General features: G+C 55.3%; 102 protein-coding genes and 7 tRNA genes (2 of these 109 only partly in view). 70 read left to right on the top strand and 39 right to left on the bottom strand.

Annotated features, from left to right (window positions below; all coding sequences use genetic code 11):
• The 5 genes from ACG1VR_RS03730 to recD form a co-directional block, all read left to right on the top strand.
• Positions 1-207 carry the 3' portion of a prepilin-type N-terminal cleavage/methylation domain-containing protein gene (locus ACG1VR_RS03730; RefSeq protein ID WP_016538044.1) on the top strand. The gene continues 135 nt to the left of window position 1, outside the view, so 207 of the gene's 342 nt are visible here — the last part of the coding sequence; the start codon falls outside the window, past its left edge; it ends in the stop codon at positions 205-207.
• A gap of 7 nt (positions 208-214) precedes the next feature.
• Positions 215-3,586, top strand: a complete 3,372-nt coding sequence (gene recC / locus ACG1VR_RS03735; protein WP_395490243.1) for an exodeoxyribonuclease V subunit gamma — start codon at positions 215-217, stop codon at positions 3,584-3,586.
• Positions 3,587-3,734: 148 nt separating this feature from the next.
• Positions 3,735-6,620 (top strand): pitrilysin, encoded by a 2,886-nt coding sequence (gene ptrA, locus ACG1VR_RS03740; protein WP_395490244.1) that lies wholly within the window; start codon positions 3,735-3,737, stop codon positions 6,618-6,620.
• The gene (recB, locus tag ACG1VR_RS03745; protein WP_395490245.1) at positions 6,620-10,165 is read left to right on the top strand and encodes an exodeoxyribonuclease V subunit beta; all 3,546 of its coding nucleotides are present in this window, start codon (positions 6,620-6,622) and stop codon (positions 10,163-10,165) included. The genes ptrA and recB overlap by 1 nt, the downstream gene beginning before the upstream one ends.
• The gene (gene recD / locus ACG1VR_RS03750; RefSeq protein WP_395490246.1) at positions 10,162-12,003 is read left to right on the top strand and encodes an exodeoxyribonuclease V subunit alpha; all 1,842 of its coding nucleotides are present in this window, start codon (positions 10,162-10,164) and stop codon (positions 12,001-12,003) included. The genes recB and recD overlap by 4 nt, the downstream gene beginning before the upstream one ends.
• A 34-nt stretch (positions 12,004-12,037) precedes the next feature.
• Here the strand turns inward: recD and argA are convergent, their stop codons facing one another.
• Positions 12,038-13,369: an amino-acid N-acetyltransferase gene (argA, locus tag ACG1VR_RS03755; protein ID WP_039898759.1), complete on the bottom strand. Its 1,332-nt coding sequence runs from the start codon at positions 13,367-13,369 to the stop codon at positions 12,038-12,040.
• Positions 13,370-13,590: 221 nt separating this feature from the next.
• Between argA and amiC the strand changes: the two genes are divergently transcribed.
• Positions 13,591-14,841 carry an N-acetylmuramoyl-L-alanine amidase AmiC gene (gene amiC, locus ACG1VR_RS03760; RefSeq protein WP_039898757.1) on the top strand — a complete coding sequence of 417 codons (1,251 nt, stop codon included), beginning with the start codon at positions 13,591-13,593 and terminating at the stop codon, positions 14,839-14,841.
• A 43-nt stretch (positions 14,842-14,884) separates the two neighbouring features.
• Here the strand turns inward: amiC and ACG1VR_RS03765 are convergent, their stop codons facing one another.
• The gene (locus tag ACG1VR_RS03765; protein ID WP_395491055.1) at positions 14,885-16,048 is read right to left on the bottom strand and encodes an MFS transporter; all 1,164 of its coding nucleotides are present in this window, start codon (positions 16,046-16,048) and stop codon (positions 14,885-14,887) included.
• 175 nt (positions 16,049-16,223) lie between these two features.
• Between ACG1VR_RS03765 and ACG1VR_RS03770 the strand changes: the two genes are divergently transcribed.
• The gene (locus ACG1VR_RS03770; protein ID WP_395490247.1) at positions 16,224-16,679 is read left to right on the top strand and encodes a winged helix-turn-helix transcriptional regulator; all 456 of its coding nucleotides are present in this window, start codon (positions 16,224-16,226) and stop codon (positions 16,677-16,679) included.
• A gap of 75 nt (positions 16,680-16,754) precedes the next feature.
• Here the strand turns inward: ACG1VR_RS03770 and ACG1VR_RS03775 are convergent.
• Positions 16,755-16,831: transfer RNA gene (locus tag ACG1VR_RS03775), tRNA-Met, on the bottom strand.
• Positions 16,832-16,896: 65 nt separating this feature from the next.
• Positions 16,897-16,973, bottom strand: a tRNA-Met gene (locus ACG1VR_RS03780).
• A 211-nt stretch (positions 16,974-17,184) separates the two neighbouring features.
• Between ACG1VR_RS03780 and mltA the strand changes: the two genes are divergently transcribed.
• Together mltA and tcdA are read left to right on the top strand one after the other, a co-directional pair.
• Positions 17,185-18,291 (top strand): murein transglycosylase A, encoded by a 1,107-nt coding sequence (mltA, locus tag ACG1VR_RS03785; protein WP_016538033.1) that lies wholly within the window; start codon positions 17,185-17,187, stop codon positions 18,289-18,291.
• A 71-nt stretch (positions 18,292-18,362) separates the two neighbouring features.
• Positions 18,363-19,172 (top strand): tRNA cyclic N6-threonylcarbamoyladenosine(37) synthase TcdA, encoded by an 810-nt coding sequence (gene tcdA, locus ACG1VR_RS03790; RefSeq protein ID WP_395490248.1) that lies wholly within the window; start codon positions 18,363-18,365, stop codon positions 19,170-19,172.
• Here tcdA and csdE read toward each other — a convergent pair whose 3' ends face one another.
• Together csdE and csdA are read right to left on the bottom strand one after the other, a co-directional pair.
• Positions 19,173-19,616 carry a cysteine desulfurase sulfur acceptor subunit CsdE gene (csdE, locus tag ACG1VR_RS03795; RefSeq protein ID WP_395490249.1) on the bottom strand — a complete coding sequence of 148 codons (444 nt, stop codon included), beginning with the start codon at positions 19,614-19,616 and terminating at the stop codon, positions 19,173-19,175.
• A complete protein-coding gene (gene csdA, locus ACG1VR_RS03800) occupies positions 19,617-20,822 on the bottom strand; it encodes a cysteine desulfurase CsdA (protein WP_395490250.1) in 1,206 nt (401 codons plus the stop codon).
• A 196-nt stretch (positions 20,823-21,018) separates the two neighbouring features.
• Between csdA and ACG1VR_RS03805 the strand changes: the two genes are divergently transcribed.
• The 4 genes from ACG1VR_RS03805 to rlmM all read left to right on the top strand — a co-directional run bounded on the left by ACG1VR_RS03805 (position 21,019) and on the right by rlmM (position 24,042).
• On the top strand, positions 21,019-21,246 hold the full coding sequence (locus tag ACG1VR_RS03805; protein ID WP_016538029.1) for a YgdI/YgdR family lipoprotein: 228 nt from the start codon (positions 21,019-21,021) through the stop codon (positions 21,244-21,246).
• Positions 21,247-21,589: 343 nt separating this feature from the next.
• Entirely contained in the window at positions 21,590-22,507 is a 918-nt protein-coding gene (gene gcvA / locus ACG1VR_RS03810) for a glycine cleavage system transcriptional regulator GcvA (RefSeq protein ID WP_016538028.1), read from the top strand.
• Between the two features lie 46 nt (positions 22,508-22,553).
• Entirely contained in the window at positions 22,554-22,949 is a 396-nt protein-coding gene (locus tag ACG1VR_RS03815) for a DUF423 domain-containing protein (protein ID WP_016538027.1), read from the top strand.
• On the top strand, positions 22,942-24,042 hold the full coding sequence (rlmM, locus tag ACG1VR_RS03820; RefSeq protein ID WP_016538026.1) for a 23S rRNA (cytidine(2498)-2'-O)-methyltransferase RlmM: 1,101 nt from the start codon (positions 22,942-22,944) through the stop codon (positions 24,040-24,042). Before ACG1VR_RS03815 ends, rlmM begins: the two co-directional genes overlap by 8 nt.
• 33 nt (positions 24,043-24,075) lie before the next feature.
• Here rlmM and xni read toward each other — a convergent pair whose 3' ends face one another.
• On the bottom strand, positions 24,076-24,834 hold the full coding sequence (gene xni, locus ACG1VR_RS03825) for a flap endonuclease Xni (RefSeq protein ID WP_395490251.1): 759 nt from the start codon (positions 24,832-24,834) through the stop codon (positions 24,076-24,078).
• 182 nt (positions 24,835-25,016) lie between these two features.
• Between xni and ACG1VR_RS03830 the strand changes: the two genes are divergently transcribed.
• Complete coding sequence (locus ACG1VR_RS03830) at positions 25,017-26,201, top strand: PLP-dependent aminotransferase family protein (RefSeq protein ID WP_016538024.1); 1,185 nt, start codon at positions 25,017-25,019, stop codon at positions 26,199-26,201.
• A gap of 30 nt (positions 26,202-26,231) precedes the next feature.
• Here the strand turns inward: ACG1VR_RS03830 and ACG1VR_RS03835 are convergent, their stop codons facing one another.
• The 4 genes from ACG1VR_RS03835 to queF form a co-directional block, all read right to left on the bottom strand.
• Entirely contained in the window at positions 26,232-27,599 is a 1,368-nt protein-coding gene (locus ACG1VR_RS03835; protein WP_016538023.1) for an L-serine ammonia-lyase, read from the bottom strand.
• A 64-nt stretch (positions 27,600-27,663) separates the two neighbouring features.
• Entirely contained in the window at positions 27,664-28,953 is a 1,290-nt protein-coding gene (locus ACG1VR_RS03840; RefSeq protein WP_016538022.1) for an HAAAP family serine/threonine permease, read from the bottom strand.
• Positions 28,954-29,417: 464 nt separating this feature from the next.
• Positions 29,418-30,782: a nucleotide 5'-monophosphate nucleosidase PpnN gene (gene ppnN / locus ACG1VR_RS03845; protein ID WP_039898749.1), complete on the bottom strand. Its 1,365-nt coding sequence runs from the start codon at positions 30,780-30,782 to the stop codon at positions 29,418-29,420.
• Between the two features lie 115 nt (positions 30,783-30,897).
• A complete protein-coding gene (gene queF / locus ACG1VR_RS03850; protein ID WP_395490252.1) occupies positions 30,898-31,740 on the bottom strand; it encodes an NADPH-dependent 7-cyano-7-deazaguanine reductase QueF in 843 nt (280 codons plus the stop codon).
• A gap of 64 nt (positions 31,741-31,804) precedes the next feature.
• Between queF and syd the strand changes: the two genes are divergently transcribed.
• From syd to ACG1VR_RS03875, 5 genes are all read left to right on the top strand, one after another.
• Positions 31,805-32,350, top strand: coding sequence for a SecY-interacting protein (gene syd, locus ACG1VR_RS03855; protein WP_395490253.1), 546 nt, complete (start codon positions 31,805-31,807; stop codon positions 32,348-32,350).
• 245 nt (positions 32,351-32,595) lie between these two features.
• A complete protein-coding gene (locus ACG1VR_RS03860; protein WP_167344791.1) occupies positions 32,596-32,757 on the top strand; it encodes a hypothetical protein in 162 nt (53 codons plus the stop codon).
• 245 nt (positions 32,758-33,002) lie between these two features.
• Positions 33,003-33,332 (top strand): YqcC family protein, encoded by a 330-nt coding sequence (locus tag ACG1VR_RS03865; protein WP_016538018.1) that lies wholly within the window; start codon positions 33,003-33,005, stop codon positions 33,330-33,332.
• Positions 33,332-34,111 carry a tRNA pseudouridine(65) synthase TruC gene (gene truC, locus ACG1VR_RS03870; protein ID WP_016538017.1) on the top strand — a complete coding sequence of 260 codons (780 nt, stop codon included), beginning with the start codon at positions 33,332-33,334 and terminating at the stop codon, positions 34,109-34,111. The genes ACG1VR_RS03865 and truC overlap by 1 nt, the downstream gene beginning before the upstream one ends.
• 17 nt (positions 34,112-34,128) lie before the next feature.
• A complete protein-coding gene (locus ACG1VR_RS03875) occupies positions 34,129-34,578 on the top strand; it encodes a flavodoxin (RefSeq protein WP_395490254.1) in 450 nt (149 codons plus the stop codon).
• Positions 34,579-34,625: 47 nt separating this feature from the next.
• Here ACG1VR_RS03875 and ACG1VR_RS03880 read toward each other — a convergent pair whose 3' ends face one another.
• Both ACG1VR_RS03880 and ACG1VR_RS03885 read right to left on the bottom strand, forming a co-directional pair.
• Positions 34,626-34,967 carry a helix-turn-helix domain-containing protein gene (locus tag ACG1VR_RS03880; RefSeq protein ID WP_016538015.1) on the bottom strand — a complete coding sequence of 114 codons (342 nt, stop codon included), beginning with the start codon at positions 34,965-34,967 and terminating at the stop codon, positions 34,626-34,628.
• A gap of 39 nt (positions 34,968-35,006) precedes the next feature.
• A complete protein-coding gene (locus ACG1VR_RS03885; protein WP_395490255.1) occupies positions 35,007-36,134 on the bottom strand; it encodes an MBL fold metallo-hydrolase in 1,128 nt (375 codons plus the stop codon).
• Positions 36,135-36,304: 170 nt separating this feature from the next.
• On the opposite strand from ACG1VR_RS03885, the gene ACG1VR_RS03890 reads away from it, so the two are divergent.
• Positions 36,305-36,877 carry a TetR/AcrR family transcriptional regulator gene (locus ACG1VR_RS03890; RefSeq protein ID WP_395490256.1) on the top strand — a complete coding sequence of 191 codons (573 nt, stop codon included), beginning with the start codon at positions 36,305-36,307 and terminating at the stop codon, positions 36,875-36,877.
• Here the strand turns inward: ACG1VR_RS03890 and barA are convergent.
• Entirely contained in the window at positions 36,874-39,642 is a 2,769-nt protein-coding gene (gene barA / locus ACG1VR_RS03895; RefSeq protein ID WP_016538012.1) for a two-component sensor histidine kinase BarA, read from the bottom strand. The two genes, ACG1VR_RS03890 and barA, sit on opposite strands and share 4 nt — an antisense overlap.
• Positions 39,643-39,703: 61 nt before the next feature.
• On the opposite strand from barA, the gene rlmD reads away from it, so the two are divergent.
• The 7 genes from rlmD (at position 39,704) to queE (ending at position 49,464) form a co-directional block, all read left to right on the top strand.
• Positions 39,704-41,017 (top strand): 23S rRNA (uracil(1939)-C(5))-methyltransferase RlmD, encoded by a 1,314-nt coding sequence (rlmD, locus tag ACG1VR_RS03900; protein WP_395491056.1) that lies wholly within the window; start codon positions 39,704-39,706, stop codon positions 41,015-41,017.
• 51 nt (positions 41,018-41,068) lie between these two features.
• A complete protein-coding gene (gene relA, locus ACG1VR_RS03905) occupies positions 41,069-43,300 on the top strand; it encodes a GTP diphosphokinase (protein WP_016538010.1) in 2,232 nt (743 codons plus the stop codon).
• A gap of 119 nt (positions 43,301-43,419) precedes the next feature.
• Positions 43,420-44,211, top strand: a complete 792-nt coding sequence (gene mazG, locus ACG1VR_RS03910) for a nucleoside triphosphate pyrophosphohydrolase (protein WP_216374297.1) — start codon at positions 43,420-43,422, stop codon at positions 44,209-44,211.
• Between the two features lie 225 nt (positions 44,212-44,436).
• Positions 44,437-46,074 carry a glutamine hydrolyzing CTP synthase gene (pyrG, locus tag ACG1VR_RS03915; protein WP_016538008.1) on the top strand — a complete coding sequence of 546 codons (1,638 nt, stop codon included), beginning with the start codon at positions 44,437-44,439 and terminating at the stop codon, positions 46,072-46,074.
• Between the two features lie 86 nt (positions 46,075-46,160).
• Positions 46,161-47,465, top strand: coding sequence for a phosphopyruvate hydratase (gene eno, locus ACG1VR_RS03920; RefSeq protein ID WP_016538007.1), 1,305 nt, complete (start codon positions 46,161-46,163; stop codon positions 47,463-47,465).
• Between the two features lie 169 nt (positions 47,466-47,634).
• A complete protein-coding gene (adhP, locus tag ACG1VR_RS03925; protein ID WP_395490257.1) occupies positions 47,635-48,651 on the top strand; it encodes an alcohol dehydrogenase AdhP in 1,017 nt (338 codons plus the stop codon).
• Positions 48,652-48,792: 141 nt separating this feature from the next.
• A complete protein-coding gene (gene queE, locus ACG1VR_RS03930) occupies positions 48,793-49,464 on the top strand; it encodes a 7-carboxy-7-deazaguanine synthase QueE (RefSeq protein ID WP_039898739.1) in 672 nt (223 codons plus the stop codon).
• Positions 49,465-49,493: 29 nt separating this feature from the next.
• Here the strand turns inward: queE and queD are convergent, their stop codons facing one another.
• On the bottom strand, positions 49,494-49,856 hold the full coding sequence (gene queD / locus ACG1VR_RS03935; RefSeq protein ID WP_016538004.1) for a 6-carboxytetrahydropterin synthase QueD: 363 nt from the start codon (positions 49,854-49,856) through the stop codon (positions 49,494-49,496).
• A 302-nt stretch (positions 49,857-50,158) separates the two neighbouring features.
• Here queD and cysJ point away from each other — a divergent pair, with 302 nt between their 5' ends.
• From cysJ to cysH, 3 genes are all read left to right on the top strand, one after another.
• The gene (gene cysJ / locus ACG1VR_RS03940) at positions 50,159-51,970 is read left to right on the top strand and encodes an NADPH-dependent assimilatory sulfite reductase flavoprotein subunit (RefSeq protein ID WP_395490258.1); all 1,812 of its coding nucleotides are present in this window, start codon (positions 50,159-50,161) and stop codon (positions 51,968-51,970) included.
• On the top strand, positions 51,970-53,682 hold the full coding sequence (gene cysI / locus ACG1VR_RS03945; protein WP_395490259.1) for an assimilatory sulfite reductase (NADPH) hemoprotein subunit: 1,713 nt from the start codon (positions 51,970-51,972) through the stop codon (positions 53,680-53,682). The genes cysJ and cysI overlap by 1 nt, the downstream gene beginning before the upstream one ends.
• A gap of 268 nt (positions 53,683-53,950) precedes the next feature.
• Complete coding sequence (gene cysH, locus ACG1VR_RS03950; RefSeq protein WP_395490260.1) at positions 53,951-54,682, top strand: phosphoadenosine phosphosulfate reductase; 732 nt, start codon at positions 53,951-53,953, stop codon at positions 54,680-54,682.
• Between the two features lie 35 nt (positions 54,683-54,717).
• Here cysH and ACG1VR_RS03955 read toward each other — a convergent pair whose 3' ends face one another.
• Positions 54,718-55,758, bottom strand: coding sequence for an aminopeptidase (locus tag ACG1VR_RS03955; protein ID WP_395490261.1), 1,041 nt, complete (start codon positions 55,756-55,758; stop codon positions 54,718-54,720).
• Positions 55,759-56,038: 280 nt separating this feature from the next.
• Between ACG1VR_RS03955 and cysD the strand changes: the two genes are divergently transcribed.
• The 12 genes from cysD to rpoS all read left to right on the top strand — a co-directional run bounded on the left by cysD (position 56,039) and on the right by rpoS (position 65,820).
• Positions 56,039-56,947: a sulfate adenylyltransferase subunit CysD gene (gene cysD, locus ACG1VR_RS03960; RefSeq protein WP_016537999.1), complete on the top strand. Its 909-nt coding sequence runs from the start codon at positions 56,039-56,041 to the stop codon at positions 56,945-56,947.
• Between the two features lie 11 nt (positions 56,948-56,958).
• Positions 56,959-58,386, top strand: a complete 1,428-nt coding sequence (cysN, locus tag ACG1VR_RS03965; RefSeq protein ID WP_016537998.1) for a sulfate adenylyltransferase subunit CysN — start codon at positions 56,959-56,961, stop codon at positions 58,384-58,386.
• A complete protein-coding gene (gene cysC / locus ACG1VR_RS03970; RefSeq protein ID WP_227318192.1) occupies positions 58,386-58,991 on the top strand; it encodes an adenylyl-sulfate kinase in 606 nt (201 codons plus the stop codon). Before cysN ends, cysC begins: the two co-directional genes overlap by 1 nt.
• Before the next feature lie 50 nt (positions 58,992-59,041).
• Entirely contained in the window at positions 59,042-59,365 is a 324-nt protein-coding gene (locus tag ACG1VR_RS03975; protein WP_039899424.1) for a DUF3561 family protein, read from the top strand.
• Between the two features lie 185 nt (positions 59,366-59,550).
• Entirely contained in the window at positions 59,551-59,877 is a 327-nt protein-coding gene (ftsB, locus tag ACG1VR_RS03980) for a cell division protein FtsB (protein ID WP_016537994.1), read from the top strand.
• Positions 59,878-59,896: 19 nt separating this feature from the next.
• The gene (ispD, locus tag ACG1VR_RS03985; RefSeq protein WP_395490262.1) at positions 59,897-60,607 is read left to right on the top strand and encodes a 2-C-methyl-D-erythritol 4-phosphate cytidylyltransferase; all 711 of its coding nucleotides are present in this window, start codon (positions 59,897-59,899) and stop codon (positions 60,605-60,607) included.
• On the top strand, positions 60,607-61,086 hold the full coding sequence (gene ispF / locus ACG1VR_RS03990; RefSeq protein ID WP_016537992.1) for a 2-C-methyl-D-erythritol 2,4-cyclodiphosphate synthase: 480 nt from the start codon (positions 60,607-60,609) through the stop codon (positions 61,084-61,086). The genes ispD and ispF overlap by 1 nt, the downstream gene beginning before the upstream one ends.
• Positions 61,086-62,132: a tRNA pseudouridine(13) synthase TruD gene (truD, locus tag ACG1VR_RS03995; RefSeq protein ID WP_016537991.1), complete on the top strand. Its 1,047-nt coding sequence runs from the start codon at positions 61,086-61,088 to the stop codon at positions 62,130-62,132. The genes ispF and truD overlap by 1 nt, the downstream gene beginning before the upstream one ends.
• A complete protein-coding gene (gene surE / locus ACG1VR_RS04000; RefSeq protein WP_172569092.1) occupies positions 62,113-62,874 on the top strand; it encodes a 5'/3'-nucleotidase SurE in 762 nt (253 codons plus the stop codon). Before truD ends, surE begins: the two co-directional genes overlap by 20 nt.
• A complete protein-coding gene (locus ACG1VR_RS04005; RefSeq protein ID WP_172569093.1) occupies positions 62,868-63,494 on the top strand; it encodes a protein-L-isoaspartate(D-aspartate) O-methyltransferase in 627 nt (208 codons plus the stop codon). Before surE ends, ACG1VR_RS04005 begins: the two co-directional genes overlap by 7 nt.
• A gap of 130 nt (positions 63,495-63,624) precedes the next feature.
• A complete protein-coding gene (gene nlpD, locus ACG1VR_RS04010) occupies positions 63,625-64,770 on the top strand; it encodes a murein hydrolase activator NlpD (protein WP_172569094.1) in 1,146 nt (381 codons plus the stop codon).
• A 57-nt stretch (positions 64,771-64,827) separates the two neighbouring features.
• Positions 64,828-65,820: an RNA polymerase sigma factor RpoS gene (gene rpoS, locus ACG1VR_RS04015; protein WP_172569095.1), complete on the top strand. Its 993-nt coding sequence runs from the start codon at positions 64,828-64,830 to the stop codon at positions 65,818-65,820.
• Positions 65,821-65,913: 93 nt separating this feature from the next.
• On the opposite strand, the gene mutS is transcribed toward rpoS, so the two are convergent.
• Positions 65,914-68,475, bottom strand: coding sequence for a DNA mismatch repair protein MutS (gene mutS / locus ACG1VR_RS04020; RefSeq protein WP_395490263.1), 2,562 nt, complete (start codon positions 68,473-68,475; stop codon positions 65,914-65,916).
• Between the two features lie 265 nt (positions 68,476-68,740).
• On the opposite strand from mutS, the gene ACG1VR_RS04025 reads away from it, so the two are divergent.
• Both ACG1VR_RS04025 and ACG1VR_RS04030 read left to right on the top strand, forming a co-directional pair.
• Positions 68,741-69,457 carry a Type III secretion system effector HopBA1 gene (locus ACG1VR_RS04025; protein WP_395490264.1) on the top strand — a complete coding sequence of 239 codons (717 nt, stop codon included), beginning with the start codon at positions 68,741-68,743 and terminating at the stop codon, positions 69,455-69,457.
• A gap of 137 nt (positions 69,458-69,594) precedes the next feature.
• A complete protein-coding gene (locus ACG1VR_RS04030; RefSeq protein ID WP_016537983.1) occupies positions 69,595-70,635 on the top strand; it encodes a TerC/Alx family metal homeostasis membrane protein in 1,041 nt (346 codons plus the stop codon).
• A gap of 44 nt (positions 70,636-70,679) precedes the next feature.
• Here ACG1VR_RS04030 and ACG1VR_RS04035 read toward each other — a convergent pair whose 3' ends face one another.
• Positions 70,680-71,351 (bottom strand): HAD family hydrolase, encoded by a 672-nt coding sequence (locus ACG1VR_RS04035; protein WP_016537982.1) that lies wholly within the window; start codon positions 71,349-71,351, stop codon positions 70,680-70,682.
• A gap of 283 nt (positions 71,352-71,634) precedes the next feature.
• Here ACG1VR_RS04035 and trpS point away from each other — a divergent pair, with 283 nt between their 5' ends.
• The 20 genes from trpS to ACG1VR_RS04135 all read left to right on the top strand — a co-directional run bounded on the left by trpS (position 71,635) and on the right by ACG1VR_RS04135 (position 87,608).
• Entirely contained in the window at positions 71,635-72,654 is a 1,020-nt protein-coding gene (gene trpS, locus ACG1VR_RS04040) for a tryptophan--tRNA ligase (RefSeq protein WP_395490265.1), read from the top strand.
• A 95-nt stretch (positions 72,655-72,749) separates the two neighbouring features.
• The gene (mltB, locus tag ACG1VR_RS04045; RefSeq protein ID WP_172569098.1) at positions 72,750-73,826 is read left to right on the top strand and encodes a lytic murein transglycosylase B; all 1,077 of its coding nucleotides are present in this window, start codon (positions 72,750-72,752) and stop codon (positions 73,824-73,826) included.
• Positions 73,827-74,103: 277 nt separating this feature from the next.
• Positions 74,104-74,799 (top strand): metal ABC transporter ATP-binding protein, encoded by a 696-nt coding sequence (locus ACG1VR_RS04050; RefSeq protein ID WP_395490266.1) that lies wholly within the window; start codon positions 74,104-74,106, stop codon positions 74,797-74,799.
• The gene (locus ACG1VR_RS04055) at positions 74,796-75,680 is read left to right on the top strand and encodes a metal ABC transporter permease (protein WP_016537977.1); all 885 of its coding nucleotides are present in this window, start codon (positions 74,796-74,798) and stop codon (positions 75,678-75,680) included. The genes ACG1VR_RS04050 and ACG1VR_RS04055 overlap by 4 nt, the downstream gene beginning before the upstream one ends.
• Complete coding sequence (locus tag ACG1VR_RS04060; protein ID WP_016537976.1) at positions 75,677-76,555, top strand: metal ABC transporter substrate-binding protein; 879 nt, start codon at positions 75,677-75,679, stop codon at positions 76,553-76,555. The genes ACG1VR_RS04055 and ACG1VR_RS04060 overlap by 4 nt, the downstream gene beginning before the upstream one ends.
• Before the next feature lie 132 nt (positions 76,556-76,687).
• On the top strand, positions 76,688-77,197 hold the full coding sequence (pncC, locus tag ACG1VR_RS04065; protein WP_016537975.1) for a nicotinamide-nucleotide amidase: 510 nt from the start codon (positions 76,688-76,690) through the stop codon (positions 77,195-77,197).
• 85 nt (positions 77,198-77,282) lie between these two features.
• Positions 77,283-78,347 (top strand): recombinase RecA, encoded by a 1,065-nt coding sequence (gene recA, locus ACG1VR_RS04070; protein ID WP_039898731.1) that lies wholly within the window; start codon positions 77,283-77,285, stop codon positions 78,345-78,347.
• A 66-nt stretch (positions 78,348-78,413) separates the two neighbouring features.
• Positions 78,414-78,929 carry a regulatory protein RecX gene (locus tag ACG1VR_RS04075; protein WP_395490267.1) on the top strand — a complete coding sequence of 172 codons (516 nt, stop codon included), beginning with the start codon at positions 78,414-78,416 and terminating at the stop codon, positions 78,927-78,929.
• A 139-nt stretch (positions 78,930-79,068) separates the two neighbouring features.
• Complete coding sequence (alaS, locus tag ACG1VR_RS04080) at positions 79,069-81,696, top strand: alanine--tRNA ligase (RefSeq protein ID WP_265439256.1); 2,628 nt, start codon at positions 79,069-79,071, stop codon at positions 81,694-81,696.
• A gap of 246 nt (positions 81,697-81,942) precedes the next feature.
• The gene (csrA, locus tag ACG1VR_RS04085; RefSeq protein WP_008458257.1) at positions 81,943-82,128 is read left to right on the top strand and encodes a carbon storage regulator CsrA; all 186 of its coding nucleotides are present in this window, start codon (positions 81,943-81,945) and stop codon (positions 82,126-82,128) included.
• Positions 82,129-82,427: 299 nt separating this feature from the next.
• Positions 82,428-82,520 (top strand) — tRNA-Ser (locus ACG1VR_RS04090).
• A 4-nt stretch (positions 82,521-82,524) separates the two neighbouring features.
• Positions 82,525-82,601 (top strand) — tRNA-Arg (locus ACG1VR_RS04095).
• A 196-nt stretch (positions 82,602-82,797) separates the two neighbouring features.
• Positions 82,798-82,874 (top strand) — tRNA-Arg (locus ACG1VR_RS04100).
• A 62-nt stretch (positions 82,875-82,936) separates the two neighbouring features.
• Positions 82,937-83,013 (top strand) — tRNA-Arg (locus tag ACG1VR_RS04105).
• A gap of 62 nt (positions 83,014-83,075) precedes the next feature.
• Positions 83,076-83,152 (top strand) — tRNA-Arg (locus tag ACG1VR_RS04110).
• A gap of 291 nt (positions 83,153-83,443) precedes the next feature.
• The gene (gene yqaB, locus ACG1VR_RS04115; protein ID WP_395490268.1) at positions 83,444-84,010 is read left to right on the top strand and encodes a fructose-1-phosphate/6-phosphogluconate phosphatase; all 567 of its coding nucleotides are present in this window, start codon (positions 83,444-83,446) and stop codon (positions 84,008-84,010) included.
• Complete coding sequence (locus tag ACG1VR_RS04120) at positions 84,007-84,435, top strand: YqaA family protein (protein WP_016537969.1); 429 nt, start codon at positions 84,007-84,009, stop codon at positions 84,433-84,435. Before yqaB ends, ACG1VR_RS04120 begins: the two co-directional genes overlap by 4 nt.
• 76 nt (positions 84,436-84,511) lie before the next feature.
• Positions 84,512-86,068: a glutamate--cysteine ligase gene (gshA, locus tag ACG1VR_RS04125; protein ID WP_395490269.1), complete on the top strand. Its 1,557-nt coding sequence runs from the start codon at positions 84,512-84,514 to the stop codon at positions 86,066-86,068.
• Between the two features lie 154 nt (positions 86,069-86,222).
• Positions 86,223-86,738 carry an S-ribosylhomocysteine lyase gene (luxS, locus tag ACG1VR_RS04130; RefSeq protein ID WP_016537967.1) on the top strand — a complete coding sequence of 172 codons (516 nt, stop codon included), beginning with the start codon at positions 86,223-86,225 and terminating at the stop codon, positions 86,736-86,738.
• An 87-nt stretch (positions 86,739-86,825) separates the two neighbouring features.
• On the top strand, positions 86,826-87,608 hold the full coding sequence (locus ACG1VR_RS04135) for an AraC family transcriptional regulator (protein WP_395490270.1): 783 nt from the start codon (positions 86,826-86,828) through the stop codon (positions 87,606-87,608).
• Here the strand turns inward: ACG1VR_RS04135 and leuA are convergent.
• The 6 genes from leuA to ACG1VR_RS04165 all read right to left on the bottom strand — a co-directional run bounded on the left by leuA (position 87,586) and on the right by ACG1VR_RS04165 (position 94,404).
• The gene (gene leuA / locus ACG1VR_RS04140; RefSeq protein WP_395490271.1) at positions 87,586-89,247 is read right to left on the bottom strand and encodes a 2-isopropylmalate synthase; all 1,662 of its coding nucleotides are present in this window, start codon (positions 89,245-89,247) and stop codon (positions 87,586-87,588) included. The two genes, ACG1VR_RS04135 and leuA, sit on opposite strands and share 23 nt — an antisense overlap.
• 141 nt (positions 89,248-89,388) lie before the next feature.
• Entirely contained in the window at positions 89,389-90,927 is a 1,539-nt protein-coding gene (gene emrB / locus ACG1VR_RS04145) for a multidrug efflux MFS transporter permease subunit EmrB (RefSeq protein ID WP_016537963.1), read from the bottom strand.
• A gap of 15 nt (positions 90,928-90,942) precedes the next feature.
• A complete protein-coding gene (gene emrA, locus ACG1VR_RS04150) occupies positions 90,943-92,115 on the bottom strand; it encodes a multidrug efflux MFS transporter periplasmic adaptor subunit EmrA (protein WP_172569107.1) in 1,173 nt (390 codons plus the stop codon).
• A 134-nt stretch (positions 92,116-92,249) separates the two neighbouring features.
• Positions 92,250-92,780: a transcriptional repressor MprA gene (gene mprA / locus ACG1VR_RS04155; RefSeq protein ID WP_016537961.1), complete on the bottom strand. Its 531-nt coding sequence runs from the start codon at positions 92,778-92,780 to the stop codon at positions 92,250-92,252.
• An 85-nt stretch (positions 92,781-92,865) separates the two neighbouring features.
• Positions 92,866-93,105, bottom strand: a complete 240-nt coding sequence (locus tag ACG1VR_RS04160) for a hypothetical protein (RefSeq protein ID WP_157056727.1) — start codon at positions 93,103-93,105, stop codon at positions 92,866-92,868.
• Positions 93,106-93,225: 120 nt separating this feature from the next.
• Complete coding sequence (locus ACG1VR_RS04165) at positions 93,226-94,404, bottom strand: MFS transporter (protein WP_395490272.1); 1,179 nt, start codon at positions 94,402-94,404, stop codon at positions 93,226-93,228.
• A gap of 197 nt (positions 94,405-94,601) precedes the next feature.
• On the opposite strand from ACG1VR_RS04165, the gene ACG1VR_RS04170 reads away from it, so the two are divergent.
• On the top strand, positions 94,602-95,744 hold the full coding sequence (locus ACG1VR_RS04170) for an IS481 family transposase (protein WP_395488908.1): 1,143 nt from the start codon (positions 94,602-94,604) through the stop codon (positions 95,742-95,744).
• A gap of 78 nt (positions 95,745-95,822) precedes the next feature.
• Here the strand turns inward: ACG1VR_RS04170 and proX are convergent, their stop codons facing one another.
• The 9 genes from proX to ACG1VR_RS04215 form a co-directional block, all read right to left on the bottom strand.
• The gene (gene proX / locus ACG1VR_RS04175) at positions 95,823-96,815 is read right to left on the bottom strand and encodes a glycine betaine/L-proline ABC transporter substrate-binding protein ProX (protein ID WP_172569109.1); all 993 of its coding nucleotides are present in this window, start codon (positions 96,813-96,815) and stop codon (positions 95,823-95,825) included.
• A gap of 56 nt (positions 96,816-96,871) precedes the next feature.
• Positions 96,872-97,951 carry a glycine betaine/L-proline ABC transporter permease ProW gene (proW, locus tag ACG1VR_RS04180; protein ID WP_016537957.1) on the bottom strand — a complete coding sequence of 360 codons (1,080 nt, stop codon included), beginning with the start codon at positions 97,949-97,951 and terminating at the stop codon, positions 96,872-96,874.
• Positions 97,948-99,147, bottom strand: coding sequence for a glycine betaine/L-proline ABC transporter ATP-binding protein ProV (gene proV, locus ACG1VR_RS04185; protein WP_172569110.1), 1,200 nt, complete (start codon positions 99,145-99,147; stop codon positions 97,948-97,950). Before proV ends, proW begins: the two co-directional genes overlap by 4 nt.
• Positions 99,148-99,402: 255 nt before the next feature.
• Positions 99,403-100,596, bottom strand: coding sequence for an alginate lyase family protein (locus ACG1VR_RS04190; RefSeq protein ID WP_395490273.1), 1,194 nt, complete (start codon positions 100,594-100,596; stop codon positions 99,403-99,405).
• Between the two features lie 35 nt (positions 100,597-100,631).
• Positions 100,632-101,594, bottom strand: coding sequence for a class 1b ribonucleoside-diphosphate reductase subunit beta (gene nrdF, locus ACG1VR_RS04195; protein WP_395490274.1), 963 nt, complete (start codon positions 101,592-101,594; stop codon positions 100,632-100,634).
• Between the two features lie 22 nt (positions 101,595-101,616).
• Positions 101,617-103,698: a class 1b ribonucleoside-diphosphate reductase subunit alpha gene (nrdE, locus tag ACG1VR_RS04200; RefSeq protein WP_395491057.1), complete on the bottom strand. Its 2,082-nt coding sequence runs from the start codon at positions 103,696-103,698 to the stop codon at positions 101,617-101,619.
• A gap of 35 nt (positions 103,699-103,733) precedes the next feature.
• Positions 103,734-104,144 carry a class Ib ribonucleoside-diphosphate reductase assembly flavoprotein NrdI gene (gene nrdI, locus ACG1VR_RS04205; protein WP_172569114.1) on the bottom strand — a complete coding sequence of 137 codons (411 nt, stop codon included), beginning with the start codon at positions 104,142-104,144 and terminating at the stop codon, positions 103,734-103,736.
• Entirely contained in the window at positions 104,141-104,377 is a 237-nt protein-coding gene (gene nrdH / locus ACG1VR_RS04210) for a glutaredoxin-like protein NrdH (RefSeq protein ID WP_016537951.1), read from the bottom strand. The genes nrdI and nrdH overlap by 4 nt, the downstream gene beginning before the upstream one ends.
• Positions 104,378-104,693: 316 nt before the next feature.
• On the bottom strand, positions 104,694-105,125 hold the full coding sequence (locus tag ACG1VR_RS04215; protein ID WP_016537950.1) for a carboxymuconolactone decarboxylase family protein: 432 nt from the start codon (positions 105,123-105,125) through the stop codon (positions 104,694-104,696).
• 86 nt (positions 105,126-105,211) lie between these two features.
• Here ACG1VR_RS04215 and ACG1VR_RS04220 point away from each other — a divergent pair, with 86 nt between their 5' ends.
• Positions 105,212-106,588 (top strand): PLP-dependent aminotransferase family protein, encoded by a 1,377-nt coding sequence (locus ACG1VR_RS04220; RefSeq protein WP_016537949.1) that lies wholly within the window; start codon positions 105,212-105,214, stop codon positions 106,586-106,588.
• Positions 106,589-106,658: 70 nt separating this feature from the next.
• Here the strand turns inward: ACG1VR_RS04220 and ACG1VR_RS04225 are convergent, their stop codons facing one another.
• Positions 106,659-106,988 (bottom strand): DUF883 family protein, encoded by a 330-nt coding sequence (locus ACG1VR_RS04225; protein ID WP_016537948.1) that lies wholly within the window; start codon positions 106,986-106,988, stop codon positions 106,659-106,661.
• Between the two features lie 160 nt (positions 106,989-107,148).
• Here ACG1VR_RS04225 and ACG1VR_RS04230 point away from each other — a divergent pair, with 160 nt between their 5' ends.
• Entirely contained in the window at positions 107,149-107,493 is a 345-nt protein-coding gene (locus tag ACG1VR_RS04230) for a DUF2002 family protein (RefSeq protein ID WP_172569115.1), read from the top strand.
• A gap of 45 nt (positions 107,494-107,538) precedes the next feature.
• Here ACG1VR_RS04230 and ACG1VR_RS04235 read toward each other — a convergent pair whose 3' ends face one another.
• Entirely contained in the window at positions 107,539-107,994 is a 456-nt protein-coding gene (locus tag ACG1VR_RS04235; protein ID WP_039898715.1) for an L-alanine exporter AlaE, read from the bottom strand.
• Positions 107,995-108,345: 351 nt separating this feature from the next.
• On the opposite strand from ACG1VR_RS04235, the gene ACG1VR_RS04240 reads away from it, so the two are divergent.
• Positions 108,346-108,633 carry a DUF2623 family protein gene (locus ACG1VR_RS04240; RefSeq protein ID WP_039898714.1) on the top strand — a complete coding sequence of 96 codons (288 nt, stop codon included), beginning with the start codon at positions 108,346-108,348 and terminating at the stop codon, positions 108,631-108,633.
• A 113-nt stretch (positions 108,634-108,746) separates the two neighbouring features.
• On the opposite strand, the gene ACG1VR_RS04245 is transcribed toward ACG1VR_RS04240, so the two are convergent.
• The 3 genes from ACG1VR_RS04245 to ACG1VR_RS04255 form a co-directional block, all read right to left on the bottom strand.
• Complete coding sequence (locus ACG1VR_RS04245; RefSeq protein WP_395490275.1) at positions 108,747-108,926, bottom strand: hypothetical protein; 180 nt, start codon at positions 108,924-108,926, stop codon at positions 108,747-108,749.
• Between the two features lie 92 nt (positions 108,927-109,018).
• The gene (locus tag ACG1VR_RS04250) at positions 109,019-109,543 is read right to left on the bottom strand and encodes a rhodanese family protein (RefSeq protein WP_395491058.1); all 525 of its coding nucleotides are present in this window, start codon (positions 109,541-109,543) and stop codon (positions 109,019-109,021) included.
• Between the two features lie 8 nt (positions 109,544-109,551).
• Positions 109,552-109,854: a helix-turn-helix transcriptional regulator gene (locus tag ACG1VR_RS04255; protein WP_016537941.1), complete on the bottom strand. Its 303-nt coding sequence runs from the start codon at positions 109,852-109,854 to the stop codon at positions 109,552-109,554.
• Positions 109,855-109,921: 67 nt separating this feature from the next.
• Between ACG1VR_RS04255 and ACG1VR_RS04260 the strand changes: the two genes are divergently transcribed.
• Both ACG1VR_RS04260 and ACG1VR_RS04265 read left to right on the top strand, forming a co-directional pair.
• A complete protein-coding gene (locus ACG1VR_RS04260; RefSeq protein ID WP_395490276.1) occupies positions 109,922-110,536 on the top strand; it encodes a histidine phosphatase family protein in 615 nt (204 codons plus the stop codon).
• A gap of 575 nt (positions 110,537-111,111) precedes the next feature.
• On the top strand, positions 111,112-115,281 hold the full coding sequence (locus ACG1VR_RS04265) for an autotransporter outer membrane beta-barrel domain-containing protein (RefSeq protein ID WP_395490277.1): 4,170 nt from the start codon (positions 111,112-111,114) through the stop codon (positions 115,279-115,281).
• Positions 115,282-115,333: 52 nt separating this feature from the next.
• Here the strand turns inward: ACG1VR_RS04265 and ACG1VR_RS04270 are convergent, their stop codons facing one another.
• Positions 115,334-115,343: the 3' end of a LysR substrate-binding domain-containing protein gene (locus tag ACG1VR_RS04270; RefSeq protein ID WP_395490278.1), read on the bottom strand. 923 nt of this gene lie beyond the right edge of the window; only the last 10 of its 933 coding nucleotides appear in the window; the start codon falls outside the window, past its right edge — the gene reads right to left on this strand; its stop codon occupies positions 115,334-115,336.

A 115,343-nucleotide genomic window follows, 5' to 3' on the forward strand; every position in this document is an offset into this window, starting at 1 on the left:
CAGTGGCAGGTCAGGCAGATGTGGAGGCTGGCCCGCGAGCAAACCGAGCCGGAGGCACCACCGCTGCAGATGCCCTGGAAAGTGAGGCAGCAGCAGACATCTTCGTTGGGATGTGTCAGCATCGGCGTTACAGTAACAGGCCCACAGGGCAGAACCGCAGAGCTTTCCAGACTGGATTGCCCGCGGCCAGAACAACGTCAGGAGTAGCGATTTCATGTTGCGTGTCTACCATTCCAACCGCCTTGATGTGCTGGAAGCTATCATGGAGTTTATTGTTGAGCGCCAGCCGCTGCCGGACCCTTTTGAGCCGGAAGTTGTGCTGGTGCAAAGCACCGGGATGGCGCAGTGGCTGCAAATGACGCTGGCACAAAAGTTTGGCATTGCGGCAAATATTAAGTTTCCGCTCCCCGCCAGCTTCATCTGGGATATGTTTGTGCGCGTGCTGCCGGGCATCCCTGAAGAAAGCGCCTTTAACAAGCAGAGCATGAGCTGGAAGCTGATGACGCTTATCCCCGCCATGCTGGGCAAACCGGAATTTACCCTGCTTAACCATTATCTTCAGGAAGACGACAGTAGCCGAAAGCTGTTTCAACTGGCGTCACGTATTGCCGACCTTTATGACCAGTATCTTGTTTATCGTCCTGGCTGGCTGAGCCGCTGGGAAAAGGGCGAGCTGGTTGACGGGGCCGGAGAGTCACAGCAGTGGCAGGCCCCGCTCTGGGCTGAGCTGGTGCGCTATACCGAGCAGCTTGGGCAGCCTGAGTGGCACCGAGCCAACCTTTATCAGCGCTTTATCCGCACGCTTGAAAACAGCGACGTATGCCCGCCGGGGCTGCCGCCTCGCGTATTTATCTGCGGCATCTCTGCGCTACCGCCGGTTTATCTTCAGGCGCTGCAAGCGCTGGGCAAGCATATTGATGTGCATGTGCTGTTCACCAATCCCTGCCGTTACTACTGGGGCGACATAAAAGATCCTGCGTTTCTTGCCCGGCTGGTGAGCCGTCGGCGTAGGCTGCATCAGGCCGAAGAGCAGCAGCCGCTGTTTAAAGACAACGACAGCGCCTCTTCACTGTTTAACCACCTTGGCGAGCAGGAGGTGGGTAATCCCCTGCTGGCATCCTGGGGCAAGCTGGGGCGAGATTATTCATTCCTGCTCTCCGAGCTGGAGCGCTTCGAAGAGATAGACGTCTTTGTCGATCAGCAGCCGGATAACCTGCTGCACGGCCTGCAGTATGACTTGCTGGAGCTTAAAGATTCTGCGGTGCTGGGGCTGACTGCCGAAGAATTTGAGCGCAGCGACGGTAAACGGCTGCTTGATCCGCAAGATCGCTCGCTGACGCTGCATGAGTGCCACAGCCCGCAGCGGGAAGTAGAGGTGCTGCACGACCAGCTGCTTGCGATGCTGGAGGCCGATCCTGAGCTAACGCCGCGCGATATCATCGTGATGGTGGCGGACATCGACAGCTACAGCCCGTTTATTCAGGCCGTGTTTGGCAACGCCCGGGACGAGCGCTGGCTGCCCTTTGCCATCTCTGACCGCCGCGCCCGCCAGGCTCACCCCGCTCTGCAGGCGTTTATTTTGCTGCTGGGCCTGCCGGAAAGCCGCTTTGGGGCAGAGGATGTGCTGGCGCTGCTTGAAGTCCCGGCTCTGGCCGCGCGGTTTGCCATTGATGAAGAGGGGCTGCGCTACCTGCGCAAGTGGGTAAATGAGTCCGGCGTCCGCTGGGGCATTGACGATGATAACGTCCGTGAGCTTGATCTGCCCGCTACCGGGCAACATACCTGGCGCTTCGGGCTAACGCGCATGCTGCTTGGCTATGCAATGGAAAGCCAGGCCGGCGTTTGGGATTCCGTGCTGCCTTATGATGAGTCCAGCGGGCTGATAGCCGAACTGGTAGGGCAGCTGGCGGAGTTGCTGATGCAGCTTAATCGCTGGCGGCAGCTGCTGGGTGAGGATCGCCCTCTGGAGGAATGGCTGCCGCTGTGCAGAGAGATGCTGAACAGCTTTTTCCTGCCGGATAGCGAAACCGAAGCCGCCATGGCTTTGATAGAACAGCAGTGGCAGGAGATGATTAAACATGGGACAGAGGCTGTCTATCAGCAGCCTGTGCCGCTGACCCTGCTGCGTGACGATCTGGCCCAGCGTCTTGACAGTGAACGTATCAGCCAGCGTTTCCTGGCCGGGCCGGTAAACTTCTGTACCCTGATGCCGATGCGAGCCATTCCCTTCAAGGTTGTGTGCCTGCTGGGGATGAACGATGGCGTTTATCCCCGCACGCTTGCGCCGTTAGGGTTTGACCTGATGAGCCAGCACCCTGAGCGCGGCGATCGCAGCCGCCGGGATGATGACCGCTACCTGTTCCTTGAGGCGTTGATTTCGGCCCAGCAGCGGCTTTACATCAGCTACATTGGGCGCTCAATTCAGGATAACAGCAGGCGCTACCCCTCTGTGCTGGTAGAAGAACTGCTGGATTACGTGGCCGCCAGTCATTACCTGCCGGGAGATGCCGACCGCAACGCCGACGACAGTAGCGAGCGGGTGAAGCAGCACCTGATTAAGCTCCATACCCGCACGCCTTTTGATAGCGCAAACTACCTTGCCGAAGACGAGCAGCAAAGCTTTGCCGGAGAGTGGCTTCCCGCGGCCAGCGGGCATGGGGAAGCTCATACCGACTTTATCCGGCCTTTAATCCCGGAGGCCCGTGAAGAGATTACCCTTGAGCAGCTTCAGCGCTTCTGGCGTCATCCGGTACGGGCTTTCTTCCAGATGCGTCTGGCCGTCAACTTCCGCCTGGAAGAGACCGAACTGCCGGATGAGGAGCCGTTCACGCTCGATGTTCTGGACCGTTTCCAGCTTAACCAGCAGCTGCTTAATACCCTCGTCCAGCAGGAAGATCCTAAGCAATTGTTCGTGCGCTATCGTGCGGCCGGGGTTTTACCCTACGGCGCATTCGGCGAAATTCTCTGGGAGAAACAGCTGGAGGAGATGGGCTTACTGGCGCAAAAAGTGATGGATGAGCGGCAAAAAGGGGAAAGCCGTGAAGTGGATTTGCTCATCAACGGAACCAGAGTGACGGGGTGGCTGTCGGACGTACAGGGCGATGGTTTATTACGCTGGCGCCCTTCGGTATTAAGCGTTGCCCACGGAATGCAGCTGTGGATTGAGCACCTTGTCTGGTGCGCCAGCGGCGGCGGTGGGGAAAGCCGAATGTATGGCCGTAAAGATTCAGCATGGCGCTTCCCACATCTGGAAGTGGGTGAGGCCAGTGAATATCTGGCGCAACTGATTGAGGGATATACAGAAGGCCTTAACCAGCCGCTGCTCCTGCTGCACAACAGCGGCGGTGCGTGGATAAAAGCCTGTTATGACCCGCAAAATAGTGCCATTTTATGGGATGAGGAAACGCAGCAAAAAGCGCGCAATAAACTGCTGGCTGCGTGGGAAGGGAACCATATGGTTGAGGGGGAAGGTTCTGATATCTGGCTGCAACGTTTGTACCGTACGCTGGACGCCGGGTATTACGACGCGATTGTCAGAGAAGCCGAGCGTTACCTGTTACCGCTATTTCGTTTCAACCAATCCTGAATAAGGATTGTATAAAAATTGCACAGCCCGGTGAGTTCATTTATGATGCGATTCTTGCTCAGGGCTGGCGAAATACAACAACGGCGTTCTACGGATTGCTACAAAAAGTTGTTAATGATGAGTGAGTTAGTGAAGACGAGGTTTGTTAATGCCTAAATGCAGCACCTGGTTTACCGCGCTTTTCTTGTTCGTTGCTCTTTGGGCACCCTTCAGTCAGGCAGAGAGCGGATGGCAGCCCATCCAGGACTCCATCCGTAAAAGTGAAAAAGATCCTCGTCAGTATCAGGCTATTCGTCTCGATAACGGTATGACCGTACTGCTGGTTTCTGACCCTCAGGCGGTGAAGTCGCTGTCTGCGCTGGTGGTTCCAGTAGGATCGCTGGAAGATCCGGACGCGCACCTCGGCCTCGCACATTTCCTCGAACATATGACGCTGATGGGTTCCAAAAAATACCCGGACCCGGACAGCCTGTCTGAGTTTCTGAAAAAGCACGGTGGCAGCCACAATGCCAGTACCGCCACCTACCGCACCGCCTTTTATCTTGAAGTGGAAAACGATGCCCTGAACGGGGCGGTAGACCGCCTTGCTGACGCCATTGCTGAGCCTAATCTGGCAGCACAATACGCCGAACGCGAGCGTAATGCGGTAAATGCAGAATTGACGATGGCGCGTGCGCGCGACGGTATGCGTATGGCCCAGGTCAGCGCGGAAACAATCAATCCGGCGCACCCCGGCTCGCGTTTTTCCGGCGGCAACCTTGAAACTCTGCGCGACAAGCCCGGCAGTAAACTGCTGGATTCGCTGGTGGCGTTCAGAAATAAATACTATTCGGCCAACCTGATGAAGGCGGTTATTTACAGCAATAAGCCTTTGCCGGAACTGGCAAAAATTGCCGCAGAAACCTATGGCCGCGTCCCCAATAAAAATATCGAAAAGCCGGTGATTGACGTGCCCGTAGTGACCGACGCGCAAAAGAGCATTTTTATTCACTATGTCCCGGCGATGCCGCGCAAGGTGGTGCGCGTTGAGTTCCGCATCGACAATAATAGCGACAAATTCCGCAGCAAAACCGACGAGCTGATAGGCTACCTGATTGGCAACCGTAGCCATGACACGCTTTCTGACTGGCTGCAAAAACAAGGGCTTGCGGAGAGCGTGCGCGCCGACTCTGACCCAATGGTTACCGGCAACAGCGGCGTATTTGCCATCTCCGTTTCCCTGACGGATAAAGGCCTTGCCAACCGTGACCAGGTGGTGGCAGCCATCTTCAGCTACCTCAAGCAAATGCGTACTCAGGGCGTCGACAAGCGTTATTTCGACGAACTGGCCCATGTTCTGGATCTCGATTTCCGCTACCCGTCGATAACTCGTGATATGGACTATATCGAGTGGCTGGCGGACACCATGCTGCGCGTTCCGGTTTCCCATACCCTGGACGCCGCGAATATCGCCGATCAATACGATCCCGAAGCGATTAAAGCGCGTCTGGATATGATGACGCCGCAAAACGCGCGCATTTGGTATATCAGCCCGCAGGAGCCGCATAACAAAACGGCCTACTTTGTTGATGCGCCTTATGAAGTAGATAAAATTCCTCAGGAAACCTTTACCGACTGGCAGCAAAAAGCAGGCGCTATCAAGCTCGCGCTGCCTCAGTTGAACCCCTATATTCCGGATGATTTCACGCTCTATAAGCCGGAGAAGGAATATACGCACCCTGAGCTGCTGGTTCATGAGCCTGACCTGCGCGTGATGTATATGCCAAGCCGCTATTTTGGCAATGAGCCAAAAGCGGATATCACCCTGGTGCTGCGTAATCCGCAGGTGATGAATAGCGCCAAAAACCAGGTGCTGTTTGCCATCAATGATTATCTGGCGGGTATTGCGCTGGACGAACTGAGCAATCAGGCCTCCGTCGGCGGCATTGGCTTTTCATCCAATGCCAACAGCGGATTAATGATCAACGCTAACGGCTACACCCAGCGTTTACCGCAGCTATTTGAAGCGTTGCTCAAAGGCTATTTCAGCTACACGCCGACTCAGGAACAGCTGGATCAGGCCAAGTCCTGGTATGCTCAGATGATGGATTCGGCAGAAAAGGGTAAAGCCTTCGAGCAGGCGATTTCGCCGGTGCAGATGGTCTCCCAGGTGCCGTACTTTGAGCGCAGCACTCGCCGGGCGCTGCTGCCGGACCTGAGTTTAAAAGACGTGCTCGACTACCGTGAACAGCTGAAAACCAACGCCCGGCCAGAATTTATGGTCATCGGCAATATGTCGCCGGAGCAGGCTAAGGCGCTTGCGGAAAACGTCAAAACGCAACTGGGTACCAAAGGCAATGAATGGTGCCGTAACGACGATGTGCTGGTCGATAAACAGAATTTGGCTATGTTTGAGAAAGCCGGAAGCAGCACGGATTCGGCGCTGGCGGCGGTATATGTCCCTAAAGGCTATGACGAAGCAACCAGCACCGCCTACGGCTCTATGCTGGGGCAAATTATTCAGCCGTGGTTCTACAACCAGCTGAGAACCCAGGAGCAGCTCGGCTATGCGGTATTTGCCTTCCCGATGTCGATTGGCCGTCAGTGGGGCGTAGGCTTCTTGCTGCAAAGCAGCGATAAACAGCCCGCTTACCTCTATGAGCGTTTTAAAGCGTTTTACCCGACCATCGAGAAGAAGCTGCGCGGCATGAGCGCCGAAGAATTCGCCCAGATCCAGCAGGGGATGATTGCCCAAATGCAGCAGGCACCGCAAACACTTGCGGAAGAGGCTTCGCAACTGAGCAAAGATTTCGATCGCCGAAACATAGCTTTTGATTCCCGTGATAAAGTGGTGGCCGAAATTAAGAAACTGACGCCGCAAAAGCTGGCAGATTTCTTCCACCAGGCGGTGATAGCTCCCCAGGGGATGGCGGTGCTGTCACAGATTTCCGGTAGCCATAACGGCAAAGCAGAGTACGCAGCACCTGACGGGTGGAAGACCTGGGAGGGCGCGAGCAGTCTGCAACAGACGTTACCACTAGTAAGCGAGAAATAATGACCGATGTAACCGCGCAGCCCCTTGATCCTTTAAGTTTGCCGCTGTGCGGCGAACGGTTGATAGAAGCCTCCGCGGGGACAGGTAAGACATTTACCATCGCCGCTCTTTACCTGCGGCTGCTGCTGGGCCTGGGCGGAGAGAATGCCTTTCCCCGCCCGTTGGGCGTAGAAGAGCTACTGGTTGTGACCTTTACCGAAGCGGCCACGGAAGAGTTACGTGGCCGTATTCGGGCAAATATTCACGAATTGCGCATCGCGTGTATTCGTAACCTCAGCAAAAATCCTCTGCTACAAAGCCTGCTTTCTGAAATAGAAGATAAACAGCTGGCTGCCCGTACTTTGCTGCTTGCCGAGCAGCAAATGGACGAGGCGGCTATTTTCACCATTCACGGTTTCTGCCAGCGTATGCTGAGCCTTAACGCCTTTGAGTCCGGCATGCTGTTTGAACAACAGCTGCTGGAGGATGAGTCCTTGCTGCGCCGCCACGCCTGCGCGGACTTCTGGCGTCGCCACTGTTATCCGCTTCCGAAGCCGGTCGCCCAGGCGATGAGCGAAGAATGGTCGGGGCCGGAAGCCCTGCTGCGGGATATTAATAGCTGGCTGCAGGGCGAGCAGCCGCAGCTGAAGCAGCTTCCGGCAGATAACGAGACGCTGCTGGCGCGGCATGAAAAAATTATTGCCGCTATCGATGGGGTAAAAACGCAGTGGCGGGCAGCAGCAGGGGAGCTGGCAAGCCTTATCGGCGATTCCGGCGTGGATAAACGCAGCTACAGCAGCAAACATCTGCCGAACTGGCTGGAGATTGTGGGCCAGTGGGCGCAGCTCGAAACTACCAGCTACCAGCTGCCGGATGCGCTGGCTAAGTTCGCCCAGAGCACGCTGGAAGAGAAAACCAAAAAGGGTGAGGTTCCTCGCCATAGCCTGTTCAGCGCCATTGATGCTCTGCTGGCCGAACCGCTGACGCTGCGTGACCTGGTGATAGCCAGAGCGATGGCGGAAATCCGCTATATCGTACAGCAGGAGAAAAAGCGCCGCGGCGAGCTGGGCTTTGACGATATGCTAAGCCGCCTTGATGAAGCGCTGCATCAGCCGGGCGGCGACGCTCTGGCGGAGGCTATTCGCGGGCGCTTCCCGGTCGCGATGATAGATGAGTTTCAGGATACCGACCCCCAGCAACACCGTATTTTCCGTCGCCTTTATATTAAGCAGCCGCAGACTGCGCTGCTGCTTATCGGTGACCCGAAGCAGGCCATTTATGCCTTCCGCGGTGCGGATATTTTTACCTATATGAAAGCGCGTCACGAGGTGAGCGCCCACTATACGCTGGACACTAACTGGCGCTCGGCTCCGGCGATGATTGACGGTGTTAATACGCTTTTTCAGCAGGTGGATAACCCTTTCCTGTTCCGTCAAATTCCCTTCCTGCCGGTTAAATCGGCCCCGCGTAATAGCGGCCTGCGCTTTACCGTTCGCGGCGAGAGCCAGGCGGCAATGAAGCTCTGGCTTCAGCCCGGGGAGGGAACGGGAGTAAGTGATTACCAACAGGCAATGGCAACCCAGTGTGCGCGTCAAATTCGCGATTGGCTGACTGCCGGGCAGCGAGGTGAAGCATTGCTCTGGACGGGGGATAAGTCGCGCAATCTCCAGGCGTCGGACATGACCATTCTGGTTCGCAGCCGGGGCGAAGCGGCCATCGTACGTGACGCCCTCGGCCTCCTTAATATCCCTTCGGTTTACCTTTCTAACCGTGATTCCGTGTTTGCCACCCCGGAGGCGCGAGAACTGCTGTGGATCTTGCAGGCGGTATTGGCCCCGGAAATAGAAACGGCGATGCGCAGCGCCATTGCTACCAGCATGCTGGGGCTGGATGCGCTGGACATAGAATCGCTGAACAAAGATGAATTAGCCTGGGACAGACTGGTTGAAGAGTTTTTCAACTATCGCGAACTGTGGCTTAAACGCGGCGTAATGCCGATGCTAAGAGCGCTGATTATGGCAAGGCATATTGCCGAGAACCTGCTGGCAACGCCGGGCGGGGAGCGCAGGCTGACGGATATTTTACATATCAGCGAGCTGCTGCAGGAAGCCGCGGGCGAGATGGAAAGCGAGCATGCTCTGGTGCGCTGGCTGGCACAGCGGATTGCCGAGCCGGACAGCAATAGCTCCAGCCAGCAGCTGCGGCTGGAAAGCGATAAGCATCTGGTGAAAGTCGTCACCATCCATAAATCCAAAGGGCTTGAATACCCCCTGGTCTGGCTGCCGTTTGTGGCCAACTACCGCCCGCAGAGCAGCGGCCTGTACCACGACCGAACTACGTTCACCTCGCTGCTGGACTTAAGTAACGATGCGGAAAGTCTCGGGCTGGCGGAAGAAGAGCGGCTGGCGGAAGACCTGCGCCTGCTTTATGTTGCGCTGACCCGTTCGGTCTGGCATTGCAGCCTGGGCGTTGCGCCCTTATTTCGCGGTACGCGAGCTAAAAAAGGCGCAAGCGATCTGCATCTCAGCGCGCTGGGCTACCTGCTGCAAAAAGGTGAAGCGCTTGATGCCGAAGGGCTGAAACAGGCTCTTGATGCGCTTAACAGCGAAGCTATTGAGGTTGAAACTTTGCTGCCGGGTGAGGATACGCCGTGGCAGCCGGAAGCGAGCGTCCTGCCTGAGCTTACTGCTCGTCGGCTTCACCGGAGAATCGCCGATAACTGGCGCGTGACCAGCTATTCTGGCCTGCAACAGCACGGCAGTAGCAGGGTCTTGGATCTTGTGCCGCGCCTCGATGTCGATGCCGTTGGCGAAGTGCCTGAGCAAAGTGAGCCGTTACTTACGCCGCATACCTTCCCGCGTGGGGCTGCGCCGGGTACTTTCCTGCATAGCCTGTTTGAAGGCATCGACTTTACCCAGCCGGTGAATGACGAATGGGTGGCGGAGCAGTTAACCGCCCAGGGGTTTGGCGAAGAGTGGCGGCCGGTTGTGAGCGGCTGGCTCGAACAAGTTCTTGCCGCGCCGCTGAATGAAACCGGCGTGGCCCTGAATTTGCTTTCGCCGAAAGAGAAGCAGGTCGAGCTGGAGTTCTATTTACCCATCGAGCATGAATTGCAGGCGGAGCGCCTGGACGCACTGATCCGGCATTACGACCCGCTTTCGGCCGGCTGCCCGCCGCTGGACTTCCGGCAGGTAAAGGGCATGTTGAAAGGTTTTATCGACCTGGTGTTCCGCTGGCAGGGGCGCTACTACCTGCTGGACTACAAATCCAACTGGCTGGGCGAAGACAGCAGCGCTTATACGCGCGAGGCAATGGCCGGAGCGATGCAGTCTCATCGCTATGACCTGCAATATCAGCTTTATACCCTGGCGCTACACCGCTATCTGCGCCACCGCATGGCTGGTTATGACTATCAGCAGCATTTTGGCGGGGTGATTTACCTGTTCCTGCGTGGGGTAGAGCAGGGGAAACCGGAGCAGGGTATTTTTGCTACCAGGCCGGGCGTCGAGCTAATTGAGGCGATGGACGCGTTATTTGCCGGGAAGACTGAGGAGGTGAGCCTGTGAGCATGTCGGAATTACTAAACCGGGCGGTGGCTTTAAAAGCCCTCAGGCCGCTGGACTCACAATTCGCCATGATGCTCGCGAGCGATGAGCAACCGGTCGTGATGCTGGCAGCCGCGCTGCTTAGCCACGATGCGGGCGAAGGGCATGTGTGCCTCCCGCTGGAGCGCCTGAAGCCCGAATTCGTGTTTTCCGGGCGGCATCCGGAGCTTGTGGCGCAGATTTTTGCCGGGCTGGGCTCTCCAGCAGGCTGGAAGGAGGCGCTGCTGGCCTCTAAGGCGGTAAGCGCGGGCGATGAGGCTACGCCGCTGAAGCTTATCGGCAACCGCCTGTATCTCAACCGCATGTGGAGCAATGAGCGGCGGGTGGCAGCGTTCTTTGGCGAGCATAACAAGCCGATTGAACTGGACGAAGCGAAGCTGCGGCAGAGCCTCGATGAGCTGTTCGGGGTGAGCGAGCAGACGGACTGGCAAAAGGTTGCCGCGGCGGTAGCGCTGACGCGCCGTATTTCGGTTATCTCCGGCGGGCCTGGCACCGGTAAAACGACGACCGTAGCAAAGCTGCTGGCCGCGCTGGTTCAGCTTTCGGATGGCGAGGCGCTGCGCATTCAGCTTGCAGCCCCCACCGGGAAGGCTGCCGCGCGCTTAACTGAATCTTTAGGCAGCGCATTACGCCAGCTGCCGCTGAGTGAAGAGCAGAAAAAATTACTGCCTGAAGAAGCCTCAACCCTGCATCGCCTGCTTGGCGCTCAGCCAAACAGCCAGCGCCTGCGTCACCACGCGGGCAACCCGCTGCACCTCGACGTGCTGGTGGTGGATGAAGCCTCGATGGTGGATTTGCCGATGATGTCGCGGCTAATTGATGCCCTACCGGAGCAGGCGCGGGTTATTTTCCTCGGTGACCGCGACCAGCTGGCCTCGGTTGAGGCGGGGGCCGTTCTCGGCGACATCTGCCACTACGTCAACGATGGCTATTCTTCAGCGCGAGCGGAGCAATTACGGCGGCTAACCGGCTGTGAAGTTCCCGTGGGGCAAAATACTCAGGCCAGCTCGCTGCGCGACGGGCTATGCCTGCTGCGCAAGAGTTACCGTTTTGACAGCCAGTCCGGCATTGGCCAACTGGCATTTGCGGTTAATGCCAGCGACAGTAAGCAGGTAAGAGCGGCGTTCGGGCAGGGCTTTGGCGATATTTCCCAGCGGCCACTTCTTGAGCCGGAAGATTACATGGCGATGATCGCTGACGTTGTCGCGGGTTATGGCGACTATTTACAACTGGTAAGGCAGCGTGCGGAACCGGCGGCTATCCTCAGTGCTTTTGGCCGCTATCAGCTGTTGTGTGCCCTGCGCGAAGGGCCGTTCGGCGTAAGCGGTCTGAACGAACGTATTGAGCAGGCGCTGGTTCAGGCCCGGCTGATCCAACGCCCGTCTCAGGCGCAATCGCGCTGGTATGAGGGGCGGCCGGTGATGATTGCCCGCAACGACAGCTCGCTGGGGCTGTTTAACGGTGATATCGGTATTGCTCTGCATCGCGAAGAAGGGCTGCGGGTCTGGTTCCCGATGCCTGATGGCACGCTTAAGTCGGTGCAGCCGAGCCGCCTTCCGGCGCATGACACGGCTTTTGCTATGACGGTGCATAAATCTCAGGGGTCTGAGTTCGACCACGCGGCGCTGGTCTTGCCGAACCAGTTTGTTCCGGTGGTCACGCGCGAGCTGGTTTATACCGCGATAACGCGAGCGCGTAAGCGGCTATCTCTGTATGCCGACGAACGCGTATTGGGCAAGGCCGTCGCGACCCGTACCGAGCGGCGCAGCGGCCTGATGGAGATTTTTGCCGGGGAATAAACGAAAGAGGAAGGCCAGAAGCCTTCCTCTTTTTTCAGGTCAGATCCGCCATCAGCACTTTTGATTTACGCTGATAGTTGTACATCTCTTTCTTACTGGCCGGCAGCAGCTCTACGTCCACCGGCAGGAACCCGCGTTCCTGGAACCAGTGAATGCTGCGGGTGGTTAACACAAACAGTTTACTCAGCCCCATCTGCCGCGCCTGGTTGGCTACGCGGTTGAGCAACTCTTCTCCCCGAGACGAGCTGCGGTAGTCCGGGTGAACCGCCACGCAGGCCATTTCACCGATGCTCTCTTCCGGGAACGGATAGAGGGCGGCGCAGGCAATAGTCAGGTTGTCGCGCTGGATAATCGTGAATTTATCGATCTCCATTTCAAGCTGCTCGCGTGAGCGGCGAACCAGGATGCCCTGCTGCTCCAGCGGGCGAATCAGCTCCAGAATGCCGCCGATATCGTTGATGGTGGCGCGGCGAATCTGCTCGGCGCTCTCCATGACAATCTGCGTGCCGATGCCGTCCCGGGAGAACAGTTCCTGCAGCAAAGCACCGTCTTCCTGATAGCTGAGCAGGTGGCTGCGGCGCACGCCGCTGCGGCAGGCTTTTACCGCGCCGCGCAGGAAACGCACGGTGCCGGAATGATAGTCGCCCGCGCTTTCAAGTGCTTCAATACGCTGCTGCGCCTCGTTGGGGAACAGTTCGGAAATAACGTTGCCGAGATCGTCGGTTACGCCCTGAGAAGAGCAGAACCCGATCATTTTTTCCGCCTTCAGTTTCACCGCCAGTTGGGTTGCGACTTCTTCGGATGTGAGGTTAAAACTCTCTCCGGTAACCGATACCGCTACCGGTCCCATCAGCACGATTGCGCCGTTATCCAGCTGGCGGTGAATCGCCTCTTCGTCGATGCGGCGAACGCGGCCGCTGTGGCAGTAGTCCACGCCGTCGTCCACGCCAAGCGGCTGGGCAATAATAAAGTTGCCGCTGACCACGTTGATGTGCGCGCCCTGTAGCGGCGTATTGCCGAGGCTCATGGAAAGCCGGGCGGTAATATCCAACTGCAACAGTCCGGCCGCCTGCTTAACCAGTTCAAGCGTTTTTGCATCGGTGACCCGGGTGTGCTTGTGGTAGACCGGCTCGTGGTGATGTTCAGCCAGGTTTTCATCAATTTGTGGGCGAGCGCCATACACCACCACAAGGCGAATGCCAAGGCTGTGCAGCAGGCCAATATCATTGATAATGCTGGAGAAGTTTTCATGCTCGATGGCCTCGCCGCCGAGCATAATGACAAACGTTTTTCCCCGGTGGGCATTTATATAGGGAACAGAATGGCGGAATCCCTGCACCAGTTCGGTTCTACGTTCCTTCACCACGGCACACCCTCATTGAATTTTTATTCGCAATTTCTGTATTTTTATTCTTTTATGGCTTCGGGTGCAAGCGCCAATTTTCATCCAGGATAAAATTTTTCAGCGGCGGTTTGAGTGAGCCTTTTCTGAACGTTTACCCTTTTATAGATGACAGTAACCGCGTGTTTCGCTAAAGTTTTCGGCTCAAAAAAAATTTATGCCAAAAACTATCGCTCAGGGGAGCCATGCCAGATTCCAGTTCGTTAATGAGTCGCCGCCGTTTACTTCAGGGTGCAGGAGCTATGTGGCTGTTGAGCGTCAGCAAGGTTGGTTTTGCTGCCTCAAGCCAGGTGATAGCCGTGCGCGTCTGGCCGGCCTCGTCTTATACCCGCGTAACGCTGGAGTCGAACCATCAGCTTAAATACCGCCAGTTTGCGCTTAGCAACCCGGAACGCGTAGTGGTGGACATTGAAGGCGCGCATTTAAATTCAGTGTTAAAAGGCATAGGTAGCCAGGTTCGCGGCGACGATCCTTTTATTAAGTCGGCGCGCGTAGGGCAGTTCGATCCAAAGACCGTGCGTATGGTTTTTGAATTGAAACAAAACGTTACCCCACATCTGTTTGCGCTGGCACCGGTGGCCGAATTTAAAGAACGCCTGGTAATGGATCTTTACCCGGCCAATATGAATAGCGAGCAGGATCCGCTGCTGGCGCTGCTGGAAGATTACAACAACGGCCAGCTGGATAAGAAAATGCCGGCTGATAAAGGGCCGCAGCCGGGTAAAGCGGGGCGTGACCGCCCGATTGTCATCATGCTCGATCCCGGGCACGGCGGGGAAGATCCCGGCGCTATTGGCCCGAATAAGACCCGTGAAAAGGATATTGTGCTGAGCATTGCCCGCAGGCTGAAGGCGCTGCTGGACAAAGAAGGCAACATGAAGGCCTATATGACGCGAAACGAGGATGTTTTCATCCCGCTGAAAGTGCGCGTGGCTAAAGCCCAGAAGCAGCGGGCCGATCTGTTTGTTTCTATTCATGCGGATGCTTTCACTACCGCAGCCGCTCGCGGTTCATCGGTGTTTGCGCTGTCGACCAAAGGTGCCACCAGCACCGCGGCTAAATATCTTGCTCAAACCCAGAACGCCGCGGACTTAATCGGCGGGGTAGGCAAGAGCGGGGACCGTTATCTCGACCACACGATGTTCGATATGGTGCAGTCGCTGACCATCAACGACAGCCTGAAGTTTGGCAAAGAGGTACTGAACCGTCTCGGACGGGTAAATAAGCTGCATAAAAACAGCGTCGATCAGGCCGGATTTGCGGTACTTAAAGCGCCGGATATTCCGTCGATTCTGGTGGAAACTGCGTTCCTCAGTAACCCGGAAGAAGAGCGTAAGCTGCGCACGGCGAAGTTCCAGCAGGAGGTGGCCGAGTCCATCCTGGCGGGGATTAAAGCCTACTTCTCGGACAGCTCGCGCCTGGCGCGAAGAGGGTAGAAGTAAAAGGCGCGCCTTTAATATAGCTGGCGCTTACCCTCTGTTATTCGCCCGTGACTTTCCTGGTGAACAACCAGAACAGCAGTGCCAGGAAACTAATTCCCGAACCCAGCAGGCACACGCCTTGCCAGCCCGCATGGGCATAAACCAGCGTTGTACTCATCGCGCCTGCGCCACTTCCGGCGGCATAAAAAAGCATATACAGCCCCACCAGGCGGCTATGAGCCTCCGGCCGGGTGCGGAAAATCATGCTCTGGTTGGTGACGTGCAGCGCCTGGCCGCCTAAATCAAGCAAGATAATTCCTGCCACCAGCGCCCCTAAGGACCAGCTCATCAGCGAGAGCGGCCACCAGGCCAGCAGCAGCAAGAGAAGTGCGGCGAGGCTGGTATGCTGTGCAAGCCCCCTATCCGCCCATTTTCCGGCACGCGTTGCGGCCAGTGCTCCCACCGCGCCGACCAGGCCAAAAGCCCCAATCAGCGTATGAGAGAAGCCGTAAGGGGCGGCGCTTAGCGGCAGCACCAGCGCGCTCCAGAAAACGTTAAAGGCGGCGAACATCAGCAGCGCCAGCACTCCGCGCACCTGCAACACTTTCTCCTGGCGGAGCAGGGTAAACATAGAGCCGATAAGTTGCGGATAGCTACGGGCGGCTGACGATAGCGCGAGTTCCGGTAGTTTGCGCCACAGCGGCAAAGCAATCGCCAGCATTAACACGGCGGAGCAGCAATAGACCGCCCGCCAGCCCGCAATGTCGCTTATTCCTCCTGCAAAGACTCGCGCTAACAGCAGCCCAATGAACACGCCGCTTTGTGCGGAACCGACAACATGTCCGCGTTGATCGGGTGCGGCCGCGCTGGCCGCATAAGCAATTAACCCCTGCGTCATTGCCGTGCCAAGAAGCCCCACGGCCAGCAGGCTTACCAGCAGCACCGGCGTGGAGTGGGCGACTGCCACAGAAATAAGTGCGATGACCAGGCCCGCAATCTGGGCTGCCATCAGTTTACGGCGATTCAGCAGGTCACCCAGGGGGACTAAAAAAAGCAAGGCCAGCGCGCAGCCTGCCTGGGTTGCGGTTATAAGCCCGCCGATGGCGGCGTGGCTAATGCCAAAGTCCTGCGCCAGCTTATCCAGCAGAGGCTGGGCATAGTAAACGTTCGCCACGCTCAGCCCGCTGGCAATGGAAAAAAGGGCGACCAGGCTCGCGGGCATACCGGCGGCTTCTGGTAAAGGCCGATGCCGTTCGGAGCAGGCTGTAACATCAACAAGCAGCGTTTTTCTCATCTTCTTTCCTCCCAGCCAATCTAGTTTCAAAACAAAACTGATTGAAGGGTAGAGAGTCTGGTTTTAAAATGCAACTTGTTTGCCTGGCGATAAGGGGAGAAAAATGCCGCAGGGAAATAATGCCAACCAGTTTTGCCCGGTCGCTCGCTGCATTGAGGCGATAGGAGACCGCTGGTCGTTGCTTATTGTGCGCGATGCGTTTGACGGCGTACGCCGCTTTGGGGATTTCCAGCGGAGTCTGGGCGTAGCCAGAAATATTCTTTCTGACAGATTGCGCAAGCTTGTTGATGCCGGAGTGCTGGAATTGCAGGCCGCGTCCGACGGGACGGCTTATCAGGAGTATGTGTTAACGCAGATGGGGCTAAGCCTGTTCCCGGTTGTGGTGGCGCTGCGCCAGTGGGGAGAGCGTTATTTATTCGCGGAGAATGAGCCACACTCTGAGCTTATCGATAAGCGCAGCGGCCAGCCTGTTGCTTTCATGATGCCGGTTTTACAGGACGGTAGTGCCTTACAGCCTGAAGATGCAATTGTGCGTAAGGTTGTGATTGCAGGAGAGTAATTCGCCAGAAGGGGCCGGGAGGAAATTTCCCGGATTGCAGATACAAAAAAACACCCGTAAGGGTGTTCTCAATGTTGGTTGCGGGGGCCGGATTTGAACCGACGACCTTCGGGTTATGAGCCCGACGAGCTACCAGGCTGCTCCACCCCGCGTCCGTCATACTGCTATTTTTTTAATGATTATTCATCATTGCGCTGTTAAAACAGCGACTTTTAATTGGTTGCGGGGGCCGGATTTGAACCGACGACCTTCGGGTTATGAGCCCGACGAGCTACCAGGCTGCTCCACCCCGCGTCCGTGGATGCGCACTATACTCTGCTCGCTTTTTGTTGCAACCCTTTTTTGGAAGAAATTCCTGAATTTCCCATTGGTTGTTGAATTTACCCGCATAATGCCCATAAAACAGGCGTTTTTACTATGTCACCCCCTCAACTCGTTTAATTCTCGCGGCGCGTTTGCTATCTTCGGCGAGGCATATAGAGGCAACCAGCAGGGCTAGAGAGTAATGAAAGGACGTTGGATTAAGTACATAGTAGCGGGGGCGATGGTAGCAATGCTGGCCGCCTGCTCATCAAAACCGACCGATCGCGGTCAACAATATAAAGACGGGAAGTTCTCCCAGCCTTTCTCACTGGTGAATCAGCCTGATGCGGTAGGGGCGCCAATCAACGGCGGTGACTATGCCGAGCAGGTTAATCAGATCCGCTCCGCTTCTCCTCGCCTCTATAATAATGGCAGCGACATTTATAACGCGGTGCAGCAGTGGCTGCGCGCCGGGGGCGATACTCGCCAGCTGAAGCAGTTTGGTCTGGATGCGTGGCAGATGGAAGGCGCGGATAACTACGGTAACGTCCAGTTCACCGGCTATTACACCCCGGTTATTCAGGCTCGCCATACCCGTCAGGGCGAATTCCAGTACCCAATCTACCGTATGCCGCCAAAACGTGGTCGCCTCCCTTCTCGTGCGGAAATCTACAGCGGCGCGTTGAGCGAGAGCTATGTACTGGCCTACAGCAATTCTTTGATGGATAACTTCATCATGGATGTGCAGGGCAGCGGCTATATTGATTTTGGCGACGGCCAGCCTCTGACTTTCTTTGGCTATGCCGGGAAAAACGGCCACGCCTATCGCAGTATCGGTAAAGTGTTAATCGACCGTGGCGAAGTAAAGAAAGAAGATATGTCGATGCAGGCCATCCGCCACTGGGGCGAAACCCACAGCGAGGCTGAAGTCCGCGAGCTGCTGGAGCAGAACCCTTCCTTTGTGTTCTTCAAGCCCGCAAGCTATGCGCCGGTAAAAGGTGCCAGCGCCGTGCCGCTGATTGGCCGCGCATCCGTTGCGTCTGACCGCTCTATTATTCCTGCGGGCACAACGCTGCTTACCGAAGTGCCGCTGCTGGATAATAACGGCAAGTTTACCGGCCAGTACGAGCTGCGTGTGATGGTGGCGCTGGACGTGGGTGGGGCAATCAAAGGCCAGCACTTCGATATCTACCAGGGAATCGGCCCGGATGCCGGACACCGCGCGGGATGGTATAACCATTATGGTCGCGTTTGGGTGCTGAAACCGGCACCTGGAGCGGGCAACGGCGGGAATGTTTTTAGCGGTTGATGCTGCAAAGTTCCCACCTTCTATAGACGGGCTGTATAATCAGCCCGTTTTTTATTTCTGAGGATACCCCGATGTCTGTCGTTCTTTCCGATGCCTGGCTGCAACGCTTTGGCGGAACCGCTCGCCTGTATGGCCAGGCGGCGTTACAGCTGTTTGCTGAGGCTCACGTTTGTGTGATTGGCATCGGCGGCGTGGGATCGTGGGCGGCCGAAGCGCTGGCGCGTACCGGCATCGGCGCAATTACCCTGATTGATATGGACGACGTGTGTGTGACTAACACTAACCGCCAAATCCATGCTCTGCGGGATAACGTTGGTCAGGCAAAAACCGAAGTCATGGCCGCGCGCATTAAAGAGATTAATCCCGAGTGCCGGGTTACGGTGGTTGATGATTTCATCACCGCGGAAAACGTAGCGGAGCTGCTTAACCAGGGATTCAGCTATGTTATTGACGCAATTGATAGCGTTCGGCCTAAAGCCGCACTGATAGCTTATTGTCGGCGCTATAAGATCCCGCTTGTGACTACCGGTGGAGCGGGCGGGCAGATCGATCCTACGCAGATCCAGGTGTCCGATCTGGCAAAAACGATTCAGGATCCGCTTGCCGCCAAGCTGCGCGAGCGGCTGAAAAGTGATTTTGGCGTGGTGAAGAACAGCAAAGGAAAGCTGGGCGTGGACTGCGTATTTTCAACCGAAGCGCTGGTTTACCCTCAGGCCGATGGCTCGGTCTGTGCGATGAAAAGCACCGCTGAAGGGCCAAAGCGTATGGACTGCGCCTCCGGCTTTGGCGCGGCAACTATGGTTACCGCCAGCTTTGGCTTCGTGGCGGTGTCCCATGTGCTGAAGAAGATGATGGCGAAAGCGGCGCGAACCGCCGCCTGATTACGCCTGGCGCGCGGCCTGCTGAATGGCCGCTGCCAGCGCGGCAAGACCGCTGCTGCGTGAGGCGCTGAGCTGGTTACGCAGCCCTAACTGGTCGAATAATTCCAGCGGATCTTTCTCCAACAGCTGCCGGGCGGTTTTCCCTTCTACTGCGGTCAGCAACACCGCCAGCAATCCTCGTACAATTCTTCCTTCACTGTCGCCGTAGAAGTGCAGCGTGCCGTCCGGCTGGCGGGTGTAGCCCAACCATACGCGGTTTTCGCAGCCGCTGATTTCAATGCTCTCGTTTTTTAACTCGTCAGGCAGCGCCGGAAGCTGCTTGCCGAGCAGGATCAACTGGCGATATTTGTCTTCCCACTGCTGCAAAGCGGCAAACGTGGAGAGCAAAGTTTCTTCGTTCACGGCGGAGCCAAAAGGATGCCCGGCTAATAAAATATTGCTCATTTAGTCCACCAGAATGTCGAGGGCGCGGTCGATGGCTTGTACCAGGTGTTCCACGTCCTGCTGAGTGTTGTAGGGGGCGAAAGAGGCGCGAAGCGTGCCGCTAACGCCGAGAGCAGCCATCAGCGGCTGGGCGCAGTGCTGGCCGGCGCGCAGGGCAATGCCGGACTCCGCCAGCAGCGTAACTAAATCGCTATGGTGTACGCCCGCAAAATCGAATGCCAGCAGGCTTGAATCCTGGCTGCGGAAGCTGCGGAAGCCGGGGCGTTTAGCCAGTTCAGCTTCGGCAAGCGTTGCCAGGCTGCGGCTCCAGCTTTCAGCCTCGTGCAGATTAATCTCTTCAAGCCATTCCAGCGCCGCGCTGAGGCCGATAACGCCCGCTACGTTCGGCGTCCCTGCTTCAAAGCGATAAGGCACTGGCTTGGTTTTGAAGCCCTCGAACGAAACTTCAGTAATCATTTTGCCGCCCCCGAGCCAGGGTGACATCTGTTCGAGCAGCTCGGGTTTGCCGTACAGCGCACCGATGCCGGTTGGGCCATAGAGTTTATGGGCGGAAAATGCGTAAAAGTCGATGTCCAGCGCCTGAACATCCGGCGGGCAGTGAACGATGCCCTGCGCGCCGTCGACCATCACAACGGCTCCGGCAGCGTGGGCAAGCGTAATGGCTTTTTCCAGGTCCGGGCAGCCGCCGGTGACGTTGGACATGTGCCCCAGAGCCAGAATACGGGTGCGCTCATTGATAAGCGTTGGAAGCTGGTTGAGATCGGGCAGCAGGTCATTTCCCAGCGGGAGTTTTACCACCCGAGCGCCCGTTTGTTCGGCAACCATCAGCCACGGCACGAAATTGGCGTGATGCTCGGCTTCGCTGATAATGATTTCGTCCCCGGCGGTAAGACGAGGGCGAGCGTAGCACTGCGCCACCAGATTGATGGCTTCAGTGGTTCCTCGTGTCCAGACCACGGACTTACCGCTTTGCGCATTAATCAGCCGCGCAACCTGGTCGCGCGCGGCTTCGTAGTGAGCGGTAAGGCGCTGCGCCTCCGGGAACTGGCTGCGGTGAACGTTACCCGCGCTCAGGCTATAAAACTGCCGGGTGGCGTTGATTACGGCCTGGGGTTTAAGCGAAGTTGCCGCGCTATCGAGATAGACGCCTGAGTCTGCCAGCGCCGGAAACTGGGCGCGAAAATGGGCGGGGTTAAATGCTGTCATGATGATCCTCAAGTCAATGAACAGATCGTCGCGCAAATCAGGGCGCGGCACAAGGTTTCAGTCACCATCGGAATAGTCCGCTTCTGCTGGCAAGATCGGAAAAGCAGGTTATGCTATTTATTGTTGGACTGATGTTTACGACTGTCAGTAGAAGAGATTTAAGTAGCATTAAACTCTATGCACAAGGAGAAGAATTATGAATAAAGCAGCCGCTATTGTTTCTGCCTGTATGATGACTTTTGCACTTGCAGCTTGTTCCAGCCCTAACTACATCATGCATACCAACGACGGGCGTGCCATCGTCTCTGAAGGTAAGCCGAAGACCGATGACGAAACCGGTATGATCAAGTACAAAGACGCCAACGGAAACATGCAGCAGATTAACCGCTCGGACGTGAAAGAGATGGTTGAGCTGAAGAAGTAAACGGCAGGCAAAAAAAAGCACCGCATTCGGCGGTGCTACATTAATCACTATGGACAGACAGGGTAAATGTACAGGAAGTGAAAAGGGGTAGCTTAGCTACCGTGGTCCGAAATGTCAGACCAATTGCAAACACAACAACACAACATCACAACCGTAAGCCAAAAGCCCTCCAGAACACGCATTCCAGACAACTTTTCGTTCCGACTCAGGAAGTGCCGCCACTATAGGTATTTGCTGGTGCATCCTCAACGGACAATTTATAATGGCTCAGATAAAAAAAACTAATAGGTAAACAAACAGCATCTGTTTGTTAATCATTATTAACACTTAAGCCAAATAACCCATGTCCAAGCGTTTACCACCTCTGAATGCGCTGCGCGTTTTTGACGCGGCGGCCCGTCACTTGAGTTTTACTAAAGCGGCCGAGGAGCTGTTTGTCACTCAGGCCGCTGTAAGCCACCAGATCAAGTCTCTGGAGGATTTTCTCGGCCTGAAACTGTTCCGCCGCCGCAACCGTTCGCTGCTGCTGACGGAAGAGGGGCAAAGCTATTATCAGGATATTAAAGAGATTTTTTCCCAGCTTACCGAAGCCACGCGCAAGCTGCAGGCGCGTAGCGCAAAAGGCGCGCTGACGGTCAGTTTATTGCCAAGCTTTGCGATTCACTGGCTGGTGCCGCGCCTGACAAGCTTTAACTCAGCTTATCCGGGAATCGACGTGCGAATCCAGGCGGTTGACCGCCAGGAAGATAAGCTGTCGGACGATGTGGACGTGGCGATATTCTATGGTCGGGGTAACTGGCCGGGGCTCAGAGTTGAAAAGCTTTATGCTGAATATTTGCTGCCGGTATGCTCGCCTATGCTGCTCACTGGCGATAAGCCGATTAAAACGCCGGAAGATTTAGCTAAGCACACTTTATTGCATGACGCTTCGCGCCGCGACTGGCAGACTTATACCCGCCAGCTTGGGGTGAGCCATATTAATGTCCAGCAGGGGCCTATTTTCAGCCACAGCGCGATGGTCCTCCAGGCCGCCATTCACGGTCAGGGTATTGCGCTGGCTAACAACGTGATGGCGCAAACCGAAATAGAGGCCGGCCGCCTGGTCTGCCCGTTTAACGATGTGCTGGTGAGTAAAAATGCCTTTTATCTGGTTTGTCATGACAGTCAGGCAGAACTGGGTAAAATAGCCGCGTTTCGACAGTGGATCCTGGCAAAGGCGGCCAGCGAGCAAGAAAAATTCCGTTTTCGCTACGAACAATAAGCAATCCTCGCGTGGCCTGGCCACGCCTCACTTTTAGGGTTACACCATGACCAGCCGATTCATGCTGATTTTTGCCGCCATCAGCGGCTTTGTTTTTGTTGCCCTGGGCGCCTTCGGGGCGCATGTATTAAGCAAATCTCTGGGCGTTGTGGAGATGGGCTGGATCCAGACCGGGCTTGAATATCAGGCATTTCACACCCTGGCTATTTTTGGCCTTGCGGTGGCGATGCAGAGACGCATCAGCATCTGGTTCTACTGGAGCAGCGTCTTTATGGCGCTCGGGACCGTATTATTTAGCGGCAGTCTCTACTGTCTTGCCCTGTCGCATCTGCGGCTGTGGGCGTTTGTTACCCCGGTGGGCGGCGTAAGCTTCCTTGCCGGTTGGATATTGATGTTAATTGGTGCTGTGCGCCTGAAACGTAAGGGCGTAAGCCATGAATAAAGTTATTTTGTACTGCCGCCAGGGTTTTGAGAAAGAGTGTGCGGCGGAAATCACCGACAAAGCCGGGCAGCGCGGCGTTTACGGGTTTGCCCGTGTTAAAGAACAGAGCGGCTACGTGGTATTTGAATGCTATCAGCCGGAAGAGGCGGATAAGCTGGCGCGCGAGCTGCCGTTTAGCGACCTGATTTTTGCCCGCCAGATGATCGTTGCCGGTGAGCTGTTAAAAGATCTGCCGCCGGAAGACCGTATTACGCCGGTTGTCGGCATGTTACAGGGCGTGGTTGAGAAAGGCGGTGACCTGCGCGTTGAGGTGGCGGACACTAACGAAAGCAAAGAGCTGATGAAGTTCTGCCGCAAGTTCACCGTGCCGCTGCGTTCCAGCCTGCGTGAAGCCGGGGTGCTGACTAACTACGAGACGCCAAAACGCCCGGTGGTACACGTATTCTTTATCGCCCCAGGCTGCTGCTATACCGGGTATTCGTACACCACCAACAATTCGCCGTTCTATATGGGCATTCCGCGCCTTAAGTTCCCGTCCGACGCGCCGAGCCGCTCAACGCTGAAGCTGGAAGAGGCGTTTCACGTCTTTATCCCCGCGGACGAGTGGGATGAACGTCTGGCAAACGGCATGTATGCGGTTGATTTGGGCGCTTGCCCCGGTGGCTGGACCTATCAGCTGGTGAAGCGCAACATGTGGGTTTCTTCCGTTGATAACGGCCCGATGGCACAAAGCCTGATGGATACCGGGCAGGTAACCTGGCTGCGCGAGGATGGTTTTAAATACCGCCCGACGCGTGCCAATATTTCGTGGATGGTTTGCGATATGGTTGAAAAACCAGCAAAAGTCGCCAGCCTGATGGCGACCTGGCTGGTGAACGGCTGGTGCCGTGAGACTATTTTTAACCTCAAGCTGCCGATGAAAAAGCGCTATGAGGAAGTCTCCCAGAACCTGGCGCAGATCCGCGAGAAGCTGGAAGAAAACGGAATTAACGCCGAGATTAAAGCTCGCCAGCTTTATCACGACCGCGAAGAAGTTACCGTGCATATCCGCCGCTGGTGGGCTGCCACTGGCGGCCGTCGCGACGAGCGCTGATAGACACTTTCCCTCACCCTTGCCGGGTGAGGGTCAACTCCCCGCCAGCCTTAGCTGCTGTAAATTACCCTCCAGCTGTAAATCCGTTTGTAGCCTTGCAACCTGGCGGCTGACGAACGCGCTCTCTTTGTGCTGCTCAAGCTTTTTACGCCATTTTTCCGGGACTTCATCAAGCCGCTGATAAATCTCTTCCAGAGTGGAGAACGTATTGATGAGCTGCGTCGCGCTTTTAGGACCGATGCCGGGCACGCCGGGAATTTTACTGCTGCTGATGCCCGCCAGGCCCCAGAAATCACCCAGCTGGCCGGGCTGCACGCCGTATTCATGCTCAATAAAAGGGGCGTCAAGCCAGCGTTTCTGGAAGTAGTCGCGGATTTGCAAAGTCGGAGCCAGTAGCTGACAGTAGCCTTTATCCGTGGAGACGATGGTTGCCCGGTGGCCGCCGGAAGCGACTTTGACCGCCAGCGTTGCGGCCAGGTCGTCAGCTTCGTTTCCTTTTGAGTGCCAGCACTGTACGCCGCGCCGGGTAAAGGCTTCGCGCAGGTTGGGCATTTCTGCATGCAGGTTTTCCGGCATAGGAGAGCGCCCGGCTTTGTAGTCCGGCAATACCTGATGACGCCAGCCGTCCCGACGTTCTTCGTCGTCGAACACCGCTACCGCGTGCGTTGGCTGGCTGTGGTTAATTAATTGTTCGAGGGCGTGCAGGCAGGTTTCAACGCAGGGAGAGCCTTGTACCGCATGTATGCGGCGGATCAGGTTTAACGCATCGACGATAAGTAAATGAATAGACATAAGAAATTTACCTTTAACAAGGATTGTCTTAGCCTAACACTTCCCGCCATCATGAGCTATTCTCATCGCAGAAATCAGGAATCTTTCTCGCAGAAATCTTATTAACTAAAGATGGAAAGACATTGCGTAGTCGTTAGGGGGCTATGTATATTTCTGGCGAATAAAAAAATAGAGAACATCATATGAGTAACACTAAACACCTCGCGCAACGTATTCAAAACCTGCAACCTTCGGCCATTCGTGAACTCCTTAAACACAGCAAAATGCCGGGCGTGATTTCGCTGGCCGGCGGCATTCCTTCCAGCGACCTTTTCGACAGAGAAGGGCTGGAACTGGCAACCCGCAAAGCGCTGGAAGAGAACTTCAATGAGGCCTTCCAGTATGGGCTGACCGAGGGCAATAGCGAGCTGCGTGAGCAACTGGTTGAGCTTTGCCGGGAGCGCGGGATAACGACCCGTAGCGACCAATTACTGATTACCTCCGGATCGCAGCAGGCGCTGGACTTGCTGATGCGCGGCCTGGTGGATGAGGGCGACGTATTTGTGGTTGAGCGCCCAACGTACCTGGCAACGCTGCAAATCCTTAGCCTGACGGGCGCTAAAGTTGCGTCGGTCGGTGGTGATGAGCACGGAATGATCGTTGATGAGCTGGAAGCGCTGCTGAAAACTACGCGCATTAAAGGCGTCTATCTGGTGCCGACTTTTGGTAACCCGAGCGGAACAACGATGAGCGCAGAGCGCCGCGAGAAGCTGGTAAAACTCGCCGCCGAATATGATTTCGTGATAATCGAGGACGACCCATACGGCGCCATCAGCTTTACCGACCGCCGCGAAAAAACGCTGCTTCAGATAGCGACGGAGCAGGGCTATGCCGACCACGTAGTTTATACTTCAACGTTCTCTAAAATTCTGGCGCCGGGGCTGCGCGTTGGCTGGATTATTCTGCCGGAGTGGATGAAGCAAAAGGTCGCTATTATCAAGCAGGCTACCGACCTTCACGCCAACTCCTTTACCCAGTCTCTGACGGCTGCCTACCTGACGCTGGGCAGGTTAAACCCGCAGATTGAGCTGATTCGTGAGGCCTACAGGCAGAAATGTCTGACGCTTTCACGTCTGCTGGAAGAAGAGTTGAGCGAGCATATTACGTTTAATCAGCCTCAGGGCGGGATGTTCCTCTGGGCCTCTTTCCGCTACGAGTTTGATACCACCGCCTGGCTGCAAAAAACGCTGGAGAACGGCGTGGTTTATGTTCCCGGGGAATTCTTCTTTAGCGATCGTGCCGATAAGCGCACGCTGCGCTTCTCCTATGCGACGGCGACCGATGAACAGCTGGTTGAAGCGGTGAAGCGGCTGAAAGCATCACTCTAAAAGAAAGGCTCCCGATGGGAGCCTTTCTGCTTAGTCACAGGCGACAATTTTCAGCGCCAGGCCACCGCGAGAGGTTTCGCGATACTTGGCGTTCATGTCCTTGCCGGTTTCATACATCGTTTCGATAACTTTATCCAGGCAGACGCGAGGTTCGCTGGTACGGCGCATTGCCATGCGAGCGGCGTTCACCGCTTTTACCGCAGCAATGGCGTTACGTTCGATGCAAGGCACCTGAACCTGCCCGGCAACCGGGTCACAGGTCAGCCCCAGGTTGTGCTCCATGCCGATTTCTGCGGCGATGCAAACCTGAGTAGGGCTTCCGCCCAGCAGTTCCGCCAGACCGGCCGCAGCCATGGAACAAGCCACGCCGACTTCACCCTGGCAGCCCACTTCCGCGCCGGAGATTGAGGCGTTCATTTTGTACAGCGTGCCAATTGCCCCGGCCGCCAGGAAGTAGCGGGCGCAGGAGTTGGCATTCACCTGACGAATAAATTTGTCGTAGTAGGCCAGAACCGCAGGAACAATACCGCAGGCTCCGTTGGTGGGCGCGGTGACGACGCGGCCACCGGCTGCGTTCTCTTCGTTGACCGCCAGAGCGAACATGTTGATCCAGTCCACTACGGCCATCGGGTCAGAGCTGTTTTTGTCGCTGGTTACCAGCATACGGCGCAGGGCGGCGGCGCGACGCGGTACGCGCATTTTGCCCGGCAGCACGCCTTCGGTAGTAATACCGCGCTCAATTCCGCTACGCATGACTTCCCAAACGGCGGCAAAGTGGGCGTCAATCTCTTCCTGAGTATGCAGCGCCCGTTCGTTCAGCATCATCAGGCCGGAGAGCGACAGGCCGGTTTCGCGGCAATGGCGCTGTAAATCCGCAGCGTTTTTATACGGATAAGGCACGCTTACGCTGTTTTCGCTTTGCTGCCCAAAGTGCGCTTCATCAACGATAAAACCGCCGCCGATGGAGTAGTAGGTTTGGGTGTACAGCACTTTGTCACCGGCCAGGGCGCTAATGCGCATGCCGTTTTCATGCAATGCCAGGTTATCGGCATGGAAATTCATGCAGCTGTCCACCGGGAACTCTACTTCGTGCTGACCGTTGGCCAGCATCAGGCGCCCGTGGGTATTAACGTCCTGAATCACATGTGGGATTGAGTCGATATCAACGGTGTCCGGCAGATTACCGGCCAGCCCCATAATAATGGCGATATCGGTGTGGTGCCCTTTACCCGTCAGGGAAAGCGAGCCGTAGACGTCAACCACCACGCGGGTGATATCGTGCAGAATGCCGCGCTCAATCAGGTCATCAGAGAACTGTTTACCGGCCTTCATTGGGCCGACGGTATGAGAGCTGGATGGGCCGATACCGATTTTGAAAATGTCGAATACGCTAATCATGAGACTTCCCTGCGTAAGAGACTTAAAGAAGAGAGCCGCCCGCGAAGGGCGGCTTTTAGAAGGCTTAGCTGAACAGCGAGTAGAAGATAGCGGAGATGGCAATCAGGCCCATAATCACAACGAATACGTTGCTGATATGGCCGCTGTATTTACGCATAGCCGGTACTTTCTGAATCGCATACATCGGCATCAGGAACAGGATCATCGCGATAACCGGGCCACCCAGAGTTTCAATCATACCCAGGATGCTTGGGTTCAGCGTAGCGACTGCCCAGGTGGTCACCAGCATGAACAGCGCGGTGATTTTGTTCAGTTTGTTGATTTCAATGCTCTTGCCTTTGCCGCGCAGAGACTTGATAACCATACCGTTGAAGCCTTCACGAGCGCCCAGATAGTGGCCGAGGAAGGATTTAGTAATCGCAATCATCGCAATGATTGGCGCCATCCAGGCGATAACCGGTGCGTTAAAGTGGTTAGCCAGGTAGGACAGGATGGAAATGTTCTGCGCTTTTGCCGCCGCCAGGTCAGCCGGGGACAGGCTCAGCACGCAGCTGAATACGAAGAACATTACGGTCAGCACCATCATGATGTGTGCACGAGCCAGAATGCTGGAGCATTTTTTCTCTGCGCCTTCGCCGTACTCTTCACGCTTCGCTACCGCGAAGGAGGAGATTATCGGGGAGTGGTTGAAGGAGAACACCATTACTGGAATTGCCAGCCACAGGGTCATCCACAGGCCGCTGCCGGTTGCCGGAGTTGCGCTGAAGGAAAGCGTTTCAAATGCCGCGCCGCTCCAGTTAGGAATCAGGTACAGCGCCAGAACCATCAGGGCCGCAACAAACGGGAATACCAGGATGCTCATCGCCTTCACGATCATCTGCTCGCCGAAACGTACGATGGTCATCATGCCGACAATCAGAATCAGGGAGAGAATGGCACGCGGCGGAGACGTCATACCCAGCTGGTGGGTAATGAAGCTGTCTACGGTATTGGTGATTGCCACGCTGTAAACCAGCAGGATTGGGTAGATAGCGAAGAAGTACAGCAGGGTAATCAGTTTACCCGCGCCGACGCCGAAGTGTTCTTCTACAACTTCGGTGATGTCTTCGCCCGGATTTTTACCGGACAGCACGAAGCGGGTCATACCGCGGTGTGCGAAGAAGGTCATCGGGAATGCAAGGATCGCCATGATGAACAGTGGGATCAGACCACCTACACCGGCGTTAATTGGCAGGAACAGAACACCTGCCCCAATCGCTGTGCCGTACAGGCCCAGCATCCACATGGTGTCGGTCTTGCGCCATGCGCCTTTTTTCTCAGCAGAGACAATACTGCTGGTTTGAGTGGTTTCCATCAACTTCTCCAAAGGAATGTTTCGTGCAATGTTGAAAAATTCGCAGTTAAAACGACGTTATGGTCATAACTGCTGAAACTAAATTCTGGCGACGGGCGTTTTTATAGTAGTTGTGGCCCGTAATAATCAGCGGGCGGAAAGATACATTTATGTCGCCTATGTATCAGTGATCGCGATCCCAAATGCGATAATCTACGTCATTAGCGTAACAATTCCGCATAACAATCTGTTCATGTATATCATCGTGAAATTTATGGGCGTGAAGCCTATCACTTGCGGATGATGCAATAAATTATACCCGACCAAATAACTCGGTTTTCACTGGAGAAAGTGGGTAAAACAGGTTTTTTCTACGAGGATTTATCTGTAGGCGTGATGTTTGGCGGTTTAGATGTGAACGCAATCGATTAACTGGAGTGGGCGAGGGTAAAAAAGAAGGGCGACCAGCGGCCGCCCATTTGCGATTAACGCACGATTTCGTAGCAGGGAATGTAGGCGCTGCCCGGAAGCTTCATGCGGTGCTGAGCGACAAAGCCCTGTAGCAGAGCGTCCATGCGCTGCATCATTTCCGGATCACCGTGAATTTTATACGGGCCGAATTTTTCTATCGCGTGGATCCCGGCCTCTTTGACGTTACCCGCCACAATCCCGGAGAAGGCGCGGCGCAGCGAAGCCGCCAGTTTTTCTGCCGGCTGATCGGGGTAGAGCTGCAGGTTAGCCATATTCTCGTGGGTCGGCTCGAACGGCATTTGCAGGTCCGGCGCAATGCGAATTGACCAGTTAAACCCGTAGGCATCTCCGGTTTCGCGGCGGTTCTCTTTAACCTGCGGCATGGCTTTTTTCATCAGCCGCGCCACTTCTACAGCGTCATCGATGATGATTTTGTAATGGCGGCGTGCGGTTTCGCCCAGCGTGTTGACGATAAATTCGTCCAGCACGCGGAAATAATCAGCGCTCTCTTTTGGCCCGGTCAGAATTAACGGCAGTACCTGGTCATGGTTATGCGGGTTCATCAGGATGCCCAGAAGATAAAGCAGCTCTTCTGCCGTACCCACGCCGCCCGGGAAGATGATGATGCCGTGGGCGATACGCACGAATGCCTCAAGCCGTTTTTCAATGTCCGGCATGATAATCAGTTCGTTAACCAGCGGGTTAGGCGGCTCGGCGGCGATGATTGATGGCTCCGTAAGGCCGATAAAGCGGCCTTCTTTATAGCGCTGCTGGGCGTGGCCCACGGCGGCACCTTTCATCGGCGCTTCCATCACGCCAGGCCCGCAGCCGGTACAGATATTCAACTCGCGCAGGCCGAGCTGGGTGCCGACGCGGCGGGCGTAGAGGTATTCGTTTTCGTTAATCGAGTGGCCGCCCCAGCAAACAACCAGGTTCGGAGCCTCGCCGACGTGTAGCGCACGGGCATTTCGTAAAATGGAAAACACCATGTTGGTGATATGAATGGAGTTTTCTTTATTCAGATGCTGGAAACGGCCAGCATTGGTGATTTGACCGTTAACGAACAGAATGTCGCGCAGTACCGCAAACAGGTTGGCCTGCAGCGCACGAATGATCCTGCCGTCTACAAAGGCGTCTTCCGGTGGGTTGATAAGTTCGAGTTTTACGCCGCGTTCACGGCGTAACACGTTGATATCGAAGTTCTGAAAGCGGGACAGCAGCTCTTTGCTGCTGTCGGTCTGGCTGCCGGAATTAAGCACCGCCAGCGAGCAGTTACGAAACAGTTGATAAAGGTCGCTGCTGGCCGTGCGTTTAAGCATATCGACTTCCAGCTGCGACAACATATCCATTGAGCCAAGCGGGCTAATATGTGTAATCAAGTGAACTCCTTACGGAACGAAAAGTGCCGTTCTCACAGATTACAATAGCCCTGGCTTGTTCACTTTAACAACCCGTAAACCGTAATCGGTTTTGTCGCTGGGAGCTATTTCGCACTTATTGGCGAACCAGGCGGCCAAAAGCGGGATGGAAATCGGTATTGGTGCGCCACGGGTTAATGTCCAGGCCACCGCGCCGGGTGTAGCGGGCGTAAACGCTCAGCGCCTGCGGCTGGCAGTAGCGCTGCAGGTCGTTAAAGATGCGCTCCACGCATTGCTCGTGGAATTCGTTATGGTGGCGGAAAGAGACCAGATAGCGCAGCAGTTTTTCACGGTCGATTTTCGGGCCGCGATAGCGAATTTGTACCGAACCCCAGTCCGGCTGGTGCGTTATCAGGCAGTTGGATTTCAGCAGGTGGCTGACCAGCGTCTCTTCCACGACCTCTTCTTTGGCCGCGCCTTCGAGATAATCTGCATCGAATTCATAGCTGTCGATGGTGATGTTCTGCTGGTCGATGCATTCTCCACTAAAGGCTGAAATTTCCTGTCCTTCAAGTTCATGAAGGCGGAACAGCACTACGCTAACATCGCCGCCTGCGCAGGCGCTTAAATCGCGCTTCAGGGTTTCCTGCACGGTTTCCCAGTCGGCAAAACGGGTTTGGTTAAAGCTGTTGAGGTAAAGCTTAAAGCTTTTGGACTCCACCAGGTTAACGCTGTTGGCGTCCAGCTGTACGTGGCCGACGGCAACCTGCGGCAGACCGTTGTTGTTCAGCCAGGAAAGCTCATACAGCGTCCAGATGTCTCCGCCGGTGAACGGCAGGCTGTCGGCATGCAGGCTGAGAGGGTCGCGGTTGAGGCTGCGCGGTACGGCCTGCAGCAGGGAAGGCTGGTATTGATCCTGGTAAGCGGTCGGCTTACCCAGCGTCAGGCCACTCAGGGCCTGGTGATTTTCGTAGGACATGTTTCACCGAGATAAAGGTACAATCAGCTTTTATTGTACCCCAGCCTACGCGAGTGAGAAATTAATGAACGAAGTCAGCCTTGCCCTGGAAGAATTTACCCGCCGTTTTTGCGAGCTGTGGCAGCAAGAAACGGGTAGCTGGCCCGCCAGCGAAGCGCTATACGGTATTCCGTCGCCCTGTATTGTCACTACTACAGGCGGCGATGTGCGCTGGCAGCCGCAGCCTTTTAGCCCTACGGCGGATTTGATCGCCGTTGAGCGAGCGCTGGATATTGCCCTGCAGCCCGGTATTCATGAGTTTTACACCACGCAGTTTGCCGGAGATATGCCCGCGGTTTGCGGGACTACGGCATTGACGCTATTGCAGGCCTGGAGCGAGGACGATTTTCTTCGCGTGCAGGAGAATCTGATAGGCCATCTGGTGACCCAAAAACGCCTGAAACTCTCGCCTACGTTGTTCCTGGCGACCACCGAAGACGAAATGGAAGTGGTTTCGCTGTGTAACTTGACAGGTGAGGTGGTGCTTGAAAGAATCGGCACCTCTCAACGCAACGTGCTTTCTGCTTCCCTTCCCGCATTTCTTGACGCCTTAACACCTCAGGTTATTTAGCCATTTTACTCGCACCTTTGTGAGAGATCTCTTACAAGACCTGTGAGAGATCGCTACATTTAGCGGCAGACTAAATCAACGGTTATGGTTTTATATCTTTATTAAACAATTAGTTATTATTTTATTCGGAAGGTTCCGAATGAAAGTTTTTGCCCGCCGGTTCGCTACATACCTTGTCACAGGCGGCCAAATAGAGGATTCTATTGTCATCGACAGGACGTCGACGGATTGAAGGAGATATCAGGATGATGTCACTTCATGATGAAGAGGAACCCGCCGGGAAGGCGTTCAGGAAAGGCTTCACAGATGAAGCGAGGATAACTCAGGAAGAGTTAAAGGACACCTCCAGGATGGAGAATGAGAGCCGCAACAGGAGTTCGGTGGGTCAGGAAGACTTAAGGATTTAGCGTCAGGGTGATGCAGGACACCATCAGGATGACGGTAGCAGGATGCGTTGGCGACGGATTGTGGGTCAGGAGACCGTAGGACAAAGTTGTCACGGACGAGCAGGGAGCACTAAAAGTAGCTGGATTGGCTGCGAAACGAACCGGGAGCACTGTGTAAACAGTGCTCCCTTTTTTTATGCCTTTTTCCCGCACCGGCAAGAAGTGTTATTCTGTTCCGCCCTTTTTCACACAAGCATGAGGTTTTCATGGAGCGCCAGACTTTGGTTCGCCATCATTTACTCACCATTGAGCAGATCCTGCGCGATCACTCCCTCTGGCAGGGCCTGCCGCCCGACGCGGCGGCATTTGAAAGCACGCAGCCTTTCTGCATGGACACGCTGCAACCTCATGAGTGGCTGCAATGGGTGCTTATCCCGCGTATGCATGCCCTGCTGGAGAGCAACCATCCGCTGCCGGATGCCTTTGCCGTCGCGCCCTACTATGAAATGGCGCTGGATGCGACGCATGCCGTGCGCGAACCGCTGCTTGCAGCGCTGCTTGAGCTGGACGCGTTATTTGAGACGGGCGAGGCCTGATGCTGGAGATTATTTACCAGGATGAATGGCTGGTTGCGGTGAATAAACCCTCCGGCTGGCTGGTACATCGCAGCTGGCTGGACAGGCATGAAAAAGTTGTGGTGATGCAAACCGTGCGTGACCAGATTGGTCAGCATGTCTTTACCGTTCACCGTCTCGACAGGCCAACTTCCGGCGTGCTGCTGATGGGGCTTTCCAGCGAAGTAGGCCGCCTGCTTTCACAGCAATTTGAGCAGCATCAGATCCAGAAACGCTACCATGCCGTGGTTCGCGGCTGGCTTCAGGATGAAGCGGTGCTTGATTATCCGCTGGTCGAAGAGCTGGATAAAATTGCCGATAAATTTAGCGACCAGGATAAAGGGCCGCAGCCTGCGGTAACCCATTATCGCGGGATGGCGACGGTAGAAATGCCGGTTGCTGTGGGGCGCTACCCGACGGCGCGCTACAGTCTGGTGGAGCTTGAGCCGGAAACGGGCCGCAAGCACCAGCTACGCCGCCATCTTTCCCATCTTCGTCATCCGATAATTGGCGATTCCAAACACGGTGATTTGCGTCAGAACCGGGGTGCAGCGGAACATTTTGGCTGCCAGCGATTAATGCTGCACGCCAGCCAGCTTTCGCTCAATCATCCGGTGACCGGGGAGCCGCTGACGTTAAAAGCGGGGCTGGATGATACATGGATGCATATGCTGACGGAGTTCGGCTGGCGCGGCCAGCTACCGGATGTTGAAAATATTGAGTTTGATCCGGCGAGTTGCCAGGATAAGCCTTGTCTCTAATTCTTAAGGAGTTACCGATGGCCGAAGTAGGTATTTTTGTAGGCACTATGTATGGCAACGCGCTGTTAGTGGCGGAAGAGGCCGAAACCATTCTTAAAAAGCACGGCCATCAGGCAAAAGTGTTTGAAGACCCGGAACTGGCGGACTGGCAATACTATCGCAACCATTATGCGCTGGTTGTGACGTCAACGACCGGGCAGGGAGATTTGCCGGACAGTATCGTGCCGCTGTTTCAGGCGATTAAAGATCGGGTCGGTTACCAGCCCGAGCTGCGTTACGGGCTGATAGCGCTCGGCGACAGCAATTATGACCATTTCTGCGGCGGCGGTAAGCAGTTTGATGCTTTGCTGCAGGAGCAGGGGGCAACCCGAATCGACAGCGTACTGACGATTGATGCTAACGATCACCCGGAGCCTGAAGTGGTTTCCGGCCCGTGGGTCGAGCACTGGGCGACGCTACTTAGCTGAGGCCTGCCCGGGCGGGTAACATCAGGCTTACCCGCCCCGCATGGGGCTCAGTTTAGCGGTTGCTCGTTATCGCGGCGGTAGGCACCCGGCGAAGTGTTGAAACGTTTTCCGAAGGTGCGGGTAAAAGACTGCTGCGAATCGAACCCGTAACGCACAGAAATATCGAGGATCTTATCCGAGGTATTTTTCAGATCGTCGGCCGCTAACTGCAATTTGCGTTCGCGAATGTAGGCCCCGAGGCTTTTTCCCGCCCAGTCAGAGAACATCCGCTGTAAGTACCACTTTGAGTATCCGGACTGCCTTGCGACTTCTTCAATACGCAGCGGGCGCTGCATATTGCCGTCGACCCATTCAAGCAGAGATTCCATAAAATCTTTAGGCATGGACATATCACCTCCTTCTACATCTTTTTCGATTATTGAGTTGCTCTATTCCCACCAGGAGTCGAAGACCTGGCTCTGTTTGCTGACTTCAACTATCTGACCCATTTCCGGGGTCAGCAGGGCGTAACCGCGCCCGACGCTGGCGGCAGCGATACGGCGGAAAGGCTCATCCCAGCTGTGGTTGGCCAGGGCAAAACGCCCCGCATGCCCCGGCACCATGGTTTTCGCTCCCAGCTCTTCGGTTGCCTGAGCGGCCTCTTCGGGCATCATGTGAATATATTTCCAGCCTTCGTCGTACTGGCCGTTTTCCATGATGGCGAGATCGATATCGCTGAACTGCTCGCCTATCTGCCTGAAGTGCGGGCCGTACCCGGTATCGCCGCTGTAGTAAACTTTTCGCTGCGGCGAGACCAGCATAAAGCTTGCCCACAGGGTTTTATTGCCGGTTAAACCCCGCCCCGAGAAGTGGCGAGCGGGCAGGGCGTGAACCGTCAGCTCACCGTCGATGACCGTCTTTTCCTGCCAGTCCAGCTCGTGGATAAGCGCAGGAGAAAAACCCCAGGCTTCGAGATGAGCACCGACGCCGAGCGGGGTCACTATCTGTTTTATTTTTGACTTCAACGCCCGCAGGGTCGGGTAATCAAGATGATCCCAGTGATCGTGAGAGATGATAACGACATCGATCTCCGGCATGTCTTCCGCCCGCCACGGGTAATCGCCGACGAAGGCTTTGTTCAAAAAGGCGAAAGGGGCAGCGTAATGGCTGAACACCGGGTCGATAAGAATGCGTTTCCCGCCAAGCTGAATAAACCAGGAAGAATGGCCCAGCCAGACCACAACATCCTGCTGCTTATCCAGCGCCGCAAGGTCGGTTTTTACCAGCGGAAGCGGGCTGTCAGGCTTTACCGTATCCGGGCGGGCGAAGAAGAAATCCCACAGCGCCGCCACGCGACCGCGTTTGTCGGTCATCATTGGCGTTTCGCTCTGGTTGTGGAATTTGCCGTCGCGGTACTGCGGCGATTGCTGGATGCGTTCGAGACGGCTGCCCTGAGGCAATTTGCCAAATTCAGTCATCGGGAACAGCGCGGCACTGGTGGCGGTAAGGCCTAATAACATAATCACGACCATGAATTTCAGGGTTAACGAACGCTTGCCAGAATGCGCGGCAGCCATAGGGATTCTCTCAGGAAGCGTAGGGATAATATTGCTATTGAGTGAGTAAACACTCATTATAGGCAGGTAAGATCAACCGTCAATAAAATTTACGGTATGATAAACAGTATCGACCCCGGTTTTTGTAGCGGCCGGATCCATTCATTTAGTTAACTTACCTGTGAGGAATTGTGGCTCGTCCAAAAAGTGAAGATAAACGTTTAGCATTACTCGATGCTGCTACCGATGCGATAGCAGAGCTGGGGCTGGGAGCCGCAACGTCATTGATTGCCAGAAAGGCGGGCGTTGCCGAGGGGACCCTGTTTCGCTATTTCCCTACTAAAGACGAGTTGCTGAATGCGGTTTATCTCCACCATAAGCAGGATTTGGGCGGCGAGCTGATGAAGACTTACGACCGGGATGCGCCGAATAAGGAACGCTCCAGAACCGTGTGGAGCAACTATATCGACTGGGGGCTGGTCAACGTAGCGGCCCGTAAGGCGATGCGGCAGCTGGCGGTTTCAGGGAAAATTACCCCCGAAACGCTGGAGCAGGTTTACCAGGCTTATCCCGATTTGCGCCAGCTCTCCAAAGAGTGCGTAACCAACGAGGCGCTCACCGGTATCGAAACCGCCTTTGCCGATGCCATTTTCTTTGCGCTGGCCGAAACCACGATGGAATTTGCCGGTCGCGAACCCGCGCGCAGAGAAGAGTATAAGTCTGCCGGGTTTGACGTGATGTGGCGCGGCATGACCAAAAGCTAAAGCGCCGCCGCGCTGAGGTATTTTTTTGCTTCGCGCACCACGTTATCCATTTCGTCCAGCAATTCAAGCATCTCAGGCTCCAGGTCTCCCGGAGCCATACCGCTACGCAGGCCGTGCTCTAACGTCTGGCACAGTTTTTTCATGCGTGGAACGCCGCTATAGCTACAGCTTCCGTGCAGCTTATGGACTATCTCGACCAGGCCTTCCGGCTTATCGCCAACCAACTGCTCTTCAACGATGTTTCGCACTTCGGGCAGGAACTCCAGCAGCATTTCCAGCATCTCGCGAGCCAGGTCGGCCTTACCGGCGGCCTGATGCAGCGCCAGGTTCCAGTCAAGCGTTTGGTTGATGTTGATAGCCGGTGGCGCGTTTTCTTCTGACGGTAATGGCGGATGGCCGATATTACCGGGATGGTAGCGCATCAGCAGGTTATGCAGTTTTTCTTCTTCAATCGGCTTGGCAAGGTAATCGTTCATTCCGGCGCTCAGCAGCTTCTCTTTCTGCCCGGCCATCGCGTGGGCGGTAACAGCAATCACCGGCGTTTGCTGGTGGTGAGGCAGTTGGCGAATCAGCTCGCAGGCGCGGATGCCGTCGATTTCAGGCATTTGAATATCCATCAAAATAATATCGATGTTCATCTGCCTGGCACGCTCCAGCGCCTGCGAGCCGCTTTCGCACAGCACCACCTGCTGAACGTGGTCTTCGAGCAAAGCGCCGATAAGTTTCAGGTTGGCCGGGTTATCGTCCACCGCCATCACGGCCATCGGCAATTTGTCGCTTTGTTCTGCGAACGGCAGCTCAAGGTTTGCGTTGTGGCAATTCTCAAGCAGCATCGGGAACAGGCGGGTAGAGGTGATTGGCTTCAGCAGGCAGCCCGCTACGCCCTGGCGTTTTAGCTCTTCCGCACCGACCTGAGTATGGCAAGGCAGCGCCAGTATCAGGCAGTCGGCCATGGTCACCGCTTTTGCCAGTTTTGGGTTTTCAAGGGTCAGGGTTTCGGTAAAGGTAACCGGTATACCGCACAGAAGAATATCGAAGTGCTCGTCCGGCAGCCCGGACAGGGAAGGGCTGTGGATAACGCTCAGCGGCGTGTTTTGCAGCAGGCTCATGGTGCTCTGGGCGGCGGTGACGTTCGGCTCAACGTAGCCAAGCCGCTTGCCGGCCAGTTTGCCCAGCGCCTGCCTGTCGTTAACCGCGTTAGGATTCAGGTCGAGGCTGATATGGAACCAGAAGGTTGAGCCGCGGTTGGGTTTGCTGTGGAAGGAAATGTCCCCGCCCATCTCATTAACCAGCTTCTGGGTGATGACCAGCCCCAGGCCGGTGCCGCCGTGGCGCCGCGAAATGCTGGCATCCGCCTGGCGGAAAGCCTGGAACAGCCGCGACTGCTCCTGCTCAGGAATGCCGATGCCGGTATCGTGGATTTGCATCTCAATCTGAACTTTATTGTTCCCTTCGGCGCGTTTTTCCACCAGCAGATCGATATTGCCGGTTTCGGTAAATTTAATCGCGTTGCCCACCAGGTTGGTGACCACCTGCTGGAGACGCAGCGGGTCGCCAATAACGTTATCCGGCACGTCGTTCTTGATATTTAGCGTTAGCTCCAGCCCTTTGTCGTGGGCGGAATGGGCCAGCAGCGTGACCACTTCGTCCAGCGTATTGCGCAGCGGGAATGGAATCGACTCCAGAATCAGCTTGCCCGCTTCGAGTTTGGAGAAGTCCAGCACGTCGTTGATGATGGTCAGCAGATTGTTGGCGGAGCGTTCAATGGTGTACAGATGGTCGCGCTGGGTTGGGTTAAGGTCGGTTTTCAGCGTCAGGCGGGTAAAGCCAATGACGCCGTTAAGCGGGGTGCGTAGCTCGTGGGACATATTCGCCAGGAACTCTGATTTAATACGCGCCGCTTCCTGGGCCCGCTTTTTGGCCAGATCCAGCTCCACGTTCTGAATCTCCATTTGCTCCAGCGTTTCGCGCAGGTCGGATGTTGCCTGGTCAACGTTGTGCTGCATCTCTTCGTGATAAGCGGTTAGCGACATCGCCATCGAGTTGATGCCGTTTTTCAGCATATCCAGCTCGCCCAGCATAAAGCCTTCAACGCGGCTATCCAACTGCCCGCGGCGAATGCGGTCGACGGTGTTGACCATGTTGCGGATAGGGCCCGTTACGTCGCGCATCAGGCGATAGGCAAACAGCATGGCGATGCCGATGCAGAACAGCATCATCAGGGTCGAAATAAATATTTCCCTGTACTGCTGCAACCTGACCGATTTGAGATCGAGCTCCATTGCAACGTAGCCTAGCGTGCTGCCGGTCAGCTTGCTGTTCGCTTCTGCGGACTCGTCGGGCGAATAGCGCTCGGAAACAATCGGCATACGCAGGATCATCAAGTCGCCTATCCTGCTGACGGTGAGATCGGTTGGAGGCTTCTCGCCATCGGGTAGTTTCAGCCGGGAAGCATTAAGCTGAAAGTTTGAGGTGACGAATAGCTTGTTGCTGTCATCGTAAATCGATATACCGCGCACGATATCCGAATGGCGGCGATGCAGCACGCTGACCAGCTGGCGAATGGATTCCCGGCTGTGAAAGTTCATGCCGTACTCGCTGGAAACCGCCAGCGGCTCGATAATACTGGCGCCCGCATCCTCCAGCTGACGCTGCAAGTCATTGTAACGGTGGACAACGAAAAAGATGCTGAGCAGCAGGCCGACCAGAAGCGTCGGGGCCAGAATCAGGATCATCATGCGTGCGCGCAGGCTGTAGTTGGTCATGGGGTTCCGATATGGGACAATAAAAGCAACAGTGACATTTGAGAACACATCTACTTACATCATGGCGCAATTCTACTCTGCAAAGCGACGCGATACGAATCGTGAATTATTAACCGTGACCGTTAACGACCTCGACCCGTTTGGGCAGGGCGTCGCTCGCCATAAAGGCAAGACGCTGTTTATCCGCGCGGCCTTACCCGGCGAGCAGGTTGAAGTCCGGATAACTGAAGACAAGCGTAGCTACGCTCAGGCCGAGGTAAAGCGCCGCCTGAGCGATAGCCCCGATCGCGTTAAGCCGCGCTGCCCGCATTTTGGCGTATGCGGTGGCTGCCAGCAGCAGCACGCGAGTATCGCCCTACAGCAGGAAGCAAAATCCAAAGCGCTTGGCCGCATGATGGGCGAACGTGACCTGCCTCGCCCGGTGGACGAAGTGATTTCCGCCAGCCCGTGGGGATATCGCCGTCGTGCCCGGCTGGGGTTGAATTATCATCTTCGCACACAGACCTTACAGATGGGTTTTCGTAAGGCGAGCGACAAAGAGCTGGTTGACGTTCACCACTGCCCCGTTCTGGCGCCCCCACTTGAAGCATTACTTGAACCTTTACGTCTTTGCTTGTCTGAATTAAGTATTGTGAAGCGGTTAGGCCATGTCGAGCTGGTACTGGCGGATAACGGGCCGCTGATGGTGCTGCGTCATTTAGCGCCGCTCAGCGCCGGTGACCGACAAAAACTGGAACAGTTCTCGCATTCCCTTGGCGTTGCGCTCTACCTCGCCCCGGACAGCGACACGCTGGAGCCGCTGACGGATGAGCAGCCCTGGTATGACTCAGACGGGCTACGCTTATGCTTTAGCCCGCGCGATTTTATTCAGGTTAACGATGAAGTTAACCAGCTGATGGTGGCCCGGGCGATTGAATGGCTGGATGTTCAGCCCGGCGACAGGGTGCTGGATTTGTTCTGCGGAATGGGGAATTTTACCCTGCCGTTGGCAAAACGAGCCGCCGCGGTCGTGGGCGTTGAAGGCGTTGCTGCGCTGGTGGAGAAAGGTGAATATAATGCTCAGCGTAATTCGCTGAAAAATGTCACATTCTTCCACGAAAACCTGGAGGATGACGTTACGCGTCAGCCGTGGGCCGCGCAGGGTTTTACTAAAATATTGCTCGACCCGGCCCGTGCCGGTGCGCCGGGCGTAATGCAGCATATTATTAAGCTGGCGCCTAGCCGGGTGGTGTACGTTTCCTGCAACCCCACCACGCTCGCGCGTGATAGCGCTGCGTTACTGGCAGCCGGTTACCAAATCAGGCAGCTGGCGATGCTCGACATGTTCCCCCACACCGGGCATCTGGAGTCTATGGCGCTCTTTGAGCGTAATTAAAGCGGTTAATCAGGCTGGTTTGCCTGAATTTTGGCCCGACAGGAGAGGATAATGGTTGCGGTAAGAAGTGCACATCTCAACAAAGCTGGCGAATTTGCGCCCGAAAAATGGATTGCAAGCCTCGGGATTTCCAACCAGCAGTCGTGTGAACGCTTAGCCGAAACCTGGGCGTATTGTGAGCGCCAGACCAAAGGCCATCCTGATGCCGAGCTGCTGCTGTGGCGCGGTGTTGAAATGGTCGAAATCCTCTCGATGCTGAGTATGGATAACGACACCCTGCGCGCGGCGCTGCTGTTCCCGCTGGCGGACGCGGGCGTCGTTAGCGAAGAGGTGATGCTGGAAAATATCGGCAAGCAGGTGGTGACGCTTATCCACGGCGTGCGCGATATGGACGCGATTCGCCATCTTAAAGCGACCCACACGGACTCCGTTTCCTCAGACCAGGTGGATAACGTCCGCCGCATGCTGCTGGCGATGGTGGATGATTTCCGCTGCGTGGTCATCAAACTTGCCGAACGTATTGCGCATCTGCGAGAAGTGAAGGACGCGCCGGAAGACGAACGCGTGCTGGCGGCCAAAGAGTGTACCAATATCTATGCGCCGCTCGCTAACCGACTGGGCATCGGCCAGCTCAAGTGGGAGCTGGAAGATTACTGCTTCCGCTACCTGCACCCGGATGAATACAAGCGCATTGCCCAGTTGCTGCACGAACGCCGTATCGATCGCGAACACTACATCGATGATTTTGTGGCTGGGCTGCGCAGTTCGATGAAAGAAGAGGGCGTGAAAGCCGAAGTTTATGGCCGCCCAAAACATATCTACAGCATCTGGCGCAAAATGCAGAAAAAGCATCTGGCGTTTGATGAACTGTTTGACGTGCGCGCGGTGCGTATCGTCGCCGAGCGCCTGCAAGACTGCTACGCGGCGTTGGGTATTGTGCATACGCATTTCCGCCACCTGCCGGACGAGTTCGACGACTACGTTGCGAACCCCAAACCCAACGGCTACCAGTCGATTCATACCGTGGTGCTTGGCCCGAACGGCAAGACGATTGAAATCCAGATCCGTACCCGGCAGATGCACGAAGAGTCGGAGCTGGGCGTTGCCGCGCACTGGAAGTACAAAGAAGGGAACGCGCGCAGCGGCAGCTCCGGTTATGAAGATCGCATTGCCTGGCTGCGTAAGCTGATTGCCTGGCAGGAAGAGATGTCCGACTCCGGCGAGATGCTCGACGAAGTTCGCAGCCAGGTGTTCGACGATCGGGTTTACGTGTTTACCCCGAAAGGTGACGTTGTGGACCTGCCCGCTGGCTCCACGCCGCTCGACTTTGCCTATCACATCCACAGTGATGTTGGTCACCGCTGTATTGGGGCTAAGATTGGCGGGCGTATCGTGCCGTTCACCTACCAGCTGCAAATGGGCGACCAGATTGAGGTCATTACCCAGAAACAGCCAAACCCGAGCCGCGACTGGCTGAACCCTAACCTCGGCTATATCACCACCAGCCGCGGGCGGGCGAAAATCCACAACTGGTTCCGCAAGCAGGACAGAGATAAAAATATTCTCGCCGGTCGTCAGATCCTCGATGACGAAATTGAACACCTGGGAATCAGCCTGAAAGAGGCGGAGAAAACCCTGCTGCCGCGCTACAACTTCAATGAAATTGAAGAGTTACTGGCGGCCATCGGCGGGGGCGACATTCGTCTCAACCAGATGAGTAACTACCTGCAGGCGCAGTTTAATAAGCCAAGCGCCGAAGAGCAGGATGCCGCCGCGCTGCGCCAGTTGAAGCAAAAAACCTACGCTCCACAGTCGCACAGCAGTAAAGATAATGGCCGCGTCGTGGTTGAGGGCGTTGGGAATCTGATGCACCACATTGCGCGCTGCTGCCAGCCGATCCCGGGTGATGAGATTGTCGGCTTTATTACCCAGGGCCGGGGCATTTCGATTCACCGCGCCGACTGTGATCAGCTCGCAGAACTACAGTCTCACGCGCCGGAGCGTATTGTTGATGCAGTCTGGGGCGAAAGCTATTCCAGCGGTTACTCGCTGGTGGTGCGCGTTACGGCCAATGACCGCAGCGGCCTGCTGCGAGACATTACGACTATTCTGGCGAACGAGAAGGTTAACGTGCTGGGCGTCGCCAGCCGCAGCGATACCAAACAGCAGCTGGCAACCATCGATATGACGATCGAAATCTACAATCTACAGGTGCTGGGCCGCGTACTCGGCAAGCTGAACCAGGTGCCGGATATTATCGATGCCCGCAGGCTGCACGGCTAATTTATTGCCCCTCACTCCGCTCCTCTTCCCGGAGGAGCGGAGGCGAGCAATTCTACTCGATCCAGCCTCCTCTCCCTTTAGGGAGGGGTCTGGGTGAGGGTAAAAAACAAGGAATGATAATGACTCAAATCGACCGCCTGCTCGGCATCATGCAGCGCCTGCGTGATCCTGAAAACGGCTGCCCGTGGGATCGCGAGCAGACATTCGCCACCATTGCCCCCCACACCCTCGAAGAAACCTATGAAGTGCTCGACGCTATCAACCGCGAAGATTTTGACGATCTGCGCGGCGAGCTTGGCGATCTGCTGTTCCAGGTGGTGTTTTACGCCCGGATGGCCGAGGAAGAAGATCGTTTTAACTTCGAAGATATCTGCCGGGCAATCAGCGATAAGCTTGAGCGCCGCCATCCGCATATCTTCGCCGACGGCGACGCCGCGACCAGCAGCGAAGTCCTGGCGAAGTGGGAACAGATCAAAATTGAAGAGCGTGCGCAGAAGGCTCAGCACTCGGCGCTGGACGATATTCCCGAAGCGCTTCCGGCGCTGATGCGTGCGCAAAAAATCCAGAAACGCTGCTCCAATGTCGGTTTTGACTGGACCACGCTGGGCCCGGTGCTGGATAAAGTTCACGAAGAGATCGACGAAGTCATGTTTGAAGCAAAACAGGCCGTCGTGGATGAAGCCAAACTGGAAGAAGAAGTTGGCGATTTACTGTTCGCTACCGTCAATCTGGCCCGCCATTTAGGCACCAAAGCGGAAGTCGCATTGCAAAAAGCTAACCGGAAATTTGAAGCACGTTTTCGGAAAGTGGAGGCGATTGTTGCCGCCCAGGGCCTGGCAATGGAGCAGGCGGGACTGGAAGTTATGGAAAATGCGTGGCAAGAAGTGAAACGCCAGGAAACTGATATCTAAAGCGTTTTTGCTACCAAACGCACTTTCTGGCGCTTTCTATTTAACAAGCGCTTGATTTACGTCAAAAACATTTATTGCAGTCAGGCTATTTTCTTAGCCTGACTGTGGTGCCGGATTGAAATCCGCGGAACAGAATGAATGTTTGTGGCGCCCATGCTGTTCGGGTATACTACTTTCCCGTCCTGGTTATTCCATCGTCTTTAAACCTAACTTCTCAGGTTCAGCATGACAACGAACTATATTTTTGTGACCGGCGGGGTCGTATCCTCTCTGGGTAAAGGCATTGCCGCAGCCTCCCTCGCAGCTATTCTTGAAGCCCGTGGCCTCAACGTATCCATCATGAAACTCGATCCGTACATCAACGTCGATCCGGGTACCATGAGCCCTATCCAGCATGGGGAAGTGTTCGTTACAGAAGACGGCGCTGAAACCGACCTCGATTTGGGTCACTACGAGCGTTTTATCCGTAACAAGATGAGCCGCCGTAACAACTTCACCACCGGCCGTATCTACTCTGACGTACTGCGTAAAGAGCGCCGTGGTGACTATCTTGGCGCGACCGTGCAGGTTATCCCGCACATCACCAACGCCATTAAAGAACGTATTCTGGAAGGTGGCGAAGGTCACGACGTGGTGCTGGTAGAAATCGGCGGCACCGTCGGCGACATCGAATCCCTGCCGTTCCTTGAAGCGATTCGCCAGATGGCGGTAGAAGTGGGCCGCGAGCACACCCTCTACATGCATCTGACGCTGGTGCCTTACATGGCCGCAGCCGGTGAAGTGAAAACCAAGCCGACCCAGCACTCCGTTAAAGAACTGCTCTCCATTGGTATCCAGCCAGACGTGCTTATCTGCCGTTCAGACCGTGTCGTACCGGCTAACGAACGCGCCAAGATTGCATTGTTCTGTAACGTCCCGGAGAAAGCGGTAATCTCTCTGAAAGACGTCGATTCTATCTATAAAATTCCAGGCCTGTTGAAATCACAGGGGCTGGACGATTATATTTGTAAACGATTCAGCTTGAACGCGCCTGAAGCCAATCTGGCTGAATGGGAACAGGTTATCTACGAAGAAGCTAACCCAACGGGCGAAATCACCATCGGTATGGTCGGCAAGTATATTGAACTGCCGGATGCCTATAAGTCGGTGATTGAAGCGCTGAAGCACGGCGGGCTGAAAAATCGTCTGACCGTGAACATCAAGCTGATTGATTCGCAGGATGTTGAAACCCGCGGCGTAGAGCTGCTGAAAGGCCTGGATGCTATCCTTATCCCTGGCGGTTTCGGCTATCGCGGCGTTGAGGGCAAAATCGCCACCGCGCGCTATGCCCGTGAAAACAACATCCCTTATCTGGGCATTTGCCTGGGTATGCAGGTCGCGCTTATCGAGTTCGCTCGTAACGTGGCGGGTATGGCTAACGCCAACTCCACCGAATTTGTGCCAGACTGTAAGTACCCTGTGGTTGCGCTGATAACCGAGTGGCGCGATGAAGAAGGCAACGTAGAAGTTCGCAGCGAGAAGAGCGATTTAGGCGGCACCATGCGCCTGGGTGGTCAGCCTTGCCAGCTGAGCGACGACAGCCTGGTTCGTCAGATGTACGGTGAGTCGACTATCGTTGAACGCCATCGCCATCGCTATGAAGTCAACAACATGCTGTTGAAACCGATTGAAGCAGCTGGTTTACGTGTTGCAGGTCGTTCCGGTGATGACCAACTGGTGGAAATCATTGAGGTGCCAAATCATCCGTGGTTTGTTGCCTGCCAGTTCCACCCGGAATTCACTTCGACTCCGCGCGACGGGCACCCACTGTTTGCAGGCTTCGTGAAAGCCGCCGGTGAGTACCAGAAACGCCAGGCGAAGTAAGCAGAGTTAGAACGGCAACGCGCGATATCATCGCGCGTTGTTTGTCTGGAGTTTTAGTTTAACGTTGTGACTTGAGGAAAACCTATATGTCCAAAATTGTGAAAGTGATCGGTCGTGAAATCATCGACTCCCGCGGTAACCCGACTGTTGAAGCCGAAGTTCACCTGGAAGGCGGTTTCGTAGGTCTGGCTGCTGCTCCATCAGGTGCTTCTACCGGTTCCCGCGAAGCTCTGGAACTGCGCGATGGCGACAAATCTCGTTTCATGGGTAAAGGCGTACTGAAAGCTGTTGCTGCTGTTAACGGCCCGATCGCTGAAGCCGTGCTTGGCAAAGATGCTAAAGACCAGGCTAACATCGATAAGATCATGATCGACCTCGATGGTACCGAGAACAAATCCAAGTTTGGCGCTAACGCCATCCTGGCTGTTTCTCTGGCTGCTGCTAAAGCTGCTGCTGCCTCTAAAGGCCTGCCGCTGTATGCACACATCGCTGAACTGAACGGCACTCCGGGCAAATACTCTATGCCTCTGCCTATGATGAACATCATCAACGGCGGCGAACACGCTGACAACAACGTTGATATCCAGGAGTTCATGATCCAGCCTGTTGGCGCGAAAACCCTGAAAGAAGCGGTACGCATCGGTTCTGAAGTTTTCCATAACCTGGCTAAAGTTCTGAAATCCAAAGGCATGAACACTGCTGTTGGTGACGAAGGCGGCTACGCGCCTAACCTGGGTTCTAACGCAGAAGCGCTGGCTGTAATCGCTGAAGCGGTTAAAGCAGCAGGCTACGAGCTGGGTAAAGACGTTACTCTGGCTATGGACTGTGCGGCTTCTGAATTCTACAAAGACGGTAAATACGTTCTGGCCGGCGAAGGCAACAAAGCGTTTACCTCTGAAGAGTTCACTCACTTCCTGGAAAACCTGACCAAAGATTACCCAATCGTTTCTATCGAAGACGGTCTGGACGAATCTGACTGGGCTGGTTTCGCATACCAGACCAAAGTACTGGGCGACAAAATCCAGCTGGTTGGTGACGATCTGTTCGTAACCAACACCAAGATCCTGAAAGAAGGTATCGAAAAAGGTATCGTTAACTCCATCCTGATCAAATTCAACCAGATCGGTTCCCTGACCGAAACTCTGGCTGCAATTAAAATGGCGAAAGATGCTGGCTACACCGCAGTTATCTCTCACCGTTCAGGCGAAACCGAAGACGCTACCATTGCCGACCTGGCTGTTGGTACCGCTGCAGGCCAGATCAAAACCGGTTCTATGAGCCGTTCTGACCGTGTTGCTAAATACAACCAGCTGATTCGTATCGAAGAAGCTCTGGCAGCACAAGGTACTCCAGCACCGTTCAACGGTCTGAAAGAAGTTAAAGGTCAGTAATTTCTTACTGCCTCTTTAGGTTCTGATAAAAACCCGCTTCGGCGGGTTTTTTTTCGCCTGAATGTTAAAACCTTTCACATCAAATGCTTAATTAAATCTTATCGGTTGCGCCCGCTTGCAGACCAGGCCAGGCTAAGTGGGTCATTAACTACAGGTCAGGAGACCGCCCATGAAAGCTGCCGTTGTAAGCAAGGATCATTCCGTAGAGATTATCGACAAGCCAATGCGCGCCCTGGCGCACGGTGAAGCGTTGCTAACGATGGAATGCTGTGGCGTTTGCCACACCGATTTACATGTTAAGAATGGTGATTTTGGCGATGTAACCGGGACAACCCTGGGACATGAAGGAATTGGTATCGTTAAGGCCATCGGGCCTGGCGTTGCTTCGCTGAAGGTCGGCGACCGCGCAAGCGTGGCCTGGTTCTTCCGGGGATGCGGGCACTGCGAATACTGTAACTCTGGCAATGAAACCCTGTGCCGCAGCGTAACCAACGCTGGTTACACCGTCGATGGCGGCATGGCGGAAGAGTGTATTGTAGTTGCCGACTATGCTGTAAAAGTACCGGACGGCTTAGCTTCAGCGGAAGCCAGCAGCATCACCTGCGCCGGAGTGACCACTTATAAAGCGGTGAAAGTTTCCCATATTAAACCGGGCCAATGGATTGCGATTTACGGTCTTGGTGGTTTGGGTAACCTTGCGCTGCAATACGCTAAAAATGTGTTTAACGCCAAAGTTATTGCTATCGACGTCAACGACGCTCAGCTTGAATTTGCCAAAGAGAGCGGGGCGGATCTGGTGATTAACTCGCGTAATGAAGACGCGGCAAAAATTATTCAGGAGAAAACCGGCGGTGCGCACGCTGCCGTGGTTACTGCGGTTGCTAAAGCGGCGTTCAACTCTGCTGTGGATGCGGTTCGCGCGGGTGCACGTATTGTTGCCGTTGGCCTGCCGCCTGAGTCGATGAGCCTGAACATCCCTCGCCTGGTGCTGGACGGCATTGAAGTAGTGGGTTCTCTGGTCGGCACTCGTCAGGACCTCACCGAAGCCTTCCAGTTTGCGGCTGAAGGGAAAGTGACGCCGAAGGTAACGCTGCGCCCGTTGGAAGACATCAATACCATTTTCCATGAGATGGAGAGCGGAAAAATCAAAGGCCGTATGGTGATTGATTTTAAATGTAAAAAATAGCGCAGAAGGCCGGGGTAACCCCGGCCTTCTGTTAGATATTCGATTCCCTTCTGTACCTGCTGCGCCCCGCAGCCGCATTAGGCATGATCTCAATCGCCAGTTCTGCGATAATTACTTTTTGTGACTATGACTGAGATAATTATGCAGTACCCGATTAACGAGATGTTCCAGACCCTGCAAGGGGAAGGCTATTTTACCGGCGTGCCGGCCATTTTTATTCGCCTGCAAGGTTGCCCGGTAGGCTGCGCCTGGTGCGACACCAAACACACCTGGGATAAGCTCGCGGATCGTGAAGTTTCGCTGTTCAGCATCCTGGCAAAAACCAAAGAAAGCGATAAATGGGGCGCGGGCAGCGCCGAAGATCTGCTGGCCGTTATTGGCCGCCAGGGCTACACCGCACGCCACGTCGTGATAACCGGCGGCGAGCCTTGCATTCACGACCTGACCCCGCTAACGGAACTGCTGGAGAAAAACGGTTTTAGCTGCCAGATAGAAACCAGCGGTACGCATGAAGTCCGCTGTAGCGCCAACACCTGGGTGACGGTTTCCCCGAAGGTGAACATGCGCGGCGGCTACGACATCCTGTCTCAGGCGCTGGAACGCGCGGATGAAATCAAACATCCGGTGGGCCGCATGCGTGATATTGAAGCGCTGGATGACCTGCTGGCGACGCTGACGGATGAAAAGAGCCGTATTATCGCGCTTCAGCCGATAAGCCAGAAAGAAGATGCTACGCGCCTGTGCATCGAAACCTGTATTGCCCGCAACTGGCGGCTGTCGATGCAGACGCACAAATACCTGAATATCGCATAGTAAAAAGGCACCGTCTGGTGCCTTTCTTTTTACCCGCGGTAGACGCAGCCAGCGGTGCAGGTTTCTTTAATCATCACCGCGCTGAGCAGCGGCATAACGGGCTTCATCTGATCCCAAATCCATTTTGCCAACACTTCGCTGGTTGGATTTTCCAGCCCCGGAATATCGTTCAGATAATAGTGATCGAGGCGATCGTAAGTTGGCTTAAATGCCGCTTTCAACTCGGAGAAGTCGATTATCCAGCCGGTATGCGGATCCACCTCGCCGGTAATTTCCAGGCGCACCATAAAGGAGTGGCCGTGCAGGCGACCGCATTTGTGGCCTTCCGGTACATTGGGCAGGTGGTGAGCGGCTTCGAAGGTAAAATCTTTAAACAGGGTGGTGGACATCATTCAACTCTCTGGAATTCGAAAAACCGCAGCATGATAGCGGAATAGGTTATTTTTCGCATTAACTAAACCCGGCATCGGGCGGCTACGCTGTGTAACCAACGGTTAACTGGCGAAAACCCCTTTGTCATCAGTTAGTTAATTAATCGCTTTTAACACTATGATTTACCTGAAAAAACGATTAGTCGTTTTAGTTATTTATTATTTCCATCCCTTCTTTAATTGTTGATAACCTGCTGGTTAACCTTGACTCATTACAGTCTGTAAGCCCTTTTTTTGCCTTTGCTACTGGAAGCTAAATACGCATGACAACTCAGGCCCCACCGAGCGCTTTACTGCCGCTCACTCCGGACCAGCTGGCGCGCCTTCAGGCGGCGACCACTGATTTTTCAACCACCCAACTGGCCTGGTTGTCCGGCTATTTCTGGGGAATGATTAACCAGCAGCCGGGTGCGGTTGCGGGCGTAGCGGCCCCGGCCCCGGCGGCTGAGGCTCCGGCCATCACGCTGATTTCCGCCTCGCAGACGGGCAACGCGCGCCGCGTGAGCGAGCAGCTGCGTGATGATTTACTGGCGGCCAAACTGAACGTCAATCTGGTTAATGCTGGCGACTATAAATTCAAACAAATTGCCCAGGAAAAACTGCTGATTGTCGTGAGCTCAACTCAGGGTGAAGGGGAGCCGCCGGAAGAAGCCGTTGCCCTGCACAAATTCCTGTTCTCGAAAAAAGCGCCAAAACTCGACGGCACCGCGTTTGCGGTCTTTGGCCTCGGCGACAGCTCTTACGAATTCTTCTGCCAGTCAGGTAAAGACTTCGACAGTAAGCTGGCCGAGCTGGGCGGGGAACGCCTGCTGGAGAGAGTTGATACCGACGTGGAATATCAGCCTGCCGCGCAGGAATGGCGTGGCAAAATCGTTGAGCTACTGAAGTCTCGCGTTCCTGCCGAAACCCCCGCGCAGGCTGCGGCCACGGCGAGCGGAGCAAGCAATGAAATTTTCACCAGCCCCTACAGCAAAGAATCGCCGCTAACCGCCACGCTTGCAGTTAACCAGAAAATTACCGGCCGCGATTCCGATAAAGACGTGCGCCACGTCGAAATCGATCTTGGCGATTCCGGCTTGCGCTACCAGCCCGGCGATGCGCTTGGCGTCTGGTATCAAAACGATCCTGCGTTAGTCAAAGAGTTGACCGAATTGCTGTGGCTGAAGGGCGATGAAAGCGTCACCGTTGGCGGTAAAACGCTGCCGCTGAGCGAAGCCCTGCAATGGCACTTCGAGCTGACGGTAAACACCGCCAATATTGTGGAGAACTACGCTCAGTTGACCCGCAACCCCGCGCTGCTGGAGCTGGTGGGTGATAAAGCGAAATTACAGCACTATGCTCAAACTACGCCGATTGTGGATATGGCGCGTTATGCGCCAGCCGAACTGACGGCTGAGCAGCTTATCGGCCTGCTGCGCCCGCTGACTCCACGCCTCTATTCTATCGCTTCTTCTCAGGCGGAAGCGGAGAGCGAAGTACACATTACCGTCGGCGCGGTACGTTATGAAATTGAAGGGCGCGCCCGCAGCGGCGGGGCTTCTGGCTTCCTGGCCGATCGTCTGGAAGAAGACGGCGAAGTGCGTGTGTTCATCGAGCACAACGACAATTTCCGCCTGCCCGCAAGCCCGGAAACGCCGGTCATCATGATTGGGCCCGGTACCGGCATCGCGCCGTTCCGCGCTTTTATTCAGCAGCGCGACAGCGAAGGCGCCAGCGGCAAGAACTGGTTGTTCTTCGGCAACCCGCACTTTACCGAAGATTTTCTCTACCAGGTGGAGTGGCAGCGCTACGTTAAAGACGGCCTGCTGACCAACATAGACCTGGCCTGGTCCCGCGACCAGCAGCATAAAATATACGTACAAGACAAACTGCGCGAGAAAGGCGCGGAACTGTGGAGCTGGATTCAGGAAGGCGCCCACATTTATGTCTGCGGCGACGCCAATCGCATGGCGAAGGACGTTGAGCAGGCTTTACTGGAAGTGGTTTCCGTCCACGGTGGCATGGACACCGAAGCGGCGGATGAGTTTTTAAGTGAGCTGCGCGTTGAGCGCCGTTATCAGCGAGATGTCTACTAATGAGCGAAAAACACCCTGGCCCTCTGGTGGTCGAAGGAAAACTGGTTGACGCCGAACGGCTGAAACGCGATAGCGATTTCCTGCGCGGCACAATTAAAGAAGACCTGCAGGACGGCCTGACCGGCGGTTTTAACGGCGATAACTTCCTGCTGATCCGCTTTCACGGCATGTACCAGCAGGATGACCGCGACATTCGCGCCGAGCGTGCTGAACAAAAGCTGGAGCCGCGTCACGCGATGATGCTGCGCTGCCGTCTGCCGGGGGGGATTATCACCACTCAGCAGTGGCAGGCTATTGATAAGTTTGCCGAAGATAAAACTATCTACGGCAGCATTCGCCTGACCAACCGCCAGACTTTCCAGTTCCACGGCATTCTGAAAAAGAACGTGAAACCGGCGCATGAAATGCTGCATGAAGTCGGGCTGGACGCCCTGGCAACCGCCAATGACGTAAACCGTAACGTGCTTTGTACTTCTAATCCGGTGGAGTCCGAACTGCATCAGGAAGCTTACGAATGGGCGAAGAAACTCTCCGAGCACCTTCTGCCGCGTACTCGCGCCTATGCGGAAATCTGGTGGGATAAAGAAAAAGTCGCCACCACCGACGAAGAGCCGATCCTGGGGGCAACTTATCTGCCGCGTAAGTTCAAAACGACGGTGGTTATCCCGCCGCAGAATGACGTGGATCTGCACGCCAACGACATGAACTTTATCGCCATTGCTGAAAACGGCAAACTGGTAGGGTTTAACCTGCTGGTCGGCGGCGGTCTTTCGATTGAGCACGGCAACAAAAATACCTACGCCCGCACCGCGAGCGAGTTTGGCTATATTCCGCTGGAGCACACGCTGGCGGTAGCAGAAGCCGTGGTAACAACCCAGCGTGACTGGGGAAACCGTACCGACCGTAAAAATGCCAAGACCAAATACACCCTTGAGCGCGTTGGCGTGGATGTGTTTAAGGCCGAGGTGGAGCGCCGGGCCGGCATCAAGTTTGAAGCGACCCGAGCCTACGAATTTACCGGCCGCGGCGACCGTATCGGCTGGGTAAAAGGCATTGATGATAAATGGCACCTGACGCTGTTTATCGAAAATGGCCGTATTCTCGATTACCCGGATCGCCCGCTGAAAACCGGCCTGCTGAAAATAGCTCAGATCCACAAAGGCGACTTCCGCCTGACCGCGAATCAGAACCTGATCGTCGCGGGCGTGCCGGAAAGCGAAAAAGCTAAAATTGAGAAGCTGGCAACCGTGCACGGCCTGATGAATGCGGTCACGCCTCAGCGTGAAAACTCAATGGCCTGCGTGGCGTTTCCAACCTGCCCGCTGGCGATGGCTGAGGCCGAACGCTTCCTGCCGGAGTTCGTTACCAAAGTCGAGCAGGTGCTGGACAAACACAACGTACCGGATGAGCACATTGTGACGCGAGTTACCGGCTGCCCGAACGGCTGTGGCCGCGCGTTGCTGGCGGAAATTGGCCTGGTGGGTAAAGCGCCAGGGCGCTATAACCTGCACGTTGGCGGCAACCGCATCGGGACGAGAATTCCGCGTATGTACCGTGAAAACATTACCGAGCCGGAGATCCTCAGTTCAATTGATGAGCTGGTAGGCCGCTGGGCGAAAGAGCGTGAGGCCGATGAAGGCTTTGGTGATTTCACCGTGCGCGCCGGGATTGTTCGCCCCGTGCTCGATCCTGCCAGAGATTTGTGGGACTAGTTTTTCCCCTCACCCTAACCCTCTCCCCAAAGGGGCGAGGGGATAATTCGGTTTTCCCCTCAGCCCAAAGGGGCGAGGGGATAATTCGGTTTTCCCCTCAGCCCAAAGGGGCGAGGGAATAATTCGATTTCCCCCTCAGCCCAAAGGGGCGAGGGAATAATTCGATTTCCCCCTCAGCCCAAAGGGGCGAGGGAATAATTCGATTTCCCCCTCTCCCTTCCAGGGAGAGGGCCGGGGTGAGGGTCATCTATCACTAAGCGAGGCACGTATGTCCGGACTCGATTTAAAAGCGCTGAACGAACTGCCAAAGGTTGAGCGCGTAATGGCGCTCGCCGGGGTGAACGCTCAACTGGAAAAACTCAGCGCTCAGGAGCGCGTTAGCTGGGCGCTGGACAATCTGCCCGGCGAGTTCGTTCTCTCCTCGAGCTTTGGTATCCAGGCTGCGGTTTGTCTTCATCTTGTTACCCGGCAGCGCCCGGATATTCCCGTCATTCTTACCGATACCGGCTACCTGTTCCCGGAAACTTATCAGTTTATCGATGAGCTGACCGAGAAGCTGAAGCTGAATCTACAGGTGTTCCGGGCGGCAGAAAGCCCTGCGTGGCAGGAAGCGCGTTACGGCAAACTGTGGGAGCAGGGCGTGGAAGGTATTGAACGCTATAACGACATCAACAAAGTCGAGCCGATGAACCGCGCAATGGCAACCCTCGGGGCGCAAACCTGGTTTGCCGGCCTGCGTCGTGAACAGTCAGGGAGCCGCGCACACCTGCCGGTGCTGGCGGTGCAGCGTGAAGTGTTTAAAATCCTGCCGATTATCGACTGGGATAACCGTACGGTTTACCAGTATCTAACCGAGCACGGGCTGAAGTACCACCCGCTCTGGGACCAGGGCTATCTGTCGGTTGGCGATACGCATACTACCCGCAAATGGGAGCCGGGCATGGCGGAAGAAGAGACTCGCTTCTTTGGCCTGAAGCGCGAGTGCGGGCTGCACGAGTAAAGCAGCCCTTTACACCAGAAGGGGCGACTAAGAAATTACTTCCCGGCCCCGGATAACTCACTCACCAGCGGCAGCAGGATACGAACGACATCGTGGCTGCGCCGCTTAATTCTCCCCGGCAGGGCTTTATCCAGATATTCCAGGTTATCAATGGTCGCGTTATGCCAGCTGGTGCCGTGCGGGAACGCTTTGTTTTTGCTGCGCTGCTGATAACCATCTTTGGCCCCCAGCAGCCAGTTAGTCGCCTCAACGGTCAGCACCGGGATCCCTGCTTTATCAAAAACCTCTGCGTCGCCGCAGCAGCCGGTGCCTTTCGGGTATTTAACATTCATCCCCGGATTGGTGGCGGCCTGAATACCGGCCCGGTGAGCAATCGTTAAGGCTCTGTCGCGGCTCAGCTTACGCACGGCGGCGGGCGTTGACTGCCCGCTATTGAAGTAGAGTTTATCGCCGACAATCAGGCTATCGAGATTGATCACCAGCAGAGTGTTAGCCTTCTCTTCTTTACTCATGCGCTCAAGGATATTCTTCGCCCCCAGCGAGCCAATTTCTTCGCCGCTGGTTGCAATAAAGCGAATGCCGTAGCGGAGTGGCATATCCTTCATGCGTTCGGCGAGCTCGAGCATGACGCCCAGTCCGGATGCGTTATCGTCAACGCCCTGCAAAGTCAGGCCGCCAAGATTGTTATCGACATCTTTGTCGTTGAGCGGCGTATAGGTGTCCAGGTGCGCCATAATAATTATCTGCTGCGGAAGCTTGCCTTCGCGCGCCGCAATTACGCTGCTGGTACTGACGTTGTGCCAGTTTTGATGCCCTGCTTTGGTGGTGTAGAGATAGCGGGTATTGAACTGGCGAATGTCGCTCTGGTAGCCCCAGGATTTAAACTGTTGCTGAATGTAGTCCGCCGCCAGCATTTCTGCGGGGCTGCCGGTCATTCGGCCGGGAAAATAGGTGGCGATGTGTCTGATTTGCTGGTCGGCGATGTCGCCGGGCTGCGCGGTCTTTGCCACGGCAGAAAAGGTAAAGCACGCGCCCAGCGCCAGGGAAATCACCGAGCAGCGCAATGCGGAAAGCATATTACGTCCTTATTAATCATTCTTGGAGGCGAGTTTTTTCGCGCTATTAGTATGAAACTGTGAGCGAGGTTAAACAATTTCATTTGCTCTTAAACCCCCGAAAAAACGGCCTGTTAAGCACAATTTGTTGTGAGCTTTGCCATGGCGTTATTCCTTTGCGGAACTAGTCATTCCAATTCGTAATTTCATAACAAATAAGCGCAAGACTTATAGTCCCCTTAGATTAAAACTCAGGCGGCTGCCACGACCGGCCGCGGCGTATCTGGCTTAAGGGAAGGTTATGGACCAAAAAAGACTTACTCACTTGCGGCAACTGGAGGCTGAAAGCATCCATATTATCCGCGAGGTCGCCGCCGAATTTTCCAATCCGGTAATGATGTACTCCATCGGTAAAGACTCTTCGGTGATGCTGCATTTGGCCCGTAAAGCGTTCTATCCAGGTACGCTGCCGTTCCCGCTGCTGCACGTAGACACCGGCTGGAAGTTCCGTGAAATGTACGAATTCCGCGACCGCACCGCTAAAGCCTACGGCTGTGAGCTTATCGTTCACCGCAACCCGGAAGGCGTGGCGATGGGGATTAACCCGTTTGTGCACGGCAGCGCCAAACATACCGACATCATGAAAACCGAAGGGCTGAAGCAGGCGCTCAATAAATATGGTTTTGATGCCGCATTTGGTGGCGCTCGTCGTGACGAAGAGAAGTCCCGGGCGAAAGAGCGTATTTACTCCTTCCGCGACCGCTTCCATCGCTGGGACCCGAAAAACCAGCGTCCGGAGCTATGGCACAACTACAACGGTCAGGTTAATAAGGGCGAAAGCATTCGTGTATTCCCGCTCTCTAACTGGACCGAGCTGGATATCTGGCAGTACATCTACCTGGAAAATATCGATATCGTTCCGCTCTATCTCGCCGCGCCGCGCCCGGTGCTGGAGCGTGACGGCATGTTGATGATGATTGACGACGATCGCATCGATCTGCAGCCGGGAGAAGTGATTGAGCAACGTATGGTGCGCTTCCGTACTCTGGGCTGCTGGCCGCTGACCGGCGCGGTTGAGTCTACCGCGCAGACGCTGCCGGAGATAATCGAAGAGATGCTGGTTTCGACGACCAGTGAACGCCAGGGACGCATGATTGACCGCGACCAGGCCGGCTCCATGGAGCTGAAAAAACGCCAGGGTTATTTCTAAGGAGCCGCCAGATGAATACCACTATTGCACAACAAATCGCTGACGAAGGCGGCGTGGAAGCGTACCTGCACGCCCAGCAGCACAAAAGCCTGCTGCGTTTTCTGACCTGCGGCAGCGTTGATGACGGCAAAAGCACCCTGATTGGCCGCCTGCTGCACGACACGCGCCAGATTTATGAAGATCAGCTCTCTTCCTTGCATACCGACAGCAAGCGCCACGGGACGCAGGGCGAAAAGCTCGATCTGGCTTTGCTGGTGGACGGCCTTCAGGCCGAGCGCGAGCAGGGCATAACCATCGATGTCGCCTACCGCTATTTCTCCACTGAAAAGCGCAAATTCATCATCGCCGATACGCCGGGGCACGAGCAGTACACCCGTAATATGGCGACCGGAGCGTCCACCTGTGAGTTGGCGATCCTGCTGATCGATGCCCGTAAAGGCGTATTGGATCAAACCCGTCGCCACAGTTTTATCTCGACGCTGCTGGGGATCAAACATCTGGTGGTGGCTATCAATAAAATGGATCTGGTTGCTTTCAGCGAGCAGACCTTCGAGCAGATCAAACAGGATTACCTCACCTTCGCCCAGCAGCTGCCTGCCGATCTTGATATCCGCTTTGTGCCGCTTTCGGCCCTGGAAGGGGATAACGTTGCAAGCTCGAGCAGCCAGATGCCGTGGTATACCGGCCCGACGCTGCTGCAAGTGCTGGAGACGGTAGAAATTATTCGCGGCGTGGAGCAGCAGCCGATGCGCTTCCCGGTGCAATATGTAAATCGCCCTAATCTGGACTTCCGTGGCTATGCGGGCACTTTAGCCTCCGGCACGGTCAGCGTGGGGCAGCGGGTTAAAGTCCTGCCGTCAGGCGTGGAATCTGCGGTGGCGAGAATCGTTACTTTTGATGGAGATTTGCAACAAGCCAGCGCCGGAGAAGCCATTACCCTGGTGCTGAAAGATGAAATCGATATCAGCCGTGGCGACCTGGTAGTCGACGTAGCCGAACCGCTGGTTGCGGTGCAAAGCGCTAAAGTTGACGTGGTATGGATGGCGGAACAGCCGCTGGTGCCGGGCCAAAGCTTCGACATTAAAATCGCCGGGAAGAAAACCCGCGCTCGCGTCGACAATATTCACTATCAGGTTGAAATCAACTCCCTTACCCAGCGCGTGGTGGAAAGCCTGCCGCTGAACGGCATCGGACTTGTTGACCTGACTTTTGACGAGCCTCTGGTGCTCGACAAATACCAGGCTAACCCGGTGACCGGCGGGCTTATCTTCATTGACCGCCTGAGCAACGTGACCGTGGGAGCCGGTATGGTGCGTGAGCCGCAGGAAGACGTTTATCAGGAGCCTTCGGCTTACAGCGCGTTTGAAATTGAACTTAACGCTCTGGTTCGCCGCCACTTCCCGCACTGGGGCGCGCGTGACCTGCTGGGAGGCAAATAATGGCCGACCATGATGAAAACGTGGTCTGGCATGCGCACCCGGTAACCCGCGAGCAGCGTGAAGCTCTGAATCAGCACCGCGGGGCGGTGCTGTGGTTTACCGGCCTGTCCGGCTCGGGGAAATCAACCGTGGCTGGCGCGCTGGAACAGGCGCTGCATCAGCTTGGCGTTAGCACTTATCTACTTGATGGCGACAATGTGCGTCACGGGTTATGCAGCGACCTGGGTTTTAGCGATGAAGACCGCAAAGAGAATATTCGCCGGGTTGGCGAAGTCGCCGGCCTGATGGTTGACGCTGGGCTGCTGGTGCTGAGTGCGTTTATCTCTCCGCACCGCGCTGAGCGCCAAATGGTGAGGGAGCGAGTAGGGGAAGGGCGCTTTTACGAAGTCTTCGTGGATACGCCGCTGGAGATTTGTGAAACCCGCGATCCGAAGGGCCTCTACAAGAAGGCTCGAGCCGGTGAACTGAAGAATTTTACCGGCATCGACTCGGCGTATGAGGCGCCGTTGGCGGCTGAAATTCACTTAGATGGCGAACAATTAGTAACAAATTTAGTGGCCCAAATATTAGACCTGCTGCGTCGCGACGATATCATCAATTGCTGAAGACGCCCGGAGGCATAACGCTTCCGGCCATCAGGGTTATGAAATCAGTTATGCGCAACGGCACGAATATCGTTATTTCTCAGGCTGAAACCAGCCCGACGGTCGAGGAAACAACCTGGTCACTCCCCGGGGCGTTCATCGGCTTTTTGTCGTGGCTGCTGGCGCTAGGTATTCCCTTTCTGGTGTATGGCCCCAACACGCTTTTCTTCTTCCTCTACACCTGGCCATTTTTCCTGGCGCTGATGCCGGTAGCGGTCGTCGTTGGGATAGCAGTACATTCCCTGCTGCGCGGCAAGCTGTTGTTCAGCTGCTTTGCCACGCTGCTCTGCGTGGCGCTGATGTTCGGCGTTCTGTTCATGTGGCTGATGGGATAGCCGTGCAGAACTGCGTCAAACCGTAACAGACTATTTATGGTCAACGTTAAGCTAAACTTGCTGCAATCGCGCATGCGTTCTCGTTATGTGGTAAATTCTGCCGCGGTTTGGCGGGCAGGGTTGCTTGCCGCAGTGGAGTCAAAGAAAAAGTTGTGGGATGATTGTGCCGTTTTTCAGGGGGCTGGATGGGTAAACTAACGCTGCTGTTGCTGGCCTTGCTGGTCTGGCTCCAATATTCGCTGTGGTTCGGAAAAAACGGCGTACACGATTACACGCGCGTCAGCGAAGATGTCGCTGCGCAGCAGGCAACCAATGCCAAATTAAAATCTCGTAACGATCAGCTTTTTGCCGAAATTGACGACCTCAACGGCGGCCAGGAAGCGATTGAAGAGCGCGCTCGTAATGAACTCAGCATGACCAAGCCGGGAGAGACTTTCTACCGCCTGGTGCCTGATGCCTCCAAACGCGCGGCCAGCGGCAACAACAGCGGCGCCGGGCAAAATAATCGATAACTCAGAATAAGTGAAAGACATGGCAGACTCCTCCCCGGACGTAATTGCCGTGGTACCGGCGGCCGGTATCGGCAGCCGTATGCAAACGGAATGTCCTAAGCAGTATCTACATATCGGCGATAAAACGATTCTTGAACACGCGGTAGCCAGCCTGATGGCCCACCCGCGCGTTGGCCAGGTTATCGTCGCCATTAGCCCCAACGACACCCACTTTTCTTCCCTGCCGCTTGCGGTACATCCGCGCGTCAGGGTTGTTACTGGCGGCGGTCAGCGTGCGGACTCCGTGCTGGCCGGTTTACAGGCCGCTGGAAATGCTGAATGGGTGCTGGTGCATGACGCCGCCCGCCCGTGCCTGCATCAGGACGATTTGGAAAATCTGCTGTCTATCACGGCCACCAGTAAAGTCGGCGGTATTCTTGCCGCCCCCGTGCGGGATACCATGAAACGTGGCGAGCCGGGCAAAGCGTTAATTGCCCACACGGTGGACAGAGAAGACCTCTGGCACGCCCTGACGCCGCAGCTTTTCCCGCTCGAACTTCTGCGCAGCTGCCTGCTGCGCGCCCTGGATGAAGGCGCAACCATAACCGATGAAGCCTCGGCGCTGGAATATTGTGGCTTCCATCCGGCACTGATTAGCGCCCGTGCTGATAATATCAAGGTGACTCGCCCTGAGGATCTTGCGCTGGCGGCTTTCTATCTTACGCGGTTAACCCAAACGGAGAATTTATAATGCGTATCGGACACGGTTTTGATGTTCATGCTTTTGGCGGCGTTGGCCCGATTATTATTGGCGGCGTTCGTGTCCCGTTTGAAAAAGGGCTGCTGGCCCATTCCGACGGTGATGTCGCTTTGCACGCATTGACCGATGCGCTCCTGGGCGCGGCCGCACTGGGGGATATCGGCAAGTTATTCCCGGACACCGACCCGGCGTTTAAAGGTGCCGATAGCCGCGAGCTGCTGCGTGAGGCGTGGCGCCGTATTCAGGCTAAGGGCTTCACCCTGGGCAACGTTGACGTCACTATTATTGCTCAGGCGCCGAAAATGGCACCGCACATCCCTCAGATGCGCGTGTTTATCGCCGAAGATCTCGGCTGTCATATGGACGATGTTAACGTCAAAGCGACCACCACCGAAAAACTTGGTTTTACCGGGCGCGGGGAAGGTATTGCCTGTGAAGCGGTAGCGCTGCTGCATAAGGCTGGCAAGTAATGGATATGCAAAACCTGACGTGGCTGCACGGTAAGCCGCAGGGCACCGGCGTGATTAAAGCCAGTCCGGAAGATTTCGTCGTTATTGAAGACCTCGGCTTCGGCCCGGACGGCGAAGGCGAGCACCTGCTGCTGCGCATCCTGAAAACCGGCTGCAATACCCGGTCCGTTGCCGATGCGCTGGCAAAGTTCCTCAAGGTTCACGCCCGTGAAGTCAGTTTTGCGGGGCAAAAAGATAAGCATGCCGTGACCGAACAGTGGTTCTGCGTGCGGCTGCCGGGCAAAGAGATGCCGGACATGAGCGCCTTTGAGCTGGAAGGCTGCAAAGTGCTGGAGTTTGCCCGCCATCGCCGCAAGCTGCGTTTAGGCGCGCTTCAGGGAAATCGCTTTACCCTGGTGCTGCGTGAGGTTAGCGATCGTAATGAAATGGAACAGCGCCTGCAGGCGATTGCTAAGCTGGGCGTCCCGAACTATTTCGGCAGCCAGCGTTTTGGCATCGGCGGTAATAACCTGCATCAGGCGAGGCGCTGGGCGGAAAGCAATGCGCCGCTGCGCGACAGAAATAAACGCAGTTTTTGGTTGTCGGCGGCCCGCAGCGCGTTGTTTAATCAGATTGTTAGCCAGCGCCTGAAAAAACCAGACTTTAATCAAGTTGTTGATGGCGATGCGCTACAATTGGCAGGACGCGGCAGCTGGTTTGTTGCGACCCCGGAAGAACTCCCGACCTTGCAACAGCGCGTGGACGACGGCGAACTGCTGATAACCGCGCCGCTGCCGGGCGACGGCGAATGGGGCACGAAGAATGCCGCGCTGGAATTTGAGCAGCAATGCGTGGCGGAAGAGGGCGTTTTGCTCGGCTTGTTGAACCGCGAACGCGTTGAAGCTGCACGCCGCGCCATGCTGGTGCAGGCAAAAGAATTAAGCTGGAACTGGTGGGATGATGTGACCGTTGAGCTGAACTTCTGGCTCCCGGCCGGTAGCTTCGCCACCAGCGTTGTCAGGGAACTCATGAATACATCGGGTGATTATGCGAATATTGCTGAGTAACGATGATGGAGTCTATGCGCCTGGGATCCAGACGCTGGCTAAAGCGCTGCGAGAGTTTGCCGAGGTGCAGGTTGTCGCGCCGGATAGAAACCGCAGCGGCGCATCAAACTCGCTCACGCTTGAGTCATCGCTCAGGACTTTTACCCTCGCCAACGGGGATATTTCGGTTCAGATGGGCACGCCGACGGACTGTGTCTATTTGGGCGTTAACGCGCTTATGCACCCGCGCCCGGATATCGTGGTGTCGGGCATTAACGCGGGCCCCAATCTTGGGGATGACGTCATTTATTCCGGCACCGTTGCGGCGGCGATGGAAGGGCGGCATTTAGGCTTCCCCGCCCTTGCCGTGTCGCTTAACGGCCACGAACATTATGAAACGGCTGCGGCGGTTACCTGCACTATTCTGCGGGCGCTGGCGCGTGAACCCTTGCGCACCGGCCGTATTCTCAACATCAACGTGCCTGATTTACCGCTCGATCAAATCAAAGGTATCCGCGTTACCCGCTGCGGCAGCCGCCATCCGTCAGACCAGGTTATTCCTCAGGAAGATCCACGCGGTAATACGCTCTACTGGATTGGGCCGCCGGGTGAAAAACTCGATGCCGCGCCGGATACCGATTTTGCCGCGGTAGATGAAGGCTATGTTTCGGTCACGCCGCTGCACGTTGATTTAACCGCCCATAGCGCCCAGGAAGTCGTAGGCCACTGGCTGGCGAAAGCCGGAGTTGAGGCGCAATGGTAAGCAGACGCGTACAAACCCTTCTCGATCAATTACGTGCCCAGGGCATCAAGGACGAAAATGTTCTTGAGGCTATCGCGCAGGTACCGCGCGAGAAATTTGTCGATGAAGCGTTTGAACACAAAGCCTGGGAAAATACCGCGTTACCGATTGGCTCTGGTCAGACTATCTCGCAGCCTTATATGGTGGCGAGGATGACCGAGCTGCTGGCGCTAGAGCCGGACTCGAAAGTGCTGGAGATTGGCACCGGCTCCGGCTACCAGACCGCGATTCTGGCGCATCTGGTTGCGCATGTCTGTTCGGTTGAGCGTATAAAGGGGCTGCAATGGCACGCCCGGCGTCGCCTGAAGCAGCTCGACTTGCACAATATTTCTACCCGTCACGGCGATGGCTGGCAGGGCTGGCAGGCGAAAGCTCCGTTTGACGCTATCATTGTGACGGCGGCACCGCCGGAAGTTCCTTCGGCCCTGCTGTCTCAGCTAAAAGACGGCGGGATTTTGGTTTTACCCGTGGGCGACGAGAATCAGCTGTTGAAGCGGATTCGCCGCCACGGGAATGAATTTTCTATCGACACTGTAGAAGCCGTTCGTTTTGTGCCCTTAGTGCGCGGCGAGCTGGCATAACCCGGAAATATCCGGTTTTTTTGGCAGGAATTCGGCGTAACGTAGCCGGACTCGGCAAAAGCAGGCGCGGTTAGGCGCTGCTTTCTATAGTGTTTTCATGAATATCTGGTTGTTATCATTTGGGGGATAAATGAGCGCGGGAAGCCCAACTTTCACTTTACGCCGGGCGGCGATGCTAACGTTCGCCGGTCTTTGGCTGGCTGGCTGTTCAGGCAATAATAACACCCAGGCACCGATCAGTTCCGTCGGCGGCAACGGCAATGCATCCGGCTCTTCGAGCGGCAGCCTGCTGGTGACTAAGCCACCAACAATGTCGGCTCCGGTTCAGGCCCCTCAGATCCAGCAGGCTCCGCAAATACAGCAGACGCCGCAAATCCAGCCCGTTCATCAGCCCCAGCGGCAGGCCGTCGTTTCTGAGCCTGTGCACACGGAAAATGGCCGCATTGTGTACAATCGTCAGTATGGGAACATTCCGAAAGGCAGCTATGCCGGCGGCAGCACCTATACCGTTAAGCGCGGCGATACGCTGTTCTATATTGCGTGGATTACGGGCAACGACTTCCGCGATCTGGCGCAGCGCAACAACGTAGCGGCACCGTACGGACTGGAAGTTGGGCAAACCCTGCAAGTTGGCAATGCTTCCGGCACGCCAATTACCGGCGGTAATGCGGTCACCGCGGCCGATGCGCGCGCCCAGGGCGTGACGACGCCAGCTGCACAAAACTCAACCACGGTGGTTGCTTCTAAACCAACAATTACGTATTCTGAAGATTCAGGTGAACAGAGTGATACCAAAATGTTACCAGGCAATAAGCCAGCTGCGACAGTTGTCACAGCACCGGTAACGGCACCCGTGGTTAGCTCTACCGAACCCACCGCTAGCAGTACCTCTAACAGCTCGCCTATCTCTACCTGGCGCTGGCCGACAGAGGGCAAAATTATCGAAAACTTTGCTGCCACCGAAGGAGGCAACAAGGGCATCGATATAGCGGGCAGTAAAGGACAGGCTATCATTGCGACCGCTTCAGGGCGCGTGGTGTATGCCGGTAACGCGCTGCGCGGTTACGGTAATCTAATCATCATAAAACATAACGATGATTACCTGAGTGCCTACGCCCATAACGATACAATGCTGGTCCGGGAACAAGAAGAAGTTAAGGCGGGGCAAAAAATAGCTACCATGGGTAGCACCGGAACCAGTTCTACACGTTTGCATTTTGAAATTCGTTACAAGGGGAAATCCGTAAACCCGCTGCGTTATTTACCGCAGCGATAAACCGGCAACATACTCTACGGAGTGTATTGCCCAGGGATCACGGGTAGGAGCCACCTTATGAGTCAGAATACGCTGAAAGTTAACGAGTTAAACGAAGACGCGGAATATGATGAGAACGGAGTTGAGGCTTTTGACGAAAAAGCCCTTGTAGAAGAGGAACCCAGTGATAACGACATTGCCGAAGAGGAGCTGTTGTCACAGGGCGCTACCCAGCGTGTACTTGATGCGACTCAGCTTTATCTTGGAGAGATCGGTTACTCTCCATTATTAACAGCCGAAGAAGAAGTTTATTTTGCACGCCGCGCACTGCGCGGTGATGTTGCCTCCCGCCGCCGCATGATTGAAAGCAACCTGCGTCTGGTGGTGAAAATTGCTCGTCGTTACAGCAATCGTGGTCTGGCCTTGCTGGACCTGATTGAAGAGGGCAATCTGGGGCTTATCCGTGCGGTTGAGAAGTTCGATCCGGAACGTGGATTCCGTTTCTCAACTTATGCGACATGGTGGATTCGTCAGACCATCGAACGGGCAATCATGAACCAAACCCGTACGATCCGCCTGCCGATTCACATTGTGAAAGAGCTGAACGTTTATCTGCGTACTGCTCGCGAACTCTCACACAAGCTCGATCATGAGCCAAGTGCAGAAGAGATTGCCGAGCAGCTGGATAAACCGGTTGATGACGTTAGCCGTATGCTGCGCCTCAACGAGCGTATTACCTCGGTAGACACCCCTCTGGGCGGTGACTCTGAGAAAGCGCTGCTGGATATTCTGGCGGATGAGAAAGACAACGGTCCGGAAGACACCACGCAAGACGATGATATGAAACAGAGCATCGTGAAGTGGCTGTTTGAACTGAACGCTAAGCAGCGTGAAGTGCTGGCTCGTCGTTTCGGTCTGCTGGGTTATGAAGCTGCAACACTGGAAGATGTGGGTCGTGAAATTGGCCTGACTCGTGAACGTGTTCGTCAGATTCAGGTTGAAGGCCTGCGCCGTCTGCGTGAGATCCTGCAGACTCAGGGGCTGAACCTCGAAGCGCTGTTCCGCGAATAATCGACAGTTCAAATAAAAAGCGGTGATGAAAATCACCGCTTTTTTTATGCCTGCACTTTTCCCCTCTCGTTTTTGGACTGAGGGGAAAAATATCTACACCAGATTTTTCAGCCGATAAATCCACTCCAGCGCCTGGCGCGGAGAAAGCGAGTCCGGGTCCAGATTTTCCAGAGCCTCCACCGCAGGAGATGTCTCCTCCGGTACCGTCAGCAGCGACATCTGGGTGCCGTCTACCTGGCTTGCTGCGGCATTACCTGAAATACTTTCCAGTTCACGCAGCTTCTGGCGCGCACGCTTAATAACATCCTTCGGTACACCGGCCAGCGCGGCAACGGCAAGGCCGTAGCTTTTGCTTGCCGCACCGTCCTGCACGCTGTGCATAAAGGCAATAGTATCGCCATGCTCAACGGCATCAAGATGCACGTTCGCCACGCCTTCCATTTTCTCCGGCAGAGTGGTCAGCTCGAAGTAGTGCGTGGCAAACAACGTCAGCGCTTTGATGCGGTTCGCCAGGCTTTCGGCGCAGGCCCAGGCCAGCGACAGGCCGTCATAGGTCGATGTCCCGCGGCCAATCTCGTCCATCAGCACCAGGCTGTGCTCGGTGGCGTTATGCAGAATATTGGCAGTTTCGGTCATCTCGACCATAAAGGTGGAGCGGCCGGAAGCCAGGTCATCCGCCGCGCCCACACGGGTGAAGATGCGGTCAATCGGGCCGATTTCCGCCTGCTGCGCCGGAACAAAGCTGCCGATGTATGCCAGCAGGGCTATCAGGGCTGTCTGGCGCATATAGGTGCTTTTACCGCCCATATTCGGGCCGGTGATAATCAGCATTCTGCGCTGCGGCGAAAGGCTCAGCGGGTTGGCGATAAAGGGTTCGCTAAGCACCTGTTCCACCACCGGATGGCGGCCGCCAACCAGTTTGATGCCCGGCTTGTCGGACAGCGTCGGGCAGGTGTAGTTCAGGGTGTAAGCGCGCTCGGAAAGGTTCACCAGCACGTCCAGCTCCGCCAGCGCGGTTGCGCTTTTTTGCAGGGCTTCCAGGTGCGGCAGCAGCAAATCGAACAGCTGGTCGTAAAGCTGCTTCTCCAGCGCCAGCGCCTTGCCTTTAGAGGTCAGAACTTTGTCTTCATACTCTTTCAGCTCGGGGATGATATAGCGCTCGGCGTTTTTCAACGTCTGGCGGCGAACGTAGTTGATCGGCACCAGGTGGCTTTGGCCGCGGCTGACCTGAATGTAGTAGCCGTGGACGGCGTTAAAGCCGACTTTCAAAGTATCGAGACCCAGACGCTCGCGTTCGCGGATCTCCAGGCGGTCGAGGTAGTCCGTCGCGCCGTCGGCTAAAGCTCGCCACTCGTCCAGCTCTTCATTGTAGCCGGGCGCGATAACGCCGCCGTCACGCACCAGAACAGGCGGAGCCTCGATAACCGCTCGCTCAAGCAGCTCGCGTAGTTCGGTGAACTCACCCATTTGCTCGCGCAGCGTCTGCACATAATCGGTGTCGACGTCGGCGAGCATTTCTCTCAGAGACGGAAGCTGCTGGAAAGCGTAGCGCATACGAGCCAGGTCACGCGGGCGCGCGGTGCGCAGGGCGAGACGAGCCAGAATACGTTCCAGATCGCCCACCTGGCGCAGCGTCGGCTGAACCTCGGCGGTACGCTCCTGGAGGGCGGCAATGGTTTGCTGGCGCTTGGTCAGTACGTCAACGTTGCGCACCGGCATATGCAGCCAGCGTTTTAGCATCCGGCTGCCCATCGGCGTTACGGTACAGTCCAGCACCGACGCCAGCGTATTTTCGATGCCTCCGGACAGGTTCTGGGTTATCTCCAGATTGCGGCGCGTGGCGGCATCCATAATGATGCTGTCCTGCTGCCTGTCCATGGTGACGGAGCGAATGTGCGGCAGGGAAGTGCGCTGAGTATCTTTAACGTATTGCAGCAGGCAGCCGGCGGCGCAAAGCGCATGATGGGCGTTTTCGACGCCGAAACCGGTCAGGTCGCGGGTGCCGAATTGCAGGTTCATCTGCTGGCGCGCGGTTTCAATTTCGAACTCCCAGAGCGGACGACGACGCAGGCCGCGGCGGCCCTCAATCAGGCTCATCTCGGCAAAATCTTCCGCATAAAGCAGTTCCGCAGGATTGGTGCGCTGTAATTCAGCGGCCATGGTTTCGCGGTCTTCCGGCTCGGTCAGGCGGAAGCGGCCGGAGCTGATGTCCAGCGTGGCATAGCCGAAGCCTTTGCTGTCCTGCCAGATGGCCGCCAGCAGGTTATCCTGGCGTTCCTGAAGCAGGGCTTCATCGCTGATGGTGCCGGGGGTGACAATACGCACCACTTTACGTTCGACCGGACCTTTGCTGGTCGCCGGGTCGCCAACTTGCTCGCAAATAGCTACCGATTCGCCGAGGTTCACCAATTTTGCCAGATAGTTTTCGACGGCATGATGCGGAACGCCCGCCATCGGGATAGGTTCTCCGGCCGATGCGCCGCGCTTGGTCAGGGAGATATCCAGCAGCTGCGACGCACGTTTGGCGTCGTCATAAAACAGCTCGTAAAAGTCACCCATGCGGTAGAACAGCAGAATGTCACGATGCTCGGATTTGAGACGCAGGTACTGCTGCATCATAGGAGTGTGGGCGTCGAAGGTTTCGCTTGTGCTCATCGGGTGATGATATCCATTTCGTTGAATTTTAAGTTGTTAGTGACGGTTCTGGTTCTCATTATCTCTCACTAATACCGGGTAACCGCAGCGGGTAATGGCTCCGCAGATAGCCCATGATAACGGACTATCCGGGGCAGGAAAACAGCAGGCGACAGCATCGGTTCATGCAGCCAACGGCGTTGCGTTTAGAAACATATTTTTTGCCGCTCCCGCAGGAACTGAATTTTTGGCTCTCCACTAATCAGAAAACATCGTAATAGTGGAGATGTTTTCTGCAGTGGGTCAGGCAAACCGCGTTCAGCCCGTAGCGGTAAGCGGGAGCGCAAGAATCCATCCCGATATCGTCATCAAGCCGCCGAAGAGCGACCCCGTTCAGGCGCTGGCAAACCTGTTTCGTGATAATAAACTTGCCTATCTTGGTGACGTACACGGCCAGCACTTCATTCCCGATTTTGTCGGGCAGGCTATCCCCGAGTTGAAAAAGGCCGGGGTGGATTTGCTTGCCGTTGAGTTTGTGAAATACAGCGAAAATGCGCTGTTCCGCGAGGCGCTCGCCGGTGGCAAAGAGGCGATTAAAAACTTCATCATGAATGCCTGGTCGAAACATGGAGAAGCCTGGGTGGATAAAGTCGCTGGTGCGCTTTATGAGGCGCATAAGGCTGGGATTGCCGTAGCCGGTATCGATCGCCATATCCCCGGTGCGGCACCTAAAACGCCGATGGAAGCCATCAAATATATGAACAAGCGGCTGGCGCTGAATATTGCGTGGAATGCCGCTGCGGAAAAAGAAGAACGCGCGATTGGCGCCCGCAAAACGCTGGTCTGGGGCGGCGGCGGGCACTTCCACCACAGCCGCGAACAGGGCCCAAAAGATATGCGTCCCGGCCCGGTGATTTCGTTTAACGCGGCCGACAAGGCTACCGGCTGTGCGCTGAACGATAAAGACGACAACAGCCATCTGGTGATTAGTTATCAGAAATAAACAGGTGAGCCAGGCGCTGCTTTATTCGCCAATGCCAGAAAAAATATACCATTTTTTCCCGAAGGACTTATCCTGAATGGAGCGGAGCGGTTCTCAGATGTGCTGGGGCCGCTCCAGTCATTCCTGAAGGATAAAACATGGCTTCTACACATATTGGGTTCCCGACCGAAACGGTGGCGGTATTTCTTGCGCTGTCGGTCGGTGCCATTTTCATTGACCTCTTCATGCATCGCAAAGATAAACCGATTTCGCTGAAAAGCGCCGCATCGTGGTCGGTATTCTGGGTGGCGATAGCCATGCTATTTGCCGCATTTCTTTATGTTCATCACGGGGCAGAAGTGGCCAGCCTGTTTATTACCGGCTACGCGCTTGAGAAGGTGCTGTCGGTGGATAACCTGTTCGTGATGATGGCGATTTTTGCCTGGTTCGGCATCCCGGACCGCTACCGGCATCGCGTACTTTATTGGGGCGTGATTGGCGCGATTGTCTTCAGGGGCATTTTTGTCGCGATTGGCACCGGCCTGCTGGCGCTCGGTCCTTATGTCGAAATTGTGTTTGCCCTGGTGGTGGCATGGACGGCGGTCATGATGCTGAAAGGGGATGGCGACGATGAAGAAGTTGAAGACTATTCTCAGCATCTGGCCTATCGCATGGTAAAACGCTTTTTCCCTATCTGGCCAAAGCTTGCCGGGCGCGCATTTCTGCTGAACCAGAAGGAAGTGGATCGGGAGCTTGAGAAGCCGGAAAACCACGCGATAACCGTTGGACGGGTGAAGAAAGCGGCTCTGTACGCAACGCCGCTGATGCTGTGCGTGGCGGTAGTTGAGCTGTCGGACGTGATGTTTGCCTTTGACTCCGTGCCGGCGATTATTGCCGTCAGCCGCGAGCCGCTGATTGTCTATAGTGCGATGATGTTTGCCATCCTCGGTCTTCGTACTCTCTACTTCGTACTCGAAGCGCTAAAACAGTATCTGGTGCATCTGGAAAAGGCGGTAATAGTGCTGCTGTTCTTTATTGCGGCCAAACTAGGCCTTAACGCCAGCGACCATATCTGGCACCACGGTTACAGCATTTCTGCCGCCGCAAGCCTGTATGTAGTGCTGGGCGTGCTGGCGGTTGGAATTGTGCTGAGCGTGATGTTCCCCGCAAAAGTGGAGTCCAGCGGCAGTAAACATTAATCCCACTAAGGATGCCTTCGGGCGAAGGCATCCCGGATTATCACCTAGCTATGGCGGTCCAGGCGTAATCTCTCGATAGGCGAGCTGCGGCGGGACCAGGAGCGGTGGAAATGCCTCCAGTGGTAATCTCTTGCCGCGGTAAGTAATTCATAGTCGCCGCGTGAATCACCCCAGGCCCGCAGATGAAGCTGATTCAGCGGGCCGTAGACCTGCTCAAGACGCTGAATTTTTTGGTCGCAGCGGCAGTTATGGCCGTTAATTCGGCCAGTTAAGACGCCGTCAACCACTTCAAGCTGAGTACCGATAAGCTTAACGCCAAGCCGGTCTGAGAAAGGGCGCAAAACAATAGCCGGGGAAGCAGAGCACAGCGTCACTTCCGCGCCGGAACGCAGCTCGGAGGCTACCGCCATTAGCCCGCGCGGGCGCATCATTCTTTCAAAGTTTTTCGCGCAGAAAGCTTCGGCTTTATCTTTGACCCACTGCTCATTTACGCCGGTTAAAAAGGTACTGATTAGCACCTCTTTTAATTCATCCCGGGTGAGCTTCCGGCGCAGGCACTTCAGCGTCGGCAGCACCATACGCATCATCTTGCGCGCAAAGGTTTTACGGCCAAAGGCAAACCGCAGGAACGGGACGAAGCTGTCGCTATGGGTCAAAGTGCCGTCAAAATCAAAGACCGACAGTACGCCCGGCGAAGGATCATTCATAACAACCATAAATTCCCAAATTTCCCTTTTATCTGTACGTCGCGAGGGGATCTTGCGAACGATGGGTAAATTATAAACTTTTAAATCCCGCTACGGAAATCGCGGTGAGATGTGATAGGGTAGAGCAATGAACGAAAAATACACCCCCCTGATGATTAGCATTAAGCGTTGGTGGCTGTCTCTTTAGAGGCGGCAAGATTTCGTTTACATCTTTCTAATAGCCGCCGGAAGGCGGCTATTTCGTTTTACAGGTTCGCCCTCCGGCAAGATTTATCAGCCTCAGGAGGCATCCATGACCTTTTCAAACTCAGCACAGCAAACCATTCTTACCGGCGACCGCCCAACAGGCCAGCTGCACTTAGGGCATTACGTCGGCTCGCTGCGCCAGCGCGTTCAGCTTCAGCATGAACACCAGCAATACATCCTGGTGGCTGACCTTCAGGGGCTAACCGATAACGGCAGCAGGCCGGAAAAAGTTGCCGGGAATATTTTTGAAGTGATGGCGGATTATCTGGCTGTAGGCATCGATCCTGCAAAAACGACTATCTGCCTGCAATCTTCCTTACCCGCGCTTGCCGAACTCACCATGCTGTATATGAACATCGTTACCGTGGCCCGCGTGGAGCGCAACCCGACGGTAAAAAGCGAAATTGCTCAAAAGGGATTCGCCCGCTCTCTGCCCGCCGGTTTTCTGGTATACCCGATAAGCCAGGCGGCGGATATCACCGCATTCAAAGCGGGCCTGGTGCCGGTTGGTGACGATCAGCTACCGATGATTGAACAGACCAATGAAATTGTGCACAAGATGAATAGCCTCGCTGGCGAACCTATTCTGCACAGCTGTAAAGCACTGCTCGGCCAGGTAAGCCGCCTGCCGGGCGTTGACGGCAATGCCAAAATGTCGAAGTCGTTGGGTAATACGCTAACGCTTTCCGCCAGCGAGGAGCAGATCCACCAGGCCGTAAGCGCGATGTTCACCGACCCGGAACACCTTCGGGTCAGCGATCCCGGCAAAATTGACGGCAACGTGGTATTCACTTATCTGGATGCTTTCCACGAAGACAAAGAGAAAGTGGCGGCCATGAAGGAGCACTACCAGCGCGGCGGCCTGGGCGACCGACAGTGTAAAAATGAGCTAGAAATTTGTCTGCAAGCTCTGCTGGCTCCCATCCGTGAAAAACGGCTCCGTTTTATCGAAGATAAAGCCTACCTGAGCGAAATCCTTAAAGCCGGGAGCGAAAAGGCGCGGGCGGTTACCCAGCAAACGGCAGATGAAGTGAAGCGCGCGCTTGGCCTCCCGGTGCTGTTTTAACGGCGGAAGGGTGAATAGAGACTTACTCAGATGGGCAATTATGGATTACCATTATTGCGAAACTTTCGCGAACATTCACAGGGACAGCCCATCAGATGCGTTATTCAGCCGCAGCACTTCTTCCGATCCTGGTTCTACTTTCGGCCTGTAGCAGCAAACCAAAAGAGAGCGCGCAGCAGCAAACTAGCGGCACTCCGTCAGGCGGTTTCCTGTTGCAGCCGCAGCATGACGTGTTTATGCAAACCGGCGACTTTGCCAACAACCCGGAAGCGGAGAAATTCATCGAGAAAATGGTGAATAAGCACGGGTTCGACAGACGTCAGCTGCACGAGGTGCTGTCCCAGGCTAAGCGGCTGGACTATGTGCTGCGTCTGATGGATCAGCAGGCGCCGACCACCGCGCCTCCGGCTGGCCCAAATGGTGCCTGGCTGCGCTATCGGGCTAAATTTATCACCCCGGATAACGTGCAAAACGGCGTGAAGTTCTGGAACCAGTACGAGTCCGCGCTGAACCGCGCTTATCAAGTTTACGGCGTGCCTCCGGAAATCATCGTTGGTATTATCGGCGTTGAGACCCGCTGGGGCCGCGTAATGGGCAAAACCCGCATTGTTGATGCTCTTGCCACGTTGGCCTTTGCCTACCCGCGTCGCGCCCAGTATTTTGCCGGTGAGCTGGAAACCTTCCTGCTGATGGCGCGTAACGAAGGCGACGATCCGCTGGCGCTTAAAGGCTCCTTCGCCGGGGCAATGGGCTACGGCCAGTTTATGCCTTCCTCGTTTAAAGAGTATGCGGTGGACTTCAATGGCGACGGGCACGTTAACCTGTGGGATCCTGAAGACGCCATCGGCAGCGTGGCTAACTACTTCAAAGCGCACGGCTGGGAAAAGGGCGATATGGTCGCCGTTCCGGCTAACGGGCAGGTGCCGGGGCTGGCAAACGGCTTCAACACCAAATATTCCGTCTCTGCGCTTGCGCAGTCCGGCTTAAGCCCGCAAGGCTCGCTGGGGAATCATCAGGAGGTTAGCCTGCTGCGTCTGGATATGGGCGATCGCTACCAGTATTGGTACGGCCTGCCAAACTTCTACGCGATTACCCGCTATAACCACAGCACTCATTACGCTATGGCAGTTTGGCAACTGGGGCAGTCCGTGGCGCTGGCTCGAGTCAAATAATCACTCCGGCCCGTCTCTTCGCAGGCGGGCCTTTTTATCTCTTCCCTTCGCGTTTTCTTTCTTCCGGTTGAAGCTTTGTTTACCCCGAATCCTCATCGGTAATTTACATCCTGCTCGCACTGATTTATGTTATGTTATAACAAATCATTTTCGGTGTCGGTATGTCTGCTGTTGCTCCCTCTTCATTACTGAGTCTCTCCGCAGTAGTGCGCTTAGCGCTGGTGGCGCTGCTGATCCTCGGCCTGTGGGGCGCCATTCACTGGGCGATTATCCTGCCATGATCGAATTGAAAGACCTTGAGCTGGGCTACCATGGCAACGTGGTGGTCTCCTCTGTTAACGGCACTTTTCAGCGCGGCAGCATGACCGCGGTGATCGGCGCCAACGGCTGCGGCAAGTCCACGCTGCTGAAAACGCTGGCCGGACTGCTGCCGCCCGTCTCCGGTAGCGTTAAGTTTCAGGACGGCTTTCGGCCGCGTATCGCCTGGTTACCTCAACTGGGGGAAATGGACAGGCAGTTTCCCGCCACGGTTTACGATGTGGTGTGTATGGGCAGCTGGCCCGGCCGTGGCCTCTTTTCCGGGCTGAACCGCAGGCATCGAGAACGCGTGATGGAGGCTATTGAGCGCGTTGGGTTAAGCGAACTTTATCAGCGCCCTATTGAAGTGCTTTCCGGCGGTCAGTTTCAGCGCATGCTGTTCGCTCGCCTGTTGATGCAGGATGCCCCTCTGATCCTGCTGGATGAACCCTTTACCGGCGTGGATGCGCAGACCAGCGAATTCCTGATGCAGCTGATGTGCCAGATGCATCACGACGGGCAAACGCTTATCTGCGTGCTGCACGACAATGAGCTGGTGCGCCGCCATTTCCCTGACGTACTGCTGCTTACCGCAGACGGTTATCAATGGGGCAACGCCGCTGAGGCGCTGGCTCAGTACGCTTCCATTCGCCCGCGCCTGGTGCAGACCGCATGATTTATCACATTTTTATTGAACCGTTCGTCGCCTATGGCTTTATGCGACGCGCGCTGGTTGCCTGCCTGTCGCTCTCTCTTAGCACCGTTCCGCTGGGCATATTCTTGCTGTTGCGCCGTATGAGCCTGGTGGGCGATGCGCTCTCACACGCCATTTTGCCCGGCGTCGCGGTAGGCTACCTGGTTGCGGGCATGTCTTTAGTGGCGATGGGCGTCGGCGGCTTTGTTGCCGGGGTGCTGGTTGCATTGCTTTCCGGCTGGGTCAGCTCGCGCACGCCGCTTAAAGAAGATGCCAGCTTCGCGGGCTTTTATCTTGGCTCGCTGGCGCTTGGCGTCACGCTTATCTCGCTACGCGGCTCCAGCGTCGACCTGCTGCATCTGCTGTTTGGCTCGATACTGGCGGTGGACGGCGAAGCGACGAAGTTTGTCGGCCTGATAGCCAGCGTTACGCTGGTCGCGCTCGCGTTTCTTTATCGTGGGCTGGTGCTTGAGTCGTTCGACCGCAGCTTTTTGCAGGTCAATAACCGGCGGCTGCCTTCGCTTATCCACGGCACTTTTCTTGCGTTATTGGTGCTCAATCTGGTGGCGGGATTCCAGATCCTCGGCACTTTAATGTCCGTCGGCCTGATGATGCTGCCCGCCATCGCGGCGCGCTGCTGGGCGAAGACGCTGCCGGGATCGATTGGTCTGGCTGTGGTGTGCGGTTTGCTCTGCGCCTGGCTGGGGCTGGTGTGGTCATTCTATGCCTCGCTGCCGGCAGGCCCGGCGATCGTGCTTACCGCCAGCGTCGCATTCTTTATCTCAATACTTTTCGGACCGCGCAGCGTGCTTGCAGGGAGCCTGCTGCGTAGGAAATTGGCAATCATAAAGGGGGTTAAATGAAACGTTTAGGGATTGGTATCGCGCTGGCTATGGCGCTTTCCAGCCAGATGGCTGCGGCAAAAACGCTGAATGTGGTGGCAAGTTTCACCGTGCTGGCGGATATGGCAAAACAGGTTGGCGGTGAGCATGTAAAAGTCACCAGTTTGGTAGGGCCGGACGGCGACCCGCACAGCTTCGAGCCTTCGCCAAAAGACAGCGTGGCGCTGCGGAACGCCGATGTCGTTATCGTTAGCGGGCTGGGAATGGAAGGGTGGATGGACCGCCTGGTGACGGCATCCGGCTATAAAGGCAAAGTTATCGTTGCTTCTGAGGGAATCAATACCCGCAGCATGGAAGAGGACGGTAAATCAATTACCGATCCGCACGCCTGGAACAGCGCGGCAAACGGCGCGGTTTACGCTGAAAACATCGCGGCTGCATTGATTGCCGCTGACCCGGAAGATGCTGCTGCTTTGCGCAAAAGCGGCGACAGTTATGCCGGGCGTCTCAAAGAGCTGGATAGCTGGGCGAAAAAACGCTTTGCCGGTATTCCACAGTCTCACCGTAAAGTGCTGACCAGCCATGATGCATTTGGTTACTTCGGGCAGGCTTATGGCGTCAGCTTCCTTGCGCCTGTTGGCTTCTCAACCGAGGCTCAGGCGAGCGCCAGTGACGTCGCTTCTTTGATTAAACAACTGAAAGAAGAACATATTTCTACCTACTTCATTGAAAATCAGACCGACCCGCGACTGGTCAAACAAATTGCCAGCGCCACGGGGGCTAAACCCGGCGGCGAGCTTTACCCGGAGGCGCTTTCCGGCCCGAATGGCCCGGCAAGCAGCTACGAAAAGGCGTTTAAGCACAACGTTGACACGCTTGCCAACAGCATGAAGTAACCGCGTTTTTCGGCCAGCACCCGCTGGCCGTTTCATTTATGGAATCCCTCTCGCGTATCCTGATGTAATCCCCCGCAACGCCCGTAAAGTGCTATCGTGTTGTCTGATGATGTGTCTACAATCGGAGCCAGCATGACAGACAGCGCATTGTTTGAGCTAAGTAAACAGGTAGGGAAAGCTCTCGGGCAGCTTGGCGCTACGCTCACCACCGCAGAATCCTGTACCGGCGGTTGGATAGCTAAAGTGATTACTGACGTACCGGGCAGTTCGGCCTGGTTTGAACGCGGTTTTGTCACCTATAGCAATGAAGCTAAACAGCAGCTGATAGGCGTAAGCCCCCAGACGCTGGAAGCTTATGGAGCCGTCAGCGAAGGAGTGGTTCGCGAGATGGCGCAGGGCGTGCTCGCGGCAGCGCAGGCTGATTATGCCGTTTCCGTCAGCGGTATTGCCGGGCCGGACGGCGGCAGTGAAGAAAAACCGGTGGGCACCGTGTGGTTTGGCTTTGCCAGCAGGCAGGGAGCAACCATAGCGAAGGTGCAGCGCTTTGACGGCGACCGCGAAGCGGTGCGTCGGCAGGCAACGGAATTCGCCTTGCAGATCCTGTGGGACGATTTTCTAAAAAATAAACTTGATACTGTATGACCATACAGTATAATTGCCTCAACAAAACAGAATTGAGAACGCGGCGTTGCGACTTATCGCATCACTCTGCATGACAGGAGTAGAAATGGCTATCGACGAAAACAAACAGAAGGCGTTAGCGGCAGCACTTGGCCAAATTGAAAAACAATTTGGTAAAGGCTCCATCATGCGTCTGGGTGAAGACCGTTCTATGGACGTAGAAACGATCTCTACCGGCTCCCTTTCTCTGGACATTGCTCTGGGCGCGGGCGGCCTGCCAATGGGCCGTATCGTAGAAATCTACGGGCCGGAATCCTCAGGTAAAACGACCCTGACTCTGCAGGTTATTGCCGCCGCACAGCGCAGCGGGAAAACCTGTGCGTTTATCGACGCAGAGCACGCTCTGGACCCGGTGTATGCCAAAAAGCTGGGCGTTGATATCGACAACCTGCTCTGCTCCCAGCCGGATACCGGCGAACAGGCTCTGGAAATCTGTGACGCGCTGGCTCGCTCCGGTGCGGTTGACGTTATTATCGTTGACTCCGTTGCAGCATTGACGCCAAAAGCGGAAATCGAAGGTGAAATCGGTGACTCTCACATGGGCCTCGCGGCACGTATGATGAGCCAGGCAATGCGTAAGCTGGCGGGTAACCTGAAGCAGTCCAATACGCTGCTTATCTTCATCAACCAGATTCGTATGAAAATTGGCGTGATGTTCGGTAACCCGGAAACCACGACCGGCGGTAACGCGCTGAAATTCTACGCCTCTGTGCGTCTTGATATCCGTCGCATCGGCGCGGTGAAAGATGGCGATAATGTCATCGGCAGCGAAACCCGCGTTAAAGTGGTGAAAAACAAAATCGCCGCACCGTTTAAACAGGCTGAATTCCAGATCCTCTACGGCGAAGGCATTAACTTCTACGGCGAGCTGGTTGACCTTGGCGTGAAGCACAAGCTGATTGAAAAAGCAGGTGCATGGTACAGCTATAACGGCGAAAAAATCGGTCAGGGTAAGGCAAATGCCAGCAACTTCCTGAAAGAGAACAAGCCGATGGCGGAAGAAATTGAGAAGAAACTGCGCGAAACGTTGCTGAATAATCAGGACGGAACGCCGGACTTCACGGTGGATGACCATGACGCAAACGCGGTCGAAACCAACGAAGACTTCTAAATAACACAAAGGGCTGCTACCGCAGCCCTTTATGCTTTCTGACGCTAATCTCTGCCATGTTGCCCTATGCCTGATAATACTTCCTCTCCTCGCCGCAGCCCTTTCGCCCGCCTTCTCGATAAGGCCACCCGCATACTTGCCATGCGCGATCATAGCGAGCATGAACTGCGCCGCAAGCTCACCACGCCTTCGGCTTTTGCGGCAAAATTCGCCCGTGAGGACGAGCCTGAAGTTTCGCAGGAAGATATCGAGAAGGTCATTGCCTGGTGCTATGAGCACCGCTGGCTGGACGATGCGCAGTTTGCGTCACGGTTTATTGCCAGCCGTGGCCGTAAAGGTTACGGACCACAGCGTATCCGCCAGGAGCTGAAGCAAAAGGGGATCGACAGAGCAACGGGCGAAGCGGCGATGATGGCGTGTGAAATTGACTGGCTGCCGCTGGCGCGCGATATAGCCGAACGTAAGTTTGGCACTCCGCTGCCAACGGAGTGGCAGGCCAGAGCTAAAGTACAGCGTTTTCTGCTCTATCGTGGCTTCTTTATGGAAGACATTCAGGAGATCTGGCGAAATTTTGCTGATTAGGGCAACACTGGATTTTACTTCCCTCGCCAGAAAACTTATCTTATTCCCACTTTTTTCCAGGTAAGCTGCACTGAACGGCCTGCATTACGGCTGTCATGGCAGCTTTACAACTCTTCGTTAGCTTGATTTCAGGATAATTATGAGCAAGAGCACCGCTGAGATCCGTCAGGCGTTTCTCGATTTTTTCCAAAGTAAAGGCCACCAGGTTGTAGCGAGCAGCTCCCTGGTTCCGAATAACGATCCGACTTTGCTGTTTACCAACGCCGGGATGAACCAGTTCAAGGATGTTTTCCTGGGTCTCGACAAGCGTAATTATTCCCGCGCCACTACGTCTCAGCGTTGTGTTCGCGCCGGTGGTAAGCATAACGATCTGGAAAACGTCGGTTACACCGCGCGTCACCATACTTTCTTCGAAATGCTGGGCAACTTCAGCTTCGGCGACTACTTCAAACACGATGCGATTAATTTTGCCTGGGAATTACTGACCGGGGAAAACTGGTTTAATCTGCCGAAAGATCGCCTGTGGGTGACCGTCTACGAAACCGATGACGAAGCCTATGAAATCTGGGAAAAAGAAGTTGGCGTCCCGCGCGAGCGCATTATTCGCATTGGCGATAATAAAGGTGCAGCGTACGCATCAGACAACTTCTGGCAGATGGGTGACACCGGCCCTTGTGGTCCGTGTACCGAGATTTTCTTCGACCATGGCGATCACATCTGGGGCGGCCCTCCGGGAAGTCCTGAAGAAGACGGCGACCGCTATATTGAGATCTGGAACATCGTATTCATGCAGTTCAACCGTCAGGTTGACGGCACTATGCTGCCGCTGCCAAAACCATCCGTAGATACCGGGATGGGGCTGGAGCGTATTGCCGCCGTGTTGCAGCACGTTAACTCCAACTACGATATTGACCTGTTCAAAACGCTTATCGAGTCCGTAGCGAAAGTGACCGGTGCGACCGATTTGTCGAACAAGTCTCTGCGCGTTATCGCCGACCACATCCGCTCCTGCGCGTTTCTGATTGCCGACGGCGTTACGCCGTCTAACGAAAACCGTGGCTACGTACTGCGCCGTATCATTCGTCGCGCAATTCGCCATGGCAACATGCTGGGCGCGAAAGACACCTTCTTCTATAAGCTGGTTGGCCCTCTGGTTCAGGTCATGGGTTCTGCGGGGGAAGAGCTGGCAAAACAGCAGGCGCTGGTTGAGCAGGTTCTGAAAACCGAAGAAGAGCAGTTCGCCCGTACCCTGGAGCGCGGTCTTGCGCTGCTGGATGACGAACTGGCAAAACTGAAGGGTGACACGCTGGACGGCGAAACTGCCTTCCGCCTGTACGACACCTATGGTTTCCCGGTGGACTTAACCGCTGACGTTTGCCGCGAGCGCAATATCAAAGTTGACGAAGCTGGTTTTGAAGTCGCTATGGAAGAGCAGCGCCGCCGTGCGCGCGAGTCCAGCGGCTTTGGCGCGGACTACAACAGCATGATCCGCGTAGACTCTGCTTCTGAATTTAAAGGCTACGATAGCCTCGATCTTAACGCCAAAGTCACCGCGCTGTTCGTTGACGGTAAATCCGTTGAGCAAATCACCGCCGGTCAGGAAGCCGTTGTTGTACTGAACGAAACGCCGTTCTACGGCGAGTCCGGCGGGCAGGTTGGCGATAAAGGCACTGTAAAAGGTTCCGGCGTCGACTTCGCGGTTGACGATACCCAAAAATACGGCCAGGCGATTGGTCACCTCGGCAAGCTGGTTTCCGGCGTGCTGAAAGTGGGCGACAGCGTAGAGGCTAAAGTTGACGAAGCCCGCCGTGCTCGTATCCGCCTGAATCACTCCGCAACGCACCTGCTGCACGCCGCGCTGCGTGAAGTTCTGGGCACTCACGTTGCTCAGAAAGGCTCACTGGTTAACGACAAAGGCCTGCGCTTCGACTTCTCTCACTTTGAGGGAATGAAGCCCGCTGAAATTCGCGCCGTTGAAGATATCGTCAACGCACAGATTCGCCGTAACCTGCCTATCGAAACCAACGTAATGGATCTCGAAGCGGCGAAAGCAAAAGGCGCTATGGCGCTGTTTGGCGAGAAATATGACGACCATGTTCGTGTGTTGAGCATGGGCGATTTCTCTACCGAACTGTGCGGCGGCACCCATGCTTCTCGTACCGGTGATATCGGCCTGTTCCGCATCGTTGCCGAGTCTGGCACTGCGGCAGGCGTTCGCCGTATTGAAGCGGTAACCGGCGAAGGCGCACTGGCTAATCTCCATGCGCAGAGCGACCAGCTGCATGATATTGCTCAACTGTTGAAGGGCGACAGCCAAAACCTGAACGAGAAAGTGCGTTCGGTCCTGGAGCGCACCCGCCAGCTGGAGAAAGAGCTGCAACAGCTGAAAGAACAGCAGGCTTCGCAGGAGAGTGCAAACCTCTCCAGCAAAGCGGTTGAAGTAAAAGGCGTTAAATTACTGGTAAGCGAGCTGAGCAACGTTGAACCTAAGATGTTGCGTACCATGGTCGATGACCTGAAAAACCAGCTCGGCTCAGCCGTGATTGTTCTGGCTACTGTGGCAGAAGGGAAAGTGTCTCTGATTGCTGGTGTCTCCAAAGATGTTACCGACCGCGTTAAGGCCGGGGAGCTTGTGGGGATGGTTGCGCAGCAGGTTGGCGGCAAAGGGGGAGGTCGTCCCGACATGGCTCAGGCCGGTGGCACAGACGCGGCGGCTCTGCCGGGCGCGCTGGCCGGCGTTGAAGCCTGGGTGACGGCAAAACTCTGAAAATAACTAAAAGTGTCATGGCGCCATAACCGATATCGGTTATGGCGTACTCACATTTACACACTATCAATAATGATAAAGTCAGGTTGAAGTTGAGTTGATCGGCTAAACTTAGATATAACAGAGTGTAATGCTGTGACGGCGTACATTTTATGTATTTGTCATCGCTTACGTTTTCGCGTTATATGATGGATAATGCCGGGATACAGAGAGACCCGACTCTTTTAATCTTTCAAGGAGCAAAGAATGTTAATTCTGACTCGTCGAGTTGGTGAGACCCTTATGATTGGGGATGAGGTGACCGTGACTGTACTTGGGGTCAAAGGCAACCAGGTCCGTATTGGTGTTAACGCCCCTAAAGAAGTCTCTGTGCACCGCGAAGAGATCTACCAGCGTATCCAGGCTGAAAAATCCCAACAAACGAATTTCTAAAGACATCGCGTCTCGCTTAACCACAGCGAGGCGCTGCTTTTCTCCCGCTTTTCCTTCCGAACGCCAATGACCCCCTTTATAGCCTCGAACCGCACGATGATTCTGTGTGTTTACTGCCGTTTGCCTGTTGATAAAACACTCTTTTTGTCTCCAAATTACGCGAATCGAATGTGATTTGTGCAATCGATAGCGAGTCGGGAAAAATTGTTTGACTTATAAGTCCCAGAAAGTAATATGTGCGCCACGCAGCGACGAGAAGCTCTAACGAGTAACTTGAAGCACTCGCAAGAGGCGTGTGTGGTGAGGTGGCCGAGAGGCTGAAGGCGCTCCCCTGCTAAGGGAGTATGCGGTCAAAAGCTGCATCCGGGGTTCGAATCCCCGCCTCACCGCCATTTTGCATCCGTAGCTCAGCTGGATAGAGTACTCGGCTACGAACCGAGCGGTCGGAGGTTCGAATCCTCCCGGATGCACCATTTCCCCCGCGTCACCAGCAATGACGATGTGACAGAGAAAGTTAATTTCTCAGCCAGCACCAGGGTGGATAACGTTGCTCAGCAACGGCGCCTTAAGGGCGAGCCTTCGGCGAGTAATCCTCCCGGATGCACCATCTTCATCAGTGTTGCGGCATGATGAGTGACACTGAATCAGCAGTACAGCAGTAATCCCGATGCATCCGTAGCTCAGCTGGATAGAGTACTCGGCTACGAACCGAGCGGTCGGAGGTTCGAATCCTCCCGGATGCACCATCTTAATCAGTGTTGCGGCATGATGAGTGACACTGAATCAGTAGTACAGCAGTAATCCCGATGCATCCGTAGCTCAGCTGGATAGAGTACTCGGCTACGAACCGAGCGGTCGGAGGTTCGAATCCTCCCGGATGCACCATCTTAATCAGTGTTGCGGCATGATGAGTGACGCTGAGTCAGCAGTAAAGCAATATCCCCGATGCATCCGTAGCTCAGCTGGATAGAGTACTCGGCTACGAACCGAGCGGTCGGAGGTTCGAATCCTCCCGGATGCACCATATTCCTCCGCGTCATCAGCGATGACGGTGTGACAGAGAAAGTTAATTTCTCAGCCAGCACCAGGGAGGATAACGTTGCTTCAGCAGCGGCCCTTCAGGGCGAGCCTTCGGCGAGTAATCCTCCTGGATGCACCATCTTCTCCCCAAACTCCTTCAAGCTTTAACACTCCTTTTATCCATAACACAAATACATACCTTAACTCTTCGCATAGCTCCTCAGACCACAAGAAGCGACAATTTCAGCCGTTTACGCTAAAGTAACGCCTCGACATTATGTGAGGTGAGGGTGAGATGTACGATCGCTACGACGGTTTAATCTTCGATATGGACGGCACGATTCTCGACACGGAGCCAACGCACCGCAAAGCCTGGAAAGAAACGCTCGGGCGCTACGGTATGAGCTTTGACGAGCAGGCTATGGTGGCACTCAACGGCGCACCTAGCTGGAAAATTGCCGCGGCAATTATCGAAAGCCACAATGCCAGCCTCGATCCCCATCGCCTCGCTGCCGAAAAAACCGTAGCGGTACGAGCAATACTGCTCGACACCGTACAGCCACTGCCGCTGATTGAAGTGGTAAAAGAGTGGCATGGCCGCCGTCCTATGTCCGTAGGCACCGGCAGCGAAAGCGATATTGCTGAAGCGCTGCTCAATCATCTTGGCCTGCGCAAGTATTTTGCCGCGGTGGTTGCAGCCGACAATGTGCAGCATCACAAACCCGCTCCGGATACCTTCTTACGCTGTGCTGAACTGATGGGTGTAGCGCCAGAGAAATGCGTGGTGTTCGAAGACGCTGATTTTGGCCTTCAGGCCGCTCGCAGCGCCGGCATGGATGCGGTGGATGTTCGCTTACTGTGAGCGACGCTTTATCGCTCCTCTCGCTGTTCACCAGCAGCTTCCTGAGCGCCACTTTGCTGCCCGGCAGTTCCGAAGCAGTTTTGGTGGCTCTGCTGGTTGCCGGTAGCGGCCCGGCATCGGTTCTTGTGATAATAGCAACAATCGGTAATAGCCTTGGCGGTATGACTAACGTTATTCTGGGGCGCTTTTTCCCGCAGCGTATACAATCGCGCTGGCAGGGTAAAGCGACCGACTGGTTGACCCGATTTGGCCCGGCGACGCTGTTGCTAAGCTGGATGCCGCTAATCGGCGATCTCTTGTGCCTGCTGGCAGGGTGGTTACGCCTGAGCTGGGGGCCGGTTATCTTTTTTTTATGCCTTGGCAAAGCGCTACGCTATATCGTTGTCGCGGCTGCAACGGTACAAGGCATGGCGTGGTGGCACTAATTGCGTGGGATGAGTCTTCATCACCGGCGAAAACAATTATGCTTATTAAAATAAATTCGACAGGCGGGAGGTCAATTTGATCCCGGACGTATCACAGGCTTTGGCCTGGCTGGAAAAGCATCCTGAAGCAGTAAAAGGCATTTGCCGTGGTCTTGAACGTGAAACGCTTCGCGTGACACCTCAGGGAGACCTGGCAACCACCGGGCACCCGGAAAGCCTTGGTTCAGCGCTTGCTCATAAATGGATTACCACGGATTTCGCAGAAGCCCTCCTGGAATTTATTACCCCGGTTGATGGCGATATCGACCATATGCTTACCTTCCTGCGCGATGTTCACCGCCATACGGCGCGTGAGCTGGGCGAGGAGCGCATGTGGCCGCTCAGCATGCCGTGCTACATCGACGACGGCCAAAACATCGAGCTGGCGCAGTACGGCTCTTCTAACGTAGGGCGTTTTAAAACGCTGTACCGCGAAGGTTTAAAAAACCGCTATGGCGCGCTGATGCAGACTATCTCCGGCGTGCATTACAACTTCTCACTGCCGCTGGCGTTCTGGCAGGCGAAGTGCGGCGTAAAAGATATCGAAAGTGGTAAAGAAGCGATCTCCGCTGGTTATTTCCGCCTGATCCGCAACTACTATCGTTTTGGCTGGGTTATTCCGTACCTTTTCGGCGCCTCTCCGGCTATTTGCTCTTCTTTCCTGCAGGGGAAAGAAAGCTCGCTGCCGTTTGAAAAAACCGAATGCGGTATGTACTACCTGCCTTATGCTACCTCACTGCGCCTGAGCGACCTCGGCTATACCAACAAGTCGCAAAGTAACCTGGGCATTACTTTCAACAATCTCGATACTTATGTGGAAGCGCTGAAGCGGGCTATCAAAACCCCGTCCGAAGAGTACGCTAAGATTGGTTTGATGAAAGACGGTAAGCATTTGCAGCTGAATACCAACGTGCTGCAAATTGAAAACGAACTCTATGCCCCGATTCGTCCGAAACGCGTCACTCGGGATGGAGAATCACCGTCCGATGCGCTGCTACGCGGCGGTATCGAATACATTGAAGTGCGTTCTCTGGACATTAACCCGTTCTCGCCAATCGGCGTTGACGAGCAGCAGGTTCGTTTCCTCGACCTGTTTATGATTTGGTGCGTGCTGGCGGATGCGCCGGAAATGAGCAGCGACGAGCTGCTGTGTACCCGCACCAACTGGAATCGCGTTATCCTCGAAGGCCGCAAACCGGGCCTGACGCTCGGCATCGGCTGTGAAACCGCGCAGCATCCGCTTTCTAAAGTGGGTAAAGACTTGTTCGCCGACCTGCGTCGCGTGGCGGAAACGCTGGACGGTATTGCCGGGAACAACGAATATCAGCAGGTATGCGACCAACTGGTTGCCAGCTTCGACGATCCGGAGTTAACGTATTCAGCTCGTATTTTGCGATCTATGATTGATAACGGGATTGGCGGTACGGGTCTGGCGCTGGCGGAGCAGTATCGTCAGCAGCTGGTTCAGGAACCACTGGAAATTTTAACGGCGGATGCGTTGCAGAAGGAGCATGATGCTTCATGGCAGCGCCAGCGGGATATCGAAGCGGGTGATACAGAGCCTTTCGATAGCTGGCTTGAGAAAAACGCCTGACAGAAAAGAAAATGGCCACATACTTGTGGCCAAATATTCATCTCTGAATAACAGGGATGATGATAACAAATGCGCGTCTTTCATATACTCAGACTTGCGTGCGTGGAAAAAGTTTCAATTATTTTAAAAAAAATCACTTATCGGAGGTGACCAGATGCCGTTGTTGGATAGCTTCACAGTCGACCATACTCGTATGGGTGCGCCTGCAGTACGTGTAGCCAAAACTATGCACACTCCACATGGTGACACTATTACGGTGTTTGACCTGCGCTTTTGTGTCCCAAACAAGGAAGTGATGCCGGAAAAAGGTATCCATACTCTGGAGCACCTGTTTGCCGGTTTCATGCGTGATCACCTGAACGGCAACGGCGTAGAGATTATCGATATCTCCCCGATGGGCTGCCGTACCGGCTTCTACATGAGTCTCATTGGCGTGCCTGAAGAGCAGCGCGTTGCGGATGCGTGGAAAGCGGCAATGCAGGATGTGCTCAAGGTGAAAGAGCAGAACCAGATCCCGGAACTGAACGTTTACCAGTGCGGGACTTACCAGATGCATTCCCTGCAGGAAGCTCAGGATATCGCTCGTCATATCATCGAGCACGGCGTTAGCGTCAACAGCAATGATGAGCTGGCGCTGCCTAAAGAGAAGCTGCAAGAGCTGCACATCTAGTTTTGTGCACCGTAAAAAGGAGCCATATGGCTCCTTTTTTTACGCCTGGCGTATGCTATCTTCATCTTTTTGCACACGAAGTAAACTATGTCCACCAGCCTGGAATTTAATTTCGCCACGCGGCCTCTGGTTCCTTTTGCCCATGATTACCTTCATGGTGAGACGGAGCCATGGCACAGCCACGGCTGCGCGCAGTTGCTGCATACCTTGAGTGGCGTAGTGCGGGTAGAAACCCGGCATGGTTTTTGGGTAGTCCCTCCTGGTCGGGGCGTCTGGCTTCCCGCAGGGACTCAACACCGGTTGCAAATAACCGGCAACGTGGCGGCACGCACGTTATTTATCGACCCCTTTGCCCGGGCAGATTTCCCTTCGGTCTGCCAGGTTGTTCAAGTTTCAACTTTGCTACGTGAGCTGATTATTGCCTCGCTTCAGCTGCCGGAAAGCTATGCTGCGGGCAGCAGGGAAGAGCGGATCTATGAGCTTATTCTTGATGAAATAAGAGTGATAGCCGCGCTGCCCTTTAACCTGCCGGAGCCGCAGTCACCCGCGCTGCTGGCGCTGTGTCGCGAGGTTCAGGCGGAGCCTGGCATATTATGGACAACCGCGATGGCCGCCCGGCGTCTTAACGTTAGTGAGCGCACGTTACTGCGTCATTTCCGCCAGCAGACCGGGCTGGCGTTTAGCGAATGGCTGCGCAGGGCAAGGTTGATGGAAGCGCTGGGCCGCCTTGCGCAGGGGCAGTCCGTGCTTCGGGTGGCGCTGGAGTTGGGCTACGAGAGCCACAGCGCCTTCAGCGCCATGTTTCGCCGTACGCTCGGCGTTTCACCGAGCGATTATTTCTCTTCGGTTAATCCACCGGAAGAGCGTTAAGCAGCGCCTGCAGCGACGCTCGAGAAACATCATTATCAATACCGGTTCCCCAACTGCTTTTGCCCTGCCTGAAGGTACAGCGAATATAAGCTGCCGAGCGGCTTTCACTGTGCCTGCCGAGCGTGTGCTCGTGGTAATCCTCAATGGCGAAGGTAATATTAAAGCGAGATTTCAGCGCATCGGCGGCGGCGGAGAGCAGGCCATTGCCTTTGCCCTGAAGCGTGATAATGCCTTCGGCGGTCTGGATATGTGCCGACAGGTGAAGCGTACCGTCGGCCTGGCTTTCACTGCGGTAGTCCAGCAACTGCCGGGGAGCGGTTTGATGCGGGCCATAAAGCTCCCGGAACAGCTGCCAGAGCGCGCTCAGCGTCATTTCATTGCCATCCCTGTCGGTGCGGGCCTGAACATGGCGGCTGAAATCCTGCTGAAGCCCGCGCGGTAAAACCAGACCATGATTTTGCTCCAGCATCCACGCCGCGCCGCTTTTCCCTGACTGGCTGTTAACGCGGATCACCGCCTCATAGCTACAGCCAATATCGTTGGGGTCGACCGGAAGATAAGGCATTTCCCACAGCGGCGAGTCCGCCTGCTGGCGAGCGGTAAACCCTTTCTTAATAGCATCCTGGTGCGAGCCAGAAAATGCGGTAAAAGCGAGTTTACCGGCGTAGGGATGACGAGGGTGGACCGGCAGCTGGTTGCATTGCTCGACCAGTTCCACGACCTGTTTCATATCGCTAAAATCCAGCCCGGGTGATACGCCCTGGCTGTAAAGGTTCATCGCCAGCGTTACCAGGCAGACGTTACCGGTGCGCTCCCCGTTGCCAAACAGGCAGCCTTCTACCCGATCGGCTCCGGCAAGAATTGCCAGTTCCGCGCTGGCAACGCCGCTGCCGCGATCGTTATGCGGATGTACGCTGATACACACTTCGCCGCGGCGGGAGAAATTGCGGCAGAAATATTCAATCTGATCGGCGTAAACATTGGGCGTATTCACCTCAACCGTGGCGGGTAGGTTGATTATCATTGGACGCTTAGCCGAAGGCTCCCATACATCAGCCACCGCCTCACAAATTTGCAGGGCAAACTCCGGCTCGGTAAAGCAGAATGTTTCCGGGGAATACTCATAATTCCAGCTCGTTTGCGGGCTGGCCTCACACAAGGCGCGGATCTGGCGCGTTGCGCTTACCGCCAACTGGACGATCTCTTCTTTGCTCTGGCGGAATACCAGCCTGCGGAACAGCGGTGCGGTGGCGTTATAAAGATGCACCGTTGCGCGATGTGCGCCTTCAAGCGAGGCAAAGGTACGTTCGATTAAATCGCTGCGAGCCTGGGTCAGAACCTGGATAGTCACGTCTTGCGGGATGCGCTGCTCTTCAATCAGCTGGCGAACAAACTGGAAATCAGTCTCCGACGCGGACGGGAACGCAACCTCAATCTCTTTAAATCCACATTTGAGAAGCTGTTCCCAGAATCGTAATTTACGCGTGGCGTCCATCGGCTCCGCCAGCGCCTGATTGCCGTCGCGCAGGTCGGTAGAGAGCCAGCGTGGTGCCCGGGTCAGGGTTTTATTCGGCCACTGGCGGTCGGGTAAGCTCATCGGCAGATGGGCGTGATATTTTTGCGAGGGGTTGGGCAGCATGTTGGTTCTCCAGTTTGTGTCGAGCTTTTATCCTGGCGAACAACGGCGTTTGATACTGGCGCAAAACTGACAACCTGTGGCGCGGATCCGCCAGGTTGATGAAAAGAAAAAGGAGCCAAATGGCTCCTTTTTAACGTGATATTAGTGCGCTCCACCGCCGCCGCTACCGGCGCCGAACGGAGGTTTAGCAAACCACACCAGCACCAGCATCAGGATAAATACCCCTGCGGAGAACCAGAAAATCTCATTGGCCGAGATTATCAGCCCCTGGTTGGTTATCTGCTGGGCAATATAGCCGGAGGCCTGCTGCTGCGTCATCCCCAACCCCTGTAGCTGGTTGTAAGTCTCCACTGCATTGGGGTTAAACGGCGTAACGGACTCCGTTAACTGGGCGTGGTGCAGCGACTCGCGGTTGGTCCACAGCGTGGTGGTAATCGAGGTGCCGATGGAACCCGCTAAGGTTCGGGTAAAGTTCGACAGGCTCGATGCCGCCGCCAGCCTTTCCGGCGGCAGGCCGGAGAGGATAATGGTGGTTAGCGGCATAAAGAAGCACGCCACCGCAAAGCCCTGCACAAACTGCGGCCAGGCCGATGCCCCAAAATCCATCCCGGGTTCAAAGGTATACGCACGCCAGTAGAAGCAGACCGCATACATAATGAAGCTGAATGTCACCAGCCGGCGCATGTCCAGCTTATGGGCAAAGCGCCCGATAATCGGTGACAGCAGCACCGGGATCAGACCCACCGGAGCGGAAGCCAGGCCCGCCCAGGTTGCGGTATAGCCATAGACCTCCTGCAATAGCTGCGGCAGCAATACAATTGCGCCGAAGTAGAGCATATAGGCGAGGCTGATACACAGGCAGCCGATGGTGAAGTTTCGCGACTTAAATAGCGAGAGGTCGACTATCGGGTTGTCGTCCGTTAGCTCCCAGACGATAAGGAAGCTGATGGTGACCACCGCTATAACCGTCAGCACGATGATTTCCGTCGAGTTAAACCAGTCCAGCTCTTTACCACGGTCGAGCATGACTTGAAGGCTGCCTATCCCTATCACCAGCAGTGCCAGCCCGACGGCATCGATGCGGCGTTTCTCGGTTCGGGTTTCGCGCCCACGCAGGGTTTGCAGGGTCATCAGCACCACCGCGCCACCGATAGGCACGTTGATAAAGAAGATCCAGCCCCAGTGGTAGTTATCGCTGATATAGCCGCCGAGGATCGGGCCGCAAATGGGCGCCACGATCACCGTCATCGACCACAGCGCAAGCGCAATACTGCGCTTAGCGGGCGGGTAGTTACTCAGCAACAGGCTTTGCGACAGCGGGATAAGCGGCCCGGCAACAATCCCCTGAAGCACGCGGAAGAAGATCAACATCTCAAGGCTGTTTGACATGCCGCACGCCCAGGAGGCGATAACAAACAGCACCGTTGACCAGAGGAACAGCCTCACTTCGCCGAGACGTTTTGCCAGCCAGCCGGTAATCGGGATCGAAATAGCGTTAGCCACCCCGAACGAGGTGATTACCCAGGTGCCCTGGCTCAGCGATGAGCCAAGGTTACCGGCAATGGTCGGGATGGCCACGTTGGCGATAGTGGAGTCCAGCACCTGCATAAAGGTCGCCATCGACAGCGCGATGGTCATAATGACCAGCTGGGCCCCTTCTAGCGGTTTTTGTTGTGCCATACAACCTCCGCTTTATTAACCCGCATTGGCCTGAATAATCTGGTCAATAAGCTGGTTAGCCGGCGTCAGATTCAGCTCGCGAGCGTTACTCTCATAGACCGGGGAATTGCGTGTTTGGGTAGACAGAATACTGCCGTCGCGGTTGCTGGTATCAACGTTAACCAGCGTGGACAGACCGATGCGCAGCGGATGCTCTTCAACCTGTTTGGCGTCCAGCTCGATACGAACCGGCAGGCGTTGAACGACCTTGATCCAGTTACCGGTGGCGTTTTGCGCGGGCAGCAGGGAGAAGGCGCTGCCGGTGCCCATATCCAGGCCGACGACTTTGCCGGTGTATTTCACCTTGTCGCCGTAGATATCGCTGATAATGGTCGCCGGTTGGCCGATGCGCATATGCGCCAGTTGGGTTTCTTTAAAGTTAGCATCAACCCACATACCGTTGGCCGGAACGATGGCCATCAGCGGGGTGGACGGGCTGATTTGCGCACCAACCTGCACCGCACGGCGGGAAACGTAGCCGCTCATCGGACTGACGATTTGCGTACGTTGCAGCGCCATCCAGCTGTTGCGAACTTCGGTGGCAGCCTGTTGAACGGCCGGCTGATCTTCAAGTTTAGTGCCCAGAATCATCGCCTGGTTGGCGTTGTATTGCTGTACGGCAACGTCGAGTTGAGCCTGTGCGCTGGCAACTGCATCACGAGCGTGTTGCAGTTCTTCACGACCAATCAGGTTGGCGCTACCCAGCGGAATGCGGCGGTTCAAATCACTTTGAGCCTGAGCAAGCGCGGTTTTTTGCAGTTCGATGTTCGCCTGGTACTGTTTGCTGTTAATCATCAGCTGGCGAGTCTGGCGCACGCTGGAAGCCAGCTGAGTTTGCGCTTTCTGGAACGCCTGATCGGCATCGGCGCGATCGAGGTTAACCAGCACATCACCCTGTTTTACGAAATCGGTATTGTCTGCCCAGACTTTGGTGACGCTACCGGAGACCTGGGCCATTATTTGCACCTGGTTCCCCGCCACGTACGCATCGTCCGTCTCTTCAAAATGGCGCAGGACTAAAAACCAATAGATCCCATATGCCACGGCAATAATGACAAAGAGCAAGGTCAACAAGAGCAGGGCGCCTTTACGCTTGCCTTTCTTGTTAGCCGGTTGCTGCGGGGCTTGAGTCTCCGCATTTGCGCTCATGCTAATCTCCACCTGTTTTTTTATTATTTCCGGTCAGCTTAGCCGACCTGTTAGACCTGACAGGCCAGCAAATGATTGCTGGCCTGAAAGTAGTTTTGAAATCGGATTGTTGTCAGAAGTGTAGACGGCAGCGTTTAGCTCAGCGCTTCAAGTATCACTTTGTCTTCTTCCATCTGGTCGAGGCGAGTCAGCAGCTTGCGGGTGATGGCTTCGAGCTGCGTTTTTTCATCACCGCTGAGTGCAGACCAGAGTTGGTGCAGGCAGTTATGCTGCGGCGGCAGTACCTGACGCAGGAATTCGTGACCTTTCTCGGTCAAATGCAGATGCAGGCAGCGGCGGTCATTGTCGCTTTCACGGCGTTCAATCCAGCCGCGTTTTTCCAGCTCATCGGCAATACGGGTAGCATTCGTGCGGGAGGAACCCAGCGCACAGCTCAGCTCGGAAGGCTGGATGCTGTGGTTTTCCTGGGACTCCAGGGTGATGAGCGCCATGAATAAGGTTTCGTTGATCCCCTGCGCCTTCAGCATCTTATTGCGGTTTTCCAGCAGTTTACCCTGCATGTGCATACAAAGACGGGTTAACAGAACTTCCTGATACGGGAACTCCTGGTAACGTTTGGCGCGGAACTTCAGCATTTGTTCTATGGGCGTGAACGAACTATCCATTTTGGCATAACCTCATTAGTTGCAGCCGATATAGTAACGATGGTGACAAATAAAGTAAATGCATTATTTATACGTTTGTATACGTTTATATACGTTTGGTTGATGCCACCATCGGCGTAATCCACGCTAAGCCGTAGCCCAGAGCGCTAAGCAGCGTGGGGAGAGAAAATGGGTTTCGAGTGGTATAACGGCGTTCAACGGTACGGAAACCGGAGGCTATCGCGATGAGGATAGGAGGGATTGCGATGGGGAAGCTGTTCGTCAGCCCTGTCGGGTTTGCCATGCTGTGGCAGTTGTGGGCCGAAACAGTTGCGGGTCTATCCATATCAAATATTAATAAATAACCAGCGTTAATGTCACTCGAATTAATAAACAGGGACAACCTTAACAGACTGCCCCTGCCATTACACCCCTAATTTCCCTTACGGGCCGCAGAGGTACTGGCTTAATCCGCCTGACGCTGGTATCCGCGCCACCACACTACCAGATTTAGTAGTGCCACGACCGCACCGGCGACGCAGACGCCGTTCCAGCCAGCATGTTGGTAAGCGCTTGCGGAAATTAACGAACCCGCCGCACCGCCGATGAAGTAACTGGTCATATAACCGGCGGTCAGCCGGTTACGTGCTTCGGGCATCATGCGATAGATCAGGCTTTGGTTGGTGATGTGTACGCCCTGAACGGTTAAATCCAGCACCAGGATCCCGACAATCAACGCGATGGCCGAGAACTGGCCGAGGGCAATGGCTGCCCAGGAGAGCAGCAGGAGCAGCAGACCGATGGTGGTGGTGTGATGCCCCTTGCCCTTATCGACCAGCCCGCCAGCAGGACGAGCGCCCAAAGCACCAGCCGCACCGGCCAGGCCGAACAGACCGATAACGCCCTCTGAATAGTTAAACGGTGGTGAGGCGAGCAGAAACGCCATTGAAGTCCAGAGAATACTGAAGTTAGCAAACGTCAGGCAGCCGAGCAGGGCGCGGGTGCGTAACAGGCTGTTTTTGATAAACAGGCTGAATATAGAGGTCAGCAACTGAGGATAATTAAGATGGCTCTCCTGTTTTACCTGCGGCAGCCCGCGCCACAGCGCAATGGCCATTAGCGCCATCAGCACGCTGGCCACCCAGTACACGGTACGCCAGCCGCCGAGGCTTGCCAGCAGACCAGCCACGGTTCGTGCCAGCAGAATACCCAGCAGCAACCCGCTCATAATGGTGCCTACAACCTTGCCGCGTTTTTCCGGAGCGGCGAGCGTGGCGGCGAACGGGACAAGGATTTGAGCAACGACCGAGAACAGGCCGGTCAGCGCGGTACCCAGAATCATCATCGACAGAGACTGGCTGGTGGCGGTAATCAACATCCCGCCTGCGGCGAGAAGCGTCATCAATACGATTAGCCCGCGGCGCTCGAACATATCCCCAAGCGGTACCAGCAGCAGCAGGCCCGCCGCGTAACCAAGTTGAGCGGTGGTGACGATGAAGCCAGCCTGGTTAACGGAAAGCGAAAATGCGTTTGCAATAGTGTCGAGCAGCGGCTGCGCGTAGTAGTTACTGGCAACGGCCAGCCCGGTAGCAACGGACATCAGGACAATCAGCGTTGGGCTGAGAGTGTGAGTGGTGTTTTTCATTATTATCTTCAACTTGCCAAAGAGAGGTTGAAATAATAGCGAAAAATTATGTCAGCAGAAGGGAAGGCGGGTGTCGGTTTGTGCGGTAAAACCCTCCCCCTCCAGGGGTGTACATACCGGAGACATGGTGAACACTTGTTCGGGGACATGGTAGACACTTACAACTACGGCATAAGAACCCTCTTCCGGAGTCGCTTATGCCCTGGGATGCGAGAGATACCATGTCATTACGTCACGAGTTTGTTCACTTTGCCTCGCAGGACGGGGCTAACATCCGGGCGCTCTGTCGCCACTTCGGCATCGCGCCCGCCACCGGATATAAGTGGCTTTGCCGCTTTCTCGAGGCCGGACTTCCCGGCCTCGCTGACCGCTCACGGGCTCCCCATCATTCTCCCAACGCCACCGCCGCTCAGGTGGCTGACCTGTTACAGCAGGCACACCTGGCCCATCCCCGCTGGGGAGCCCGCAAGATTAAGGCCTGGCTGGAAGCGCAGGGGCACCACCTTCCTGCCGTCAGTACCGTGCACAACCTGATGCACCGTCACGGCCTGCTACCCGGTGTACCGCCGGGTATCCCCTCTGCCGGTCGCTTCGAACACGGCAGGCCGAACGCCCTCTGGCAGATGGATTTTAAGGGACACTTTCCCTTCGCCGGTGGGCGCAGCCATCCCCTCACGCTGCTGGACGACCACTCCCGGTTTTCACTCTGCCTGACGCACTGCGACAACGAGCGGCGTGAGACCGTGCAGTCACATCTGACAAAGGTGTTTGAGCGCTATGGCCTGCCGGAGAGGATGACCATGGATAACGGGGCGCCCTGGGGAGACACCACCGGGACCTGGACCGCGCTGGAGCTGTGGCTGATGCGTCAGGGTATCCGGGTGGGGCACTCGCGGCCTTATCATCCCCAGACGCAGGGCAAGCTCGAGCGTTTTCACCGCAGTCTGAAGGCGGAGGTTCTGCAGGGGAAATGGTTCACGGACAGCGACCAGCTCCAGCGGGTATTTGACCACTGGCGGGAGGTCTATAACTTTGAACGCCCGCATGAGGGACTGAATATGGCGGTCCCGGGTTCGCGCTATCAGCCTTCGGCCAGACAGTACAGAAGCGATGCTCCCGGGCCGGAGTACGATGACGGCGTGGCGGTAAGAAAAGTGGATATCAGTGGAAGCCTGAGCATCAGAGGTATCAGCCTGAAAGCGGGCAAAGCGTTCAGGGGAGAGCGAGTGGGGCTGAAGGAAAGCGGTGAGGACGGTTGTTATGAGGTGTGGTGGTACAGCACGAAAGTGGGAATGATCGACCTGAAGAACCGGTCGATCATCATGGGTAAAAGATGTTAAAAGGTGTTCACTATGTCCCCGAACATCTGTCTACTATGTCCCCGGAACGTACAAGGGGAGAGGGAGGAGAACGGTGGTTTATTTCGCGGCTAATGCTTCTTTCACCCAGCCGTCAAACTGCGCCTGGTGCGCCTTAATCCAGCCATCAACGTGGCCGTTGATATCCGCTTCTGAAGACTTACCGCTATGCATCATTGCATTCTGGGCGTTAATGTCCGCCAGCGGCAGCTTCATCACGGCAAACAGTTTGGCCGCCTGTGGGTTCTTTTCGGCCCAGGCCTTGTTCGCCACAATATGCATGGTGTTTACCGGGAAGCCGTAGTTAGCGCCGTTAGGCAGCTTGGTGTCGATGTCTTTCTGCTCGCCCGGCAGGGAAGAGAACGGCACCTGTAACCAGACTACGTCTTTACCCGGCTTCAGCACGTCGCTCACCCAGTACGGCGTCCAGGTGTAATACAGCACCGGTTTGCCCTCTTTAAAGCGCGCGATGGTATCGGCCATCATTGCCGAGTAGTTTCCGTGGTTAACGGTAACGGTATTGGCAAGCTTATAGGCTTCGTTCTGGTGGTTGATAACCGCCTCGCAGCCCCAGCCCGGCGTGCAGCCCATCATGTCGGCTTTGCCGTCGCCGTTGCTGTCGAACAGTTTGGCGATTTTTGGATCTTTTAGCTGCTCGATATTGGTGATGTGGTAGGCATCGGCGGTTTTTTTGTCGATGAGATAGCCCTGCGCTGCGCCGGTGACAAAAGTGCCTTCGCGATAAAATTTCTTATCGCCACCCGCGGCGGCATACATATCGTCATGCAGCGGCTGCCAGTTTACGGCGGTGAAAGTGGCATCGCCGGAAGCAATAGAGGTGTAGCCGACGTTATAGTCCACCTCGCTTGGTTTATTGACGGTATAACCCATTTTCTCCAGCGCGCGGCTGACCAGCAGCGTCTGGAAGGTTTCTTCGGAAATGGTGCTTTGCACCGGCTGAACGGCGATGCCTTTACCCGGCAGGTCTGCCGCGAAGGCGCTGGTGGTAACGAGTGTCGCAAGAGCCGTGGCTAAAATAGCGTTGTGTCGCATCGTTATTCCTTTTTAGTGGTGATGGGGCGAGGGGCGGCACGGGGCCGCCGCCAGGCTTATTTAATGAAGGGACGGGTCAGCAGGCCCAGAGGGCCGGTGGTGTACCAGCGGCGGTTGCCGCGGGAGCGTGAATCACGCCCGATGGACTGGGTCAGGCGGTCGAGAATAATCGCGAGGATAACAATGCCCACGCCACCGACCGTTGCCAGGCCCATATCAAGACGGCCGATACCGCGCAGCACCATCTGGCCAAGGCCGCCCACGGCAATCATCGAAGCGATAACCACCATCGACAGCGCCAGCATCAGGGTCTGGTTGACCCCGGCCATAATGGTCGGCATTGCCAGCGGGAGCTGCACTTTAAACAGCATCTGGTGCGGGCTGGCGCCGAAGGAGCGGGCAGCCTCAATCAAGTCTTCCGGCACCTGCTTAATGCCGAGAATAGTCAGGCGCACAATCGGCGGCAGGGCGAAGATAATCGTTACGACCACGCCCGGCACGTTGCCGATGCCAAACAGCATCACGATAGGCACGAGGTAAACGAACGCGGGTGTAGTCTGCATCGCATCCAGCAGCGGGCGAATAATTTTCGCCGCCCGTTCGCTTCGTGCAAGCCAGATGCCAAGCGGCAGGCCGATTATCATACAGAACAGCAAGGCGGTTAATACCAGCGCCAGCGTCACCATCGCCTGAGACCAGGCGCCAATCGCGCCGATGGCAATCAGGGAAATTAGCGTAGCTACGCCCATGCCGAGGCTCGACATCTGCCAGGCAATTAGCGCAAAGACGATAATCGCCACCGGAGCGGGCATCCCCAGCAGTAGCTGCTGGAAACCGCTAAGAATATAATCCACCGGCACGCGGATGCCCTGGAACACCGGGCGGAAGTGGATAACCACCCAGTCGATCCCCTGCGTTACCCAACTGTCGAGCGGGATCAGAGTTTTGTGGAACGGATCGAGAATATTAAAGTGCTCTGGCGCTGCGGCCGGAGCCGAATTTAGCCAGTCAGCGCCGCCGCTGGTTGCCGCGTCCGTTGCCGGTGCGCCCCATGCGTCAGTTGAACTTGCTGCCTGATTAGCCGCGGCGTCCGTCGCCGCGCTGCCTGAATCCCACGGATTTGTTGCGTCACTCATTGGTTTGCCCCCTCACGATCTAATGCCTGAAGCAGCACCCCTTTCGAGATGATGCCCACGTATTGCTGCTCTTCGCCCACCACCGGCACCGCGCACGGAGCCTGGCCAACGTGGGAGAGCAAATCGCTCAGTGAGGTTTCAGCGGAAACCGCCTCCGGGGAGGCTAAAAATGCGCTCTCCAGACCTTCGCCCGCAGCAAGTGCGGATTTCAGAGAGTCTGTGGAGACGATGCCGAGGAATTTCTGACCTCGTTCAATGACATAGCCATATTCACGGTCATCATCCTGCAATAGTTTAAGCGCTGAACGTGGCCCAAAACCGGTGGTTTTACGCAGCAGACCAGCCGGGCTACGGCGGGCAATATCTTTGGCGCTAAACACCTGGCTGATATCTACGCCGCGGAAGAAGGTGCGCACATAATCATTGGCCGGATTATTCAGAATTTCGTCCGGCGTGCCGACCTGCACCACTTCGCCGCCCTGCATAATGGCAATCCTGTCGCCAATTCGCATTGCTTCATCAAGGTCATGAGAAATAAATACGATGGTGCGCTGATGTCTAGCCTGCAGCTTAATTAATTCATCCTGCATTTCCGTACGAATTAACGGATCGAGTGCCGAGAAGGCTTCATCCATCAGTAAAATATCAGGATTAATTGCCAGCGCCCGGGCCAGGCCTACGCGCTGACGCATGCCGCCGGAAAGTTCATCGGGATAAGCGTTGGCATAATTCTCAAGCCCTACCTGACGCAGAGCATCCAGCGCTTTTTCCTGGCGTTCTTTTAGCGGCATTCCGGCTAATTCCATGCCAAAGGCAGTATTATTTAATACCGTCATATGGGGCATCAGGGCAAATGACTGGAAGACCATTGAGATCTTATTTTTGCGCACCTCACGCAGCTCGGATTCTGATATTTTGGCGATATCTATGCCGTCTATCAGTACCTGCCCGCGGGTGGGTTCAATCAGGCGATTGAGAAGGCGAACCATGGTGGATTTACCGGAACCGGATAACCCCATGATGACAAAAATCTCGCCTTCTTCAATGGCCAGACTGGCGTCTTTAACGCCAAGCGACAGACCCGTTTTTTCCAGTAATTCGCTCTTGGAGATTCCTTTCTCGATGTATTTGAATGCGCGTTGTGGATGCTCGCCAAATACCTTATATAAATTCTTCACTTCTAATTTAATTGCCATGCAATAAACAGATTCCCGTATTTGATTTATTTATAGATGATTCCTGGTGGAAATATTGACCTGTATATACCCTAACATACTAAGAATCTGAGGCAACCCTCGATTTTGTGATATGAAAATATCCGCGTGGCGAGTGGGGGCGAAATTCCCCATGATAGAAGGGCTGAGGGGGAATGAGTCTGGTGAGATAATTTTTGTCAATGCGATAATATTCTGCCTGAATTTTCGATGATTCAGGCAGAAATGACATAAATATTACCGTTCAAAAATCAAGTTGATTATTGCCGTTTTATTGCGATTTAAAAGCCATTTGGCCTTGTTTTGTAGCGTATTATTTTCTGGCCAGGCATGGGCTGCCGAAACCATATTTTCAAGAGCATCATCAGGCTTAAAAGGCTCGATATTTGGGTAAGGCCATGGTGTCTGGCTATCAACAAATTGAGCAACATACAGGTAGCCATTTTGCAGGTTATGTTCGCCACTTTTTGCCTGCCAGACATTGACGCCAGCCCTTTCTCCCAGCCTCCCCAACTGGTTGTAAGCATCGAGAATAAAGTTGCTGTAATGCCAGGAGCGGGTACGGCCAATTTCGGTTTGCGGCACGCCTTTGGCGTCAAACTGCTGCGGAACACGCTGCCCGGCGCTAAACATTAGCCGCTGCTTTGCCGCTTCTTTATCGCCGAGCCATAACGCAATGGCGGCCACCTGCACGTCGTACCAGGTGCCGTGGTTATTGTCGGCGGCGTCTTCTTTCTTACCGTTCTCGCTGGTGGTCAACCAGCGGTAGTAATCGCGGTACCAGTTCCGCAGGCCTTGCCAGGTTTTATCGTCTAACTGGCCGCCGTCATGCAGCAGCTCGATGGCGTCGATTAGCCGCACCAAAACCCGGCCATCGAGAATGCCGGTGCCGCGCACGCCTTTATGTCCTGGAATACTTTGGGCATAAATCAGGTTAGGCGTCATGCGGGTTTCCGGCGTAATAAACCAGTTCACCAGCTGCTGGCGGGCTTTTTCTGCATAGGTCGTTTTGCCCGAGAGCTGCCAGGCCAGCGCCAGATTCCAGACGTCATCAATCATGCCATTAAGGTGGCTTTTATCACTTTGCTTGCCTACGGCGGCAGGATTCATCTGGCCGTCTTTGCGTACCCACGGCAGGCCGTCGGCGGTTTTGGGGTTGGGCCACCAGTAGTCGGAGAAGCTGTAATAGTCATGAGGATTACCCGCCGGAGCGGAGGCGCTTTTTTGGGTAATGCTGTAAAGCGGATGGGTAAGCGCCTGGTCAGCTTTATGCTGGAGCGAGCGCCAGGCGGGCATAACGTCGGGATTTTGCTGGCTAATTTCATGCTTACTGCGCGCCAGCTGGGCCATATCCAGCTGCAACGGCGCGCTAAAGGCTAAGGGCGCGCTGCCGCAGAGCAGCGCTAACAGAGAAAAACGAAATAACTTCATAGGCCACCTCGCAGAATTACTCAGCGGCCAGCCTACTAGAAATCCCAATCGTCGTCTTCGGTTTCCACCGCTTTGCCCATCACATAAGAGGAGCCGGAGCCGGAGAAGAAGTCGTGATTTTCATCGGCGTTCGGCGACAGCGCGGCAAGAATAGCTGGATTTACCTCCGCCATTTCCGCCGGGAACAGCGCCTGGTAGCCGAGGTTCATTAACGCCTTGTTAGCGTTGTAGCTGAGGAAGGCTTTGACTTCATCTTCCCAGCCCAGCTCGCGGTAGAGCGTTTCGCTGTAGCTCAGCTCGTTGTCGTAAAGATCCATCAGCAGGTCCAGAGCGAAGTTTTGCAGCTCGTTTTGCCTCTCCACGCTCTGCTGTGCCAGCGCCTTTTGGTACTTGTAGCCGATGTAATAGCCGTGCACCGCTTCGTCACGAATAATCAGCCGAATAAGGTCGGCGGTATTGGTGAGCTTGCCGCGGCTGGAGTAGTACATCGGCAGCCAGAAGCCGGAATAGAACAGGAATGATTCGAGAAACACGCTGGCGATTTTTTTCTTCAGCGGATCATCGTTCTGATAATGTTCGAGAATAATTTGCGCCTTGCGCTGCAATGCCGGGTTTTGCTCGCTCCATTCGTAAGCGGCGTCCACGTCTTTAGTCTGGCAGAGTGTGGAAAATATCGAGCTATAGGAGCGGGCGTGTACCGCCTCCATAAAGCTGATGTTGGACATCACCGCCTCTTCGTGCGGCGTTAGCGAGTCGGCCATCAGCGCCGGTGCGCCAACGGTATTTTGAATGGTGTCCAGCAGCGTCAGCCCGGTAAATACGCGAATAACCAACTGCTGCTCCGGCTCGCTGAGCGATTGCCAGGCCGGAATATCATTAGACAGCGGTACTTTTTCCGGCAGCCAGAAGTTGCTGGTCAGGCGATTCCAGACTTCGAGGTCTTTCTCATCCTCGATCTTGTTCCAGTTGATGGCGCTTACGCGCGTAAGTTGCGTCATGACTTCTCCTTGTTCTTTCGCTTTATAACGCACAGGACACGCAGCCCTGAACCTCTGTACCTTCCAGCGCCATCTGCCGCAGACGGATGTAGTAAAGCGTCTTAATGCCTTTCTTCCAGGCGTAAATCTGCGCTTTATTAATATCGCGGGTGGTGGCGGTATCGCGGAAGAACAGCGTCAGCGAAAGCCCCTGGTCAACGTGCCGTGTGGCTTCGGCGTAGGTGTCGATAATTTTTTCCGGGCCGATGTCGTAGGCGTCCTGGTAAAACTCAAGATTGTCGTTGGTCATAAACGGGGCGGGATAGTAAACGCGCCCCGTTTTGCCCTCTTTACGGATCTCAATTCTTGAAACAATCGGGTGAATGCTCGAGGTAGCGTGGTTGATGTACGAGATAGAACCCGTCGGCGGGATCGCCTGTAGATTCTGGTTATATAAACCATATTCACGCACGTCATTGCACAGTCGCTGCCACTGCTCGCGGGCCGGGATAGTGATGCCCGCCTTTTCAAAGAGTGAGCGCACTTTCTCGGTTTTTGGCTCCCAGCTTTGCTCCAGATACTGGCGGAAGTATTCGCCGCTGGCATAGCGCGAGTGTTCAAATCCGGCAAAGCTTTGATGGCGTTCGCGCGCCAGGGCATTGGACGCGCGCAATGCGTGCCAGGTAATGGTGTAAAAATAGATGTTGGTGAAATCCAGCCCTTCGGGGGAGCCGTAGGCAATGCCCTCTCGTGCCAGGTAGCCATGGAGATTCATCTGCCCAAGCCCGATGGCGTGGGAGGCCGCGTTCCCTGCCTCGACCGACGGCACCGAGCGAATATGGCTCATATCAGAAACTGCCGTCAGCCCGCGAATTGCCGTTTCCACCGTGCCAGCGAAGTCAGGAGAGTCCATGGTGTGGGCGATATTTAGCGAACCGAGATTGCAGGAGATATCTTTGCCAATCTGCGCGTAGTCGAGGTTTTCGTCAAAGGTGGAGGCGCTGTTAACCTGCAAAATCTCCGAGCACAGGTTGCTCATATTTATGCGCCCGGCAATCGGGTTGGCGCGGTTAACCGTATCTTCAAACATGATGTACGGATAACCGGACTCAAACTGGATCTCAGCCAGAGTCTGGAAGAAGTCGCGGGCATTAATCCAGCTTTTACGGATGCGTTCGTCGTCCACCATCTGCTGGTAAAGGTCGTTAACGCTGATATCTCCGAACGGCTTACCGTAAATACGCTCCACGTCGTAGGGCGAGAACAGCGCCATCTGCTGGTTGGTTTTGGCCAGATGGAAAGTGATATCCGGGATGGTTACGCCGAGCGACAACGTTTTAATGCGGATCTTCTCATCGGCGTTTTCGCGTTTGGTGTCGAGGAAGCGCAGGATATCCGGGTGGTGTGCGTTGAGGTACACCGCGCCAGCTCCCTGGCGAGCGCCAAGCTGGTTCGCGTAGGAAAACGCGTCTTCGAGCATTTTCATTACCGGGATAACGCCGGAAGACTGGTTTTCAATACGTTTGATTGGCGCACCTGCCTCACGCAGGTTGGAGAGCAAAAATGCCACGCCGCCGCCGCGCTTGGAAAGCTGGAGCGCCGAGTTAACCGCCCGGCCAATCGACTCCATATTGTCTTCAATACGCAGCAGGAAGCAGGAGACTAATTCGCCGCGCTGTTTTTTACCGCAGTTCAGGAAAGTCGGCGTGGCGGGCTGGAAGCGTCCGCTCAACATCTCATCCATCAGGCGCGCTGCAAGTTGCTCGTCGCCCTGCGCCAGAGTCAGGGCCACCATGCAAACGCGGTCGGGGAAGTGTTCCAGATACTGTTTTCCGTCCCACGTTTTCAGGGTGTAGCTGGTGTAATACTTCCACGCGCCGAGGAAAGTCTGGAACTGAAAGCCGCTGCCGTGGGCGCGGTCAAAAAGCGCCAGCACAAAACGGCTGGAGTAGCGTGTGAGCACGCTTTCATCGTAATAGTGTTCGGCCACCAGGTAATCAAGCTTCGCCTGCTGGCTCGGGAAGGCTACGGTATTCGGCACAACGTGCTGCTCAAAGAAGCAATCCACGGCCTGCCTGTCCTTATCAAACTGGATATTGCCCTCTTTATCATAGAGGTTGAGCATGGCGTTGAGCGCGTGATAGTCCACGCTCGGCGCCGCTACGCGGACTGCTTCTGTCGTTGCCAAAATTCGCTTACTCCCTTACGCACGTTTTCGATGTCTTGCGGGGTGCCCAGTAGCTCAAAACGATAGAGATAAGGCACCCGGCACTTTTGTGAAATGACGTCCCCGGCGCGGCAAAACCCTTCGCCAAAGCTGCGGTTACCGCTCGCAATCACGCCGCGGATGAGCGCCCGATTTTGCGGATTGTTTAAAAAGCGGATCACCTGCGGCGGCACGGCTCCGGCAATTCCACCTCCGCCGTAGCTGGGCACAATTAAAATATAAGGCTCCGTCACTTCCAGCCGCGCTTTTACCTCCAGCGGGATGCGCAGCGCGGGTAGCCCGAGACGCTCAATAAAGCGCAGGGTGTTTTCCGACTCGCTGGAGAAGTAGACGAGGCTGCTCATGCGCTGGCGGCGACGCTAAGGCGGTTGATCATGTCCGGGCGGAAGCCGCTCCAGCTTTCCTGCTCGGTGACCACTACCGGCAACTGACGGTATCCCTGGGCCCGAAGGTCGTCCGCCGCCTCCGGGTTTTGGTCCAGGCTAATCAAATCGAAAGTAAAACCGCGGCTCTCCATCGCCCGTTTGGTGGCATGACACTGAACACAGTCTGTTTTGGTGTAAATAGTAATGCGCATGATTCGTATTTCCCTTTAGAATAACAAAGCGGCGCGTTTCGTCGCGTTGGGGTAGTGGTGTTTCGTTGCAGTGAATACTAGATGTTGATTTTATTTTTTGCAACAACGCAACATATAGGGTTTTTAGATTGATTTTACGAAATTGAAAAGTGCAGTGAAATGATGGAGGAAACCCTCACCCGGGGAGGGCGAGGGGGAAAGTTCTACAAAAGCGTTTTTTTCATCTCTTCACTTTTCAGGAGAGAGGGGCATGGCGCCGGGCGTTTTTCATTCCCTCGCCCCTTTGGGAAGAGGGTCAGGGTGAGGGGCAAAGATTTTACTGGCGCATACCAACCGCAACGCGGTTAAAAGCATTCATCATGCTGGCCGCCAGCGTCAGGTCGACAATCTCTTCGGCGCTGAAAAACTGTAGTAGCGGCTGGTAGACTTCATCTTCGGCATTGCTGTCGGCAATCAGGGTGATGGCTTCCGCCCAGGCGAGCGCCGCACGCTCTTTATCCGAGAATCGATGGCTCACTTTCCAGCCCGCCAGAGAGTCCAGCTTCACCTGCTCGACGCCTGACTTACGCAGCGCCTTTGAGTGCATTTCCAGGCAGTAGGCGCAGCCGTTAATTTGCGAGACACGCAGAAAAACCAGTTCAATCAGCTCGTTGCTCAGCGGGCCGTTTTCCAGCCCCTGCAATGCCTGTTTCATCGGGTTGAACACGTTCGGAGAGAGTTCATAGTAAGGCTGGCGTAATTCGGTCATGTTTTTTTCCTCATGTTGGTGTGAGGGAAATTTAGCACTATGATGGACTATTAAAGAGAGCCAAAAATTAACTTAAAAACCAGACCATGAAAGCAAAGCCCACGCCGTTTACCGTTTCTCCTCACCACACACAGCCTCGTTACCAGCAAATTGCCCGTCAGTTAAAGCGGGCGATAAACAGCGGTGAGTTAACGGCGGGCAGCCGGCTTCCTTCCAGCCGCACCATGGCGCTGGAGCTCGGCGTGGCGAGAGCCACGGTTGAAAGCGCCTATGGCGAACTGGTGGCCCAGGGCTGGCTGGAACGACGAGGGCAGGCGGGAACCTTCGTCAGCCCCTCGGTGAAAAGCGGCTCAGGGAGCGACAGTTTCTCCGCCCCAAGGCCGCAGGGCGCTCCGCTTCCATTTCAGATGGGGCTTCCGGCGCTGGACGCTTTTCCGCGCGCAATTTGGGCAAGGCTTATGGGGCGGCGTCTGCGCCAGCAAACGCGCTTCGATCTGATGCTGCCGGAGCCGGGCGGCGAGGCCGGTCTTAAGCAGGCCATAGCCGATTACCTGCGCTTTTCCCGCAGCATCGATTGCCAGCCCGAGCAGATTTTTATCACTTCAGGTTTTCAGGCGGCAATTGCGCTGGTGCTCTCCACCCTGGCCCGCCCGGGCGACGGTATCTGGCTGGAAGATCCTGGCTATCGTTTTGTGCGCCCGGACTTTGCGCGTGCCGGTATGCAGCTCCAGGCCGTGCCGGTTGATGACGAGGGTATGCAGATTGATTTTGGCATTACCCATTATCCTGATGCCCGCTTTGCCTTATTGACTCCGGCGCACCAAAGTCCGCTGGGTATGGCGCTTTCTCTGCCCCGCCGGCACGCCTTGCTGGACTGGGCCAGCCGCCAGCAAAGCTGGATAATCGAAGACGACTACGACAGCGAATTTCGCTATCACGGTAAGCCGCTGCCGCCGCTGAAAAGCCTGGATAGCCCGCAGCGAGTGATTTACGCCGGAACGTTCAGCAAGTCTATGTTTCCGGCACTGCGCGTGGCGTGGCTGGTGGTTCCGCGCCATGCGGTCGATGATTTTCAGGCCCGGGCGCGCAGGCAGCCCTGTACCGCGCCGGTGTTAATCCAGCAGACAATTGCCGACTTTCTCCGTGAAGGGCACTTCTGGCGGCACCTTAAAAAGATGCGACACTGCTACGCCGAGCGGCGGCTGTGGCTGGAAAACGCGCTGCGTGAGCAGGGCTTTTCGGTTGTTCCGCAGGAAGGAGGGATCCAAATGGTGATGGAGGTCGCAGGGGATGACAAAGTATTGGCAGACCGGGCAAGAGCTGCGGGACTGGCGGTGCAGGCCTTAAGCCACTGGCGCATTAAGCCGTCAACGCAGGGGGGACTGCTGATGAGCTTTACCAATATCAACTCTTATGAAATGGCGCAGCGTTACGCGCTTCAGCTGAGGTTGGCGCTAAAATAAAAACCCCGAAGCAAAGGCTCCGGGGCTGAACGCGCATTTAGTATCATTTATCTACTGCAATAGCAGGGTGTTAGCGGCGGGAAACCAGCAGTGCGCCAATGACAATCCCCACAGCGGCACCAATACCCACGCTTTGCCACGGTTTGTCGCGAACGTATGAATCCGCGCAACCGGCAGCGTCTCGTGCCGCCTGAGTGACACGCCCCTGGCTGCCGTTAAGGCGTGCACGCGTCTCTTTTAGCAGCGCTTCGGCTTTTTTACGCGCCGCATCAACTTCATCTTTTGCGTCGCTGCCGAAGGACTTGAGTACATCTTCCAGCGTATCCGCAAGCTGGGTGACATCGTTATTAATCTCGTCTACCTGAACATCAACGTCATTTTTGTTTGCTCGACTAGCCATGTATCTCTCCCTTTTCAAGATGTAGAGCTAAGTGTAGACCATGAATTTTGGTTATGTGGCGAGCCATGGCTATTGACGGGCTTTCTGGACAATTCCGAAAGCGTTGCCGATGCTGCTTATTGTATCGTTGCCTGGCAGTAAATGATGACGAGGAAAATCTATGTATTTACGACCGGATGAGGTGGCCCGAGTTCTGGAGAGATCGGGTTTTACCATGGATGTGGTAACAGCAAAAACTTACGGTTATCGCCGTGGCGAGAATTACGTCTATGTTAATCGCGAAGCGCGCATGGGGCGCACCGCGCTGATTATTCACCCAACCCTCAGAGAGCGCAGCCAGATGCTGGCAGACCCGGCTTCTGAGATGAAAACCTGCGATCACTATCAGCAGTTCCCGCTCTACCTGGCCGGTGACACGCACGAGCATTATGGTATACCGCACGGGTTTAGTTCTCGTATTGCGCTGGAAAGGTATCTGGCAGGATTATTTGGCGAGACTGATTGAGTCAACGACTGGCAGTTGCGCCAGTCGTTATTCTAACAACGGGGCTCAGGCTCCCGCTTTCATTCCGATAGCGCCGCTGACGCGAAACAGGCGGCGGCAGAAATCCAGGAAGTAGCCGTAAGCGGCACCCATTATCATTGAGATCAGAAGGTTGGAAGTCACAGCCGCCACAATCTGATGCCAGTCCGCACCCACACTCCAAAGAATCGCAACGTAAATAGGTGACTGGAAAGTCACGTAGGCCAGTACGTCAGCGAGATTTTTAGCCCAGCTTGCCGGAGAAACGCGGCGCGCGGTGCGCATAAAGGCGTCACGGTAGAAACCGTAGGGCCAGGCGATAAGAATATTGACCGGCACCGCCACGAGGCGAGAAGAGAGCGACTGCTCGAAGCTCATTCCGGAGAGAAAGATCTCAATCATCATATTCACTACCGAGCAATACACTACCATTGCAAAAATATCTGCTGCCGCATGGCGTAAGCGTGACTCAGGGGAAAACATAATGTTGACTCCGGGTTAAAAGTAGCCATATACACTACTTTTTATGCATAAGTATGGTGTTATGGAGTAACTAATTTATGGTGAGTAGATTATATCTCTACATTGAATCTATCAATTAGCTCAAAATTTTTATTTATCGAAATTTTGTCGATAAAGTGCGATGAAACACAGTTCCGTGCTGGCATTTCCTGATTTTGTGGTTCTTGTTTTATCTTTCTATGGAATATCAATGAGATGACTTTCTCGTTTCACAACCGATGAAATCCACGCAAAAGCATGGGTTTTAGGGATACCCATTGCCGGAGAAATCGTTATATAATTTTGTATATAGCGAGTGATGAGGAGTCACTGATGGATAATCATTTTGGTAAAGGCTTGATGGCCGGGCTGAAGGCCAGGCAGGCCGACAGTGCGGTGAACGTTGAGCGCTTCTGTTCTGATTATAAACGCGGCTTTGTGCTGGGCTTTACCCATCGAATGGCCGAGCAGACAGGCGATCGCCAGCGGGCGGCCTGGGAAGCGGGCGTGCTGACTCGCCGTTATCACCTGGATAAAGAGTCGGTAGTTGATTTTCTCAAAGAGGTTAACGCCGACGTAGCGGTTCGATGTTTTTTTGCGGGGTATGAGAAGGGTTATTGATTGCTGACCTGGATTTCCGCCGTGCCCGGTTGTTTATGAATGGCGATGACAAGGATAGGGGCACTTTTATTGATAATTTCGGCGTGAAGCGATTCACGCCGAAATTTTATGGCTTAGCAAACGCCGAAATCACCTTCTTCTGTGTACAGCGATACGGAGTCCGCTTTCAGCGTTAGCTTTTCCGCGCCCGGCGCCGAGGCGGGAACACAAATTATCTCTTCTCCCTGAACCTCAACCACCTGCAGCTTAGGACCACCCTGATTGGGCTGAACAACATCACCTGGTTTAAACATAAAAAACCTCTGAATGCTAAGGGAATTTAATGCAGCAGCGCCGCGTTGATAACCATAGATCAGAAACCGGAGCGGATAAAGCAACATCGCGGCTAGCGTCGGTTCCAGGGCATATGGGCCAGCAGGCGAGCCATGCCGCAAAACCCGGTAACTCCGGCAAACACCAGGCCCGCGCCAACAAAACCGGAAAGCAGGAAGAACCCCTGATTGACGCCGTAACCCAGCAAGACGCCAAGCAGGATCAGCGCACCAGCCACAATTTGCACCTGCCGCATCATCGGCATGGGCTGGCTCTTGTCTTCTTGCACTTCCTGGCCTAATTTTTTCCAGCTATCCAGCCCGCCTGCCAGCAGCAATACGCGGGCTGGCTCGGCTATTTCCGCCAGCTTTTGTGCATTCTGGGTTGAACGCATACCCGACTGGCAGTGAAAAATCACGACATCATGAGGATCTAGCGGCCCCAGCCGTGCACCGTTTTTAATGGCTGAAAGTGGCAGTAAATGGGCCTCAGGGATATTTTCTCGCGCATATTCATCCGGTTCACGGATGTCTATCAGCGCGGCGCCTTTGGTAATCAGCTTTTTAGCTTCTTCCGGCGAGATGGCAGAAACGTTCATCATGCTCCTTAAGGACAATAAATGGATTTCAGCGCCGCTATGACTTCGCGTACCGCGCTATCTTTAATGAAATAGAGAACTCGCTGGGCGCTACGCTGGCTCTCAATAAGCCCCTCATCTTTCATACGCGCCAGATGTTGGGAGGTGGCCGACGGGCTTAAACCCGTGGCAGAGGCCAGCTCGCCCGCGCCGGTGCCCGGTGAGTCGAGTAGCAGGCAAAGGATCAGTAATCGCCTGGGATTGCTCATCGCTTTGAGCAGCTTCGCTGCGCTTTCAGCGCTTGATTGAAGTTGTATGAGCTCAGATTTCATAAATCATTACTTTAGATGGTTCTAAATTAAGATAATGCTAAATCAAACGTCAGCATAAGGGAAGAGAATGCAGGTTATTGTGGTTAGACATGGGGAAAGTGAAGCGAACCGGCAGGGGGTTATTCAGGGGCGGTTAGACAGTCGGATAACGGATCGCGGGCATAGACAAGTTATTGCCCTGGGGGCTGCTCTGGCAGATTACTCAGTTTCGCATATTTATACGTCCCCGGCTTCGCGCGCTAAAAGCACGGCACGGGTGCTGGCTAACCAGTTTAGCTGCCTGCTGACCTGCGATGAACGGTTGCATGAGCGCCACTTTGGCGTGCTTCAGGGAATGCAATTTGCACAGACGCTAAGAGAGTATCCTGGGATGGCTGAGCGCCTTCTTTCCGGGAGTCCGCAGACGGCAATACCGGGTGGTGAAACGGTTTTTGATGTCAGCAACCGCCTTTTATCCTTTCTGAAAGAGTTGTCCGGGAAGCATGAAGATAAAACAGTCATTATTGTTAGTCATGGTCATGCGCTGGAGATATTAATTTGGCAATTAAAAGGCGGAGCTATTAATGATGATTTAAGAAGATATGGACACCAAAATGCCGCTTATAGTGTGTTGAATGTTGGGGGCGAAGCTATTGAATTAACGAGTTGGGGAAGGGCGACGCATTTAAAAAATACAGACTAATACTGGAATGCAAAACATCCTGACCTTATGGCTAATTGTTATGCGTTTTGTAGGGCTTTTATTGGTATTTTCTTTGATGACGAAACGCATTCTTTACTTTCTAAAATGAATTTATGTTATTTTTTCATTAGGAATAATCTGTATTTAATCTCTCGCATACATTGATTTTATTTGTTTTTTAATCATTTTAAAACAATGGGTTAAATTGGTTTTATGGTGTTTTTTAGCCATTTCAATTCTATCGAAAAATCAGACTTGTTATTCATTCCATGAGTCAAATCAAATTGTAATACAATTTACTTTTGTTCATAACTATTTCCATGGTGTTAAAATTATAAACCGAAATAAATTCTTTTTGAGAGGGCGCGGCGGTATCGAATTAATTTTGATCCGTTATTAGATCTCAATCGATACATTATTTTAACACTATTGATTGTTTTTAATGATTACTTCTCTCATTTGAAATTGATTTTCATTTTGCCTTTAAGACCCTGGTGCAATTTTAAATAAATTGCTGTTCGCCCGTTTCTGATATTTCACATCTATATGACTCCGCTGAGTTAAAGAGGATGGATATGCCTTATTTATTACATACCCCTGGTAAACGACATCTGATTGCCACCGCAATCAGTGCTGCACTTTTAAGCGCTGTACCTCAGCACGCAATGGCTGCTGATGGCCAGAACGGCGCGCCATCTTCCGTTTCCGACAGCGCCCAGGGCGGCGGCGGCGGCACGATGGATACCACCACCGGCATCGGTGGTAATGGTGGAGAGGGCGGCTCAGGAGAACGAGGCCAGGGCAGCAGCCAGGGGGAAAATGGCGGCGCAGGAAGTGTTGATGGCGTAATGAATTCGCTTCCCGCGGGGACGGCGACCGGGGGAGTCGGCCAACAGCCTGATGGCAATGCGACCAACGGCAGCGGCTCTGCAGGCGGCGGCGGCGGCGGTGGTTCCGCCGGGCTGGTATTGGCTGACGATATCCAGCATAACAACGCAGGCAGTATTGTTGGCGGTAACGGTGGCCGCGGTGGCAACGGCGGGAGTAATACCACCGACGTAGCAGACTCTGGTAACGGCGGTAATGGCGGCAATGGTGGTGACGGCGGCGCAGGCGTCCTGATAACAGGGGCGGGCAATTACACCAACGACGGCTCTGTCACCGGCGGTGACGGTGGCACAGGCGGCAATACCGGGAGTGCAACGGCAAACAGCCAAACGACGGCAGGTGAAGTTCTGCACGGCGGGAGCGGAGGCGCGGGTGGCGCAGGTGGCAATGGCGTAATGTCTACCCAGGGGGGAAATATTACTAACACCGGCACCATTACAGGTGGTCGCGGCGCTACCGGCGGCCTCGCTGCCAACGCGGACACTAAAAATAACGACGACGTTACCGGCATCGGCGGAACCGGCGGTGAGGCCGCAAGCGGCGGCAGCGGGGTCTGGCTCAGCGGGACCAGCACCGTTACCAACAGCGGCAACATTCTTGGCGGCAACGGCGGAGACGGCGGTAACGGCGGCGCGGTGGAGTCCGGCAAAGGCTCTGGCGTTGTCGGCTATGGATCCGCGGGCGGCCACGGCGGCAGCGGTATAACCGTGATGGGCAGCGGCAAAGTTATCAATAACAGCGGCGGGCATATCATCGGCGGTAACGCCGGAACCGGCGGCGGCGGTAATTCAAACAGCACCGGCGATAATCTTAGCGGCGGCGATGGCGGGGACGGAGGTAAAGGCGGCAGCGGGATCGCTCTGGACGGCGGCGGCAGCGTCAGCAACTTCGGCGAAGTCACCGGCGGTCTTGGTAATCGCGGCGGCGGCAGCGGCAATCTTAGTTCTTCACTTGGCGGAGACTCTGGCGCAGGCGGTACCGGGATTGAAATCAACGGCGGCGGAGATGTAACAAACGAAGCCAGCGGAATGGTGACCGGCGGTAAAGGTGGAGATGACTCTGCGGGCGGCGGCGGCGTTGGCGGCTCAGGCGGTGATGCTATTGCTATTATTGGAGCCGGTAATGTCACCAATCACGGCTCTTTCCTCGGCGGTAACGGCGGCGCTGGCGCTAACGGCAACAGCAGCACAACTAACGGGGGGACCGGCGCACAGGGCGGTAACGGCCTGTCGATTGAGGGCAAAGGTAAAGTTACCAACGATGTTGGAGCGACGATAACCGGCGGCCTCGGCGGAACGGGCGGCGGCAGCGGCGGCGATGCCAGTATCGGCGGCAGCGGCGGTGAGGGCGGCAGCGGAGTATTAATTGGTTCCGGCGGCCAGGTCGTGAATAACGGAAGTATTCAGGGCGGTAACGGTAACCGCGGCGGCGGCGGTGGCGGAGATGCAGGCGGTGCCGGTGGTTCTGGCGTGCGTATTTCTGCGGGCGGCGGCAGCGTGTTTAACTCCGGAACTATTTCCGGCGGCAACGGCGGCGAGCCGGGTACAGCAGGCGCTAATAACGGCGTGGGTAACGTCGGCGTCGGCGGTATTGGCATTTCCGGGAGCGACATGACTATCGTCAACAGCGGCACGCTGACGGGGGGCATGGACTTTAATGGTCAAAACCGCTCTCAGGCAGTGCTGTTTACCGGGGGAACAAACTCGCTGGAGCTGCGCGATGGCTATAACGTTCAGGGGAATGTGCAGGCCGGTCCTGGGGATGACACGCTGATCCTCGGAGGCAACGCAGACAGCCAGTTTGATGCTACAGCTATAGGCGACAGTGCTCAGTACCAGGGTTTTGAACACTTCCATAAAACGGGAGCCAGCATTTGGGTGCTGAACAATGTGACGGATGCCGATACGCCATGGACGCTGTATGACGGCGTTCTGCAAATCGCTCAGGACGGCGCGTTAGGGTCTGATTCCAGCGCGTTGACCTTTGATGGTGGTACGCTGCAGCTTAGCAATAGCTTTGATCTGGAACGGGCTGTGGTGCTGGAAAGCGCAGGCGGTACGCTGGATACCCAGCAGCACAACACCACAATTAGCCAGAGCGTAACCGGCAGCGGTGGCCTGACCAAGCTCGGCAGCGGCGCGCTGACAATGACCGGGGACAGCACCTATACCGGAACAACTACGCTTGCCGAGGGCAGCCTGGATGTCACCGGCTCTCTGGTAAGCGATGTGACGGCGAAGAGCATGACTCAGCTCTCAGGCACGGGCAGTATTGGCGCGGCTACGCTGGAAACAGGCAGCACGTTAACCGTGGGCAGTCCGTTGCAGAGCGACGATAGTGCGGCCAGCTTTAGCGTAAACGGCGAACTTAATAACGACGGTACGGTAAATCTTTCCCGCAGCCCAACTATCAGCGGCAACCGCCTGAACGTCAGCGGAGATTATATAGGCGGGGCAAACAGCGCTCTGAATGTAAATACTGTACTGGGCGATGACAACTCGTTGACCGACAAACTGGTGGTGCAAGGCAGTACTTCTGGCTCAACCGTGTTGGCGGTAAATAATGTTGGCGGTCAGGGGGATGAGACCAGCCAGGGTATTGAAGTGGTAAACGTTGGCGGTAATTCAGCCGCGAGTTCCTTCACCCAGGCCGGGCGTATTGTTGCCGGGGCGTGGGACTACAGCCTGGTGCAGAAGGGGCAGAACTGGTATCTGACCTCGATGAGTAATCTTCCACCGGAGCCACCGGTTGACCCTGTTGAACCGGTTATTCCGCCGGTAGATCCGGTAGACCCGATCGTTCCGCCGGTGGATCCTGTTGATCCGCCTGTGGGGCCGATCATTCCTCCGACAACAATCAACAGGCCTTCTCCAGTGCCGGTTCCTGTTTATCGCCCGGAGGTCGGCAGCTATCTGGTTAACCTGACGGCGGCAAATACGTTATTCAACCTGACGCTCGACGATCGCGAAGGGGCTAGCGAATATCGTGCTCCGATAGATGGACGCGGCATGACCAGGGGCACTTTCTGGCTTCGCCAGGAAGGCGGCCAAAACCGTTTCAAAACCGGTGAAGGCCAGATTAAATCCAGCGCCAACCGCTATGTCGCTCAGATGGGGAATGAGTTTTTACACGGCTCAACCAACGAGAATGGCCGCTGGGGCGCAGGCCTGATGGCGGGTTACGGCAACGTTTCTGGTCATTCAAGCTCAAGCCTGACCGGCTACCGTTCTGACTCCGATATGGATGGTTACAGCGTGGGGGCTTACGGCACCTGGTATCAGAATGCCGTCTCCCGCGAGGGAATGTATGTTGATAGCTGGGTGATGTACAACTGGTTCAACAACCGCGTCAGCGGCGAAGATCTGGCGGACGAGCATTATAAAAGCCGCGGTTTTACTGCCTCGCTGGAAAGTGGCTACAACATGCTGCTTAGCGAAAGCGAGCGCCGGGCTGTTTATCTTGAGCCTCAGGCTCAGTTAACCTGGATGGGCGTTCACAGTTCTGAGCATTCGGAAGCCAACGGCACTCGTATTCAGGACAGCGGGCAGGGCAATCTGCAATCCCGCCTCGGCATGCGCCTCTACCTGCGAGGGCATCGCACGGAAGACGACGGTAAAGGTCGTGAATTCAAGCCTTACGTCGAAATGAACTGGCTGCATAACACCAAAAACTTCGGCGTCAGAATGGGGAATAAGCTGCTGAACGAAGAGGGGGCGCGTAACATTGGGCAACTGAAACTGGGCGTTCAGGGGCAGATTTCGCCGAGCCTGAATATGTGGGGCGGCGTTGCTCAGCAGATAGGTGACAAAGGCTACCGTGACACGTCCGCAATGATTGGCGTGAAATACGGGTTTTAGCCTCTAAACCGTGCGGCCGCTGTACCGGCGGCCGCTTTATTTCACCGGGAGACTAGATATCC

Origin of the sequence: Cedecea davisae (assembly GCF_044095835.1) — a bacterium.
GTDB classification, from domain to species: Bacteria; Pseudomonadota; Gammaproteobacteria; order Enterobacterales; family Enterobacteriaceae; genus Cedecea; species Cedecea davisae.

Bases quoted from the DNA above. Each gene is read 5' to 3' on its own strand.
- recC (WP_395490243.1), top strand. From the start codon at position 215: ATGTTGCGTGTCTACCATTCCAACCGCCTTGATGTGCTGGAAGCTATC.
- ptrA (WP_395490244.1), top strand. From the start codon at position 3,735: ATGCCTAAATGCAGCACCTGGTTTACCGCGCTTTTCTTGTTCGTTGCT.
- recB (WP_395490245.1), top strand. From the start codon at position 6,620: ATGACCGATGTAACCGCGCAGCCCCTTGATCCTTTAAGTTTGCCGCTG.
- amiC (WP_039898757.1), top strand. From the start codon at position 13,591: ATGCCAGATTCCAGTTCGTTAATGAGTCGCCGCCGTTTACTTCAGGGT.
- ACG1VR_RS03765 (WP_395491055.1), bottom strand. From the start codon at position 16,048: ATGCCCGCGAGCCTGGTCGCCCTTTTTTCCATTGCCAGCGGGCTGAGC.
- ACG1VR_RS03770 (WP_395490247.1), top strand. From the start codon at position 16,224: ATGCCGCAGGGAAATAATGCCAACCAGTTTTGCCCGGTCGCTCGCTGC.
- mltA (WP_016538033.1), top strand. From the start codon at position 17,185: ATGAAAGGACGTTGGATTAAGTACATAGTAGCGGGGGCGATGGTAGCA.
- tcdA (WP_395490248.1), top strand. From the start codon at position 18,363: ATGTCTGTCGTTCTTTCCGATGCCTGGCTGCAACGCTTTGGCGGAACC.
- csdE (WP_395490249.1), bottom strand. From the start codon at position 19,616: ATGAGCAATATTTTATTAGCCGGGCATCCTTTTGGCTCCGCCGTGAAC.
- csdA (WP_395490250.1), bottom strand. From the start codon at position 20,822: ATGACAGCATTTAACCCCGCCCATTTTCGCGCCCAGTTTCCGGCGCTG.
- ACG1VR_RS03805 (WP_016538029.1), top strand. From the start codon at position 21,019: ATGAATAAAGCAGCCGCTATTGTTTCTGCCTGTATGATGACTTTTGCA.
- gcvA (WP_016538028.1), top strand. From the start codon at position 21,590: ATGTCCAAGCGTTTACCACCTCTGAATGCGCTGCGCGTTTTTGACGCG.
- ACG1VR_RS03815 (WP_016538027.1), top strand. From the start codon at position 22,554: ATGACCAGCCGATTCATGCTGATTTTTGCCGCCATCAGCGGCTTTGTT.
- rlmM (WP_016538026.1), top strand. From the start codon at position 22,942: ATGAATAAAGTTATTTTGTACTGCCGCCAGGGTTTTGAGAAAGAGTGT.
- xni (WP_395490251.1), bottom strand. From the start codon at position 24,834: ATGTCTATTCATTTACTTATCGTCGATGCGTTAAACCTGATCCGCCGC.
- ACG1VR_RS03830 (WP_016538024.1), top strand. From the start codon at position 25,017: ATGAGTAACACTAAACACCTCGCGCAACGTATTCAAAACCTGCAACCT.
- ACG1VR_RS03835 (WP_016538023.1), bottom strand. From the start codon at position 27,599: ATGATTAGCGTATTCGACATTTTCAAAATCGGTATCGGCCCATCCAGC.
- ACG1VR_RS03840 (WP_016538022.1), bottom strand. From the start codon at position 28,953: ATGGAAACCACTCAAACCAGCAGTATTGTCTCTGCTGAGAAAAAAGGC.
- queF (WP_395490252.1), bottom strand. From the start codon at position 31,740: ATGTCCTACGAAAATCACCAGGCCCTGAGTGGCCTGACGCTGGGTAAG.
- syd (WP_395490253.1), top strand. From the start codon at position 31,805: ATGAACGAAGTCAGCCTTGCCCTGGAAGAATTTACCCGCCGTTTTTGC.
- ACG1VR_RS03860 (WP_167344791.1), top strand. From the start codon at position 32,596: ATGATGTCACTTCATGATGAAGAGGAACCCGCCGGGAAGGCGTTCAGG.
- ACG1VR_RS03865 (WP_016538018.1), top strand. From the start codon at position 33,003: ATGGAGCGCCAGACTTTGGTTCGCCATCATTTACTCACCATTGAGCAG.
- truC (WP_016538017.1), top strand. From the start codon at position 33,332: ATGCTGGAGATTATTTACCAGGATGAATGGCTGGTTGCGGTGAATAAA.
- ACG1VR_RS03875 (WP_395490254.1), top strand. From the start codon at position 34,129: ATGGCCGAAGTAGGTATTTTTGTAGGCACTATGTATGGCAACGCGCTG.
- ACG1VR_RS03880 (WP_016538015.1), bottom strand. From the start codon at position 34,967: ATGTCCATGCCTAAAGATTTTATGGAATCTCTGCTTGAATGGGTCGAC.
- ACG1VR_RS03885 (WP_395490255.1), bottom strand. From the start codon at position 36,134: ATGGCTGCCGCGCATTCTGGCAAGCGTTCGTTAACCCTGAAATTCATG.
- barA (WP_016538012.1), bottom strand. From the start codon at position 39,642: ATGACCAACTACAGCCTGCGCGCACGCATGATGATCCTGATTCTGGCC.
- rlmD (WP_395491056.1), top strand. From the start codon at position 39,704: ATGGCGCAATTCTACTCTGCAAAGCGACGCGATACGAATCGTGAATTA.
- relA (WP_016538010.1), top strand. From the start codon at position 41,069: ATGGTTGCGGTAAGAAGTGCACATCTCAACAAAGCTGGCGAATTTGCG.
- mazG (WP_216374297.1), top strand. From the start codon at position 43,420: ATGACTCAAATCGACCGCCTGCTCGGCATCATGCAGCGCCTGCGTGAT.
- pyrG (WP_016538008.1), top strand. From the start codon at position 44,437: ATGACAACGAACTATATTTTTGTGACCGGCGGGGTCGTATCCTCTCTG.
- eno (WP_016538007.1), top strand. From the start codon at position 46,161: ATGTCCAAAATTGTGAAAGTGATCGGTCGTGAAATCATCGACTCCCGC.
- adhP (WP_395490257.1), top strand. From the start codon at position 47,635: ATGAAAGCTGCCGTTGTAAGCAAGGATCATTCCGTAGAGATTATCGAC.
- queE (WP_039898739.1), top strand. From the start codon at position 48,793: ATGCAGTACCCGATTAACGAGATGTTCCAGACCCTGCAAGGGGAAGGC.
- queD (WP_016538004.1), bottom strand. From the start codon at position 49,856: ATGATGTCCACCACCCTGTTTAAAGATTTTACCTTCGAAGCCGCTCAC.
- cysJ (WP_395490258.1), top strand. From the start codon at position 50,159: ATGACAACTCAGGCCCCACCGAGCGCTTTACTGCCGCTCACTCCGGAC.
- cysI (WP_395490259.1), top strand. From the start codon at position 51,970: ATGAGCGAAAAACACCCTGGCCCTCTGGTGGTCGAAGGAAAACTGGTT.
- cysH (WP_395490260.1), top strand. From the start codon at position 53,951: ATGTCCGGACTCGATTTAAAAGCGCTGAACGAACTGCCAAAGGTTGAG.
- ACG1VR_RS03955 (WP_395490261.1), bottom strand. From the start codon at position 55,758: ATGCTTTCCGCATTGCGCTGCTCGGTGATTTCCCTGGCGCTGGGCGCG.
- cysD (WP_016537999.1), top strand. From the start codon at position 56,039: ATGGACCAAAAAAGACTTACTCACTTGCGGCAACTGGAGGCTGAAAGC.
- cysN (WP_016537998.1), top strand. From the start codon at position 56,959: ATGAATACCACTATTGCACAACAAATCGCTGACGAAGGCGGCGTGGAA.
- cysC (WP_227318192.1), top strand. From the start codon at position 58,386: ATGGCCGACCATGATGAAAACGTGGTCTGGCATGCGCACCCGGTAACC.
- ACG1VR_RS03975 (WP_039899424.1), top strand. From the start codon at position 59,042: ATGCGCAACGGCACGAATATCGTTATTTCTCAGGCTGAAACCAGCCCG.
- ftsB (WP_016537994.1), top strand. From the start codon at position 59,551: ATGGGTAAACTAACGCTGCTGTTGCTGGCCTTGCTGGTCTGGCTCCAA.
- ispD (WP_395490262.1), top strand. From the start codon at position 59,897: ATGGCAGACTCCTCCCCGGACGTAATTGCCGTGGTACCGGCGGCCGGT.
- ispF (WP_016537992.1), top strand. From the start codon at position 60,607: ATGCGTATCGGACACGGTTTTGATGTTCATGCTTTTGGCGGCGTTGGC.
- truD (WP_016537991.1), top strand. From the start codon at position 61,086: ATGGATATGCAAAACCTGACGTGGCTGCACGGTAAGCCGCAGGGCACC.
- surE (WP_172569092.1), top strand. From the start codon at position 62,113: ATGCGAATATTGCTGAGTAACGATGATGGAGTCTATGCGCCTGGGATC.
- ACG1VR_RS04005 (WP_172569093.1), top strand. From the start codon at position 62,868: ATGGTAAGCAGACGCGTACAAACCCTTCTCGATCAATTACGTGCCCAG.
- nlpD (WP_172569094.1), top strand. From the start codon at position 63,625: ATGAGCGCGGGAAGCCCAACTTTCACTTTACGCCGGGCGGCGATGCTA.
- rpoS (WP_172569095.1), top strand. From the start codon at position 64,828: ATGAGTCAGAATACGCTGAAAGTTAACGAGTTAAACGAAGACGCGGAA.
- mutS (WP_395490263.1), bottom strand. From the start codon at position 68,475: ATGAGCACAAGCGAAACCTTCGACGCCCACACTCCTATGATGCAGCAG.
- ACG1VR_RS04025 (WP_395490264.1), top strand. From the start codon at position 68,741: ATGTTTTCTGCAGTGGGTCAGGCAAACCGCGTTCAGCCCGTAGCGGTA.
- ACG1VR_RS04030 (WP_016537983.1), top strand. From the start codon at position 69,595: ATGGCTTCTACACATATTGGGTTCCCGACCGAAACGGTGGCGGTATTT.
- ACG1VR_RS04035 (WP_016537982.1), bottom strand. From the start codon at position 71,351: ATGGTTGTTATGAATGATCCTTCGCCGGGCGTACTGTCGGTCTTTGAT.
- trpS (WP_395490265.1), top strand. From the start codon at position 71,635: ATGACCTTTTCAAACTCAGCACAGCAAACCATTCTTACCGGCGACCGC.
- mltB (WP_172569098.1), top strand. From the start codon at position 72,750: ATGCGTTATTCAGCCGCAGCACTTCTTCCGATCCTGGTTCTACTTTCG.
- ACG1VR_RS04050 (WP_395490266.1), top strand. From the start codon at position 74,104: ATGATCGAATTGAAAGACCTTGAGCTGGGCTACCATGGCAACGTGGTG.
- ACG1VR_RS04055 (WP_016537977.1), top strand. From the start codon at position 74,796: ATGATTTATCACATTTTTATTGAACCGTTCGTCGCCTATGGCTTTATG.
- ACG1VR_RS04060 (WP_016537976.1), top strand. From the start codon at position 75,677: ATGAAACGTTTAGGGATTGGTATCGCGCTGGCTATGGCGCTTTCCAGC.
- pncC (WP_016537975.1), top strand. From the start codon at position 76,688: ATGACAGACAGCGCATTGTTTGAGCTAAGTAAACAGGTAGGGAAAGCT.
- recA (WP_039898731.1), top strand. From the start codon at position 77,283: ATGGCTATCGACGAAAACAAACAGAAGGCGTTAGCGGCAGCACTTGGC.
- ACG1VR_RS04075 (WP_395490267.1), top strand. From the start codon at position 78,414: ATGCCTGATAATACTTCCTCTCCTCGCCGCAGCCCTTTCGCCCGCCTT.
- alaS (WP_265439256.1), top strand. From the start codon at position 79,069: ATGAGCAAGAGCACCGCTGAGATCCGTCAGGCGTTTCTCGATTTTTTC.
- csrA (WP_008458257.1), top strand. From the start codon at position 81,943: ATGTTAATTCTGACTCGTCGAGTTGGTGAGACCCTTATGATTGGGGAT.
- yqaB (WP_395490268.1), top strand. From the start codon at position 83,444: ATGTACGATCGCTACGACGGTTTAATCTTCGATATGGACGGCACGATT.
- luxS (WP_016537967.1), top strand. From the start codon at position 86,223: ATGCCGTTGTTGGATAGCTTCACAGTCGACCATACTCGTATGGGTGCG.
- ACG1VR_RS04135 (WP_395490270.1), top strand. From the start codon at position 86,826: ATGTCCACCAGCCTGGAATTTAATTTCGCCACGCGGCCTCTGGTTCCT.
- leuA (WP_395490271.1), bottom strand. From the start codon at position 89,247: ATGCTGCCCAACCCCTCGCAAAAATATCACGCCCATCTGCCGATGAGC.
- emrB (WP_016537963.1), bottom strand. From the start codon at position 90,927: ATGGCACAACAAAAACCGCTAGAAGGGGCCCAGCTGGTCATTATGACC.
- emrA (WP_172569107.1), bottom strand. From the start codon at position 92,115: ATGAGCGCAAATGCGGAGACTCAAGCCCCGCAGCAACCGGCTAACAAG.
- mprA (WP_016537961.1), bottom strand. From the start codon at position 92,780: ATGGATAGTTCGTTCACGCCCATAGAACAAATGCTGAAGTTCCGCGCC.
- ACG1VR_RS04160 (WP_157056727.1), bottom strand. From the start codon at position 93,105: ATGGATAGACCCGCAACTGTTTCGGCCCACAACTGCCACAGCATGGCA.
- ACG1VR_RS04165 (WP_395490272.1), bottom strand. From the start codon at position 94,404: ATGAAAAACACCACTCACACTCTCAGCCCAACGCTGATTGTCCTGATG.
- ACG1VR_RS04170 (WP_395488908.1), top strand. From the start codon at position 94,602: ATGCCCTGGGATGCGAGAGATACCATGTCATTACGTCACGAGTTTGTT.
- proX (WP_172569109.1), bottom strand. From the start codon at position 96,815: ATGCGACACAACGCTATTTTAGCCACGGCTCTTGCGACACTCGTTACC.
- proW (WP_016537957.1), bottom strand. From the start codon at position 97,951: ATGAGTGACGCAACAAATCCGTGGGATTCAGGCAGCGCGGCGACGGAC.
- proV (WP_172569110.1), bottom strand. From the start codon at position 99,147: ATGGCAATTAAATTAGAAGTGAAGAATTTATATAAGGTATTTGGCGAG.
- ACG1VR_RS04190 (WP_395490273.1), bottom strand. From the start codon at position 100,596: ATGAAGTTATTTCGTTTTTCTCTGTTAGCGCTGCTCTGCGGCAGCGCG.
- nrdF (WP_395490274.1), bottom strand. From the start codon at position 101,594: ATGACGCAACTTACGCGCGTAAGCGCCATCAACTGGAACAAGATCGAG.
- nrdE (WP_395491057.1), bottom strand. From the start codon at position 103,698: ATGCTCAACCTCTATGATAAAGAGGGCAATATCCAGTTTGATAAGGAC.
- nrdI (WP_172569114.1), bottom strand. From the start codon at position 104,144: ATGAGCAGCCTCGTCTACTTCTCCAGCGAGTCGGAAAACACCCTGCGC.
- nrdH (WP_016537951.1), bottom strand. From the start codon at position 104,377: ATGCGCATTACTATTTACACCAAAACAGACTGTGTTCAGTGTCATGCC.
- ACG1VR_RS04215 (WP_016537950.1), bottom strand. From the start codon at position 105,125: ATGACCGAATTACGCCAGCCTTACTATGAACTCTCTCCGAACGTGTTC.
- ACG1VR_RS04220 (WP_016537949.1), top strand. From the start codon at position 105,212: ATGAAAGCAAAGCCCACGCCGTTTACCGTTTCTCCTCACCACACACAG.
- ACG1VR_RS04225 (WP_016537948.1), bottom strand. From the start codon at position 106,988: ATGGCTAGTCGAGCAAACAAAAATGACGTTGATGTTCAGGTAGACGAG.
- ACG1VR_RS04230 (WP_172569115.1), top strand. From the start codon at position 107,149: ATGTATTTACGACCGGATGAGGTGGCCCGAGTTCTGGAGAGATCGGGT.
- ACG1VR_RS04235 (WP_039898715.1), bottom strand. From the start codon at position 107,994: ATGTTTTCCCCTGAGTCACGCTTACGCCATGCGGCAGCAGATATTTTT.
- ACG1VR_RS04240 (WP_039898714.1), top strand. From the start codon at position 108,346: ATGGATAATCATTTTGGTAAAGGCTTGATGGCCGGGCTGAAGGCCAGG.
- ACG1VR_RS04245 (WP_395490275.1), bottom strand. From the start codon at position 108,926: ATGTTTAAACCAGGTGATGTTGTTCAGCCCAATCAGGGTGGTCCTAAG.
- ACG1VR_RS04250 (WP_395491058.1), bottom strand. From the start codon at position 109,543: ATGAACGTTTCTGCCATCTCGCCGGAAGAAGCTAAAAAGCTGATTACC.
- ACG1VR_RS04255 (WP_016537941.1), bottom strand. From the start codon at position 109,854: ATGAAATCTGAGCTCATACAACTTCAATCAAGCGCTGAAAGCGCAGCG.
- ACG1VR_RS04260 (WP_395490276.1), top strand. From the start codon at position 109,922: ATGCAGGTTATTGTGGTTAGACATGGGGAAAGTGAAGCGAACCGGCAG.
- ACG1VR_RS04265 (WP_395490277.1), top strand. From the start codon at position 111,112: ATGCCTTATTTATTACATACCCCTGGTAAACGACATCTGATTGCCACC.